The organism is Epilithonimonas sp. JDS (assembly GCF_021261315.1).
In the GTDB taxonomy this organism is placed as follows: Bacteria; Bacteroidota; Bacteroidia; order Flavobacteriales; family Weeksellaceae; genus Epilithonimonas.
In genome coordinates this window covers 1-115343 of the sequence record NZ_JAJSAX010000003.1, presented here as the reverse complement: position 1 = coordinate 115343, position 115343 = coordinate 1, and the positions used below count along the sequence as shown (strand labels likewise).

Genomic DNA, 115343 nt, shown 5'->3' with positions numbered 1-115343 from the left:
CAGTGTCGAACAGCTAGGCGCAGCAGAGGGCGCAACAGATGTTGTAATTTTGAAATCATCTACAGCAAAACCAAATTGGTCAGTAGATGAACACTGGATAGCAATGTGCACTTGCTGTCCTGCATAAGCACTCAAACTGGATGTAAATTCGTGCCAGGTAATATCGGAAGGCGTTGTAATGGCTGCTGACAATGGAGTGAAATCTGCAACAGCAGTCCCTGTTGTTGAGATGTAAACTCTGTACTGTTCTGCGCCATAAGTTGCATCACAGCTTTTTGCCCAAAAACTTAGTGCACCGCCATCGGAAGGCAAAGTGATTTTTGGAGAGATTAACCAATCGTTGTTGGAAGCTGCGCTCACAAGATAAAAGGAAGCCATAGTCTTTACACCTGTTCTGGCAGTCCAGTCCGAAGCGTCTGTCGGTTCTAAGACAGGAGTTGTTGTTGTGGAATTAAAAACCTGAAAAGCTTTATTAGTTCCATTACCATTCGGGAAAGTGATCCCTTGAAATCCGCCCGAAGGACTGTTGTCTACATCAAGTAAAGTCCAGCTGCCGACATTAGAAATCGAAAAATCCGCATAACTTTCGAAGCTGTCCTGGAAGACAACATACTGTGCGTTCATCACATTAGAAGCGCATAAGCCGGCTAATGTTGCTAAAGAGAATAGAATTTTTTTCATAATAAAAAATTTATTTTTTTTGATTCATTTCAAAATTATGAAAAAAAACGTAACGAGTGTTAATTTTTTATATAATATTTAAAAAAATAATAACAATTTAACATAATATAAAACTATTTTCCATTTTTAATATCATTAATAAAATTGATTTTCAAAGACTCATAAAGAGAATGGCGGCTTACTACCACAGAAAAAATAGACGACATCATCCCGGCCAGCATCAAATGAAATATCAATGAATGCCGATCCGTCATTTCCAGAACCAAAATCGCTGATGTAAATGGTGCACGTGTAATTCCTGTCAGGAAAGCTACCATTCCGGCCAGAATCAAAACATTGGTTTCATTGTCTGTCAAATTCATAACGCCAGCAAACACACTCCCGATAGACGCACCTGTAGAAAGTGCAGGAGCAAAGATTCCGCCCGCGCCGCCGGATGTGAAAGCCAAAGCCGGTCCAAGCATTCTGAGGATTGGAACATACCACGCTTCAGTTTTGTTATCTGTAAAAAGAACTCTTTCTATAATGTCTTTTCCGGAACCAAGAATATCACGATTGATGAAATAGGCGATGGTTGCGACGATCAATCCACAAATAATAAGAAAGATGACGTTTGAAAGATCAGTTTTAAGTTTTTTCTTTAACCGATTAATTTTCAGCATAGTCACGGAAAGCTGGCTGCTGAGAATGCCGCAAATTCCTGAGACGAAAATAATGGGAAACATAATCCACAAAGTGACATTGCCAGTTTTCGGATATCCGAGATACAAATAAGAACCTGCAAAAGACTGTGCCGTAAGTCCGGCAATTATAACCGCAGTAAACAAAGCTGTTTTAAAGTAATTAATATGTGTTTTCGATAATTCCTCCACTGCGAAAACAATTCCGCCCAATGGTGTGTTGAATGCTGCAGAAAGTCCGGCAGCAGCACCGGTAAGAATCATATTCTTCTTCGAAATCTTTGGCCACCATTCCGGCAAATATTCATAAACTTTTCGGAAAACCGATCCTGCAATCTGTATCGTTGGTCCTTCCCGCCCGATTGCGCCGCCACTTGATACCAAAACAAAACTCGAAATGATCTTTATAATAATGATTCGAAAACTCAATAATTTATAGATCAAATGATTGTCTTTCGGATTTGCAAAATCTACCGCTGCCATCACTTGCGGAATGCCGCTGCCTTTTGCAAAAGGTGCATATTTTTTCACAAGCCACCAGGAAAGCACAAATCCGGCAGGCGCTATTATAAAGATCATCCAAAGATGCCAGTCCAGGATTTTGTTCAGCGTATGTTCTCCGAAAGCAAAAACCTGCGCGTATAAAACTGCAATGATTCCGGTAATGATAGAGCCTACCCAGAAAGGAACTGCCTGCAAGAGATTTTCTTTCAAACGTTCGTTTCGGATGTTGTCAAAAGATTTTTTGAGGATGGTTCTGATATACCGAAAGATTTTTTTCATACTCAGATTTTCAAAGTTTCAGGATTGTGAAGGCGGATGATTTTTGCGCCTTTTTCTATTAATTTCAAATGCAGATCTAAGGTTTCCTTTTCAACTTCATTTGGCTCTTTTCCAAGCGGTTTATAGATGAATGATTTTTTTGAAATTCCTGCGAGTACGGGATATTTGCCAAAACCAATGTATTCAAATTCATCTATCATTTTATATTGATCTTCCACAGTTTTCCCAAATCCAAAACCAGGATCTAGAATGATGTCTTTGATTCCTTTTTGTTTAAATTCTAAAATTTTCTCTGAGAAAAATCGGTTGATTGAAAGGATTATATCATCAAACTTAATTTTCTCGTGCATCGATTCGTAGCTTGGATTGATGTGCATCAATAGATAAGGTAATCCTGTTTGTGCAACTGTATCCAAAAGTTCAGAATCAAACTGTCCGGCCGAGATATCATTCACAATATCAATACCTTTATCAAAACCAAACTTCACAACGTCCGCATAAAAAGTATCCAGCGAAATCAGACTTTCCGGAAATTCTTTTTTGATTAATGAAATCACATTTCCAATTCTTCGGATTTCCTCATCAGCCTTCAAATATTCCGCATTTGGTCGCGTGGATTGTGCGCCAATATCGATGAAGGTTGCACCGTTTTTAAGAAGATTTTCTGCTTGTATTAACGCATTTTTTTCATTATTAAATTTCCCGCCATCTGAGAAAGAATCTGGCGTGAGGTTCAAAATTCCCATTAATTTTGGCTTCGAAAGATCGATCAATCGGCCATTGCAATTGATGGAAAAGGAGCTGGAAATGTCAGAATTTGTAATAGAAAAACTCATTTAACAAAAATAGAGATTTCAAAAAGAAATGATGACGATAATTAATAAATGATTTTAGAAACTCAAAAACTGACAAGCATCAACTTCCAACTTTCAACTAAATTTGTATCTTTGAACCAATAGACTGATTTATGCACAATACATCCGCCCAGTTTGACGACGTTATCACGGTTTGCAGGGACTTATTTGAGAAAAAAATGAAAGATTACGGAACTGCGTGGCGCGTTCTACGTCCAAGTTCTATAACAGATCAGATTTATATCAAAGTCAATAGAATTCGTACTTTGCAGATGACTGACGTGAAAATGGTGGACGAAAGTGAGGAAGACGAATTTATCGCCATCATCAATTATTCCATCATCGGATTAATTCAGTTGGAAAAAGGTTTTTCGGATGAGATCAACGCAAATCCTGACGAGACAATGAAGCTTTATAATTTTTATGCTCAAAAAGCCAAAGAATTGATGGAACGCAAAAACCACGATTACGGCGAAGCATGGCGCGAAATGAGAATCTCATCCATCACCGATTTGATTTATCAAAAAGTGCTCAGAACCAAACAGATAGAAGATAACAACGGCGCAACTTTGGTGTCGGAGGGTTTAGATGCCAACTATTTTGATATGCTCAACTACGCAGTTTTCTGTTTGATCAAGTTCAAAAATTAAGAGATTTTTTTTAATCATTCATCAATCATAACTTATGAAAGCAGTTTTACGCTACATTGTCGCACTTATATTCATCGCCTCTGGATTTGTAAAAGCGGTGGACCTCAAGGGATTTTCTTTCAAATTGGAAGAATATTTTTCGCCTATCGTTTTTGACTTGCCGTTTTTGGAGAAATATGCTTTGGTATTTTCAATCATTGTAGTTTTGCTGGAGCTGGTTTTAGGGTTTATGTTATTAATGAAAATCAAACTGAAGCAAACCATTTATGCCTTGATTGCACTTTGCGTTTTCTTTGGATTTCTGACGTTCTATTCAGCTTATTTTAATGTAGTGACAGATTGTGGATGTTTCGGAGATGCTTTGAAATTTACGCCTTGGCAATCGTTTTGGAAAGATATTACGCTTTTGGTTTTGTTGATAATCTTAGCTGTATTATATAGAAAAAGAGAAGAGAATGAGGAGGTAAGATTCGGGAAATTACCTTTGTTGGGTGTTTTTGTTTTGATAATGCTATTCGTAATGTTCAGAGGTGTTTTCCACGAACCGATGATTGATTTCCGAGCCTATGCAATTGGGACAGATTTGGCTTTAGAAAAAGATAAAATCAATAAAAATCCTTCGGAATACAAGACTTTTTATTCATTAAAAAATTCAAAAACCAACGAGGTCAAAAAAGTTGACCAAGACGAATACATCAATAAAGAATATTGGAAAGACACCACTTGGCAAATCGAGGAAGGAAAGACAACCTCAGAGATTTCCAAGAAAGGCTATGAATCCGAAATTTCAAAATTCAAAATTGAAGATGCTACAGGAAATCCCATCACAGACGAAATCCTGAAAGAACCAAGAGTTGTCATCATTTTCACTTACAAACCAAAAGAAGCAGACGTAGAATTAGTCAAAAAAACCGAAACAAAAGCCTTGACAGAAAAAGCCAAAGTGATCGGTGTAAGCACACAGCCGAATTTTTACAAACAAATCCCTAATTACCTGATGGACGAGATTGCCATCAAAACCATTGCGAGAAGCAATCCTTTCGTACTAGTTTTGGAAAAAGGAAAAGTGGTGGAAAAATCAAGTGCTAAAGATTACCTAGAAAAAGAATAATTTATATAATGAGAAAATCAAACAAACCAATCGCTGGCTATCACTTATTGATGATTTTGTCCGCAGTCGATGGAATCATAAAACCGGAAGAAGGGCTCAAAGTTCAGGAATATATGACCGAGGAATTTCCTTTTCGTCTCAACTTGGACGACGAGTTGGAAATCATCGCACAACTGACGTCTGACCAATGGCAAGACCACTTCGAGTTCCACGCCAAATGTTTCGAAGAAGATTCTACCGAGCAAGAAAGAAAAGACTTCATCCAATTCGCAAAATCCCTCATCAAAGCGGACAACAAAGTGAGCGATGACGAGCACAAATTTTACATCCTACTGAAAAACCTTTGGAATTTAAAATAATATCAAAATGAGAAAAAACATTGTTGCAGGAAACTGGAAAATGAACAAAACCTACGCTGAAGCACAAGAATTGATGGCTCAGCTTTTAGAATACAAAAAAAATAACACCACCAACTGCGAGGTTTTCATCGCTCCGCCAGCGTTGTATCTGGCTTCTGCTAAAGAAGTTTTCAAAAATGGGGAAGTGGGCGTGTACGCTCAGGACGTTTCAGAATATGCAAGTGGCGCGTACACAGGCGAGATTTCTGTGGATATGCTGGCATCCATCGATGCAGACGGAAGTTTGGTGTCGCACTCCGAGAGAAGAACGTTCCACGGCGAGACCGACAGCCACGCGAACAGAAAAGTGAAAGCCCTTTTGGACAAAGGTTTGACACCAATCTATTGCAACGGCGAAAAACTGGAGGAGAGAAAATCCGGAAGACATTTCGAAGTCGTGAAAAACCAGACCGAAACCGCACTTTTCACTTTGTCCGCAGAGGAAATCAAAAAAGTTGTGATTGCCTACGAACCAGTTTGGGCCATCGGAACCGGCGAAACAGCCACTGCAGAGCAAGCGCAGGAAGTCCACGCCTACATCAGAAGCCTGATTGCTGACAAATACGGAAAAGAAGTTGCGGACGAAGTTTCCATCCTTTACGGCGGAAGTGTGAAGCCAGACAACGCCAAAGAAATCTTCTCCCAACCCGACGTGGACGGCGGTTTGATTGGAGGCGCCGCGCTAAAAATCGAAGATTTCACAAAAATCATAGAAGGATTCAATTCATAAATAAAATTTACTTTGTCAAATCGAAGATTCGGCGTAGCCAAAGTTTATCCGATTTGACAAAGTTTTTTTTGGAGCTTAATCCCGCTATCCGTTGCAATCTTTTTTGCACCACATTTGGTCATCCGAAAGAAAGGGAAGTCAAAGCAAAAAAGGATTTCCACTACTATCGGGGCTAGGGGTTTTGTCATCCAAACATATTTTGTCAAAATTTATTGATAATTATTTTACCAATTTACAATGAAAATAGAACACCTCGGCATCGCTGTGAAATTTCTTTCAGATTCAGATGATTTGTTTGCCCGACTTTTGGGAAAATCAAATTACAAACAGGAATCTGTAGAAAGAGAAGGCGTTACCACCTCTTTTTACGAACTTGGCGAAAGCAAAATAGAACTTCTGGAAGCTTCAAACCCCGGAAGTCCAATCGCCAAATTCCTCGACAAAAAAGGAGAAGGAATCCATCATATTGCCTTCGGTGTAGAAAATATCCAGACCGAGATAGAAAGATTAAAAAAAGAAGGCTTCATTTTCATCTCCGAAGAACCGAAACAAGGTGCTGATAACAAATTAGTTGTCTTCCTTCACCCAAAATCGACTAACGGTGTCTTGATAGAATTGTGTCAAGAAAAACCCTAAAACGTTTTGTAGATAAAGAAATTTTGCTATTTTTGCAAACACAAAATTTAACCAAATTTACGAGGTCCTATAGCTCAGTTGGTTAGAGTCCCTGACTCATAATCAGGTTGTCCCTGGTTCGAGCCCAGGTGGGACCACAATAAAACCCTTGAAAATACTATTATTCAAGGGTTTATTTTTTATAGGGGGCTAAGTAGGGGGCTGTGATTTCATAATTATAGTGATCTGATACAATTTGATCTCATAGTCTTAAATAAATATATCTAATAAGTCAATTTTCGATCTTGGACCCATAACCGAAGAGACATCGAATAATTTAGTGGAAGATTTGGAAAGAATTGTAGAACTAAATAATATGTAGGATCTTCTACAAACATTTTACTTGTGATTTAAGTTATTTGATTCAAATTACAAGAATGACTAGCACAGTTTGTTAAATATTTATGGTTAGAGTCGTTGGTGATTTGCCTTTAAATATTTAAAAATAATCAGATTTGGGATAGCATGTTCTTAGTTGGCTTCGTATGTCTATTGACCAATTGGGTTCATTTGTCTATTGATCAAATTAAGAATTAAGCACAGATTTTGTAATAGATCCGGAAAGGATTTTAAAAAATTGTGCAATGTAATTTTTATACTCATCTTCATTTTGGGATTCAGTAGTATTTTGAGATTTTTATATGGAAATTTCTAAATTTGTATTTCTAATTTACTTTCTTAAAATCTCGTATCATTAAACAAAGTTTCATAAATTTTCAAAGTTTGAGTTTAATGTAACAAGTATGAAAATAGGATATGCAAGGGTTTCGACCAAAAATCAGAATTTAGATTTACAAATTGAAGCTTTTAGAAAAAGCGGGTTGTAAGAAAATTTATCAAGAGAAAATTTCTAGCGCAACAAAGAATTGATCCGGACCTAATAAAATGATAAAGCACTTGAGGTAAGTTGATAAGCCTTATGCTTGGAGACTTAATTGATTAGGAAGAAGCTTAAAAACATCACATTTACAAGCACAACAGAAAAGCCTTTTAAATTTCAAAGGCTTTTATCCTTATATGATTGAATGATTAATGGAATTTATTCCCGCTGAACATTCTCGTTTCGCTGTATTTAGCGTCTTTTTTTATCTGAAACAAGTCCAGATCACTTTCTGTAATTGCTTCAAGAGTTAAATTTTCTTTGAGAATCACACTGTCGCCTTTTGAAACGTTCTCATTTCCGATTTTAATGTCTCCGTTAAAACAGTAAATAAAATTGATAAATTCTTCATTCCATTCCGGAATTTCCACAATGTTATCTTTTTGCAGTCTGATGTCGAAAATATTGGTTTCCACTCTTAATTTCAATGGCGAATCAGTTATATTTCCGGCACTCAATCTCCAGCTATTTTCACTAAAAATAGTTTCAAATTGATGAAACTGAACCTGCGGCGGTAAATCATTTTCAGAAGGCCGCATAAAGATTTGAAGCATTTCTACATCTTTCACGGCATTTTCTTCGTGTGAAACTCCACTTCTGCATTCATCAGCATCATATAAGAATTGTTCAGATGTTATTTTTTACCCGTGCTGTCGAGGTGAACCATCTTCCCCGAACGGATATAGGAAAAAATCTCATCATCCTCATGCGGATGCATCGGCACCAAACCGGGAGGTTTAAATAAGGCGTGGTCAATTCTGCCGATAGTCAAAAATCCGGTGTCGTTTTTTCCTAGATTGCTTCCAGCTACTGAATATTCTATGTTTTGGCCAACAGGTGCCTCAGGATATTATTATAATTCAGGACAAGCAGAAGATTATACTTTGAATATTTCTGGTATCCCGGATGTAATTTTACTTGTCCATCTGATATCCTTGCAAATACAACGCCTGGGGGAGATACAGCAATAGTAAATTACAACCTGCCTTTCAATTGCAGTCCTCAGAGTTCTTAAAGTTGTGGTATAGATTATCTGGGGAATAATTTTGAAAGCTGGATGTCGGCTTCAAACGTTAATACTGTTGCGAATGATTTTGTTATACCAGCAGGAAAAACACTTAAAATAGACAAAATCATTCCGCATCTTATCAGATTTTCTTATGGAGCAACTGTTGCTTTCTACAAAGACAATAATGGTAAGCCGGGAGATTTGATTATAAATTATACCACTCCTACGATTGAGGCACAAAACGTGATAGGCAGTACTGTTGGTGGTACAGTTTACGAAACAATAATAAAGTTGCCTCAAACATTAGAGTTGACTTCTGGAAAATATTGGGTAGCTATTAACATGCAAGGATCATTAATCTATTGGGAGACAAAGTTTCCTTATCAAACGGAACTACGGCATTTACAACCGGAAATGGAACAGATTGGACGCCTGAAGAAGGTTCTGATGGTGTATTCATAGTAAGTTATGTTTGTGAAACACCATCAACACAAGTTGTTTTGATTCAAGGTCTAGAGTCTGGTGCTGCTTTGCCGGACGGTAATACTGTTGTTATACATAATCTGATATATGAGGGCGCTGTGATTGATACCTGCGTATTTAATGTAAAAATTAATAAGATTCTTAATTCAAAAGAGGTTTCTCAAAAACAGATCTCATTCTACCCGAATCCCGTAAAAGATATCTTAAAGCGTTCTTATTTCAAGGAAATTGAAAATGTTGTTGTCTATGATATGTCAGGAAAAAAAGTTTTTTCAAAAATTATAAACCGTAAAGAAGCTGATATTAATTTATCAAATTTTACTTCTGGAACATATACTAACCGCTAAAATTTCAGGAGAAAGTAAGTCCTTTAAAATTTTTAAAAAATAATTATTTGTTTTAGCTAATTAAAGAGACTGTTCCTAAAAGAGCAGTCTCTTTCTAATTTAATATTTAGCCTTAGTTCAAGTTTTTCTAAATAATAGATAATTGTATGACGACTTAAAAATCAGTCATATTACTTAAAGATACTTAATAATGCAGTATTATACAAACAAGAAGGTATTCAAAAATTTGACGTTTACAGACTTACACCCGAATAATAGTATTAGATACACTTGAAAAAGCACATAGATTATCAGAATTTTTCAAATTATTGCAAGATTTTAACTCAAATAAATTAAAATTTAAATGCGAAGTAGACAGTTTTAAATAAACAAAAATTAACTTTTTAAAAATCCAATTGATCAATTTGGTATTTTACTTCAATATTCTGACAAATTATTAAGTGTAAAAAACACATTTTTTAATTGAAAAGAGTCTATTTTTGAAATTTTTTGAAAAAAAATGTGGTGAATTTTAAATTTTTCTTATCATAATTTATAATAAATAATGTTATAAATATTTTAAAATGTTATACAAACCAGTACTATATGTAAAGCGTTTAGTAATGATACTGATCATTATATATACGATAAGCTTATCATATATATAATATCAACTTATCATAATAAATAGATATGTAAATTATTGATATATAGTAAGTAATTTAAAATTTATTTTTTTATATCAATTGTATTTTTATATTTGTGATGTTACGTAAATGTTAACAGTCAAATGAATCCAACTTTCGTCCATACTTATTTATCTGTTGATTGTGTTGTTTTTGGTTTTGACCATGAGAATAAACTTAATATTCTTCTGGTTCAACGCCACGTGGATGATATTCCACTCGAGCAGCAGAAAAAATTGCCAGGCAGTTTGATTTTCAGTGACGAAGATGTAGACGATGCTGCAAATAGAGTTTTGTTTGAACTTACCGGTATAAAAAAGATGGTTTTAAAGCAATTCAGATGTTTCGCAGATCCTAACCGTGCAAGTAATCAAAATGATATAAAATGGATGGGAAAAGAGTACAAGCATAATATTGACAGAATTATTACAGTAGCCTATCTTTCATTATGCCGAATCGATCATAAGATCGATAGTTCAAAATACGACACTGTTGACTGGCATCCAATAGATCGACTTCCAAGATTACCATTTGATCATAATAAAATTATTGAAGAGTCATTGATGGAAATTAAAAAATGGATCGATTCTGACTTTTCTATCATTTTTGTGCTTCTTCCAAAAAAGTTTACAATCAGACAACTGTATCAACTTTATAATGCTTTAAGTGAAAAGAAAATTGATATTAAAAATTTTCATAAGAAGATCTCATCATTCAGTTATATCATTCAATTAGACGAGATCGAAACTAATGTCTCGCATCGTGCAGCCAGATATTACAGGTTTGACGCTAAGATCTATAAAAAGACTCAAAACAAATTAATTAAATAAAATAAGCTTCTTAATAATATGTATTTACTAGGATACGATATCGGCAGTTCATCTGTAAAAGTTTGCCTCATAGAGGCTTCTAATGGAAAGGTTGTGGCTTCTGATTTTTCTCCGAAAAAAGAGATGAAAATTACGGCGATCAATCCCGGTTGGGCAGAGCAGAATCCATCTGACTGGTGGACCAATCTGAAACTGGCACATCAATCGGTAATGTCCCACGCCGGTATAGATGCAGAGGATATCAAAGGGATCGGTATCACTTGGCAGATGCACGGATTGATTTTAGTTGATAAAGATCAAAACGTTCTTCGTCCGTCTATTATTTGGTGTGACAGCCGTGCTGTTCCTTATGGTGAGAAAGCATTCAAAGAAATTGGGGAGGAAAAATGCCTTTCCCAGTTACTGAATTCTCCTGGTAATTTTACAGCTTCAAAATTAGCTTGGGTCAAAGAAAATGAACCGGATATTTTCAATAAAATTCATAAGATAATGCTTCCGGGAGATTATATCGCAATGAAGCTTTCCGGAGAAATAGGAATAACAGTTGAAGGACTTTCTGAAGGTATTTTCTGGGATTTTAAAAATAACTGCATTTCAGAAGATATTATCAATTACTACGGAATTCCAAAAAGCTTTTTTCCTGAAATTGTCCCGACTTTTGGTATCCAATCAGCAGTATCTTCTGCAGCAGCTGAGGAATTGGGATTAAAAGAAGGAACACCAATTTCTTACAGAGCCGGTGACCAACCCAATAATGCATTATCACTTAACGTATTTAATCCCGGTGAGATTGCTTCTACAGCAGGTACATCGGGCGTTGTCTACGGTGTTCTGGATAAGATAGATTATGATAAACTTTCCCGGGTCAATACTTTCGCTCATGTCAATCATTCAGAAGAGAAGATGAGATTGGGTGTTTTACTTTGCATCAATGGAACAGGGATTCTTAATTCCTGGCTGAAGCACAACTTTGCAACATCATTATCCTCCTATGGTGATATGAATGAGCTTGCATCACTTTCTCCAATTGGCTCAAAAGGATTAAGTATCATACCATTCGGAAATGGTGCTGAAAGAGTTCTGGAAAACAAAGATACCAGATGTTCTATTCACGGGATCAATTTCAATATTCATTCAAAAGGTGATATTCTTCGTGCCGCTCAGGAAGCCATCGTATTTTCTTATGAATATGGGATGAATATTATGAGAGATATGGGAATGGATATCAATGTTATTCGTGCAGGCAATGCCAATATGTTTTTAAGTTCAATATTCCGCCAGTCACTTGCGAGTGTCAGCAACGCCGTTATTGAGCTTTACGATACAGATGGAGCAATAGGCGCTGCAAGGGCAGCAGGAATGGGAATCGGATTTTATGAAGATTCGAAAGAAGCATTTTCTTCGCTTGAAAAAATTGCAGTGATTGAACCCGAGTTGGAAAAAAGAGAACAATACCTAGAAGCTTACGAAAGATGGCAGGAGCATCTTAGAGAAATATTATAATCAAAAATCATAACGGAATTTACTACAGACTTACTGGTATAAAACATCGGTAGGGAAGGAATTCTACATCAAAAATGAATGACAATTAAAAATAAAATTAAATAAATATGAGCATTTTAACACAAACAAAAGAGTTTTTTCCAGGTATCGAACAGATCAAATTTGAAGGTAAAGAAAGTAGAAATCCTTTGGCGTTCCGTTATTATGAAGCGGACAAAATTGTGATGGGAAAACCAATGAAAGAGTGGATGCGTTTTGCAATGGCTTGGTGGCACACCCTATGTGCAGATGGTAGCGATCCATTTGGAGGACCAACTATCCACCATCCTTGGAGCAATGGAACAGATGCAGTTTCCAAAGCAAAATATAAAATGGATGCAGGATTTGAATTTATGCAGAAAATGGGATTCGGATACTACTGCTTCCACGATACTGATCTTGTAGATCCTGCTGATAACTGGAGAGATTACGAAAAAAATCTTCAGGCAGTTGTAGAGTACGCTAAAGAAAAGCAACAGGAGACCGGTATCAAACTTCTTTGGGGAACAGCTAATGTATTCACTCACGAGAGATATATGAACGGTGCATCTACCAATCCAAACTTTGATGTAGTAGCTTGTGCAGGAACTCAGGTAAAGAATGCAATAGATGCAACAATTGCACTTGGTGGCGAAAATTATGTTTTCTGGGGTGGAAGAGAAGGTTATATGAGTCTTCTGAATACCGATATGAAACGTGAAAAAGAGCATCTTGCCCGTTTTCTTACAATGTCTCGTGATTATGCCAGAAGCCAGGGTTTCCAAGGAACTTTTCTTATTGAGCCAAAACCGATGGAACCTACAAAACACCAATACGATTATGATTCAGAAACGGTAATTGGATTTTTGAAGAACTACGGTTTGGATAAAGATTTCAAACTTAATCTGGAAGTGAATCACGCTACATTGGCTGGTCACACATTTGAACACGAACTTCAGGCTGCAGTCGATGCGGGTATGTTAGGAAGCATTGATGCAAACAGAGGAGATTACCAAAACGGATGGGATACGGATCAGTTTCCTGTAGATTATTTGGAACTAGCACAAGCATGGCTGGTAATTCTTCCGGGTGGCGGTTTAGGATCCGGAGGTGTAAACTTCGATGCGAAGATCCGCAGAAATTCTGTAGATGCGGATGATCTTTTCATCGCACACGTTTCCGGAATGGATGCTTTTGCAAAAGGATTATTGGTAGCGGCAGATATTCTTGAAAATTCAGATTACAACAAACTAAGAACAGAAAGATATTCATCTTTTGACAATGGAAATGGGAAAGCTTTTGAAGAAGGTAAACTAACGTTAGAGGATTTACAAAAGATAGCGCATACAACAGGAGAGCCTCAGCCAAAAAGCGGCAAGCAGGAATTATTTGAAGCCCTTGTGAATATGTACATCTAAAAAAACAATAGGGAAGCTGATTTACTTATTTTAATGAGATTAGCTTTCTTATATCACTAACTTTAAAATTAATAAATTATGAATCTATTTCATTTAAGTAAAACCAACAGAGCAGCAATATTTTTTGCGATGGCTTTGTTACCTTCCGGTCTGGCCTATGGACAGAGTAAAAAAGATACTGTTACAAAAGAGAAGCAGATCGAAGAGGTTGTTGTCATTGGATATGGAACCCAGAGAAAAGAATCTGTAACAGGATCTGTGGCAACAGTAAAAGGTGATGTATTGCGTGAGGTACCTTCTGCGAACATCACACAGGCATTGCAAGGCAGAACTGCGGGTGTGGATATTTCACAAAACTCTACAAAACCAGGTGCAGCATTTCAGATCCGAATCAGAGGAACAAGATCCTTGTCATCAAATGCCAATGCAAATGATCCATTGGTAGTTCTTGATGGGATTCCTTTTGCAGGCTCTTTGTCAGATATCAGCTCAAGTGATATTAAAAGTTTAGATATATTAAAAGATGCTTCTGCAACCGCAATTTATGGTTCAAGAGGTGCAAATGGGGTAATACTAGTAACCACAAACAGAGGATCAAAAGGTCAGGGCCCGAGGTTTACCTATAATACTTTCACTGGCGTTCAAACGCTATTTTCCAGATATCCATTGATGAACGGTCCGGAATTTCTGAAATTAAGACAGTATGCAACGCCGGCTCCTAGTACTCCTGGAGGTACAACAGGTCCCTTATACGCTACTACTGGAGATGAAATAGCTACAAACGATACAGATTGGCAAAAGTTATACTACAAACCGGCAATGATTACGAGCCATGACATAGGTGTATCGAGTGGTTCCGAAGGTGGCAATTACAGTGTTGGTTTGTCTTATTTCAAACAAGATGCATTAATTCCACTTCAGAATTATGAAAGATTCTCTTTGCGAATTGCATTAGACCAACAAGTTGGTAAAAATTTTAAATTCGGATTTACTTCGAATACAAACTACTCTGAATCGGAAGGTAATGGTGTAAATCCGGGAGCGATTTTAGGATATTCTCCACTTGCAAGTCCATATAAGGACGATGGCAGTTTAAAAACTTTGATGACCACTGCTGGTGGAATAGACCAAACTTGGATTTACACAAGAGAAAGATTACAAAGTCTCGGGGAAAAATATGTGGACGAAACCAAATCTTTTGCATCTTACAATAACCTTTATGGGGAAGTAAATCTTCCTTTGAACGGACTAAAATACAGACTAAATGTTGGTTTGGATTATCGTACGCAGAATAGTGGTAACTACGTCGGTGTAGGTGTATTCAATACAAACCCAACAGCAGTATCATCTGCAGGTAGAGGAAATAACCAGAATTACCACTGGGTTATCGAAAACTTGTTGACATATGACAGAACTTTTGGAAAGCATAAGATCAACGCAGTAGGACTGTACTCAGCTGAAGGAAACAGATATATCAGTACCTATATGAGTGCGAAAAATGTTCCTGCAGATTTCTTTCAATACTATAATTTAGGACAGTCACCTCAGGCAGATATCTCTGTGAAACCAGAAGATCAGCAGTACTGGCAAACGGGTCTGATTTCCGGAATGGGAAGAGTTATGTATACATTTGATAATAAGTATATGTTGACAGCAACCCTACGTGCAGACGGTTCTTCGAGATTAGCTCCAGGCAACAAATGGCATACTTATCCTGCGATATCTCTAGGTTGGAACGTTACCAACGAATCATTCATGAAAAATATCAGTGCTCTAAATCTTTTAAAATTCAGAGCCGGATGGGGACAAACATCTAATCAGGCTGTAAATCCTTATTCTACACTAGGGGCGCTAACCGTAGTTCCTTACAATTTCGGAAGTAGCAATGCTACTGGTGTTTATGTTAGTCAAGCTCCAAATCCCACTTTGGGCTGGGAATACTCTAAAACGACAAACTACGGTGTAGATTTCGCATTATTTAGCAACAGATTAACAGGAACAGTTGAATACTATAAAACCCATACATTTGATCTCTTAACAAACAAAAACTTGCCTGCTTCTTCAGCTGTTGGATTTATTACAGAAAACGTTGCAGAGACAGAAAATAAAGGATGGGAATTCTCTTTAAATGGGTCTATTATAAGCAATCCTGACGGATTTTCTTGGGATGCCGGTGTGAATTTTTATACCAACAGAAACAAGATCTTAGCCCTCGCGTCCGGAACTGACAGAGATATAAATAATCTTTGGTTCGTTGGACATAATATCAACTCATTGTATGATTATCAGTATATTGGATTGTGGCAGGCGGGAGATCCTTATCAAGGGATCTTAGAACCGGGAACTGCTGCCGATGTCGTAGGCTCTATCAAAGTTCTTTACACAGGTGGCTATAATGCTGACGGAACACCAACAAGAGCAATTGGAGCCGCAGACCAGCAGATATTTGATACTGCGCCAGACTGGCAGGGTGGTTTCAATATGCGTTTTGCTTACAAAAATTTTGAATTAAGTACAGTCGGCGCATTCCAGAAAGGTGGCATTTTAATTAGTTCACTCTATGGCTCTGCAAGTTACCTTAACCGTTTAACCGGAAGAGGAAATAATGTTGATGTAGATTACTGGACTGAAGAGAATACAGATGCATACTATCCTCGTCCTGGTCGTCATCTGAGTGGTGATAATCCAAAATATTCATCTACATTAGCTATGTTTGATGCTTCATATCTAAAAATACGTACCATTACTTTAGGATACAATGTCAATAAAGACTTCCTGAAAGACTTAAAATTAAATAGCCTTAGAATCTATTTTACGGTTACCAATCCTTTCGTTCTTTTTTCTCCGTATCACAAATTCTCCGGGATGGATCCAGAACCAAATTCTGTTGGAGATCAGAACCAGGCGGTTAGCGGCTACAAGCAAAGACAATTGATCATTGGGACAAACAATCCTTCTACAAGAAATTACTTAATGGGACTAAATTTAACTTTTTAAAATAACAAAGTAATGATAAAACATAACAAAAAAGTGATATTAGGAGCCATCTTTTTATCACTAACATTCACAGGATGTAATGAAATCCTGGATGAAGAACCTAGAGCAAACTATACTGTTGAATATTTTAATACAGAGCAAGGTGTTAACCAGGGAATCACTTCATTATATAGACATCTGCGTTCGTTATATGGAAATGGCTATTTCATGAGCAACTGCCAGGCAGGCACAGATGAGGCTACTTTTGGACAGAGTGCCGACGGAAATTTCAAGGAATTGGATATGTCTGGAAACGGGAATATTAATCCTGATACTTTCCCTACCAGTATGATTTGGAACTCTGTCTTTCCTTACATTAATACTGCTAATGGGATCATCGAAAAAGGTCCAAACTTCGGGATTGCAGAATCTTTAGTTTCTGAAGCCAGATTTTTCCGCGCATTCGATTATTTTATCTTGGTACAGACTTATGGTGGTGTACCGTTAGATTTGGGATCAGGGCCACTGGCTTTCAATATTACGGCCTCTGCAACTTCTGTCAGAAATACCGTTCCGGAAGTTTACAGTAAGGCTATTTTCCCAGATCTAAAAAAAGCAATAGACAATCTTCCGGTATCACCAAGAGTCACTGGAGGTGTCACAAAAAACGTGGCAAGATTATTTTTAGCTAAAGCTTATCTTACCTATGGATGGTGGCTTCAAAATCCAAATAATATCCCAACATATCCGGAAGCGCCACGTACGGATCTTGATGGTCATACAGCTCAATGGTACTTTCAGCAAGCTTACGACATTGCGATGGCAGGAATTGCCAACCCAAGTCCGTACGCACTTCAGCCAACATTTTATGATGTAAATCTGGGTGCGAATGACAGAAATAATGAGTGTATGCTTTATGCAGATCATACACAGTCTAGTGCTTATTATAATGAAGGTGACCCAGCTGGCCTGGGAGCGGCATGGTCTCCGGATAATTTTGCCGCCTGGATGCAAACATGGAACTACACAGCTATTAAAAGTAGCAAAACTACCGCTTGGGGACCAAACGACATTGTCAATTCTGTGCAGCGTGCAGCTACTCAGCCATTAGGGCGTCCTTGGGTTCGTATGGCACCGCCGATTGCAATCATTAGAAATACCTTCGCAGATAAAACCAATGATTCACGTTACGATGGAACTTTTGTTACCACATATCGCGGAAACTGGAATCGGGCAGGCGTAACAAACCCGGTTCTGTATAATGCCAATAATCTCCCTGTACAGCCGGATGGTGCTATTTTATCATTCTTAGACGATGATTCCCAACTGCCGTCTTATCCTTCGGGAGCAGGAGCAAACGGTGTAGGAGCAGGTACTCTTCCTGGTAGAGCCGATTATGTGATAGCACCAAATGGCATAAGCAGAATGGTGTATCCAGGTCTTTGGAAAATAGGAACGTACAGAACAGATAATGGTGCTGGGCTGGGAACACCAAATGCAGGACTAACGCGCCCATTCAATGTGGCAAAGTTTTCTGAATTTTATTTTATAGCGGCAGAGGCTGCTGTGAAAGGTGCAACCGGGGCTACAAGCGCCAGAGATCTTATTAACGTTATTCGTGCAAGAGCAGGAAAATGGAGGTTTGATAATAATGGAAATGTTACAAAAATTCAGGATAACAGCGCAGCAATGGTTGCAGCTACACCTGCGACAATTACAATCGATTATATCCTGGCCGAGCGTTCCAGAGAATACTATGGAGAATTTTACAGATGGTATGATTTGGTTCGAACGCAGAAATGGGGAGAAGTTGCTGCTACATATCAGATTGGTGGAGTTTCATACGGAGACCATACGCCACAAACTGTCACTCGTAATATTCAGAAATTCCATTATTTAAGACCTATTCCTACAAGTCAGTTAAATGCAATGGAGGTTTCGGCTGAAGTTAAAGCCAAATATCAAAACCCTGGTTACTAATCAATTTTGAGTTCATATCAATCAAGAACAAAGTAGGTGTAACCTTTACACCTGCTTTGTTTAATAAATAAAACTAAAGAGAAGAGTATGGAAAAAACATGGCGTTGGTTTGGGAAGAATGATAAAATTAAACTAAATATGCTTCGACAAATTGGAGTAGAAGGTATTGTTTCTGCACTACACGATATTCCGAACGGGGAAGTTTGGTCATTAGACGCGATCAATAATTATAAAGATTATATAGAAAGTTTTGGTCTTCGCTGGTCTGTAGTTGAGAGTCTTGCTGTTAGTGAGTCTATCAAATATGGAGGAGGAAACAGAGATCAATTAATAGAAAATTACATCAAGAGTCTTGAAAATCTGGGTAAGGCGGGCGTAACAACGGTTTGTTACAATTTTATGCCGGTTCTTGATTGGGCTCGTACAGATTTGTTTTATCAGTGGGAAGACGGCTCGTCGTCATTGTACTTTGATAAAGTCAAATTTGCTTATTTTGAAATTCATATTCTGCAAAGAAAAGGTGCGGAAAACGATTATAATTCAGACATTCTTCAAAAAGTAGAGCAACTAAAAAATACTTTAACAGAAGAAGATAATAATGATCTGATTGATTCTATCATTGTAAAAACGCAAGGTTTTGTTAACGGAAACATCAAGGAAGGCGACAAAAATCCGGTTCAATTATTCAAAAATCTATTAGCATTGTATGATGGAATTGATAAAGATCAGCTCCGTCAGAATATGAAATATTTTCTCGAAAAGATAATGCCTGTCTGCGAAAAGTGGAAAATCCAGATGTGTGTACATCCCGATGATCCGCCGTTTTCATTATTAGGCTTACCAAGAATCGTCACCAAAGAAGAAGATATCGATTGGCTCTTAAACGCTGTCGATAATCCACAAAACGGACTCACATTCTGCACCGGTTCTTTAAGTGCTGGTCTCCAAAATGATGTTCCGAAACTTGCCCAAAAATATGCCCACCGCACAAAATTTGTTCATTTAAGAAGTACCAATGTTTTTGAAAACGGCGATTTTATCGAAGCTCATCATTTGGGTGGAAGAGGAAAATTAATCGAAGTAATCAAAATCTTTGAAAAAGAAAACCCGGATTTACCAATGCGTGTGGATCACGGCAGACTTTTGACGGATGATATTGACAAGGATTACAATCCAGGCTATTCATTTTTAGGAAGAATGCTTGCTTTAGGACAAATCGAAGGGGTGATAGCTGCAGTACAAAGTGATTTAAAATCTTAAAGAAATAAGCCACGAAGTGGCACAATCAATAGAATAGGGTGAAGCTCTGTGAAAGAAAGAAAAATAGGATGAAATCCTATCAATCATCATTATCAATCATAAAAAAATGAACGAAATATTCAGCATAAAAGATAAAGTAGCAGTCATTACAGGAGCTTCCGGTGTGTTGGGCGGAAGTCTGGCTAAAAGTTTCATCGAAGCCGGAGCAAAAGTTGTCGCCCTTGGAAGAAATCAGGAAACTCTGGATGCTCGTGTGAAAGAACTAATAGAATCGGGTGGTGATGCATTCGCTGTGGAAGCCGATGTAATGGATGTGGAAAGTCTTGAATCTGCTTCAAAAAAAATTCTCGAAAAATATGGCAAAATTGATATTCTGCTCAACATTGCCGGAGGAAATATTCTTTCCGCAACATTGTCTCCAGACCAGTCTTTTTTCGATATGAATATGAACGGATGGGATGAGGTAACGAATCTTAATATCAACGGAACCGTCTATCCAAGCTATGTTTTCGGGAAAGTAATGGCAGATCAAGGCAGCGGAAGTATCGTGAATATTTCCTCAATGGCAGCTTATTCTGCAATCACAAGAGTGGCTGGTTATTCAGCGGCAAAATCTGCAATTACCAATTTTACCCAATGGCTGGCTTCGGATGTAGCATTGAAATTTGGCGATAAAATCCGTGTCAATGCAATTGCTCCGGGATTTTTTATCGGAGACCAAAACCGTGCAATTCTATTGAATCCTGATGGTTCTTTAACTGACAGAAGCAAAAAAGTGATTGCTAAAACACCAATGCAAAGATTCGGAGAAGTAGAAGAACTAAATGGAGCTGTACTGTTTCTCTGTTCGGATGCCGCAAGTTTTATCACGGGTGCTTTATTGCCTATCGATGGTGGTTTCAGCGCATTCAGTGGTGTTTAATATGAGTATTATTTTCTTCTTATAGTAAGCAAGGCCTTAATGATTTTCTCACTCAGTTAAGGTCTTGTTTTTAAAGATTTTTCTCAAAAATCAAAATCAATTTTAAATTTAAAAATGAATCATCCCATCAGCAATAAAGAAGTTTTCGGAGAATCATTTTTGCTGGAATCGGCAAAGGCAGAAAATCTCTATTTCGGTTACGCGAAAGAAATGCTGATTATTGATTATCATAATCATTTGGAACCGGATGTTATTTCAAATAATCAGAATTTCCTTTCTCCAACAGCAATTTGGCTGGATGGCGACCATTACAAATGGAGAGCAATGAGGAATTTTGGGATTGATGAGCAATGCATTTCAGGCAAAGCATCAGACTTGGAAAAGTTCAAAAAATGGGCAGAAGTTGTACCGTATACGCTTCGTAATCCCTTATTTCACTGGACACATCTGGAACTGAAAAATCCTTTTGGAATCAAAGAATATCTTTCTCCGAAAAATGCAGATTCCATTTATCATCAGATGAATGAAAGTTTGCAGACTTCGGACTTTTTACCACAAGCCATTATTCAAAATTTCAAAGTAGAAGCACTTTGCACAACAGACGACCCCGCTGATGATTTAGCTTATCATAAAGCACTAAAAAATAGCGGTTTTAAAACTCAGGTTCTACCGGCTTTCCGCCCAGATTCTTACATCAATATCATCAATCCGGAGCAATATCTTTTGAGCATTAAAAAGCTTGAGAATGTTTGCGGAATTTCAATTCAGTCAGTTTCTGATTTATTAAATGCACTTGAGTCCAGAATTAATTATTTCGCAGAAATCGGAGCTAAAGTCGCAGACCACGGGTTTGAATATTTTCCTGATACCACAAAATGGAATCTTAAATTAGAAACCGAATTTTCTGAATTTTTAAAAGGAAATAATCCGACATTCCCAAATCCGGAAGCCTTGTGCGGCTATCTGCTGAAAGAACTTTGCAAAATGTACGCTGAAAAAGGCTGGGTTCAGCAGTTTCACGTGGGAGCAACCAGAAATAATAATTCTGAAATGCTTAATAAAATTGGAATTAACTCAGGTTATGATGCTATCAGCGAACAATATTTTGCACAAAGAATGAGCGTTCTTTTGGACGAACTGAATTCTGCCGGACAACTTACCAAAACCATTATTTATAACCTTAATCCCACTTTTAATGAAGTTTTAGCGACACTTGCCGGGAATTTCAATGAAGGCGGAATTAAATCTAAAGTACAGTTTGGTGCAGCGTGGTGGTTTCTCGACCAATTAGACGGAATGAAAAAGCAGATGAATACACTTTCCAATATCGGTCTCATCAGCACATTCGTCGGAATGCTAACTGATTCCCGAAGTCTTCTGTCGTTTTCAAGACACGATTATTTCAGAAGACTTTTATGCAATATGTTCGGCAGTGAGATGGAAAGGGGCTTTCTTCCTAATGACGAAGAATGGGTTGGTAAAATTATCGAGGACATCTGTTATCACAACACGAAAAATTATTTTGAAATTTAATACAATGCAAGATTCATTTTCCAATAAAATATTATGTTTCGGAGAATTGCTTTTGCATTTCGCTCCGGATTCCGAAGGAAACTGGCTCAATGAGCAGTCTCTGAAAATTTTCGTAGGCGGTGCAGAGTACAACGTGGCTTCTGCGCTTGCACAATGGAACAATCCTGTGAAATTCCTTTCAGCTTTGCCGGAAAATTTTGTAGGAAGTCAATTAGAATCTCAACTCAAAAATAAAGGAATCGAAATTATTGCAGAGAAAAACAACGGTAGAATCGGAACTTTTTACCTGTCTTCGGACAGCGATATGCAGAATGCTGCGGTGGTTTACGACCGTTTTCCATCGGTTTTCACAGAATCGGATTTTAGCACCTTCAGTTTTGACGAAATATTTTCAAAAGTAAGATGGCTTCACATCAGTACAATCACACCAGCATTAAGTGAAAATGCTTATCAGAAATGTCTGGATTTAATGAAAGAAGCAGCGTCAAAAAACATTACGGTTTCCCTCGATTTAAATTATCGCGCAGCGCTTTGGCAGGGCAAAAATCCTTCAAAAAAAATTAAGAATCTGATGCCTTTCGTGAATGTTCTGATGGGAAATATCTGGTCAATCCAACAGTTTTTGAATATTCCGATAGAATACGAACTAAATGGAAGTTTTAATGATAAAAATCTTTTGAAACAGGCAGAAAAATCAGCTTTGGAAATTCAGTCGATTTTTCCGAATGTGGAAATGATTGCCAATACCTTTCGTTTCACGAGCGCTGAGCAAATTAATTACTATGCGACTTTATTTGCTGACGAGAAGCTTTTGGTTTCGCAGAAATATCACTCAGACAAAATTGAGGAAAGAGTGGGAAGCGGCGATTCCTTTATGGCAGCCTTGATTCACGGAACTTTGAAAGGACATGCCTCACAACAGATTCTAAAAGATGCTACAAAAGTCGCATTCAAAAAGCTTTTTGTTATAGGTAATACGATAGATGAATCTATTAATATTGAAGAATTATGAATGTAATACTACAGATAATAAATGACCAGAAAATCGTTCCCTTGTTTTACAATGAATCGTTTGCAGTTTCAAAAAATACCGTAAAAGCTTTGTACGACGGAGGAATCCGTGTAATAGAATACACTAACCGTGGAACTCAGGCATTGGAGAATTTTACCAAATTAAAAGAAATCTCTGCTACCGAATTTCCGGAACTTTTATTAGGAATCGGAACGGTAAAAAATATAAAGGAAATGTATGATTATAACGATGCAAAAGCAGATTTTATCATTACACCGGTCATCAGCGAAGAGCTCGTAAAGCACGCTGTCGCAAAAAACATCAATTTGATTCCCGGCTGTTTCACGCCTTCTGATGTCAATCTGGCTTTTCAAAACGGACTTCGTTTAGTAAAGATTTTCCCGGCAGATGCTTTAGGCAAAAATTATATCAAATCCATTCAGCCTGTTTTTCCGGGAATGCATTTTATGCCGACCGGAGGAATCAATGCTGATGTTGAAGATATTACAGAATGGCTCAAAGGTGGTGCAATCGCTGTCGGATTGGGAAGTTCGCTCATCAAAACAGACTTGAAGGCAGAACAGCTGACTGAGAAAGTTCAGAATTTATTAAAACAACTTAATCAAAACTAGATGCAGGCTCCTAAAGATCATAATATCAGATGGTTTATGCTGTCATTGGTGTTCCTCGCTACCACGATCAATTATCTCGATCGCCAGGTAATGGGTTTGCTGAAACCTGTCCTTGAAAAAGAGTTCAGCTGGGACGAAAAAGATTACAGTTATATTGTGATGGCATTTACGACGACTTATGCGATTGGTTATCTTGCGATGGGGAGATTTATCGACAGGGTAGGAACCAAAATCGGTTACGCCGTTTCCCTAATTGTCTGGAGTCTCGCTTCGATAGGACACGGTTTTGTAAAAAGCACAGTCGGATTTTTGATTGCAAGAAGTACCCTCGGAATCAGTGAAGCCGGAAATTTTCCCGCAGCGATAAAATCAGTCGCCGAATGGTTTCCTAAAAAAGAAAGAGCCTTGGCAACCGGAATTTTCAATTCAGGAGCTACGGTGGGAGCTATTTTAGCGCCACTCCTTGTACCTATTATTTTAGCGAAATACGGCTGGAGAGAAACTTTCGTCTGGATTGGAGCATTAGGTTTATTGTGGATTGTCCTTTGGTGGAGATTTTATACCATTCCTGAAAAGACTAAAAAATTAAGTCAGGAAGAATTAGAATACATCAAAAGTGACCAGGATGGAAAAACGCAGGAGCAGTCCAAAGTTCCGTTATCCGAAATATTAAAATACAAAGTCACCTGGTCTTTTGCCATCGGAAAAATTCTGACCGACCCGATTTGGTATTTCTTTATGTTCTGGCTGCCGGCTTATTTTTCAGACGTATTTAAAATGGATATGACAAAGCCTTCCATTCCGTTGATCATTATTTACAGCGGAACTACGATTGGAAGCATCGGCGGTGGTTATCTTTCCTCATTTTTAATTAAAAAAGGCTGGACAATCGGAAGAGCCAGAAGTTTAACAATGCTCTTGTTTGCTTTGATGGTTGTTCCGGTAATGTTCTCAAAATATGTTGACAATATGTGGCTGATTACCATTATCATTGCTTTTGCAACCGCGGCGCATCAAGGTTGGGGGGCGAATCTGATGACCACTGTTGGCGATAAATTACCTAACAATTATGTAAGTTCGGTTATCGGATTTGGCGGAATGCTGGGTTCGGCAGCAGGAATTATTTTCCCACTTTTTATCGGAATTGTCTTGGACACCTTCAAAAAAGCAGGAAATATCAACGGCGGATACAATATCATATTTTTCATTGCCGGTGTTTCTTACGTTGCAGCTTGGGGAATTATTTGGCTGATTAATAGGAAAAAAACTCAAATTTCTATCTGAAATTTCTTAAATACTTAAAAGTGAAAATGAACTTAAAACATTGCATAGTGATCATCTGTATTTTCATGAGCGGATTTTCCCTTGCACAGAAAGGAGGAAAATACAAGCTTTGGTACGACAAACCCGCAAAACAGTGGGTGGAAGCATTACCTGTTGGAAATGGAAGATTGGCGGCAATGGTTTTTGGAGACCCTTCAAAAGAAAAGCTTCAGCTGAATGAAGCCACATTCTGGTCGGGAGGCCCTTCCCGGAATGATAATCCTGACGGTCCCAAAGTGCTGGATTCTATTCGGTATTACCTTTTTAACGGAAATTACAAAAGAGCCGAAATCCTTTCCAATAAGGGTTTGACAGCAAAAACACTTCACGGTTCGGCGTTTCAGAATATCGGTGATTTGAATCTTGATTTTAATAATCTCATCGATATTAAAGAGTATTACCGTGAGCTGGATATTGAAAAGGCAATAACAACGACCACATTTTCCTCCAACGGAAGTCATTATAAAAGAGAAGTTTTCGCTTCAGTCCCGGATCAGGTAATTGTGATAAAACTAAGTTCAGACAAAAAAAATGCCCTGAATTTCAATGCCGGATTCAACAGCGAACTGAAAAAAAATGTAAAAGCGATTGATGCCAATACCTTGCAAATGGATGGGCTTTCTTCCACATTAGACGGCGTTCAGGGCCAGGTTAAATTCAATGCATTGGCTAAATTTATTGCTAAGGGTGGAAAAACTTCTGTTTCAGAAGAGAGAATTTCGGTTGCCAATGCAGATGAAGTGATGATTCTGATTTCGATTGCCACCAACTTCATAGACTACAAAACTTTGAATACCGACGAAGTTTCAAAAAGCAAAAATTACATTACTCAAGCAGAAACAAAAAATTTCAATACTTTATTTAAGAATCATCTCAACGCTTACCAGAATTATTTCAAAAGGGTAGATTTCAACCTCGGAACTTCTCCTGCGTCACAATTTCCAACGGATTTGCGTGTTAAGAATTTTGCCACCAGTTACGATCCTGAGCTCGTTTCATTATATTATCAGTTTGGTCGTTATCTCCTGATTTCATCATCGCAACCGGGTGGTCAGCCTGCTAATCTTCAAGGGATTTGGAACAACTCCAACAAACCGGCTTGGGACAGTAAATACACCATCAACATCAACACGGAAATGAATTATTGGCCTGCCGAAAAAACGAATCTGCCGGAAATGCACGAGCCTTTGATTCAGATGGTCAAAGATTTGAGCGTAACCGGAGCAGAAACGGCAAAAGTAATGTACAAAAGCCGTGGCTGGGTGGCACACCACAACACCGACATCTGGAGAATTACAGGCGTAGTTGATTTCGCCAACGCTGGACAATGGCCAATGGGAAGTGCCTGGCTTTCACAGCATCTTTGGGAAAAATACCTGTACAGCGGAGACAAAAATTATCTGAAATCCATTTATCCCATTCTGAAATCTGCGACACAGTTCTATGAGGATTTCCTGATTGAAGAACCTACACACCAATGGCTGGTTGCAAGTCCGTCGATGTCTCCCGAAAATATTCCGCTGGGAAACAAGGGAAGTGCTTTGGCAGCGGGAAATACGATGGATAATCAGTTGATGTTTGACCTGTTCAGCAAAACAAAAAAAGCGGCACAAATTTTAAATATAGATTCGGATAAAATTACGGTTTGGAACACGATCATTTCCAAATTACCACCGATGAAAATCGGACGATACGGACAATTGCAGGAATGGATGGAAGACTGGGACAATCCGGAAGACAATCACAGACACGTTTCACATTTATATGGTTTGTTTCCAGGAAATCAAATCAATCCTGTCACAACACCCGAACTTTTTGATGCCTCAAAAACCGTTTTGTTACACCGTGGAGATGTTTCCACAGGCTGGTCGATGGGCTGGAAAATCAATCTCTGGGCTAAATTACTCGATGGAAACCACGCCAACAAATTAATAAAAGATCAATTGACATTGGTAGACAAAGACGGTTGGAACAAAAATGGAGGAACCTACCCGAATTTGTTTGATGCACATCCTCCGTTTCAGATCGACGGAAATTTCGGCTGTACTTCCGGAATTACCGAAATGCTTTTGCAGACACAAAACGGAAGAATTGATATTCTGCCTGCACTTCCCGACGAATGGGAAAACGGAAATATTTCCGGACTTAAAACGTACGGCGGTTTTGAAGTCAGTATCATTTGGAAAGACAGTCAAGCTACAGAAGTTGTCATCAAATCAAATCTGGGTGGAAACTGCAGAATCAGTGCATCTAATGAGTTGCAATTAAAAGAGAAAAACACCTTAAAATTGGCATCAGGAAACAATCAAAATCCATATTTTGAAATTCCGACTATTAAGAAGCCTTTGATATCGCCAGAAGCAAAATTGAATGAGGTTAAAATGAAAGAAAGATTCATCTATGATTTTCCGACAGAAGCAGGAAAAATTTATATATTAAAAATTAAATAATAATCTAAAAAATATAACAATGAGACAGAAAATAATGCATTCGATTTTTTTAAGAAATAAACTCACTTTGGTGACAGCAGTTTCTTTACTTTCTTTAAGTAGCATTTCAGCACAGACTTTCTCAGACTTTTCCTATCGTGGAAATGATAAAATCTACACCAACAATCCCTTAAAAGAAAACGAGTTTTACTCTCCGATTCTTCAGGGCTGTTATCCGGATCCGAGTATTACCAGAAAAGGAGACGATTATTACTTGGTCAATTCTTCATTTTCAATGTTTCCTGGCATTCCGATTTTTACGTCTAAAGATTTGGTCAACTGGAAGCAGGTTGGTCACGTTCTCGACAGACCCTCTCAGCTTAAAGTAGAAAAAGGCGGTGTTTCCCAAGGAATTTATGCACCGGATATCAAATATAACAAATTCAACGACACTTTTTATATGATCACCACACAGATTGCTGGTGGAATCGGAAATATGGTCGTGAAAACCAAAGACCCTGCAAAAGGCTGGAGCGAAGTACAGAAACTCAATTTTGACGGCATTGACCCTTCAATTTTCTTTGATGATGATGGTAAAGCCTATATTGTTCATAATGATGCGCCGCCAAAAGGAACTGAAAAGTACAATGGTCACCGTGTCATCAAAATGTGGGATTATGATTTGGAAAAAGACCAGGTTATTGCGGGTTCAGATAAAATTATTGTAAACGGCGGTGTTGATCTTTCCCAAAAACCAATCTGGATAGAAGGTCCGCATTTGTACAAAAAGAACGGAAAATATTTTCTGATGTGCGCAGAAGGCGGAACTGGCGGTAATCACAGCGAAGTTATTTTTATGTCAGATTCTCCGAAAGGTCCGTTTGTTCCTGCACAAAATAATCCGATTTTGACGCAGCGTTATTTCCCGAAAGACAGAAAAGATAAAGTGGATTGGGCAGGTCACGCCGATCTGGTGGAAACTCCCGATGGAAAATATTTTGGTGTATTTCTGGCGATTCGTCCCAACGAAAAAGGACGTGTGAATCACGGAAGAGAAACTTTCATTCTTCCTGTAGACTGGAGCGGAAAGTATCCTGTTTTTGAAAACGGTTTAGTTCCAATGAAGCCAAAATTAAAATTACCGGAAGGCGTAAAAAACCAAACCGGACAAAATGGATTTTTTCCGAATGGAAACTTCACGTATAATGATAAACTGACCGAAAAAAAACTGGATTACCGTTGGATTGCGATGCGGGGACCTCGTGAAAATTTCATTACAACTGTCAAAAACGGCGTAAAGGTAACTCCTTTTGAAACCAATATCAAAGCTTTAGCTCCTGTCTCGGCATTATTTCACAGATTACAGCACGAAGATTTTGAAACTTCCGTAACACTGGATTTCAAACCGAAATCTGAAAAAGAATTGGCCGGAATTACCTGTTATCAAAGCGAAAGATTCAATTACGTTTTTGGAATTACCAAAAAAGATAAAGACTTTTACATCGTTTTGGAGAGAACAGAAAAAGGAGAATCAAAACTGATTGCCAGTGAAAAAATTGCACTTTCAAAAACGATTAAATTACAGGTAGTTGGTGAAAAAGATGATCTTAATTTTAATTACTCTTTAGATGGAAAAACCTACAAAAATCTTGGAGGTCCGGTTTCCGGAGACATTTTATCCACAGATGTTGCAGGTGGATTCACTGGAAGTTTGATTGGTTTATACAGCACATCGACTAACGATATTGTACCAAATTAATATAAAAATGATAATCTCGCAGATTAAACAGATTGAACTGATTTTAACACAATTATCTGCCAAATCCGTAAAATCTGCGAGAGAAAAAGTTAAAATCACCACCAAAATATTAAAATTTTGAAAATTAATAAACCATTTTATATAGTTTCTTTTTACGGATTTATCGGGCTGAATCTACTTTCGGCTCAAGTAAATCCTGTTCAGAAACAACAGACTACATCATTTACCAATCCCATTATTTGGGCAGATGCACCGGATTTGTCAGTCACCAGAAACGGTGATGATTTTTATCTCATAAGCACCACGATGCACCTGATGCCGGGCGCTCCGGTGATGCATTCCAAAGACCTGGTACATTGGGAAATGGCAAGTTATGTTTTCAATACACTGAATGACAATTCCAAATATGATTTGCTTAATGGAACAGTTTACGGTCGCGGACAGTGGGCATCTTCCATCCGATATCACAAAGGGAAATATTACGTTTTGTTTTCCCCGAATGACGAGCCTTTCAAATCCTATTTCTATGTAACGGATAATCCCGAAAAAGAAAACTGGAAACTGATCACAAGAACCAGACATTTTCACGATGCATCGTTGCTATTTGATGATGACGACAGGGTTTATGTCTTCACTTCCAACAAAGTTTTTGAATTAAGTCCTGATTTTAAAGAAGTCATCGGAAATCCTGAAGGAACGGTGGTTTTTGAAAAAGATTCCTCAGAAACCGGACTTTTGGAAGGCAATCAAATCATTAAAAGAAACGGAAAATATTATATGATGATGATTTCCTGGCCAAGAGGTGGAAAACGCCGTCAGGAAGTTTACAGAGCAGATAAAGTGACCGGACCTTATGAGAAAAAAGTGATTCTGGAAGACAACTTTTTAGGATTTTCTTACGCAGGGCAAGGTGCTTTGATTGATGATAAAAACGGAAATTGGTATTCATTGATTTTTCAGGACAGAGGCGGAGTAGGGCGCGTCCCGATTTTAATTCCTGTGAAATGGGAAAACGATTGGCCGGTTTTGGGCGACAATGGAAGAGTTCCTTTAAAAGGTGAAATTCCGCTTCCGCCGTTTAAACCGAAAAATAATATCGTAGAAAGTGATGAATTTTCAGATAAAAAATTAAAAATCCAATGGCAATGGAACCATAATCCTATGAATGAAGCCTGGTCTTTGTCAGACAGAAAAGGTTTTATGAGACTGAGAACGAGCCGTGTTGTAGATAATATTTATTCTGCTCCGAATACTTTAACGCAACGAATGGAAGGTCCAAAATCCAGTGCTGTTGTTGCCTTAGATTTGAAAGGAATGAAAGACGGTGATGTTGCAGGATTCAGTGCATTTAATGGCGATTCAGGATTGTTATCAATTGTAAAAGAAGGCAACCAGAAATTTCTAACTTTTTCAACAAATGAAGTAAGCTTGGATAATAAAACGAAAGCGATTACCGGAGTGAAAAAAGAAGAAAAAAAACGTATCGAAATTAAATCAGATAAAATTTTCCTCCGTATTGAAGCAGATTTCAATCTTGGAAAAGATTTAGCAGATTTTTCTTACAGTACCGATCAGAAAAACTGGACAGAAATGGAGAAAGATTACAAAATGATTTTTGATTACAGAAGGTTATTTATGGGTTCTAAATTTGCGATTTTTAATTATGCTACGAAAAACACAGGAGGTTTTGTGGATGTCGATTTTTTCAGAATTACAGATTCTTTAACTATAAAATAAAAACTTTAGATTAAAATTAAAAAAGAAAAAATAATTCCGTTGGATATTATTTTTTTATCTAAATTAATAAGTGTAAAAAATACAAATAAAAAATTATGAGAAATTCAGTTGTATTTGCTTTAGGTTTTATCTTTTCAGGAATATTCATTTCTGCACAAACACTTGATAAACAGGCGCCGCAAGGTTTTGATGTCGAAAAGAAAGAAATTCCCCACGGGAAAATTGATACAATAAAATATGAATCAACAACGGTAGGAACTCAAAGAAAAGCTTTGATTTATACACCGCCGGGCTTCAAAAAAGGAAATAAATATCCGGTTTTGTACCTGCTTCACGGCATTGGCGGAGACGAAAAAGAGTGGTATAAAAACGGAATACCTCAGATTATTCTTGACAATCTCTATGCTCAGGGAAAACTGACTCCGATGATTGTCGTTTTGCCCAATGGCAGAGCGATGAAAGATGACAGAGCAACGGGAAATATTATGGCAAAAGATAAAGTGGAAGCTTTTGCAACTTTCGAAAAAGATTTGCTGAACGATTTGATTCCTTTCATCGAAAAAAAATATCCTGTAAAAAAAGACCGGGAAAACCGTGCGATTGCCGGACTGTCAATGGGTGGCGGACAAACCCTGAATTTCGGATTGGGAAACATCGACAAATTCGCTTGGGTGGGAGGTTTCTCATCTGCTCCGAATACCAAAGAGCCTCAACAGTTACTCCCGAATCCTACCAAAGCTAAAGAATTAAAACTGCTTTGGATTTCCTGCGGCGACCAGGACGGATTGATGCCTTTCAGTAAAAGGACGAGCGATTATCTAACGGAAAATAAAATTCCGCACATTTTTTACATAGAACCGGGTGGTCACGATTTCAAAGTCTGGAAAAATGATTTGTATATCTTTTCGCAATTACTCTTTAAACCTGTTGACAAAACCAAATTTTCGGAATTTACCGTTTTTGGGAGTCCGGCGGAATCAAACATCAGAAACGCACAGTTTCCACAGATTTTACCCAGCAGAAAAGCAATTTTCAGAGTAAAAGCTCCGGATGCGCAAAAAGTTCAGATAGATCTAGGAAAAAAATACGACCTCAAAAAAGAAACGGACGGTGTTTGGACGGCAACCACAGATTCTTTGAGCGAAGGCTTTCATTATTATTCTTTACTGATTGATAATGTAGCGGTTGCTGATCCATCCAGTAAATCATTTTATGGAATGGGAAGATATGCGAGCGGAATCGAAGTTCCTTTTGCAGGAGACGGTTATTATGCCCTGAAAGATGTTCCGCACGGCGATATTCGTATTCAGAATTTTTTCTCAAAAGTCACGAATTCTTGGAGAAGAGTATTTATTTACACTCCACCCGGATACGACAAAAATGTAAACGAAAACTATCCGGTTCTCTACATTCTTCACGGTGGTGGCGAGGATGAAAGTGGATGGGCAATGCAGGGCAAAACAAATCTAATTTTAGACAATCTTATTGCGGAAGGAAAAGCAAAACCGATGATTGTTGTAATGCCCGATGCGAATATCGGATCTGCTGGATTTGGAAATTTTGGTATCAGAAACCTTCAGATGTTTGAAAAAGAACTGAAAGAATCTGTAATTCCATTTACGGAATCGGGTTTCAGGGTTAAAAAAGATGCAGCAAACAGAGCTTTGGCAGGATTGTCAATGGGCGGGATTTATACGTTGTATACAGGAATTCAGAATTCTGAAATGTTTTCTTACTTGGGCGTTTTCAGTTCTGGATGGATGCTTCCTATGTTGCAGAATGTAGCGAATGATGAGTATAAATTTCTTGCCGAAAATAAGGCGAAATTCAATTCAAATATTAAAAATTTCTGGATTGCAATGGGCGGAAAAGATGACATTGCCTACAAAAATGGTCAGATGATGAATAAAAAATTTGATGAGATCGGGATTAAATATTCCTATTCCGAATATCCCGGCGGTCACACCTGGCCGGTTTGGAGAAACAATCTGTATCAGTTTGCTCAATTGCTTTTTAAAAATTAAAATTTAATCTTCAGTTTTTAAAGCTGTTAAAATTTAATTCAAATCCATAATCATAGAAATAATGAATTTCAGAAAAATAAACATAAAAGCTTTTATTGTTACGATTGTAATAATATCCGGAGCAGAGCAGAGTATCAGCGCACAATCCTACAAAAAAACGGATTCGGGGTTGAGTTTTTCTGCTGAGAATACAAATGTGGAAGTAAAGTTTTACGGACCGCATACAGTAAGAATCATCAAATATCCTGCAAGGAAATCATTTGTAAAAAACAGCCTTTCTGTTATCAAACAAGAGCAAAAAACAAAATTCTCTGTTACGGAAAATAAAGATATTTTATTAATAAAAACAAATGATTTACAATTATCAGTTAATATAAAAAACGGAGAAATTGCTTATACAACAACATCCGGAGAAGAACTTCTTAAAGAAAGCGGAAGTAGTTTCAAACCTTTCAATGATGCCGGAAGTCCAACTTATTCTGTAACCCAATCTTTTCAGTTGGAAAAAGACGAACCGATTTATGGTTTGGGAATCCTTCAAAACGGGAAATTATCCCAACGCAATCAGGACATCAGAATGGTGCAGAACAATACCTGGGATTTCGTGCCTTTTTTCCAGTCTGTAAAAGGTTATGGCATTTTTTGGGATAATTATTCGCCAACTCAGTTTACAGATAATCCTCAGAATACATCTTTCGCTTCCGAAGTGGGAGAAGGCGTGGATTATTATTTTATGTATGGCGGAAATGCAGACGGTGTAGTTGCCAAGATGCGTGACCTTACCGGAAATGTTCCGATGTTTCCGTTATGGACGTATGGTTATTGGCAAAGCAAAGAACGTTATAAAAGTCAGAATGAAATTGTAGATGTCGTAAAAAAATACCGTGATTTGAAAGTTCCTTTGGACGGAATCATTCAGGATTGGCAATATTGGGGAAATAATTATCAGTGGAATGCAATGGATTTTATCAGTCCCGATTTTCCTGATGCCAAAAAAATGATCAATGACATCCACGGGATGAATGCGCATTTGTCTGTTTCCATCTGGTCGTCATTCGGACCGATGACGAATCAATATCGTGAAATGGACAAAAAAGGAATGCTTTTCAATTTTGGTACTTGGCCGGAATCTGGCAGAGAAGTCTGGCCTCCTGATATGAATTATCCTTCAGGCGTGCGTGTTTACGATGCCTACAATCCCGAAGCCAGAGACATTTACTGGAAATATCTGAACAAGGGTGTTTTCAGTCTTGGCGTAGACACCTGGTGGATGGATTCTACAGAACCTGACCATCTTAGCCAGAAACCTGAAGATTTGGATACCAAAACTTATTTGGGATCTTTCCGAAAAGTAAGAAATGCTTATCCATTAATGACTGTTGGTGGGGTTTATGACCATCAGCGAGCAACGACAAGTGATAAAAGAGTTTTTATTTTAACAAGGTCTGCATTTGCGGGTCAACAAAGATATGCCGCAAATACTTGGTCGGGCGACGTCAATTCTTCCTGGGAATCTTTGCGCAATCAGGTTCCGGCTGGTTTAAATTTTAGCCTTACTGGAAACCCTAATTTCAATTCTGACATCGGCGGCTTCTTTGCCGGCACGTATAAAAAAGGCTGGAGCGAGAGTTCAGGTTCAAAAAATCCAATGTTTCAGGAATTGTATGTCCGTTGGTTGCAATACGGAACCTTCACGCCGATGATGCGTTCGCACGGAGCCGATGTTCCTAGAGAGATTTACCAATTCGGAAAAAAAGGAAAGCCAGTGTATGATGCTGTTGAGAAATTCATCAGATTAAGATATAGTATGTTACCTTATATTTATTCTGTTTCTAGGGACGTTTCTAAAAACCAGTCGAGTTTTATGAGAGCGTTGGCAATGGATTTTGCAGAAGATAAAAAAGTTTGGGACATCAATAATGAATATATGTTTGGGAAATCCTTCCTAGTTGCTCCCATACTGAATGCGCAATATACCCCTGAAAAAATAATGAAAACCAACGAACAAACCGGTTGGGATAAAAAAGAGGAAACTCAAAAAGGACCTTCTGCTGTTGATGTAGATTTTACACAAAATAAAACCGTCAAAGTCTATCTTCCGTCCAGTTCTATATGGTATGATTACTGGACCAATGCAAAGCACAACGGCGGACAGGAAATCGAAAAAACAGTCAATATCCAAAGTATTCCATTGTATGTAAAAGGTGGAAGCATTATTCCTTTCGGTCCGGATGTTCAGTATGCGACAGAAAAAAAATGGGATAATCTTACTATTAAAGTTTATCCGGGTTCAGATGCAGATTTTGTTTTGTACGAAGATGAATTCGACAATTATAACTATGAAAAAGGAGATTTTACAGAAATACCAATGCATTGGAATGACAAATCCCATACACTAACTATTGACACTCGAAAAGGAAAATATAAAGGAATGATTGAGAACCGAAATTTTACCATAATTCTTCCAGATGGTCAGCAAAAAACGGTGGCTTATTCAGGTAAAAATATTAAAGTGATTCTTAAATAATGATAATCAAACTCTTGAAATACCAAGACAGAGTAAATCATTACATATTAAATTCAAAAAATGAATTATGATTAAGAAAACAGTTTTAAAATATACTTTAAATATTGGATTAATGCTTACAGGATTATCGTTGTCTGCACAAAATCCCATCATTCAGACCAAATTTACGGCTGATCCTGCGCCAATGGTTTACAAAGACACCGTTTTTTTGTACACCAGTCACGACGAAAATGATGCGTTCGGATTTAAAATGAAAGACTGGCTGCTATACACTTCAACAGATATGGTCAACTGGACCGATCACGGTGTTGTGGCTTCATTAAAGGATTTCAAATGGACTGACCCGGAAAACGGAGCGTGGGCTCCACAAGTCATAGAAAGAGACGGCAAGTTTTATATGTATTGTCCGATGCCCGGACAGAGGGGAATCGGTGTTTTGGTTGCCGACAGTCCGTATGGTCCGTTCAAAGACCCAATCGGAAAACCGCTTGTAAAAAATTCAAGCGACGATATTGATCCTACTGTTCTCATTAATGATGATGGACAGGCTTACTTATATTGGGGAAATCCAAATTTATGGTACGTAAAGCTCAATAAAGATATGATTTCTGTTGACGGACCTGTTGTAAAAGACCCTTCGATTGCCAAAGTCAAAGGTTCTCCCGACCCATTTCATTATCAGGAAGGACCTTGGGCGTGGAAGCGAAACGGGAATTATTATATGGCTTATGCCTCAACGTGCTGTCCGGAAGGAATCGGTTATGCGATGGGAAAATCGGCAACAGGTCCTTGGGAATATAAGGGAATGATTATGGACAGCGATAAACGTTCCAACGGAAATCATCCCGGAATCATTGATTACAAAGGAAAATCTTATGTTTTCGGCTTCAATTATAATCTCGGAAAACAAACCATAAGCAAGCATTACGAGCGCCGTTCCATTTGTGTGAGCGAACTGACTTACAATGCCGATGGTACGATTCAAAAGCTACCGTTCTGGAATCCTGAAGGGGTAAAAAGAATAGCAACACTGAATCCTTATGAAAAAGTAGAAGCGGAAACCATCGCCTACAGCGAAGGCTTGAAAACAGAAAAAATGACCGAATGGGAAAGAAATAATCCTTATGACACCGGCAAAAAAATTACCGACCGTCTCGTGGTTTCATCTATTAACAATGGCGATTACCTTAAAGTTCAGGGCGTTGATTTTTCCAAAGGAACCAAATTCCTGGAAGTATCAATTGCTTCAATGAATGGCGGAAGTATAGAAATTCATACCGATGCGGTGGACGGACCAATATTAGGAACTGTTCAGGTAACCGGAAAAGCGGAAGGCGACCTCTTTAAAACCATTAAATCTCCTGTAAAAAATATTAAAGGCGTTCACGATTTGTATTTCGTATTCAAAGGAAGCAAAGACCTTTTCTACTTCGATTGGTGGAAATTCAGTGCAAGTTAAATAAGTACACAGACACTTCGACTCCGCTCAGTGTGACATCTCTAACTAGCTGTTGTCATATTGAGCTTATCGGAATGTTTTAACAATGTCAGTCTGAGCGGAGTCGAAGACCTAGGTGAAGTTATGGACAATCCTATATTTTTTTAAATACAATGAATCATCTTAATCAATTTTAAAAATGTACAGATTTAAACTCTTTATTTTCAGTTTTTTAATTACCGGATGTTGGTTAAATGCTCAGACTGTAGTTTGGCTTGATGAGCTCGATCTCAGTGTTTCCACACAAGGTCACGGAACTCCGGGCATCAATACTTCCGTAGCCGGAAAACCATTGACTATTGCTGGAGAAGTTTTCAAAAGAGGTTTCGGGACACACGCCGAAAGTTCTCTATTGATTAAATTAGATGGGAAAGCAAAGAATTTTACGGCATTGGTAGGACTCGATGATGAAGTTAAAGGGCAGGATCCGGCAGTAGAATTTGAGATTTATGGAGATAATAAAAAGATTTGGTCAAGTGAATTGATGCATCTTGACGATAAAGCTAAACCTGTATCGGTTTCATTAGAAGGTGTCAATCAACTTGAACTCTTGGTTACCGATGGTGGCAATGGTCCTTATTACGATCACGCCAATTGGGTTGATGCAAAATTTGAAACCACAGGAGTGAATACCTTAAAAACATTCAATCCAATCTCATCGGAAGAATATATTTTAACACCAAAAGCTTCTGCAACGCCAAAAATCAATTCTGCAAAAGTTTTTGGCGTTCGTCCAGAATCTCCATTTCTGTTTAGAATTCCGACAACAGGAGAACGACCAATGACTTTCTCGGTAAAAGGTCTTCCAAAAGGATTAAAAATAGATCAGAAAACCGGAATTATTACTGGAAAATTGAATAAAAAAGGAATTTATAAAGTGGAATTAATGGCTCAGAATGCAAAAGGAAAAACTTCAAAAAAATTAAAAATAAATTGCGGAGACCGGATTGCACTCACGCCAACGATGGGCTGGAACAGTTGGAATTGTTTCGGTCTGGAAGTCTCTGCCGATAAAGTAAAACGAGCTGCCGATGCTTTGGTTAAAAGCGGTCTTGCAGACCACGGTTGGAGTTACATCAACATTGATGATTCCTGGCAGTACAACCGGGATTCCAAAGACCATCCCAAAATGCGTGATGAAAAAGGATTTATTATTCCCAATTCAAAATTTCCGGATATGAAAGGTCTTGCAGATTATGTACACGCTAACGGATTGAAGATGGGAATTTATTCATCGCCCGGCCCTTGGACTTGTGGTGGATGTGCCGGAAGTTACGGTTACGAAAAACAAGATGCCGAAATCTATTCAAGATGGGGTATTGATTATTTAAAATATGACTGGTGCAGCTATGGCGGCGTGATAGATGGTCTGCCGGAAAACGACCCTTTTAAAGTTCCTTCCCTCGCATTTCAGGGCGGAGGCGACCCGGAAAAAGGAGTAAAGCCTTTCAAAATAATGGGCGATTTACTTCGTCAGCAGCCGAGAGATATTGTGTACAATCTTTGTCAGTACGGGATGGGAGACGTTTGGAAATGGGGCGATAAAGTTGATGCGCAGTCGTGGAGAACCACCAATGATATTACTGATACTTGGGCAAGTGTCAAAAGCATTGCGTTGGCGCAGGACAAAGCCGCTCCGTTTGCGAAATCAGGCAATTGGAACGACGCAGATATGCTTGTAGTGGGCGAAGTAGGCTGGGGGAATCCACATAAAAGCCGGCTGAAACCGGACGAGCAGTATCTCCACATCAGCCTTTGGAGCATATTTTCAGCGCCTTTGCTTATTGGTTGTGATTTAGAAAAATTAGATGATTTTACATTAAATCTTTTAACGAATGATGAGGTAATTGCCGTCAATCAGGATGCATTGGGGAAACAAGGTATTTGTCTTCAAACCATCGGCGAGCTCAGAGTTTATGTCAAAGAGCTGGAAGACGGAGGAAAAGCAGTTGCTTTCACCAATTTCGGGAGGGAAAAAGTGAAGATGTCCTATAAAGATTTTTCAAAGCTGGGAATAGCCAGAAAACAAATTGTTCGTGATTTATGGAGGCAAAAAGATTTGGCAAAATTGAATACCACAAGCGAAAGTCTGCCACTGGATATTCCGGCGCACGGTGTGGCTTATTATAAGTTTATTCAGAATTAAATAATACAATATTCTAAAGTATTTTAATATGAACTGGAAAACCTTAGTTTACCTTTTTATTCTGTCTCCTTTAATGGGGAACGGACAAACTTATATCACTCATACCATCAATCAAGATGGTGTGGTTGTGCAGTTGTCAGAAGGTATTTTGAAAATAAATCCGATTCATAAAAATGCGGTTAGAATACAATGGATAAAAGATTTACCGGCAGAAGAGCGTGAGTTCGTTTTGGTCAACAGGCAGGATGTTCAAAAATTCAAATGTTCTGAGAATAAAGATTTTTTAAAGCTCAAATCCGGAAATGTTACCGTTTTGCTTGATAAAAAAAATTCCAAGCTTACTTTTCTTGATAAAAAAGGAAAAGTGTTACTGTCTGAAGCAATAAACAGCCGAAAATTAACAAACAATACCGCTTCATCCGAGCCTTGCTACATCGCAGAACAGGGCTTTGAAACAACATCTGATGAATATTTTTTTGGGCTGGGACAGTTTCAGGACGGTCATTATAATTTGAAAAATATCAGCAGGAAACTCATTCAGGTCAATAGCCAAATTGCTTTGCCTTTCCTATATTCTTCAAAAGGATATGGTATTTTGTGGCATCAGTACGGTTTATCGTGGTTCAATCCTGTGGACAATAATGTCGTGCTTGAGAAAGATTCATATTCCAACAGAGAAGAAAAAGAAGTGACTACGAGCAGCGGAACGGTGAAAGTTTCCCAACAGCAGGCTTCATACAAAGGCAAATTATCTTTAGACAAAGATTCTGAATATACTTTTATGCTCGATTTAGGCGAGATGGATAACCGGCATTTATTGATAATCGACGGAAAACCAGTCATTGACCAATCCAATCTGTGGTTGCCTCCCGCTGTAAGCACAAAAATTCTGTTGAAAGCTGGTGAACATCAAATACAAGTTGTTTGTAAAGCCAGCAATACGCCCACTTTAAAATTGAATGAAGCAAATAATGTCACGACTTTCCGTTCGCCAAACAGCAAAGCTTTGGATTATGTTTTTTTTACAGGCAATGATACGGATGAAGTCATAGAAGCTTATAGAGAATTTTCAGGTGAAGTTCCTATGCTTCCGAAATGGGCATTTGGATATTGGCAGTGCAGGGAGCGATACACTTCGGCCTCGCATCTTGTTGAGACCGTGAAAGAATTCAGAAAAAGAAAATTGCCGATGGATGTGATTGTTCAGGATTGGCAGTATTGGGGAAAATACGGATGGGGCGTTCCGAAATTTGATGAACAAAATTATCCCAACCCGGAACAGTTCATTAAAGAACTACATCAATTAAATTCAAAATTCTCCATATCCGTATGGGAAAATTTAGATAAAAAATCCGTCGTGGCAAAAGATTATGAAGGTCTTTACATTCCGGACAGTCCGTGGATTGATATTTATAATCCGAAAACCCAAAATGTTCATTGGAATGCTTTAAATGATAATCTTTTTAAATTCGGGGTTGATTCCTGGTGGATGGATGCCACAGAACCGGAAAATGATGCATTGGCAGGGAAGAAAACGTATTTCGGAGTGGGAGAATTTTACAGATTGACTTATCCTTTGTTCGTAAGCCAGGCGGTTTATGAAGGACAAAGGAAAACAAATCCTGATAAAAGAGTAGTGATATTAACGCGGTCTGCATTCCCAGGTCAGCAACGTTACGGGACTATCAATTGGTCGGGAGACATCGGCTGGGATTGGGATACCTACAAAAGGCAGATTGTTGCCGGACTCAATTATTCTTTGACCGGAATGCCATATTGGACAACCGATATCGGTGGCTTTTTCCGTCCGGGTTCGTCTCAATATACAGACCCAAAATACCACGATATTTTGATGCGCTGGTTTCAGTGGGGTGTATTTTGTCCGATTTTCAGGACGCACGGCTATCAATCCGAAACAGAACCCTGGAAATACGGCGATAAAGTAGAAGGAGAAATGCGGGAATTAATCAATCTACGATATCAGTTATTGCCTTACATCTATTCTCAATCTTGGGAAGTTTCTCACAATAATTCTACAATAATGCGCCCGATGGTTATGGATTTCAAAGATGATTCGGAGGCTGTAAAACAGGCGTATCAGTATATGTTTGGAAAATCCATATTGGTTGCTCCTGTCACGATGCCGGAAGCGAAAGAGTGGAAGGTATATCTTCCGAAAGGAAATTCGTGGTACAACTTCTGGACGGATAAAAGTTATGAGGGTGGGCAAAATTTAATTGCCGATGCTTCCAAAAACAAAATCCCTTTGTTCATCAAATCTGGTTCTATCATCCCTTTCGGACCGATAATGCAGTATTCTTCTGAAAAATCAAATGAAGCAATGACGATTAAAATCTATTGCGGTGAAAACGGTTCTTTTGAACTTTATGAAGATGAAGGTGATAACTACAATTATGAAAAAGGAAACTACAGCATAATTCCATTTACTTGGAATGAAAAAAACAAAACTTTGAAGATAGGTTCACGTCAGGGATTTTTTGATGGAATTACACAAAAAAGAACATTTAATATTAGTGTAATCGGTTTGAATGGTAAAATAATCAACAGAAACATTCTGTATGATGGTCGTGCTGTTTTGTCAGAATTTTAATGAAAACTAATTTCAATATGAAAAAAATAAAAATACTAATTAGTCTGGTTGTATGCAGTTTCAGCATTGCCGTTTTTGCACAGAATCCGATCATCCAGACTCATTTTTCACCAGATCCTGCACCAATGGTTTACAAAGACAGAATGTACGTTTACACAGGAGACGACATTCCGGGATACGATTTTTATTATATGACGAAATGGAGGGTACATTCATCCGAAGATATGGTCAACTGGACAGACCACGGTGTTCCAATTTCCTTAGAATCCTTCAGCTGGGCTCGTGACCGCGCTTGGGCATCACAATGTATACAGCGAAACGGCAAATTTTATTGGTACATCTGTGCTCAAACCATTAATAATGATATGGCAATTGGTGTTGCCGTTTCAGATACTCCGACAGGACCGTTCAAAGATGCGCTCGGAAAACCACTGATTACAACAGGAAGTTGGGATAATATCGACCCGACGGTTTTCATAGATGAAGACGGACAGGCGTATCTCTATTGGGGCAATGGTCATCTTTTTTATGTAAAGCTCAACAAAGATATGGTTTCGTATGAAGGGAAAATTACTGAAATTCCGCAGTCGGTGGAATCATTTGGCGGACTCAGACGTCCCGGAAAAAGTGATGAGGTTTTGCAAAAGCAAGAGAAATTTGAAGATGTTTTTGTGGAAGGACCTTGGTTTTATAAAAGAAATAAACAATATTATCTGATGTACGCAGGAATGACCGGACGTACAGAATGTCTGTCTTACTCCACAAGCTCATCACCAACAGGTCCCTGGAAATATCAGGGCAAAATAATGACCGATCAGCCGACCAACAGCTTTACTAACCACGGCGGAATCATTGATTTCAAAGGGAAATCCTACTTGTTCTATCACACAGGATTATTGCCGGGTGCAGGAAGCTATGGCAGGTCGACTGCGATTGAAGAATTCAAATATAATTCTGATGGAAGCATTCCGAAAATTGCAATGACCAAAGAAGGCGTAAATCCGGTTTCAACGGTAAATCCTTATAAAAGAAACGAAGCGGAAATGATGGCCTGGTCCGAGAAATGCAAAACCGCTGAAAATAAGAAAACCGGAGTTTATGTAACTGAAACTCGAGTGAATGGATTCATTAAAGTCCGTTCTGTAGATTTCGGAAATCAGGGAGTTTCTGCATTTTCAGCTTCAATAGCTTCCGGGCTTGACGGAGGAATTCTGGAAGTCCGTTTAGACAGTGTTAAAGGAACAAAATTAGCACAAATTGAAGTACCGAGAACAGGAGGTTGGGACATCTGGAAAACTTTAACAGCCAAAATTTCAGAATCCGTTTCAGGCGTTCACGATGTGTATTTTGTCTTTCAGGGAAAAAATATCACGGCAGGTCGTGAGCTTTTTAATTTCGATTACTGGAGTTTTCAGAAAAAATAATGTTTGAATGTTAATTATTTAAAAATGAAGAAAAATATAATAAAGTCAGCGTTAAGTACTCTGTTTATAGGATATGCAGGAGTTTTGTCTGCACAGAATCCCATCATTCAAACTGCTTACACAGCCGACCCGGCGCCGATGGTTTTCAACGATCGTTTGTATGTTTACACCAGTCACGACGAAGACGATTCTACGTGGTTTACAATGAACAATTGGAAGCTATTTTCCACCAATGATATGGTCAACTGGACAGACCACGGTGTGATTCTTTCCTACAATGATTTCGATTGGGCAAAGCGTGATGCGTGGGCGGCGCAATGTATTGAACGAAACGGGAAATTCTTTATGTATGTCCCAATGATTTCGAAAACCAATAACAAAGGGGCAATTGGAGTTGCAGTTGGCGACAGTCCGTTTGGACCGTTTCACGATCCGCTGGGAAAACCGCTTGTTCAGAGTGAATGGGGCGATATTGACCCGACGGTTTTCATTGATGATGGTCAGGCGCAAATGTATTGGGGAAATCCCAAACTTAAATACGTGAAACTGAATGAAGATATGATTTCCTATTCCGGTGATATTGTTGAAGTTCCGATGACTGAAGAATCTTTCGGAAAACGGGAAGGAAATCCTGAAAGACCCACAAAATACGAAGAGGGTCCGTGGCTTTACAAACGAAAAAATCTTTATTATCTCTTCTGGCCGGGCGGTCCGTTGCCCGAGTTTATAGGCTATTCCACCAGCAAAAGTCCGCAAGGTCCGTGGAAATATGGCGGAATTATTATGCCTGCGGAGGGAAAATCTTTTACCAATCATCCCGGCGTGATTGATTTCAGAGGGAAAACCTACTTTTTCTATCACAATGGTGCTTTGCCGGGAGGAAGTGGATTCACAAGGTCGGTCAGTGTGCAGGAATTAGAATTTAATAAAGACGGTTCTATTTCACCTTTCAAAATGACCAATGGTATTACGAAAGCTATTGCAACCGTTAATCCTTACGCATTCAATCAGGCAGAGATGATTTCCTGGTCGGAGAATGTAAAATCTTATCAAAACAAAGTCGTTGGAGTTTTCATTAAAGCAAAGAAAAACGGTGCTTACACAAGTGTAAAAAATGTTGATTTTGGAAAAGATAGCGCAACAACTTTTTCTGCAAGAGTAGGAACTACGCATAATAGCGGTGTTACGATGGATTTTCATTTAGACAGTTTGGACGGACCACTTGCAGGAACTATAAAAGTTCCGATGACTGGCGGAGACGACCGCTTTGAGACGGTTAAAATCAATTTATCTAATTCGATTAAAGGCGTTCACAATCTTTATTTCGTTTTCAATGGTAAAGCGGAAAAAGACATTATGTTTTTCGATTATTGGATGTTTTCAAAATAATTTAAAATGAAAAAATTAATACTCATATTTCTATCATTCATAAGCTTCTGTTTTTTATCGGAAGTCAAAGCACAGATTGCCGAAGTTTCAAGTCCGGATGGAAAGTTAAAGCTTGAAGTTTTTTCAGAAAACGGAAATGCATTATATTCTTTGAATTTTCAGGGAAAAATGATGCTCGAAAAATCTCCGTTGGGTTTAGTAACCAATGAATCTGATTTCTCTAAAAATTTAAAGTTTATTGAAAGCAAAAAAGACATTATTTCCAAAAAATACAGCAACGAAAAAATCAAAAAATCACAAGTTGAGTATAAAGCCAATACACTGACTGTCAATTTTACTAATGCAGACCAGTTTAATATTGGAATTGAGTTTCAGATAAGTGACAATAATATTGCGCTTCGATACGACATTCCCCCAATAAAAGACCATCTCAGTATTGTGATACAGTCGGAAGTTACGGGATATAGATTTCCACAACAGACTACGACGTTTCTCTCACCAATGATGAAGCCGATGACAGGTTTTGCACGCACTGCACCAAGTTACGAAAGTGGGTACAAAGCTGATGCAGAACTAGGAATAAAAGCTGATTATGGTTATGTTTTCCCAGGACTTTTTCATATCGGAAACGAAGGCTGGATTTTACTTTCGGAAACCGGAATAAGCAGTTTGTACTGTGCTTCTCATCTTGAAACCACTTCAGAAAAGAATCTTTATCAAGTAGCTTATCCAAATATGAAGGAAAACAACGGTTTCGGAAGTTCAGGAGCAGCAATTTCTTTGCCCGGGAAAACTCCGTGGAGAACCATTACGATTGGAGATTCTTTGAAACCGATTGTTGAAACGACCATTCCTTTTGATGTTGTAGAACCTCTTTATGAACCTTCGCAGAGATATCAATTCGGAAAATCTACCTGGAGCTGGATTCTATGGCAGGATAACAGTATGAATTATGATGACCAGACCAAATTTATTGATTTGGCATCAAAACTTAATTATGAATTCATTTTGATGGATGCGCTTTGGGATAAAAATATCGGCAAAGACCGGATGAAAGAACTCGTTCAATACGCCAAATCTAAAAATGTGGGAGTAATGCTTTGGTATAATTCCAACGGAGCCGCCAATGATGCGCCAATGGGACCAAGAAACAAAATGAGCACTTCTGTAGAACGCAAAAAAGAAATGAAATGGCTGAAAGAAATCGGTGTAAAAGGTCTGAAAGTCGATTTTTTTGGTGGCGACAAGCAGGAAACGATGCGTCTGTATGAAGATATTTTGTCGGATGCCAATGATTTTGGTCTGATGATTATTTTCCACGGCGCTACTTTGCCAAGAGGCTGGGAAGTAATGTACCCGAATTATGCTGGAAGCGAAGCTGTTTTAGCCTCGGAAATGCTTTACTTTTCGGAAGATGTCCGTAAGCAGGAAGCATTTTTTGCAACCTTACATCCTTTCATCAGAAATACGGTAGGAAGTATGGAGTTTGGCGGAACTTTTCTGAATAAATTTTTAACGAAATCCAATAAAGAAAAGAACAGAAGATTAACCACAGATGGTTTTCAGTTGGCGACAGCAGTTTTGTTTCAGAATCCGATTCAGATGTTTGGAATAATGCCGAATAACCTGACTGATGCTCCAAAATTACAGTTGGATTTTATAAAAGAAGTACCCACGCTTTGGGATGAAACGGTTTTCATCGACGGTTATCCCGGGAAATATTCTGTTATTGCGAGAAGACATAATGACAAATGGTATGTTGCGGGTGTAAATGCTGAAAAAACTTCTAAAAAACTTAAACTTTATCTTCCGATGTTGGCTGGTAAAAATCTGGAGCTTATTAATGATGATAAAAATGGAAACACTTTTACAAAATCAGTTTCCATTAATAAAAAAGGAGAATTTGAAATTGAAATTCAGCCGAATGGGGGATTTGTGTTGAAGAATTGATACAGGAATAATTTGGGCAGCTTAATCCGTCTTCCACTCCCGCTTTTTTGCTAGTCGTACCTCCTCACAAAAAGAGCTCCGTTCAAGCCGGGCTGCGTGCAATTCGCAACTAATAAATGTTAAACTAAACCTTATAGGTTTTCAGAATCTATAAAGTTTCAATCAAATCAAAATAAAGATTATGAACAGATTACCGATACTATTTCTCTTTGTACTGTTGTTTGGTGCTTGTTTAAATGGACAGGCGACAGAACCATTTATCACGACAAAAAAAAGCGATGATGCTATTCTCCTGAAAGATAAATCAGTCAATATCTCATTATTTACTAACAATAATATTGATACAGGAATATTGAGAGCTGTCAAAAATCTCCAAACAGATTTCCAGAAAGTAACAGGTGAACAGCCCAATATACTGAATCAGATTTCAGGAATGAATTCTCCTTTAATCATCATTGGAACTGTCGGAACAAAATCGGTAATTGATGATTTAATCAGACAAAAAAAAATTGACGGAAAAGCACTAACCGGAAAACGTGAAAAATACATTATCCAAAATATCAGCAATCCTTTTCCCGGAGTTTCGGAAGCAATTGTGATTGCAGGAAGCGACAAACGAGGGACGATTTACGGGATTTATGAAGTTTCTCGGCAAATCGGCATTTCACCCTGGCATTATTGGGCAGATGTTCCGGTGGAAGCAAAAGAAAATTTATACTTCAAAAAAGGAATTTATACCGATGGAGAACCTGCCGTAGAATACCGCGGAATTTTTCTGAATGATGAAGAACCTTCGCTCGGCGGTTGGGCAAGAGCTACTTTCGGCGGCGTCAATTCTAAATTTTATGAAAAAGTTTTTGAATTGCTTCTTCGCTCCAAAGCCAATTATCTATGGCCTGCGATGTGGGGAAAAGCATTTTACGACGATGATGCTTTGAGTGGACCATTAGCCAACGAAATGGGTATTATAATGGGAACTTCTCATCACGAACCGATGGCTCAGGCTCAGACCGATTGGCATCGATATATCAAAAAAAATAACCTTCCGAATGTTTGGGATTACTCAAAAAATGCTAAAGTTTTGCAGGATTTCTGGAAAGCAGGAATTGTGAGAAGCAAAAACTGGGAAAAACTCGTGACTGTCGGAATGCGTGGCGACGGTGACGAAGCGATGGGAGAGGGAACTAATATTTCTCTACTTGAAAACATTGTAAAAGACCAGCGCAAAATTATCCAAAATGTTACAGGTAAAAATCCAAGCAAAACGCCTCAGGTTTGGGCTTTGTACAAAGAAGTTCAGGATTATTATGACAAAGGAATGAGAGTTCCGGATGATGTAATTCTCTTGTTTTGTGATGATAATTGGGGTAATGTGAGAAAACTTCCGGACCTTTCAAAACCTTTACACAAGGGCGGTTACGGAATGTATTATCATTTCGATTATGTAGGCGGACCGAGAAATTCAAAATGGATCAATATCAGTCCGATCCAAAGAGTTTGGGAGCAGATGAATCTTTCTTATGAGCATAAAGTGGATAAAGTTTGGGTTGTAAATGTAGGAGATTTAAAACCGATGGAATTTCCAATCAGTTTTTTCTTAGAAATGGCGTGGAATCCGAAACAGTTTAACTCTAAAAACCTTCTCGAATATACCGAAAAATGGTCTGCACAACAGTTTGGCGAAAAACATTCAAAGGAAATTGCCAGAATGATTAACCTTTACGCTAAATATAACCGAAGAGTAACTCCGGAAACACTTGACAGCAAAACATTCAGCTTGGAAAATTATAATGAATTTGAGACTGTTCTCAATGACTACAGAGCGTTGGCAATAGATGCGTTACGTCTGAAAGAGCAGATTCCGGCAGAATATCAGGACGCCTATTATCAGTTGGTTCTTTACCCGATAGATGCGTGCAGCAATTTGTACGAAATGTATTATGCCGTGGCGAAAAACAAAGAACTGGCAGCCAAAAATGATCTCAAAGCAAATTTTTATGCTGATAAAGTAAAAGAATGTTTTGAAAGAAATGCTTACCTCGACAATAAATATAACAACGAAATTGCCGGAGGAAAATGGACGCATATGATGGACCAGATGAAGATAGGATACAAAGCCTGGTTTGACGGAAAAGTAAATGTAATGCCTGAAGTAACGTATGTTTCTGAAACAAATTTTGCGAAAGAGAAAGTGTTCCAGGAGAAAGATAAGTACATTTCAATCGAAGCGGAAAATTTTGCAAGAATGAATAATTCGGACAGAATCCATTGGGAAGTGATTCCTGATTTCGGGAAAACAAAATCCGGAATTACGACTTTTCCACAAAATGCCTATCCAAAATCTGATGAAAATATCTACTTGGAATATGATGTAAATTTTGAGTCTAAAGGCGAATTTGAATTTCAGCTTCTTCTAGCTCCGACTTTAAATTATAATCACAACAAAGGATTACGCTACGAGATTTCCTTTGATGGCGGAACTCCTCAAACCATTAATTTCAATAGTCATTACAAAGGCGAACTTGGGAAATGGCAGTCAGAACACATTATCAGATCAATGACCAGACATCAGATTTCAGAACCGGGAAAACATAAGTTAAGATTCAGAGTGTTGGAGCCGGGAATCGTGCTGGAAAAGATATTGATTAATACCGGGGGACTGAAGCCTTCTTATCTGGGGGCACCAGAAAGTCAGTATTCAGAAAAGTAGATAGTTACTTTAGCGAGAAATTTGTTTAAATCAACCCTTTCAGAATTTAACTCTGAAAGGGTTTTTTGTCTTAATTTCGATAAAATTTACTCCTCGATTTCCTGAAAAATATAGCTTGTTTTTTACCGATTGATTGAAAACAAAAACCAATTATTGAACGAAAAATTAATTGATTTCTCAAATTTTAATTCTTAGGAGCAAATTACGCAAGTATCAATTATTTTTTAAGCCATTTATCAATCAAAATCAATGGTAAAATTGTTTATTATTTTTTGTTTATAATTTTTTTTCGACATAATTAATAATACGCTTATCATAATAATCAATGACTAATGACAGATGAATATCAATATGAGCTGTTTTAATTTCCTTTCAAACACCTAATTTTAATATTAACTAATCATTAACGGAATGATAACATAATCATATTTCTGTTAATTTCAATATTATGTATTTTTATGATAAGCAGTTATAAAATTATTAATTCAGTAATTAAATGTGTTGTTTTGTTAAATTATTTATTATATTAGTATCAAATAACATTTAATAACAAAATTAATATAAATGGTATGAAATTTATCAGCTAATTATATTTTATTGAACGACTAAAATGATTATTATGCAATTTTAGGAAGATCTAAACTTGATTCTATAGCTGTCACTCCAAAAAACTTCACATCATCCATAAAGATGCTTTTCTAAATGCATCGGGTACTTAGTTGTGTTTTTTTTAAAAAAAAAGGTGAGTGAAAATTCTTTAAGATTTCAAAAAAAATTATTAAAAATAAAACTTTACGTTATGAAAAAAACTATCATTAATTTAATCAGCAGAATTGCTCTCATTGCAATTGTTTTACTCACCTGCCAGGTAAGTGCTCAAACGCCAAAAGTCCGTATAGACAATACCACACAGAGACAAAAAATTACAGGTTTCGGTGGTTTCGTGTGCAGCCCGCAGTTTGCCTATGACCATATGACACCTGCAGAAATCGAAAAAATGTGGGGCACAAATAGTGAGGCCGGATACAACATTATGCGGCTTTATATTCCTACGACCAAGGCAAACTGGAGCACAGCTTTGGCAACCGCACAAAAAGCAAAATCTTTGGGATTGATCATTTTTGCAAGTCCGTGGTCTCCACCTGCCGAATGGAAAACCAATGGTAATGACGCCGGGACTTACAATGGTGTGGAAGGTTTTTTAAAGGAAGAAAATTATGCAGATTTTGCTAATTATCTTAATGAATTTGTAGTCTATCTGAGAGACAATGGCGTAGAGTTGTATGCAATATCCCTTCAAAACGAACCGGATTATGTGGTTACTTATGCAGGGTGCACATATACACCTGCTCAGATCACCAATTTTTTGAAGAATTATTCAGATGTTATTTCCTGTAGGATTATTGCGCCGGAAACAGTTGGGATGTCAAATACTTATGCCAGTGCACTTCTTGCGGCAGATGTATTGCCAAAATTTGAAATCTATGCTGGACACCAATATGGCGGCATAGGTTCTACATACAAAGGGTTCCTTAACACAAATAAAGAAATCTGGATGACGGAGTTTCTGCTCAACTGGAACTCAAATGGCGGGACAAGAAATTTCTCTTGGAGTACAGATGCGTTTGACTTTGCGAAAAGTGTAAATGATGTTTTGGTAGGCGGAGGAAATGCCTGGATCCATTATGCCACAAAAAGATATTACGGAATGATGGGAGACGGTCAATTCGGAACCGTAGCTGGCGAAATTACTAAAAGAGGATATATACTTTCTCACTTTGCAAAATATACCACAGGTTCCAAAAGACTGGATGCAATATGGAGCGATCAGGGATCGATGCAAGGTTCAGCTTATATCAATGATTCGGGTGACAAAGTGACGCTGATGGTTTTCAATTCATCTGCCAACACTTATACTCTGAAAGTGGATTTACCATTTTACACGACATCCGTTCAGAAGATTCTGACCAACGAAACAACCAATATGAGTTCTTCTAACCTGAATTTTACTGAGACATTTCGCCCAACAATCCAGGTGAATCCATCAAGCGTTATCACTTTTGTTTTTGATAAAAGTAATATCAGAGAAGTTTCCAATATGACAGGACAGGATGTGAATTACAGTAAAATAGAAACGCAGACAGTCACAAATTCTGCTTTCGGAACAGCCTATCAATTGAGTGGTAAAACAGCGACTTTGTATAATTCTACACCATTGATCAGTTCCAATATGACAGATTCTAACGGATACATAAGTCTGGATGATCGCTACAACAAGTTGGTTTTCCACGTAAACAGTTATACAACAAGCAATTTGGCAACGTCTTCCAATACCACACTTTATTATGTTGATAAGGCAGGAGCTGTGAAATCTTATAATTATGGAACTGTAAACCTGCCATCATCAGGATCTTCCAATTTTGATTTGGTTTTTGATATTTCCAGAGCTGTTCTTACAACTGGATGCAAGGGAATTATAGGACTCAGAAATGGTAATTTCAGTTCGATTCTTACATTTAATTTCGGGGATGTTTATTTTGGTATTTCGAATGAAAAAGCAATGAAATTTGCCGGCGTTTATTCCGACGGCGACAGCAACCTGATGGATGTTTATGAAAATACATACTACACCTCATTGGATTTTAACAACGTAACGAATATCAATACATCTGCAAATTGGAAAAGCAAAATGGCAAATGCTAATAGTCTTTTCTATGTCAGTGCTGGTTCTGGCTTCCTTACAAACTCTAAAGCTGCCAACTCAAATGTTGTTTCAGGAACGGTTTGTGCCTCATTGGAATTGTCGGATCAGGGCGGTGATTTTAATGCGCCTATCAGTTTTACGGCAACCAATGCTTCTTATACAAAAACAATCAATGGATATGCAGTTATCGTTCTTCCGTTTGAAGCTAATATTCCAATGGGTGTACAAGCTTACAATATGCTGCCTTCATCATCAAAAGTGTTGTGTACAACTGTTCCGAATGGAAAAATTCCTGCTAATACACCGGTATTAATCAATGGAAATGGAACCTTTACTTTCACAGGATCCGGATCTGTTTCTACGCCAAAAGCGATAGTTTCAAATCAGTTCAATGCAGATTACAGCACGATAAAAGCTTACACAGGAGGATATGTGCTCAAAACGGTAAGTGGAACGACAGGATTCTACAAAATTGCAAGCGGAAGTGAAAATGTTTCTTCTTTCAGTGCATACATTTCTGAAGAAAACATTTATTCAGCTTCGATGTTAATGTTAGAATTTGAGACGCTAGCTTCAGAAAATACGTCCACTTCTAAAGTACAGATCTATCCAAACCCAGCCAAAAACGAAATTTTCGTTGACTGGAGATCATCTGATGCGGTTTATTCTATCATAGATGCAAAAGGAAGTATAGTTTCATATAAAACAAAACTTAACATCGGCAAAAACAGAATAGATGTGTCTAAACTTCCTTCCGGATTATATTTTATCGAGATATCCGAATCAGGGAAAAACATCAAGAGTAAATTCATAAAACAATAACCTCATTCATATTTTTTCAAATTATTTTTTAGGAAGTCACCGGTTCATTCTGGTGACTTTTTGTTTAATAATTTATAATTAAGTGTAATATATACATTTATTTAAAATAGAATGTTATATTTGTTTTTAGTAGAATTGGTATTTCTTCAGTTTGAAATAAAATTCATCTTCCGAAAGCATTTTTAAATATTTCCTAATGAAAAAGATTATACTTTCCTTATTCATCTACATTTGTGCATTTTCATCCGCACAGAATTTCAAACATTCCTTTCAAAATCCAAAACTTCCTGTCGAACAGAGAATCGAGAATCTTCTCGGATTATTAACTGTTGATGAAAAAATCGGAATGATGATTGATAATTCCAAAGCAGTTCCAAGACTCGAAATTCCCGCTTACGGATGGTGGAACGAGGCACTTCACGGCGTCGCCAGAGCTGGAACAGCGACTGTTTTTCCACAAGCCATTGGTTTGGCAGCGACCTGGGACGTTCCGGAACATCTCAAAACCTTTGAAATGATTTCTGATGAAGCCCGTGCAAAATATAACAAATCTTTCGATGAAGCCAGTAAAACCGGACGTTACGAAGGTCTTACATTCTGGACTCCGAATATCAATATTTTCCGGGATCCAAGATGGGGAAGAGGTCAGGAAACTTACGGAGAAGATCCTTATCTTACTTCTGTTTTGGGTGTTGCTGCGGTAAAAGGTTTGCAGGGAAATGATCCTAAATATTTTAAAACCCACGCTTGCGCCAAACATTTCGCCGTTCACAGCGGCCCGGAATGGAACCGACATTCCTACAATGCCGAAATTTCCAAAAGAGATCTGTATGAGACCTATCTTCCGGCTTTCAAAGCACTGGTTTTGGAAGGAAATGTAAGAGAAGTGATGTGCGCTTACAACGCTTTCGACGGACAACCTTGTTGTGCCAATAATACTTTGCTTAATGAAATTCTCCGAGGTAAATGGAAGTATGACGGAATGGTCGTTTCAGACTGTTGGGCTTTGGCAGATTTCTATCAGGAAAAATACCACGGAACGCATCCCGACGAAAAAAGTGCAGCAGCAGATGCTCTAAAACATTCCACAGATTTGGAATGTGGAGATACTTATAATAACCTCAATAAATCTCTGGCAAGCGGATTAATCACCGAAAAAGACCTCGATATTTCAATGCGCAGAATCCTGAAAGGCTGGTTTGAATTAGGTATGCTTGATCCCAAATCTTCCGTGCATTGGAATCAAATTCCGTATTCGGTGGTAGATTCGGATGAACATAAGAAACAGGCTTTGAAAATGGCTCAGAAATCTATTGTACTGATGAAAAATGAAAAAAACATCCTGCCTTTAAATAAAAATATTAAAAAAATTGCCGTTGTAGGTCCCAATGCTGATGACAGAATTATGCAGTTGGGAAATTACAACGGAACACCTTCTTCAATCGTAACGATTTTAGATGGAATTAAAGCCAAATTTCCAAATGCTGAAATCATTTATGAAAAGGGAAGTGAAGTTGCAGATCCTACGGCAAGAACTTCACTCTATCAAAATTTTGTCAGTCAGAAAAATGGACAAAAAGGGATGGAGGTGGAATTCTTTAATAACAATGAATTCAAAGGTCAACCGGTCAATACTTCCGTCAATAATACTTCAATCACGTATAATAGTTTTGGCGGAACACAACTCGCTGCAGGAGTTGCCAGAGAAAATACATCAGCAAAAATTTCGGGTATTTTTAAGAGCAGTTATTCCGGCGAAGTGATATTTTCTGCCGCAACATCAGACATTTACACGCTTTTTGTTAACGGAAAAGAAATTGCTACCAGAAAAGGTCCTGACGCAAGACATCCTTCGGAATTTCCTGTAAAAATGCAGAAAGGAAAAGAGTATCAGATAGAACTACGTCACAGCCAGAAAGGAAAATACGTAAGCATTGCGTTTGAAGTTTACAAAAAAGATCCTGTAAATTTCGCTTCGGTGAAAGAAAAAGTGAAAGATGCTGACGTTATCATTTTTGCTGGCGGATTGTCGCCAAGTCTGGAAGGCGAAGAAATGTTGGTAAGCGCCGAAGGTTTCAAAGGTGGCGATAAAACCTCGATAGAACTTCCGAAAGTTCAGCGTGAATTATTAACGGAATTAAGAAAAACCGGAAAACCTGTCGTTTTTGTATTATGTACAGGAAGTTCGCTTGGTCTGGAACAGGAAGAAAAAAATTATGACGCTTTGCTGAATGCTTGGTATGGCGGACAATCCAGCGGAACTGCTGTTGCGGATGTTTTGGCGGGAGATTACAATCCTTCCGGAAGATTGCCGATTACTTTTTACAAAAATCTGGAGCAACTGGATAATGCACTTTCTAAAACGAGTAAGCACCAAGGTTTTGAAAATTATGATATGCAGGGAAGAACTTACCGCTATATGACGGAAAAACCTTTGTATCCATTCGGTCACGGTTTGAGTTATTCAAAATTCAATTATGGAGATGCAAAATTGAGCAAATACAACATCAGTTCTAGTGAAAATATTACGATAAATATTCCTGTTAAAAATATTTCTGAAAGTCATGGAGAGGAAGTGGTGCAGGTGTATGTGAAAAGAAATAATGATGTTTTAGCGCCTGTGAAGACTTTAAGAGCTTTTGAAAGAGTTTTGATTAAATCTAAAGAAACAAAAAACATACAACTGACAATTTCTCAGGAGTCATTCAAATTTTATGATGAAAAAGCCGATGATTTGGTTTCAAAATCCGGAGATTATACCATTTTCTACGGCGGAACTTCTGATAATGCAGGATTAAAAAGTGTTCAGCTGAAAGTCAAGTAATTATAGACTGACATGCTCCATTAAACATTTAGTATTAGAGATGTCACACTGAGCGTAGTCGAAGTGTCTGTTTGAACAATTAAAAAATAGTATCAATGAAAACTAAAAATAAAATCTTCACCCTTCTTCTCTCAACCTGTGTTGCATTTTCATCAGCACAAACCTCAAAGTTTACTTTTGATTTGGATGGAAGTACTACCAACATCAAAATTCAGCCAACGATGTACGGAATTTTCTTCGAAGACATCAATTTTGCAGCAGATGGCGGTATTTATGCAGAACTCATCAAAAACCGAAGTTTTGAATTTGACGAACCGTTAATGGGTTGGAAACAGCAAAATACAAAAACACTTTCTCCTAATTTGAATTCCGGTTTTCTGACGATTTATTCGGATAATTCCAAAACCAATAAAAACTATGCAAGAATCACCATTTACAATGACAAAAATTATATTTTGGAGAATGAAGGTTTCAGAGGAATCGGGCTTCATCAGAATTCCCGATATGATTTCGGCTTCGATTTAGAAAAAGTATCAGGTAATATTTCCGCAGTTAACGCAAGTCTAATTGACGAAAACGGAAAGATAATCTCGACAGTTCCCATTCTCATCAAAGGAAAGGGCTGGCAAAAATATAATGCGGTTTTCACACCATCAAGAACAGTTGAAAAAGCAAAACTTCAAATCACTTTTACCGGAAACGGCGTCATCAATATGGATATGATTTCCCTCTTCCCACAAGATACTTGGAAGGGAAGAAAAGGCGGTTTGCGTAAAGATTTGGTTCAGAAATTATACGACATGCAACCAGGATTTTTGCGTTTTCCCGGAGGTTGTATAGTCGAAGGAAGAACACTTGCCGAAAGATATCAATGGAAAAAAACGCTGGGAAATGTCGCTGACAGAGAATATCTCATCAACAAATGGAGCTCAGGATTTGCGCATCGCCTGACTCCCGATTATTATCAGTCGTTCGGATTGGGTTTTTATGAATATTTCCAGCTTTCGGAAGATTTGGGAGCAGAGCCGTTACCGATTTTGAGCAGTGGAATGGCGTGCCAGTTCAATACGGGCGAATTGGTTCATTTGGAGGAATTAAATCCTTACGTTCAGGATGCTCTGGATTTAATTGAGTTTGCCAATGGTGATTCTAATACAAAATGGGGGAAAATCCGTGCTGAAATGGGACATCCAAAACCATTCAATATGAAATATATTGGCGTCGGAAACGAGCAATGGGGAGAAGATTACATCGAGCGTTACAAAATTTTTGAAAAAGCCATTCACACCAAATATCCGGATATTAAAATCATTTCAGGAAGCGGACCGTCGCCCGACGGAGAATTCTTTGAATATGGCTGGAAAGAGCTCAAAAAACTCAATGCACAGATTGTAGATGAACATTATTACAATTCGCCCGAATGGTTTACAAAAAATGCCGGAAGATATGATGATTACGACCGTTCCGGACCAAAAGTTTTCGCCGGGGAATATGCGGCACAATCGGTTGGCGTAGTAAAACCAGATAATAAAAATAACTGGCAGACCGCACTTTCAGAAGCCGCTTTTATGACTGGGCTTGAAAGAAATGCCGATGTTGTCACGATGACTTCTTACGCCCCGCTTTTTGCCCACGCAGACGGTTGGCAATGGACACCGGATTTAATTTGGTTTAATAATCTTCAGTCGTATGCAACACCCAATTATTACGTTCAGAAATTATTTTCCAACAATAAAGGAACAGATTTAATTAAGATTTCTGAAAATGGGAATCCTGTAAAAGGACAAAATCAACTCTTTGCATCCGCAGTGAAAGATGGTAAAAATAATGAAGTAATGATCAAAATAGTTAATACAGATTCTCAGGAAAAGTCAATTGAAATCAATCCAAAAAACATAAAATTAGGAAGCAAACTGACCAAAATAATCTTGACAGCTTCACAACTTTCTGCAGAAAATAATTTCCAAACCGAAAATATTAAACCTCTTGAAGAGAATTCTGTGATTAAAAAAGGGAAATTTTCTGTTCAGATTCCATCCAATTCTTTTGTAGTTTTAAAAATAAAATAACCGCAAAATACCATTAATACAGGAAAAAATAAAATTAAGTGTAATATTTACATTTATTTAAAATAAAAATTTATATTTGTTTTATTCTCTCAATAAGAGAAATAAACATTTATTAAAACTAAATTCATTATAAACAATGAAGAAATATGTTATCGGATTAGATTATGGAACAGATTCCGTACGTGCAGTTCTGATTGATACAGAAAATGGAGCAGAGCTCGCAACATCCGTAAGTTATTACCAAAGATGGAAAGATGGAAAGTTCTGTCAGCCGGAGCAAAATCAATTCCGTCAACATCCTTTAGACCATATCGAGGGTTTAGAAAAAACCGTTTCCGATGTGGTAAAAGAAAGTGGAGTAGCACCTGAAAATATTGTCAGCATTTGTATTGATACCACAGGTTCATCGCCGCTTCCGGTAAACAAAGAAGGAATTGCATTGGCTTTAACGCCTGGTTTCGAACAAAATCCAAATGCAATGATGGTGTTGTGGAAAGACCATACATCCGTTGATGAAGCGGAAGAAATTAATCATTTATCAAGAAATTGGGGCGGTGAAGATTACACCAAATTTGAAGGCGGAATCTATTCTTCCGAATGGTTTTGGGCAAAAATTCTTCACATCAACCGAGAAGACGAAAAAGTGAAAAATGCGTCTTACAGTTGGATGGAGCATTGCGATTATATTACGTTTCTCCTTTCCGACCATCAGGATTTATCAACTTTCAAAAGAAGCCGTTGCGCCGCAGGTCACAAAGCAATGTGGCACGAATCGTGGGGCGGACTTCCTTCTAAAGACTTTCTCGGTCAGTTAGACCCATCTTTAGCCGGACTTCGAGACAGATTGTATGATAAAACCTACACTTCCGATGAGGTTGCAGGAAATTTAAACCAAGGATGGGCTGCAAAATTAGGATTGACAACCAACACTGTGATTGCCGTAGGAACTTTCGACGCCCATTCAGGAGCAGTCGGTGCAAAAGTGGAGGAGAACACACTCATCAGAATTATGGGAACTTCCACCTGCGATATTATGGTTGCACCCAACGAAATTATCGGAGACAAAACCGTCAAAGGAATTTGCGGACAGGTAGATGGTTCGGTTATCCCGGGATTGATTGGTCTTGAGGCTGGTCAATCGGCGTTCGGAGATTTGTTGGCTTGGTACAAAGACATTCTGATGTGGCCAACTCAAAACGTTTTGATGAATTCTAATATCATCAATGAACATCAAAAACAACAATTAAAGGAAGAAATAGAAAACAATCTCATTCGAAATCTTACTTTAGAAGCTGAAAAAATCCCTCTTTCCGAAGCCGTTCCTATTGCATTGGATTGGGTTAATGGAAGAAGAACGCCTGATGCCGATCAAGAACTGAAAGCGGCTATCAGCAATCTTTCACTCGGGACAAAAGCACCGCAAATTTTCAAAGCTTTAGTCAACGCCATTTGTTTTGGTTCTAAAAAAATTGTCGACCGTTTTGAAGAAGAAGGCGTGAAAATCGAAAAAGTAATCGGAATAGGTGGTGTTGCTAGAAAATCTCCGTTCATTATGCAAACCTTGGCAAACGTGCTTAATATGCCGATTGTCGTAGCAGCATCAGACCAGGCTCCGGCTTTGGGCGCAGCGATTTATGCCGCAGTTTCGGCAGGTATTTATGCAAATGTTCAGGAAGCAAGCCAAAAAATGGGTTCCGATTTTGAAGCCGAATATTTCCCACAGGCAGCACACGTGGAAAAATATGCAGAACTGATGAACCAATATCAGATTCTCGCAGATTTCACTGAAAATAATATAAAGTCTAAAAAGAAGTTGAAGGCTTACAGTTTATAGTTGATAGAAATCAGGTCGGGCTACGTGCAATTAGCTGTTGAAAAGCCTTGTCAAGATTCCAAAACTTTGACAAGGCTGACACAAATTAATAGGAAAGGGCTTTTCCTATTTATTAAATGACAATCAAATTGGCTTTAGCCGAAACCTATTTAAGTTTCGGCTAAAGCCAAGGAAAATAAAAATCAGGCATAGAGCTAAAACACAACGCAATTTAAGAATCTTAATCTTTAAATTATTTAATAAAAAATGAGCATCTATAAAGAACTCAAGAGAGAATGTTACGAGGCCAATATGCAGTTGGATGCCTTGAAGCTGGTCGTCTACACATTTGGAAACGTAAGTGCAGTTGACCGTGAAAAAGGAATCTTTGCCATTAAACCAAGCGGTGTTCCGTACGAAATCTTAACACCTGAAGATATTGTGATTTTAGATTACGATGCCAATGTGGTTGAAGGAAATTTAAGACCTTCTTCGGACACAAAAACCCACGCTTACCTCTACAAAAACTGGGAAAATATTGGTGGAATTTCACATACGCACGCCATTTTTTCTGTAGCTTGGGCGCAGGCGCAAATGGCTGTTCCGATTTTCGGAACCACACACGCCGACCATCTGACTTCGGATATTCCTTGTGCACCACCTATGCACGATGATTTAATTGAAGGAAACTACGAGTATAATACCGGAATTCAGATTCTCAATTGCTTCAAAGAAAAAGAATTGTCTTACGAAGAAGTAGAAATGGTTCTTATCGGAAATCACGGACCGTTCACTTGGGGGAAAAATGCCGATAAAGCCGTTTACAACAGCAAAGTTTTGGAAACCATCGCAGAAATGGCGTATCGCACGAGACAAATCAACCCGGATGCACCACGACTGAAAGATTCGCTCATCAAAAAACATTACGAACGAAAACACGGCAAAAACGCCTATTACGGACAATAATTAAAATTTAAAATAAAATTTTTGTCATTCTGAACTAAACAGGGTGTAGTAAACAATCTCGTTTCAATATAACAGACAGAGATTCCTCGTTCCTCGGAATAACAACGCAACAGTAAAAACCATCAACCATCAAAAAACAACCATCAACTAAAAATATGTTAACACCTCTCAATACAAAAGAAATCTGGTTCATCACCGGAAGCCAGCATTTATACGGACCTGAAACATTGGCTCAAGTTGCCGAACATTCAGCGAAAATCGTGGAAGCACTCAATGCCTCTTCATCCATTCCTGTAAAAGTTGTTCTGAAACCAACCGTAAAAACTACGGAAGAAATTTTCGAAACCCTTACAGCCTCCAATTTTGCCAAAGATTGTATCGGAATTGTAACCTGGATGCACACGTTTTCTCCTGCAAAAATGTGGATTCGCGGATTGACCGCTTTGCAAAAACCAATGTTGCATCTTCATACTCAGTTCAATCAGGATATTCCGTGGTCTACGATGGATATGGATTTTATGAACCTAAATCAGGCAGCTCACGGTGACCGTGAATTTGGATTTATGGTGAGTCGTCTCCGTAAAAACAGAAAAGTAGTTGTCGGACATTGGGCAGACGAAAGAGTTCAAAAACAAATTGGAGACTGGAGCCGTGTTGCAGCAGGTTGGGACGATTGGCAAGGTGCGAAATTCGCCCGTTTTGGAGATAATATGAGATATGTAGCTGTAACCGATGGCGACAAAGTAGAAGCAGAAACTAAATTTGGATTTTCGGTAAATACTTGGGGAATCGGGGATTTGGTAAGCGTTGTCAATTCCATTGGCGATGGCGAAATCAAAACTTTGATTGAAGAGTACGAAGCGTCGTACAAGATGGCGGAATCTCTTCTTGCAGGTGGAAGCAACAGAAAATCTCTCGAAGCAGCTGCAAGAATAGAATTAGGTTTAGAAAAATTCTTGAAAGACGGAGATTTCAAAGGCTTCTCGGATACTTTTGAAGACCTTCACGGTTTGGAACAGCTTCCCGGAATTGCCGTTCAAAGGTTAATGGAAAAAGGGTACGGCTTTGCCGGAGAAGGCGACTGGAAAACCGCTGCACTCGTTCGTGCAATGAAAACAATGGGACAAGGTCTTAAGGGCGGAAATGCCTTTATGGAAGATTATACATACCATTTAAATCCTGCAAACCCTTCTGTTTTAGGTTCTCATATGCTGGAAGTTGACCCTGTTTTGGCAGTTGACAAACCATCTTGTGAAATACATCCGTTGGGAATTGGTGGGAAAGCTGACCCGGTTCGTTTGGTTTTCAATTCAAGAGGAAATATCGATTCTCTGAATGCTGCTCTGATGGATTTCGGAAATCATTTCAGATTATTAATAAACAAAACAAAAGCATTGGAAATCACGAAAGAATTACCAGAACTTCCTGTTGCGAGAGTGCTTTGGAAGCCACTTCCGGATTTGTTCACTGCTGCAGAAGCTTGGATTTTGGGAGGTGGAGCGCATCACACCTGTTACAGTGAAAACGTTACTGTAGAAATGTTGGAAGATTTTGCAGAAATGGCAGGAATCGAATCTTTGGTCATTGACGAAGATACGAAAATCCGTGATTTCAAGAATACCCTTCGCTGGAATGAAATTTATTACCGTTAATCTTGGAAGATCATTCAGACTATGAAAAAAATAAGTTATAACCTGATTATCATCGCACTTTTATGTATTTTCGGATGTAATAAAAAAGAAAACAATAATCAGCCTCAAAAAGAGAATATGGAAAATCTACAGGTTTCAGATTACGGAGTGACAGCGAAAGGCGATTCCATTAAAAAATACACCTTAACAAATAAGAATGGAATGAAGGTGGAAGTCATCAATTTTGGCGGCATTATCACTTCACTCACGGCTCCCGATAAAAACGGAAAATATGAAGATGTCGTTTTAGGCTTTACAAAACCTGAAGATTATTTCAATGGAAATCCTTATTATTTCGGAGCATTGATTGGTCGTTACGGAAACAGAATTGCCAATGCCAAATTCACTTTGGAAGGTAAAACCTACGACATCGATAAAAATGACGGACCAAACACTCTTCACGGTGGAAAAGAAGGTTTTCATACCAAATTCTGGAATATTGAACCTGTAAAAGATGCAAAATTTCCAACTTTGAAGCTGACTTACACAAGTGCAGACGGCGAAGAAGGCTATCCCGGAAAACTGTCGACCACTGTTTTATATACTTTGACAGACGACAATGCCTTGGAGATTGCTTACGAAGCTACAACGGATAAAGCAACTGTTGTTAATCTTACTCAACATTCGTACTTCAATCTTTCAGGAAACTTCACAAAAACGATTACCGACCACGAATTGCAAATCAATGCAGATAAATTCTTACCTGTAAACGAAACTTTGATTCCGATTGGTGAACAGAAATCGGTGAAAGGAAGTCCTTTTGATTTTACCATTTCTAAACCAATTGGAAAAGATATCAACGCAGATGATGACCAATTGAAAAAAGGAAAAGGTTACGACCACAACTGGATTCTGAGCGGAAGCGGAATGAGAAGCATTGCCAAAGTCTATCATCCTAAATCAGGAAGAGTAATGGAAGTTCTTACCGACGAGCCGGGCGTTCAGTTCTACTCCGGAAACTTTCTTGACGGTAAATTCGATACCAAAACCGGTGGAAAAAATGAATTCAGAACAGGTTTTTGCTTAGAGACCCAACATTTCCCGGATTCCCCGAACCAAGCTTCTTTCCCTTCAACAGAATTGAAGCAGGGACAAAAATATCAGACTAAAACGATTTATAAATTCTCAGTTAAAAAATAAATTATGGGAAACTTAGCGACTATTGATATCATCATATTTCTTGTTTATTTTGTGGTGGTAGCCGGTTACGGAATCTGGATTTACAACAGAAAAAAGTCCGCAGCTACAGGCAGTAAAGATTATTTCCTTGCAGAAGGTTCACTCACCTGGTGGGCGATTGGCGCCAGTTTGATTGCTTCCAACATTTCTGCGGAACAGTTCATCGGGATGAGTGGTGAAGGATTTTTCGTGGGTATTGCCGTTGCAGCTTACGAATGGATTGCAGCAATTGCATTGATTATTATCGCGGTTTGGTTCATTCCAATTTACCTTAAAAACAAGATTTATACGATGCCCCAATTTCTGGAAACCCGTTACAACAAATCGGTTTCACTGATAATGGCTGTTTTCTGGCTGTTTTTGTACGTAATTGTAAATCTTACTTCAATTCTTTATCTGGGAGCTTTGGCAATTGATACTTTGTTGGGTGGAGATAATCTTCATATCATTATGATTGGATTGCTTCTGATGGCTTTGCTTATTGGTTTAGGCGGAATGAAAGTAATCGGATATACCGACGTTATTCAGGTAGCAGTTTTGATTATCGGAGGTTTTGCAACGGTTTATATGGCTTTGCAAATCGTTGACCAAAGAATCAACGGAGCGGCTGTAGGAAATGCTTTCGCAGGTTTCCAGACATTGATGAGTGAAGCACCACAACATTTCAAGTTAATGCTTGACAAACCTACCACAACCACTACAACTTTAGCAATGCCGGAGAATCTGAGTGTTCAGAAATATGTGGTTCTGCCAGGATTGGCTATGTATTTTGCAGGTCAGTGGATTGTTAACCTGAATTATTGGGGATGTAACCAATATATTACACAACGTGCTTTGGGAGCTGATTTGAAAACGGCAAGAACCGGAATTTTATTCGCAGGATTTCTGAAGTTATTTATGCCGATTATTGTAATGCTTCCGGGAATTGCAGCCTATGTTTTATATACAAAAGGGCATTTGCCTGGTTTCAACGGGGTAAAAGACGGTGCTTATTCAGCTATTTTAGGATTTTTACCAACCGGGTTGAAAGGACTTGCAGTTGCAGCACTTACCGCAGCAATCGTAGCATCTTTGGCTGGAAAAGTAAACAGTATTTCGACGATTTTTACTTTAGATATTTACAAAAAATACCTGAAAGCAGATGCCACCGAAATAGAGATGGTAAGAACAGGACGTTGGGCCATTATTATCGCAATGGCCGTTGCATTGGCATTTACGTGGACCGATGTTTTGGGAATCGGAGGAGAAGGTGGATTTACATTCATTCAGAAATATACAGGATTTATCAGTCCGGGTGTATTTGCGATGTTTCTTCTAGGAATGTTCTGGAAGAGAACGACGGGAACTGCAGCTTTAGTAGGCGTTCTTCTTGGTTTCTTACTGGCGATTTTCTTCAACAGTTTTGCAGTCGATATTTTCGGGAAAGAGACTTGGCTATACACGGCTTTCACTTATGAAAAATTAGAAAACGGTGTAGTTCAAACGATTACGGAAATTCCGTTTTTGATTAATATGGGTTGGTCATTCTTTATCACCGTTGTTGTGATGGTGATGATAAGTTTATCTGGTCCGAAAGTGAATCCAAAAGCTTTTGCAATTGATGCGACAATGTTCAAAGTAGATAACAGAACTTTAGTTATGATTGTAGTGACGGTTCTTTTATTGACCGCACTTTACGTAAGATTCTGGTAATTTTAAAATAAATTAAAAATAGGATGTCATATTTGGCATCCTATTTTTGTTAAATATTCTGATGATTTTATAATTTTAAATAAAGTTTTGAAAAAATATCTCCTTTTTATCGACACCGAAACCACAGGCATCCCAAAACGCTGGGATTTACCTTACTCTGACACCGATAATTGGCCTTCTGCGGTTCAGGTTTCGTGGATTATTTATGATGAAAACGGTATCGAGATTAAAAGACAAAATTGTTATATTGATGTTGATGATTTGAAAATTAGTACCAAATCATTCAAAATACACGGAATTACCAAAGAATTTTTAAGCAAAAACGGACAAAACCGGAAATTGATTTTAGAAAAACTTTCGAAAGACATTCAGCAATATCAACCGTTGATTATCGGACATTTTATTGAGTTTGATATTGATACGCTGAGCTGTGACTTTTATAGAGCTAATCTGGAAAATCCTTTTCAACAAAGTCATTTTTACTGTACAATGCTCAAAAGCAAAGACTATAATTTGAATCCAAACGTCATTTATCTTCGCTTGAACCAGCTTTTTGAATTTCTTTTCAATGAAAAAATGGAACGCTCTCACGATGCGATGATTGATGCTGAAATGACGGCAAAATGTTTTTTTAAAATTAATTCTTCCGGAGAGATTTCGGAAAATGAATTTCAGAAAATCCACCAAGAAATAGAATGTAAATTGAAATTTTTAACAAATAAAATGAAATAATGATTATGCAGGAAAAAGTTATTTCACTATTAAAAATTACGGAACCTTTCCATCTTTTGCCTGAAACAGTTCTTGCCGAAATCTCCGAAACCCTTACCAAAACTGAGTTTTCCAAAGATACGTTGGTATACCGTCAGGAAGTGACCGAGATGACAGGTGTGGATATTATTTCTTCAGGAGAATATGAAACTTTCTTTTTCGATGCTGCTGAAAACAAAAGATGTGTGACTAGGCATCATTCGCCATATTGTTTTGGCGGAATTTCGGTGGTTCTGAACCGGGTTCGTGCATTGAAATCTGCCATAGCCAAAAAAGGAACCGTGGTTTACACCTTACCCAAAAAGGACTTTTATGAATTATGCAATGCCTACGAAGATTTTTTCCACTATTTCACTTCAGATTTTGGTAAAAAAATGTTGGATGAGGAGTTTTCTCATTTTGTAAAAACACCCGCCACTTTCGAGGAAAGTTATTTCGCAGCCGACCAATTGTATTCCAGAAAAATCGAAGGAATTGCTTATAAAAGCATCGTTTCTTGCGAGGAAAATACACCTGTTTTTGAAGTTGCTAAAATGATGGCAGCCAATAAAGTGAGCTGTATTTTTATCAAAAAATCGTGGAGTGACGAGATTATTGGTTATGCGACAGATATTACTCTGCGGGATAATGTCATCGCACGTTGCCTGGATTCAAGAATATCTATTTCGGAAGTGATGGATAATCCGATTGTCAGTATTTCCAGCGATGCCTATCTGTTTGAAGCGGTTCTGATGATGTTCAAAACCAAATCACGGTATCTTTTGGTAAAAAATAAGGAAGAATACGTCGGTTTTCTAAGCAGAAACCGTTTATTGAGCGAGCAGGCGCAAAGTCCGCTAGTGTTTATCCAGTCGGTTAAACAGGCAGAAAATACCGAAGAACTCCGCAAAAAATGGAATCAGGTTCCTGATATTATCAATCAGCTTTTAGGAAGGGGAGTGCACGGCGAAATTGCCAGTCAGGTCATTACTACGATTGCCGACACCATTACCGGAAAAGTGATAGAAAAAGTTATAAAGGAAATAGGAAAACCACCTGCGAAATTTGCCTTCATTGTCACCGGAAGTGAAGGAAGGAAAGAGCAGACGCTGAGTACCGACCAAGATAACGGAATCATCTACGAAGACAAAGCCAATGAACACAGGGAAATGGTGCGGGAATATTTTCTGGATTTTGCCCAAAAAGTTTCAGATGACCTCAATACGATTGGTTTCGAATACTGCAAAGGCGGCTTTATGGCAAGCAATCACAAATGGACGCATTCTCTTTCCCATTGGAAAAGAAATTACAGCCAATGGATTGAAGAATCTGTACCGGAAAATGCAATGAAATTTTCCACTTTTTTTGATTTTCGTTTTATTTATGGTGACGAAAATATTGTACGCAAACTGAAAACTTTTATCAAGGAAAAACTCGTTTCGCCCAATCAAATTTTCTTTGCACATATTGCAAAAAATGCATTGCAATACGAACCTCCTTTGACTTTTTTCAAAAGAATAAAAACCCAGACCATCGGAAAATCAGAAGTTTTCGATATTAAAACGGCAATGTCTCCAATTGTGGATTTGGTTCGTGTTTATGCATTGAAAAACCATCTGGAAATGGAAAATACCGGCGAAAGAATGAAAAAACTGACGGAAATCGGGATTTTCACACAGCAGCAGTATAATGAAATGCATCAATCGTATTATTACTTGATGGCGCTTCGCTTAAAAAATCAGGCAAATCAAATTAATATCGATAAAAAACATCCCGATAATTATGTCGAAATTAGTAAACTGACCAAAATAGAACAAGTAACTTTAATCGAAATTTTCAAGACGATTGCTAATTTTCAGTTGGGTATTAAAGTGAAATTTACCGGAAGTTTCTAAAAATTAAATTCTAAACATAAAACCTTCAGCAATTTTCTTATTGTATTTTTCCTCATCAAAAGTGTAAAGAAAAGACCCTTTTTTAGACGAGCTCATATCTTTCTCATTAGTATTTACCAATACATCCAATGCATTGATTTTACTGGTAAAATTACGCTTGTCGTATTTTTCGTCAAAAATAGCTTCGTAAAGATTCTGAAGGTCTTTCATCGTGAATTTTTCAGGCAGTAGTTCAAAACCAATTGGTCGTGTAGTGGCTCTTCTTCTCAGTCTCAAAACAGCATCCTTTACCATCGCATTGTGGTCGAAGATAAGGTCCGGACGGTCTTTCAAATCAAACCATTTGGCGCTGTATTTTTCATTAATTTGAATATTATCCTGAATATTAATTAAAGCATAATAAGAGATTGACATAATTCTCGCAGTCGGTTCACGGTCGATTTCGGTGTAAGTATTCAGTTGCTCAAGGTAAATGTTTTCAAGTCCGGTCAATGTATTCAGGACACGGTTTGCGGCTTGGTCGGAACTTTCTTTATCATCAACAAATCCGCCCATCAGTGACCATTCTCCTTTTTTAGGCTCGAAATTTCTTTGTACCAGAAGAATTTTCAGATTTTCTCCGTCAAAACCGAAAATAATGCAGTCTACCGCAACAAGATGTTTGGGATAATTAAGATAATTCTCTTCCATCAAAATGATTTTATACAAAGTTAAAGGTTTTAAAGTAGATTTTAATATGAAAAATAAATAAATGTATGTTAAACACTTTATTTTTCCACCATCACCATTTTTTTAATAATTTGCGGGTTTAAGGAAGTGTTTTGGGGAATTGTTTTCATCTTTTGACCAATTTATTTGCCAAAATTACTATGAATCCTACGTGAATGTAATGTTAAAATTGTGTTAAAATTTTATTTTGAATTTAAGTTAAAAAATTTATTCGACATATTATTTAAAATACGATAAGTGTAAATATAAATTTTTATTGTTCTTTATAAACCCACTCTATCTATTTTGATAATGACGAAATTACATTTATTTAATTGATATTCTATGGTTTGTCTATTCTTGTTTTTTATGATAAGATAAAGCTTTTTTAGGCTTTTTTTCATTGCCACAAAATACTTTTTCAATAAGATTTATTTCCAAATGATGAAAATTGTTTGCCATATAGATACTTTCTTTTATTTTAGAAATGTAGAAATAACATTTATTAATGAACAAAAAATCACTGATATTATTTTTAAGCTTTACTTCGCTTGCTTTTGGGCAGGTAAAGAAAAATGTTAGCTACTTTCCGCTCAACAAGGTTCATTTATCCGAAAGTGTTTTCAGCAAAGCAATGCAGGCAGATGAAAAATATATCCTTTCGATGGATGCAGATCGGCTTCTTGCACCTTATTTGAAAGAAGCGGGACTGAAACCCAAAAAAGAAAACTATCCCAATTGGGAAAATACCGGGCTTGACGGTCACATCGGTGGTCATTACATTTCGGCTTTGGCGTTGATGTATGCTTCCACAGGCGATTCAAAAGTCAAGCAGCGTTTGGATTATATGATTGATGAGCTGGAACGTTGCCAGAATCTTTCAGGAAACGGCTACCTTTCTGGTGTTCCGAACGGTAAAAAAGCCTGGAAAGAAATTGCTGATGGAAACATTCGTGCCGCTACTTTCGGGTTGAATGACAGATGGGTTCCTTTATATAATATTCACAAGATTTATTCTGGTTTACGCGATGCCTATTGGTATGCAGATAGTGAGAAAGCAAAAAAAATGCTGATAAAGCTCACGGATTGGATGGCTGATGAAGTTGCCGGACTTTCCGATGAACAGATTCAGGATATGCTTCGAAGCGAACACGGCGGTCTGAATGAAGTTTTTGCCGACGTTTACGACATTACAAAAAACCCAAAATATCTAAAACTCGCTCATCGTTTTTCACATCTTGTAATTCTGAATCCGTTATTGAATCAGGAAGATAAACTCACAGGAATCCACGCCAATACACAGATTCCGAAAGTGATTGGTTTCAAAAGAATTGCAGATTTAGAAAATAACAAAGAATGGAGCAATGCTGCCGATTTTTTCTGGACCAATGTCACGCAAAAAAGATCAGCGATTATCGGAGGAAACAGCGTCAGCGAGCATTTTAATCCCATTAATGATTTCAGCGGAATGATTAAAAGTATCGAAGGTCCCGAAACCTGCAATACGTATAATATGCTGAAACTTTCCAAAGAATTGTATGCAACCAATCCAAAATCATCTTACGTAGATTATTACGAAAGAGCTTTGTATAATCATATTCTTTCCACACAAAATCCTGAAAAAGGAGGTTTTGTTTACTTCACACCGATGCGTCCCGGTCATTACAGGGTTTATTCTCAGCCGGAAACCAGCTTTTGGTGTTGCGTAGGTTCGGTAATGGAAAATCACGCCAAATACGGTGAAATGATTTATGCATATTCTGACGAAGATTTGTATGTGAATTTGTTTATTCCATCCACTTTAAAATGGTCAGAAAAGAAATTGGTTCTGAAACAGGAAAATAATTTTCCCGAAAATCCATCGACAAAATTAGTTTTTGACCTTGCTCCAAAATCAAATTTAAATTTAAAATTAAGAGCACCGGAATGGGCAAATGCTTCTGAAATTACAATTTCAGTCAATGGTAAAAATATCAATGTTTCGGTTGATGCCGAAGGTTATTTTACCATCAAAAGAAAATGGAAAAAAGGAGATGTTATCGAAATCAAAATGCCAATGCACCTTTCCGCACAGCAGCTTCCTGACCATTCGGATTATTTTGCTTTCAAATATGGACCTATCGTTTTAGCTGCCAAATATGGAAAAGAAAATCAGGACGGACTTTTCGCCGATGACAGCAGAGGCGGACATATTGCACACGGTCCACAAATTCCTTTGAATGAAATCCCTACGATTTTGGGAAGTTCAGATTCGGTTTTAAGCCATTTGGAGAAGGAGAATGGTGAGGATTTGACTTTCCGATTGAAAGGTTTGTATCCTCAGAATAAGTTCAGTAATGGATTAGAATTGGTTCCGTTTTACAAAATTCAGGAAGAACGTTACATTATTTATTTTCCACAGGCGAATCAGGATAAAATCGAAATGATTCAGAAACAGAAAGCCAAAGAAGAAGAGGAAATCAGAAAACTCGATAATATCACAACCGATAAAATCCAACTTGGCGAACAGCAGCCGGAATCCGACCATTTCATCGACAGCAAAGATTCCAACACCGGATATATGGAAGACCGCCATTTCCGTGAGGCAAAAGGCTGGTTCAGCTACCAGATGAGAAACAAAGATAAAAACGCAAAATACCTTTATCTTATTTATTTTGATGCGAATAACAACCGGACATTGAATGCGGAAATCAACGGAATAAAAGCGATTTCTAAAAATTTCGACGGAAAAATGGGCGGTTCTCCACAATCCTTATTAATCCCTATTCCTGAATCTGAAACTATTAAAGAAATTCTTAATGTGAAATTTAACACAAATGAAAAATCGCTTACACCGAAAATCATCGAGGTAAGATTGCTGACCCAAATGCCTGATAAAAACTAAAAATAAACTGCAGAACTCAAATTTGCTATGAAAAACAGAATCTTTTTTAAAATATTAATTTTATTCGTAGGCTCATTATGTATTTCCCTTATTGATGCAAAAATCACGCTTCCAGCACTGGTTTCAGACGGAATGGTTTTGCAACGTAATCAAAAGCTGAATCTCTGGGGAAAAGCCGATGTCGGAGAAAAAGTAGAAGTTAATTTTCTCAACAAAAAATACACTACAACCGCCGACGCAACCGGAAACTGGAAAATTACACTTCCCGAGCAGAAAGCCGGAGGTCCTTACACGATGACCATCAATGAAATTACATTGAAGGATATTCTCATCGGCGATGTTTGGTTGGCTTCAGGACAATCGAATATGGAACTGCCAATGCGCAGACTAACTCCGCTGTATGCTGACGAAATCAAAAATGCGAACAACCAAAACATCAGATTTTTTACAGTACCTCAAAAATATAATTTTAAATCACCTCAGACTGAGCTTGATGGAGGAAAATGGGAAGCGACAAATCCTCAAACGATTCTTAATTTTTCGGGAGTTGCCTATTTTTTCGCAAAAGAATTAAGTCAGAAAAATAAAGTTGCTGTCGGAATTATCCACGCAAGTTTGGGTGGTTCTCCGATTCAGGCGTGGATGGATGAAAATTCTTTGAAAAAATATCCCGAATATCTGGACGAAGCCAAAAAATGGCAGAACGATGATTTGATAAAATCTACGGAATCTGGCGAACAGGCGTTGAGCAAAGCTTGGTATGCAGAACTCGACCAAAGCGATATTGGATTAAACCAACATTGGGAAAATTTTGATCTAAACGACTCTGACTGGAAAACAATGAATATTCCAGGTTCTTGGGAAGATAAAGAAGGTTCTTTCGAAGGTTCGGTTTGGTTTAGAAAAGAAATTAATTTAACCAAAAATCAGGCAGGAAAAGCTGCATTTTTAAATTTAGGAAGAATAAAAGATGCCGATGTGACGTACATCAACGGAACAAAAGTAGGAAATGTAACCTACGAATATCCTCCTCGCTGGTATGATATTCCTGCAGGTGTTTTAAAAGAAGGGAAAAATGTGATTGCTGTGAGAATCTCAAATGGAAGTGGAAAAGGTCAGTTCATTGCTGACAAGCCTTATTACTTAGAAATCGACGGACATAAAATCGATTTAAAAACCGAATGGAAATATAAAATCGGTGCTAAAATGGAAAAAATGGCGCCCGGAACTACTTTTATCCGTTGGAAACCAACCGGATTGTATAATTCGATGATTAATCCGCTTATCAATTATAACATCAAAGGCGCTATTTGGTATCAAGGCGAAAGCAACACTGGAAAACCAAAAGAATACGGCGATCTGCTGACCACAATGATTACCGATTGGAGAAACAAATGGAACCAGAAAGATATGCCTTTCTTTATAGTACAGCTGGCTAATTTTATGGAACCAAAAGCACAGCCTGTTGAAAGCAATTGGGCAGAACTCAGAGAACAACAACGTCAGGTTTCGCTGAAAGTTCCGAACACCGGACTTGCCGTAATTATCAATATCGGAGAGTGGAACGATATTCATCCTCTGAACAAAAAAGCTGTCGGAGACAGATTGGCTTTACAGGCATTAAAAGTTGCTGACAAGAAAAATATAATTGCAGACGGACCTGTTTATCAGTCAATGAAAACCGATGGAAATAAAATCATTCTATCCTTTAAAACCGGAACTGATGATTTTGCACCGGTTTCAGAACTGAAAGGATTCACTATCAAAGGAAAAGATGGAAAATACGAATGGGCAAAATCAAAAATCGGAGGCAATAAAATAATTGTCTGGAATGATACCGTTTCAAATCCCGTTTCGGTAAGGTACGATTGGGCAGACAATCCCGACGGAAATCTGAAAAATAAAACAGGACTTCCCGCATCGCCTTTCACTACAGAATAATCAACAATCATTTATCAAATATCAATTATTATAATGAACAACTCATCTCAAAAAATATCTGTCGTTGAGAAAATCGGCTACAGTTTAGGAGATTTAGCCGCCAATCTGGTTTTCCAGACTTTAGTGACGTATTTAGCTTATTTTTACACAGATATTTACGGATTAAAACCTGAAGATGCATCCATCATTACCCTTACGGTAGGTTTATTGGCTGGTTTTGTATTCAATCCTTTGATTGGTGCTTTGGCAGATAGGACCCGCACAAAATGGGGAAAATTCCGTCCTTGGATTTTATTAACGGCAATTCCGTTGGGGGCAGCGGCACTTTTTGCATTCAGCACACCCGATTTTTCTTACAAAGGGAAAATGATTTATGCGGCAGTTACTTACTCAGTTTTATTATTGCTTTATGCTGCCAATAATTTACCTTACGCAGCATTAAGTGGCGTTATCACAGGCGATATGAGTGAAAGAAACAGTATTTCATCTTACCGTTTTGTTGCCGTTATGTTTGCACAGTTTTTCGTTCAGGTATTTATGTTGCCGATTATTTTGTCTGCGGGACACGGTGACAAAGCAGCCGGAATCGAGGTGGTGATGACCTGGCTTGCAATTATCGGAACGGTAATGTTGCTCATCACTTTTCTCACAACCAAAGAAAGAGTGATTCCAAAACCGGAACAGGAATCTACTTTAAGCGCTGATTTGAAGGATTTAAAGAAAAACAAGCCGTGGATTATTATGTTAACGGTTACGGCATTGATTTTCATAACATTGGCAATGAAAGGCGGTTCGTATGTTTACTATTTCAACAACTACGTAGACGAAGCTTCACTTCAGCAATTTATTTCGCCGATTACCAATTTCTTCAATTCCATTGGGATGAATTTCTTCGGAGAAGACCCTCGCTCAGCAGGTTTCGGATTGTTCAATGCAGGCGGAATCATTATGATGATTGTTGGAATCACTTTCTCCAAAAAGTTTGCAGATAAATATGGCAAAAGAGATGCATTTATCGCTTCACTTTTTATTTCAACATTATTTGTATTGGCATTTATATTTTATCCGCCAAAATCGGTTGGATTGATGTTCTTATCCCAGATTTTACACGGTTTCTTCTACGGAATCGGAACGCCCTTGCTTTGGGCAATGATTGCGGATGTTGCAGATTATTCAGAATGGAAAAACAACAGACGTGCGACAGCAATTATTTTCTCGGCAATGATGGTAGGCCTAAAGGTTGGTTTAAGCATTGGAAGTTCACTAGTTGCTTATATCATCGGTCAGTATGGCTATATTTCTTCAGAAGGCGGATTTAACGTAATACAGCCGGAAACCGTTTCTGCAGGAGCCAAAATGCTGGTCAGTGTATTTCCATCTATTCCGTTCTTTTTGGCTTGTGGACTGCTAATGTTCTATGAAATCAACAAGAAAAAGGAAATCGAAATCGAGCACGACCTTAAAGAAAGACGAAAAGCGAAAGATTAGTACTATAATAAAAATTTGGGCAGCTTTTCCGTCTTCCACTCCCGCTTTTTTGTTCCGCTTCGCTTCACAAAAAGATCTCCGTTCAAGCCGGGCTGCGAGAGATTCGGTGTATTATAAATAATTGAAAAAAATTAAATTATGAAAAAAATTATAGCATTATTAGGAATTTTAACCTTGACCGCCTCGTGCAAGACAGTCAACACGGCAACTTCCAACGATTCCCTAAAGAATGCATTCAAAAATAAATTCTACATCGGAACAGCAATGAGTCTTCCGCAGATTTATGAGAAGGATGTAAAGTCTGTAGAAATTATTAAAAATCAGTTCAGTTCCATTGTGGCAGAAAATTGTATGAAATCGATGTTTCTTCAACCAGAAGAAGGCAAATTCTTTTTTGATGACGCTGATAAATTTGTGTTGTTTGGAGAAGAAAACAAAATGTTCATTATCGGTCACACATTGATTTGGCATTCGCAGTTGCCCAAATGGTTTTTCGTAGATCAAAATGGGAAAGACGTTTCTTCGGAAGTTTTAAAGCAAAGAATGAAAAATCATATTACAACGGTGGTTACGAGATACAAAGGTCGTGTGAAAGGCTGGGATGTGGTGAATGAAGCCATTATGGAAGATGGTTCTTACCGTAAAAGTAAATTTTATGATATTCTTGGAGAAGAATTTATTCCGTTAGCATTTCAGTACGCTCAGGAAGCGGATCCGAATGCAGAATTATACTATAACGATTACAACGAGTGGCATCCCGGAAAGGTAAAGACTGTAAGCAAAATGGTTCAGACTTTAAAATCCAGAGGAATCCGCATCGATGGAGTAGGAATGCAGACGCACGTGGGTCTCGACACACCTTCAATTGCAGAATATGAAAAAGCAATTCTTGACTACACAGAAAACGGGGTGAAAATCAATGTCACCGAAATGGAAATAAGCGCACTTCCTTCTCCCTGGGGAACTTCTGCCAACGTGTCCGATACCGTGGAATATCAGGCAAAAATGAATCCTTACACAACCGGACTTCCCGAAAATGTAAAAAAAGAGTGGGAAAGCCGTTATCTGGATTTTTTCAGATTATTTTTGAAACATCAGGATAAAATCAGAAGAGTAACCTTGTGGGGAACTACCGATGCCCAATCCTGGAAAAACGATTTCCCGGTAAAAGGCAGAACCGATTATCCGTTACTTTTTGACCGTAATAATCAGGCGAAACCTGTGATAGAAAAAATTATCCAATTAACGAAAGGAAAATAATTTCTATCCTGACAAACCTTCAAGATTTCAGAAACCTTTAATGTTTTAAAAAAATATTCTATTATCTATTCTATTATCTAAAATCAAAAATAAAAAAATGAACAAAGCAAAATATCTTTTCCCAAAAGATTATATGGCAGACCCTTCAGTACACGTTTTTGAAGGTAAATTGTACATCTATCCGTCTCACGATCGTGAAAGTGGCATCGAAGAAAATGACAATGGCGACCATTTTGATATGAATGATTACCACGTTTTTTCTCTTGATGATGTTGAAAATGGGGAGGTGACGGATCATGGCGTTGTACTTTCTGTCAAAGATATTCCCTGGTCTGGTCGTCAGCTTTGGGATTGTGATGTGGCTTACAAAGATGGTAAATATTATATGTATTTTCCTCTGAAAGATAAAAACGACATTTTCAAAATCGGTGTTGCGGTGAGTGATAAACCTTACGGGCCTTTCGTTCCCGAGAAACATCCGATGTTGGGAAGTTACAGCATTGATCCTTGTATTTTTGAGGACGAAGGTAAATATTATATGTATTTCGGAGGAATCTGGGGGGGACAATTGCAACGTTACAGAAATAATAAAGCATTGGAATCTGCCGTAATTCCAAATGAAGATGATCCTGCAATTCCATCTAAAGTTGCGCTTTTGAGTAATGATATGCTGGAGTTTGCCGAAGAACCAAAAGACTTATTGATTTTGGACAAAAATGGAGACGAGCTATTGCACGGCAATCCTCACAGATTCTTCGAAGCTTCATGGATGCACAAGTACAACGGCAAATATTACTTCTCATATTCCACAGGAGATTCCCATCTTTTATGTTATGCCATCGGGGATAGTCCGTACGGACCTTTCACATATCAAGGAGTGATTCTTACGCCTGTTGTAGGGTGGACCACGCATCACAGTATCGTAGAATTCAAAGGGAAATGGTATCTGTTTTTCCACGATTCTGTTCCGAGTGAAGGTAAAACCTGGCTCAGAAGTATGAAAGTGGTAGAACTGGAATATAACAATGACGGAACTTTCAAAACAATTGAAGGTTTAGACTAAAGTTAAATGTTTCCAAATAACCCGAAAGGTTCAATATAATTAGCCATTTGTAAAAACCGATGGTAAGAATACAACAATTTGAAATATTTCCAAATGCAAAATTTCCGAGTTTATATCATCTTATTCTTATTATTTCCATTAATGATTTTCGCAGATGACGGAAGTAAATTATGGCTGCGTTTCCCCAATGTAAAAAAAGGAATTTCTGCAGACAAAATCATTTCAAAAGGAAAAAATCCCACACTCGACATTGCTAAAAATGAATTGACTGATTTGTGGCAAGGACAGGCTGTAGAATTAAGAACTGAAACAGCTTTAAAAAACCTTAAAGACGGTTACACAATCAAATCCACATCTGATAAAATAACCATTTCATCAAGTAAAGAAATTGGATTGTTGTACGGCGTTTATCACATTCTTCGCCTTCAGGAAACCAAATCAAATCTGGAAAATCTTAATATAACAGAAAAACCATCGTACGATGTCAGAATCCTAAACCATTGGGATAATCTGGATGGAACAATTGAGCGCGGTTACGCAGGACATTCGCTGTGGAAATGGGAAGATTTGCCGGGTAAAATTTCGCCTCGTTATAAAGAATATGCAAGAGCCAACGCCTCAATCGGAATCAATTCTGTGGTTCTTAACAACGTCAATGCATCTCCAAATATGCTAAGGAGAGATTACTTGGAAAAGGTCAAAATTCTCGCAGATATTTTCAGACCTTACGGGATTAAGGTTTATCTGTCGGTTAATTTCTCGTCACCAAAAGTTCTGGATGGATTGGAAAATTCTGACCCATTGAATAAAAATGTACAAAACTGGTGGAAAGGGAAGGCGTCTGAAATTTATAAATTAATTCCGGACTTTGGAGGATTTTTAGTGAAAGCCAATTCCGAAGGTCAACCTGGACCGCAGGATTACGGAAGAACCCACGCAGATGGTGCCAATATGATGGCAGATGCTTTGAAACCTTACAATGGTATTGTAATGTGGCGCGCATTTGTTTACAGTCCAAGCAATGAAGACCGTGCAAAACAGGCTTATCTGGAGTTTGTTCCGCTGGACGGGAAATTTCGTGATAATGTGATCATTCAAATTAAAAACGGACCAATAGATTTCCAACCGAGAGAAGCTTTTAATCCATTATTTGGAGCTTTGAAGAAAACGCCCGAAATGGTAGAGTTTCAGATCACACAGGAATATTTAGGATTCTCAAATCATGTGGTTTTCCTGGCACCATTATTCAAAGAAAATTTGGACAGCGACACCTATTCTTATGGCAAAGGTTCTACGATTGCAAAACTCACAGACGGAACATTAATGAAAAATAAAATCACTGCGATTTCTGCTGTAGCTAATATTGGAGAAGATACAAATTGGACGGGACATCATTTTGCTCAGGCGAATTGGTACGCATTCGGAAGATTGGCCTGGAACCACGATTTGTCTTCGGAACAGATTGCAGATGAATGGATCAAAATGACGTTTACCGATAATCAGGATTTCGTAAAACCGGTCACAGAAATGATGCTTTCTTCCCGGGAAACGGCTGTCGATTATATGATGCCTTTGGGACTACACCACATTTTTGCCTCAGGACATCATTACGGTCCGGAACCTTGGGGCGATTACAAAAACGGAAGACCTGACTGGTCACCGGTTTACTACCACAAAGCTGATGCAAACGGCGTAGGATTCGACAGAACCAAGACCGGAAGCAATGCCGTTTCACTCTATTTTCCGCCATTAAATGAAACTTATGGAAACATCAAAACAACGCCTGAAAATCTGATTCTCTGGTTCCATCACGTTCCTTGGAATTATAAAATGAAAGACGGAAAAACGCTTTGGGAAGAATTGTCCTATAAATATGATTCAGGTGTTAAAAACGTCCGTGATTATCAGAAAATATGGGACAAATTAAAAACCTACGTGGATGAAGACAGATTTACATTTGTACAATCGAAATTGAAGATTCAGGAAAAAGATGCGGTTTGGTGGAAAGATGCGTGTCTGCTTTATTTCCAAACATTTTCAAAAATGCCTATTCCTAACGATATCGAAAAACCGGTTCACGAATTGGAAGATTTGAAGAAAATCAAACTCAATATGGGACACCACAATTAAATTATTATTTTCCGATTTTCTGTTGATATTTAAGATAGTTAAATTAAAAAGCCTCTAAAATTGTCAGAGAAATAATTGTACGGATAAATATATAAGTGTAATTTTAACACTTAAATTAAAACTTAAATATATATTTATGAAATTTTTTATTGACACTGCCAACTTAGACCAGATCAGAGAGGCCAATGACCTGGGAATTCTGGATGGCGTAACTACAAATCCATCATTGATGGCGAAAGAAGGTATCAGCGGAAATGAAGCGATTCTTAAGCATTATAAAGATATTTGCGACATTGTAGACGGCGATATTTCCGCCGAAGTTCTTTCCACAACTTACGAAGAAATGATTGCGGAAGGAGAGATTCTTGCAGCAATTCATCCAAATATCGTTGTGAAAATTCCAATGATGAAAGACGGCGTAAAAGCATTAAAATATTTTTCTAATAAAGGAATTAAGACGAACTGTACCTTGATTTTCTCAGCAGGTCAGGCACTTTTGGCAGCCAAAGCCGGAGCAAGCTATGTTTCGCCTTTCTTGGGAAGATTAGATGATATTTCAACAGACAGTTTAAATCTTATCGAAGAGATCCGCCTTATTTTCGACAACTATGGCTACGAAACAGAAATTTTGGCAGCTTCTGTAAGACACAGTATGCACATCATCAACTGTGCAAAAATCGGTGCCGATGTCGTGACTTGTCCGATTCAGCCGATTCTATCCCTGTTGAAACATCCTTTGACAGATTCAGGATTGGAGCAGTTCATCAAAGATTCACAAAAAATGCAGTAATTAATGGCTCACGATATTTCAAAACTCCAAAACATCGCTTCTCAAGTGAGAAGGGATATTGTAAGAATGGTTCACGCTTGTCAGTCTGGTCATCCGGGCGGTTCGCTAGGTTGTACAGATTTTCTAGTTGCGCTTTATTTTGACGTGATGAAAAGAAAAGAAGGCTTCGATATGAAAGCCAAAGGTGAAGATGCGTTTTATCTTTCCAATGGTCATATTTCACCGGTTTTCTACAGCATTTTGGCGCACGCCGGTTATTTTGATAAATCAGAATTATTGACTTTCAGAAAACTAAATTCCAGATTACAAGGCCATCCAACCACTCACGAAGGTCTGCCGGGAATCCGCATAGCTTCGGGTTCTCTTGGTCAGGGTTTGTCGGTGGCAATCGGTCACGCTGTTGGTAAAAAACTGGATAAAGATGAGAATCTGATTTTCAGTCTTCACGGCGATGGCGAATTGCAGGAAGGGCAAAACTGGGAAGCTATAATGTATGCATCTCACAATAAGGTTGATAATCTCATTGCAACCATTGATTACAACGGACAACAAATTGATGGACCAACTTCAAAAGTTCTTTCACTGGGAAGCCTTAAAACAAAATTCGAAGCTTTTGACTGGAAAGTTCTGGAAGTAGAAAACGGAAATGATCTTGAAGAAATTCTTAATGTCTTGGATCAAGCCAAATCTCTAACCGGAAAAGGACAGCCAATCTGTATTTTGCTCAAAACCGGAATGGGTCACGGCGTAGATTATATGATGGGAACACATGCGTGGCACGGGAAAGCGCCGAATGATGAGCAACTGGCAAAAGCATTGGATCAATTAGAAGAAACTTTGGGAGATTATTAAAATTTTGAATTAATGAAAAAATACACATACACAGAAAGTAAAGATACCAGAAGCGGATTCGGAGCCGGATTGGCAGAGCTTGCAGATAAAAACCCAGATGTTGTAGCACTTTGTGCCGACCTCATTGGTTCTTTGAAGATGGAAAAATTCATTGAAAAAGCACCTGAAAGATTCTTCCAGATCGGGATTGCAGAAGCCAATATGATTGGGATTGCAGCAGGTTTGGCAATCGAAGGCAAGATTCCGTTTACAGGAACATTTGCCAATTTTTCTACCGGAAGAGTTTACGATCAGATTCGTCAGTCGGTGGCTTATTCCGATAAAAATGTGAAGATTTGTGCTTCTCACGCAGGATTGACATTGGGCGAAGATGGCGCAACACATCAGATTTTGGAAGATATTGGATTAATGAAAATGCTTCCTGGAATGACGGTCATCAATACTTGCGATTACAACCAGACCAAGGCGGCAACTATTGCGATTGCAGATTACGAAGGTCCTGTTTATCTGAGATTCGGAAGACCAGTGATTCCCGTTTTTACGGATGAAAATCAAACTTTCGAAATCGGAAAAGCTTGGATGGTGAATGAAGGAAAAGATGTGACGATTGTTGCAACGGGACATCTGGTTTGGGAAGCCATAAAAGCTGGGGAGATCTTGGAAGCGGAAGGAATTGATGCAGAAATTATTAATATCCATACGATTAAGCCGCTGGATTCTGAAGCGATTTTAAAATCAATTAAAAAAACAGGTTGTATCGTAACAGCTGAAGAACATAATAAACTTGGCGGATTGGGTGACAGCGTTGCGCAGCTTTTGATTACAGAGTATTTGGCACCTCAGGAATATGTTGCGGTAAACGACAGTTTCGGAGAAAGTGGAACGCCAGCTGAATTGATGGAAAAATATGGACTTAATGCAGAATCCATTGTCGAAGCTGTAAAAAAAGTTATGAAAAGGAAATAGTTTTGGTTGATAGAGAGATATTTTAATATCTATAGCCATTTGTCATTCTGTAGGAATCTAAGCTGATGAGATTTTTACATAATGACAAATTGCATTAAAGAAAATATCAGAATCTTAAAACTCAATCACTCAAAAAATCATAAATTGCAGTCATCTATGCAGGAGAAATTAATCAATCGTACCAAAGAGGCGTTTCAATATGCCTTTCAGTCTAAGCCTGAAAGTTTTTTTCTGGCTCCCGGAAGAATTAATATTATCGGCGAACACGTTGATTACAGTGATGGCTTTGTTCTTCCTGCTGCTATCGACAAACATATTTGTTTTGCCGTGAAAAAGGTGGATGACTCAGAAACCTGTACTTTTTTTGCGAAAGATTTTAATGAATCTTTCAGTTTTAATATTCATCAAAAACAAACTCCGGTTGAGCAGACTTGGGTCAATTATTTGCTAGGCGTTTTCAATGCCATTCAGGAAAGCGGAAAACACACTGGAGGCTTGCAAATCGCTTTTAGCAGTACGATTCCGATGGGTTCCGGGTTATCATCTTCGGCAGCTTTAGAATGCGGATTTGCCTATATTCTCAACCAGATTTTTGATTTAAAATTAACCAAAAAAGAACTGGCGCTTATCGGTCAGAAATCCGAACATACCTTTGTTGGAGTAAAATGCGGAATTATGGATCAGTTTGCATCCGTTTTTGGTAAAGAGAATAAAGTAATTATGCTCGACTGCAATTCTCTGGAGCACCAATATTTTGAGGCTAATCTGGATGGTTATAGTCTTGTGCTTTTTGACAGTTGTGTAAAACACACGCATATGACTTCCGGCTATAATGACAGGAGAAATGATGTCGATAACGGTAAAAAAGTTTTATGGGAAAAATTCCCGGAAGTAGAGAAATTCAGAGATTTCAGCTTTTCAATGCTTGATAATGTGAGAGCTGAAATAGGAGAGACGTCTTACAAAAGATGTCTGTATCTTCTGAAAGAAATAAAAAGAGTAGAAAAGGCTGCAAAAGCTTTATCAGAAGGCAATGTAAAATATTTAGGACAGCTTCTAATTGAAACACATTCAGGACTTTCAACAGAGTTTGAAGTGAGTTGTAAAGAACTCGATTTTTTGGTTGAGGAAACTTTAAAGGAATACGGAGTTTTGGGCGCAAGAATAATGGGCGGCGGTTTCGGAGGATGCAGCATCAATCTTATTAAAGATGAAAATGTGGATGAAGTGATTGAAAACATCAACAAAAAATACAAAGCAGATTTTGAAATCGAAATGAAAGTGTACCGTGTAAAAATATCGGATGGAATTAATGAATACAAAAGTAATGAATTCGTCGTTTGATCAGAAAAAACATCCTCACAGAAGATACAATCCGCTTTTGGATGAGTGGATTCTGGTATCTCCACAAAGAGCCAACCGACCCTGGCAGGGACAAACCGAAAAAGTAGCCGAACAAAAACTTCCTGCTCACGACCCGAATTGTTACTTATGTTCCGGAAATGTACGTGTGAACGGTGATAAAAATCCTGATTACCAAGGTGTTTTTGTTTTTGAGAACGACTTTGGTTCTTTGATGAAAGATAATGTTGAATTTTCTGATGAACAGTCAGATTTTTTTTCATTAAAACCGGAACGTGGCATCAACAGAGTCATTTGTTTTTCGGAAAATCACAGCCTTACTTTACCGGAAATGGAAGTTGATGACATTAAAAACGTAGTTGATGTCTGGCGGCAGCAGTACGAAGATTTGGGAGCAGAAGATTACATCAACCACGTTCAGATTTTTGAAAACAAAGGAAGTGTGATGGGTTGCAGCAATCCGCACCCACATGGACAAATCTGGGCACAATCTTCGATTCCGTCTACAGTTTTGAGAACACAGGAAAATCTGAAAAAATACTTTGATAAAAATGGAACTTCTCTTTTGGAAGATTATGTGAAAAGAGAGTTGGAAATCAACGAAAGAATCATTCTTGAAAATGAAGATTTTGTAGCTATGGTTCCGTTCTGGGCAATATGGCCTTATGAAACGATGATTATAAGCAAGAAAAAGGCTGAAAATATTTTGGAATTGTCTGACTCTGAAAAACTTTCTTTAGCGGCGATAATAAAAGATTTAACCATAAAATACGATAATCTTTTTGAGATTTCATTTCCCTATTCAGCGGGAATTCATCAATCGCCAACTGATGGAAAACCACATCCGGAATGGCATTTTCATATACATTTTTATCCGCCCTTGTTGCGAAATGCAGAAGTCAAAAAATTTATGGTTGGCTACGAAATGCTGGCCGAAGCACAGCGTGACATTACGGCAGAACAAAGTGCGGAAATATTGAAAAATCTTTCGGTTGTACATTATAAATGCCGATAATATTAAACAGCAAATTTTAATTTTAATTAAATCAAAAAGATTCGTTTAGTCTTTTTTATAAGATACTTTTATGACAAATATTAAACTGATTGTCACAGATATGGATGGTACTTTTCTAAATTCAAATTATGAAGTGAGTCCGGATTTTCCTGCAATCTATGAAGAACTAAAAAAAAGAAATATCCTTTTTATTCCTGCCAGTGGCAGACAGATGCCCGGAATTACTCAGTATTTTAAAGAAATAGAAAACGAAATCGGCTTTATTGCTGAAAACGGAGGTTATGTGATTTATAAGAATGAAGAGCTTTTTGCAGACAAATTAGAAAACTCATTTGTAAAGGAAATCATCGAAATCATTCGTGAAATTCCTGGCGCAAGAACGGTATTGTCAGCGAAGAAAAAAGCCTATTATGAAAGTGACGATGAACAATTCGTCAAGTATTTTACCAGATATTATACGGAAAATCAAAAAATAGATGACCTAACAACTGAATTAGAGGATAATACGTTTAAAATTGCAATATATCATCCCGAAGGATCTGAAGAAAATCTTTATCCTTACCTCAAAAATTTTGAGAAAAAAAACCTTGAAGTCGTGATTTCCGGAAAATATTGGGTTGATATTATGAACCGAAACATCAACAAAGGCAAAGCGTTAGAAATTCTCCAGAAAAAATTGAATATTTTACCTTCCGAAACGATGTCATTTGGCGATTATATGAATGACATTACCATGTTGCAAAAATCAAAGTATTCATTTGCTGTGAAGAATGCACATTCTTCTGTGAAAAAGGTTGCGTCTTTTTCTGCCCTTTCAAATGATGAATTTGGTGTGTTGGAAATCATAAAGGATTATTTGAAGTCATAATTTTTTGTTTTAACTCCCCGTTTTTAAATTGTTCTAAAATTGGAAAAAGTTATGTTTTGGAATAAATAATTCTTTGATGGTCAGTATTTTTAAACGAAATAATCAACAGTTTTGCTGAAAGCATCGCTTTGATTATCAATAGTTAGGAAATAAAAAAACCGACAAAGAAGTGAAAAACTTCAACTGTCGGTGTTTCTAACATGCCAGCACTCTATTCGAGCCATTTGATGGCAGGTATAGATAACGTTTTGAAGGTGTGCTATGTAATGTAAGTAAGCTCTGTGCTATAACAGCTTGGAAACAATGATTTGGTAATTAATATAGAAGATATCATTTTTTTTGTTTAACTATAAATTTTGAGATTAAAATAAAAAAAAGGCCCGAATAAACCGGACATTTTAAGAAAAGATACTGTGTATCTATTTTTTAATTACTTTGATGGTTTCATATTTTCCATGTACAAATTTAATTGTTAAAATATAAATTCCTTTGGGGTATTTTCTCTTATCCAGTTTATTATCTGCGATTTTAGATGATTAATATATTTTCTGACCGGCAATATTGTAAACATTGAGATCCTTGATTTTTTTATCAGTTTGCAAATGCAGTTCGTCAATTACCGGATTAGGATAGTATTTTATTTTGGTTGCCAGTTGATTATCATTGGGTTCCAAGGTAAGCAGAACAAAGAATGCTGTAAGCGAAATCAACACCAACCTCCTGCAAGCTTGCCCATTGCCCACCAGTTTGATCATTATTACCAGCTCCAAAATTTCCGAAATGAGAAGTATGGATAGAGTGCCATCCTGTTGCGTTGGTCTCGACTTCCATCCAATAAGTTTTTCCCGTATCTATTACGACTGGTGCATCGAAAACCAAGATGTATTTGTAAAAGTTTCCTGCTACGAGTTCTTTTTTAGCAGAAGTTGGAGTTTTGGTTGTTAAAACATTACCAGGAAGATTAGACGTTGTGTTTTTATAGAAAGTAATCTTGAATGTGGTTGCATTCGCTGTCATAATAGGTTCTAAACCATACAGAAAAATTACCGGTGGAAGATGCACTTATATCTACTGCCAATCTCTGGTTTGTAGCACCTCCCAGTTCGAAATATTGACTGGAAATACCTGTAACCTTATTTTCTTCGCAAGCTGTCAGAGTTCTTACATATCTCGCAAAGAAAACAGATAGATCTCCTGCACAGCTGGTATTTTTATGTGAATAAAAACGAATTTTTTGGTCTACGAGAGAAACGTAAGTCAATTCACCAATTCCACTAGTTAAAATATCTTGTGATTCTGTAGCTATTGTATTATAAATGCTTGTATTAGACGTTGAGAAGAAATAGGTAACGCCAGCTTTTAATTGAACCAAGGAATATTCTCCTGTTGCACCATCACTTACTATGGTATTTATCACGCCGTCTAATGTCGGAATGAATAAAGACTGTGGATACTAGCGGTGGTACATCCTAAAACTTTTGAAACTGTTAAATCATCAATCTGAAGGGATGAATAGGAGGATGTAGTCGGGATTTCACAACTTGTATTGTGATGTCTTATACCAATATATATCTTTTTGCCTCTCCAAGCACTGATGTCGATAGACCTCTGTGTTTCGACAATTGGAATATTTAGTTCTGAATATAGTTTAGGCTGCGTGAGCATTCCCGCAAACGTATTTAGTTCAGAAACATAAACTTCATAATTTTCTTCGTTTGGAACAGGGGTGAAGATGTTATTAATCAATTTCCAACTGAATTCTAGTAAAATTAAATTAAATAATTGGACCTTGATATTTTTGATTAATTTGATTATCTATATAGTTTTCAACGAAATAGTGCTACTTATTTGAAAGTTTTTTTGACGATTTCGATGATAGAACACAACTGCTAAATCATTCCTGTATTACTCGTTGCGTTAAAATAATTGAGAAGCTGTCAAAAGATAAAAACTCAGTTTAAATAACTTCCTAAGATTCTACACTTTTACTCTGCTGCCTTTTATACATCTATCAAGTATCGGAGATTGTAAAAAACTTACTATATTGAAAAGAGAAATTTATTACCTATTTTTGTTAATTCATATAATGTCAACACTAAAGGAAATAAAGATTAATCAACTTGCAAAGCGATTTGCAATACTCCTTTGCGTCTGTGCTATTGGATTATTTACCTCTCAAACCCAGAACGATGTATCAATTCTAAGAGAAGAGGTTTTAGACAAGATGCAATATAGCAGTCAAAAGCTTGTACCGCTATTGAAATATTATTCCAAAATTTCACCTGCTGATGCCCAAATTCTCCGCATAAAATCATTGCTTATAAAAGGCGATTACGAGGAAGCTACTGGCGTATTATCTGAATTAAAAGAAATTGCTTCAGATGACAGAAAATCAAAAATATTCTTTTATTATCAATATTTATATGCACAACTTTGTCAGGATTTAGGTTTCAGTCGAAAGTTAAATAACAACAGTTTTGATATAAAAGATACTCCATTTCCAATACAGAGGACTTTTCCTGATTTGGCAATTGACAGAAACAGTTTCGATGGATTTTCTCAATCTGAAAGTATATCTATGTTAAGATCAGCTTCATACGATTATGAAAAAGCGGGCAATAGCAAAGCTTTGATTCAGAGTACGATCTGGCTGGCAGAACTCCTTGACGAGAAGAGCACTGAATCAGTTTCTTTAAAAAATTATGCCTTGACTTTAGTAAAAAATACTAAACCAGATTTGTATTACGAGATATTGGTTTTTAATTTTTTAGCAAAAATAGAACTGGAAAAGCATAATCCGCAAGCAGCTTATAATTTTTTAAAAAATTTTCAAAGTTCAGCCTCAGGTATTTCCAATATAAAGCTTAAGGCAGATTACTACAGAAATCTGGCAAAAGCCTCGGCAGGAATAAATCAATTTAAAACTTTAGAAAAGGCTAATTCTAACTATTTTAACATTATCCAAACCATTGAATCAAAAAAATCTGTAGCAAAAGCAATGATGGTAAATCATCTCAATAGGATGAATGAGGAAAAACTTCAGGTTCAGAAACAGGTATTTCAGTATATCTATTTTTTGATTATTTTGATTTTTATCATTGCTATCCTATTAATTTACTGGCTCAAATTCAGATCAAAACCCGTAACAGAAGTAAATATAAATGCAGAGGTTAAAAATTTTGTCATTCCTGATAAAACAGAAAAGCGAATATTAAACAAGCTTGAAGAATTTGAAAAAAATCAGAAATTTATCCAAAAAACGGTATCGCTAAAGACTTTGTCTCAGCAATTCGACACCAATCCTAAATATCTATCCGAAGTAGTTAACAAACATAAAAATTCCAATTTCAATACTTACATTAACGATCTGCGAATCGATTACATTGTTACTAAAATCAGAAATGAGCCTGAATACCGAAAATATAAGGTTAGCTATCTTGCAGACGAGTGCGGATTTTCCTCCCACAGCCTTTTTACAACGATCTTTAAAAACAGAATGAATGTTTCGCCAACAGAATTTCTCCAAAAAGTAAACGAATGAGAGCTGTACTCAACATATTATTGATTTTTTTGGTTTTCGCTGTATTTGGACAGAACACAGAGAAGAATAAGAATGTGAAAGACGCGACCGACCTTATTTTCACCAATCCTGAAAAATCAGCACTCATATCGACCAAAATGTTGCATGAAGCAAAGGATTATGCTTCTAAAGTCAATGCTCTTTCAAAGTTGGTCAATGCACAAATGGTACTAGGAGAAATAAGCGAAGTTATTAAAAATTGCAATTACGGCATTGAGATGGCCAAGAAAAATAACGATAAAATCAATCAGATCAGGTTTTTATCGATGCTCGGAAATCAATATCAGCAAATCAATATGAATGCAGATGCCAAGAAGAATTTAGATGCGGCAGAGAATCTAATGAATGCTATATCCGTGCCCAAAGATCTTCTTTTTTTGCAAGGAAATGTATATAATGTGAAAGGCATTGTCTTCAAAAGTGAACTTAACTGTGAATTTGCTATAAAATATTTTGACAAGGCATTGTCTGTTTATAACCGGTTACCCAAAGATAATATAACTGTCACTAATCAGCTTCTAATAGATGTACAGAAGGCATTTTGTCTGGAATCAATCGGGAAAAGCAAAGATGCAGAAAATCTCTACATCGAAGTTCTGGACAGCAAAAATGATGGATTGGGTTATAATAAATATTTTGCCTCTGTGGGCTTGGTCGATATCTATTTGAAAAGAAAAGATTTGGATAGAGCTGGTCATTTATTAAATACTATTAAGGTCAAAGACTTTGTTCAATATGATCCAGAGCTGACTTCTGCTTATTATCGACTGATGGCTCAGAATAGTTATTTGAGAAAAAAACCTAAAAATTACCTTTATTATTTTGATAAATATAACCATTCATTATTGCAAATTTCTGAATCACAAAACGAAATGATTGAAAGACTTGTAATTAATGATAATGCAAATTTTATCCAAAAAAGTAATAATAACGTAATATGGAGTTTTGTTACAATCTTTGTTTTAGTCGTTATTTTATCGTCATTAGCCCTGCTTTTCTATCGTTTTTCCAAAAAACTACGTCTGAATTGAAAAGGTTTATCATTAAAATGTAAGTCTTTCATTTAAAATTATTTACCTTCTATTTTAAGCTATCATATTTGAGTATTTTTCGCAAATGTGACAGCGCTTCTGTATGTTCTTAAAGTTTATATTGATACTTTAGGATCCTCAATGATAAGATAAAATATCTACAAATTAATTTAATTTAGAGATAATTTTTCTTAATCATTTACTGTACTTAATTTCATTTAAAGAAAATTTTATTGATATGATAAAAATCAACTTTTTAGCAATTCTTTTAGGCGGACTATTATCTGCTCAGACGACTTTCACACTTGTGAAGGACATTAATCCCGGTCAGAGTAATTCTGCGCCGTCTAACTTTATGGTGTTCAATAATAAAATGTATTTCAGTGCTACTTACAGTCCGACAGGTTCTGTCACAGGAACTGAACTTTGGGAAAGTGACGGAACAGAAGCTGGAACCAGAATAGTGGCGGACATTTCTCCTGGTCTATCTTCTTCTTCTCCGACAAATCTCTATAACTTTGGTGGCAGGCTTTATTTTATAGCGGCACTTCCTGTGAATGGAACTAACACTTCCGGTGTCCTAATGTCTTACAATAATGACGAAGGTCTTAAAACAGTTTCTACAACTGCGAAGTTTGCATCCAATTTCCTTATAAGTAACAATAAGCTTTATTTCAAGGCAACTAACAGTACGGTGACGCCTAATACGCAACGCCTTTACACTCTGGATGACAGTTTACAGCCGGTTATAGTTGATGATAACGTGAACGTGATGTTCGTGGGAAATGTAGGGCAACAGATCATTGCCAACGGACAGTACAAGACAGCTACAAACCCAACTTGGTATCAGCTTTTTAGCATGAACACCAATACGCTGGATCTTTTAAAAACCATTAATCCTTCTGGAACTGCCTATCCGCAGAATTTCTATTACAGTCCGGCTCTTGGTAAATCTTTCTTCTCGGCGAATGGTGGGAATGGACAAGAGCTATGGATGTCAGACGGAACTGTTACAGGAACTATTGAGGTTAAGGATATTAATACTGCTACTGCAACAGCAGGTTCTGGTGTGGCAAACTTTACGGAGTACAATGGAAAAATCTATTTTTCTGCATCGGATGGTGCTACAAGCGGTGCAGAGCTTTGGGTCACGGACGGAACGGAGCAGGGAACAAAGATGCTGAAAGATATTTTGCCAGGTTCAACTGGTTCATTTCCTGAGAAATTAGTAGTTTTTAAAAACAAATTGTACTTCCTTCTAAATAACAGCGGCGGTGTCAGACAACTTTGGGAATCTGACGGCACGGAATCCGGCACCAAATTGCTTTCATCCCTTCCAGCAGCATTCGGATTAGCTATGTATAATGATAACTTGTATGTTTCTGCAAGAGTAAATGCCTCTGATCAAATAGGTGTAGAGTTATATAAGGTTAATCTTCCTGACGAAACCTTGGCTATCAACAATATATCGACGTCCAAAGTGAATGTCTATCCTAATCCTTCTAAAGGGGCAATTATAATCAGCAATATGACTTCTGGCACATTTGAATTGTTAGACACAACTGGTCGTCTTATCAAAGCTGGAAATTTTGAAAACAGCAAGGTCGATCTTAATTCAAAAGCAGGAAACTATATACTGAAAGTCACTTCTAAGGACAAGAAAACTCACGCATCTAATAAAGTTATCATTCAATAATAAAATTTTAAAGTCAATATGAAAAAAATAGTATTTACTCTTTTTATAGCCAACGCTCTAAGCGCACAGAGCATTACATTGCTCAAGGATATTAACCCCGGCGCAAATCCGTCGACACCGGCAGAGTTTTTTACATACAACAGTAAGCTTTACTTTAATGCCAGCAGTCCTACTTACGGTAATGAACTTTGGTCCACAGATGGTACTGCGGAAGGTACAAATCTGGCCTTTGATATAAACCCTGGTACTTCAAGTTCTTTGCCGATTTCTCTTATGAATTACAATAATAAGCTGCATTTTCTAACCATGATCGGTACGACAGGTCTTTATTCTTATGATAGTGTGGAAGGTGCGCAGCTAGTGAGCCCAGGACTTTCCACAGCTGCAAATCTTTTGCAGACTAATGACAAGATCTTCTACAGATTGAATAATAAATTATGGTATTTTTCCGAGAACACTATACACAATATTGACACACCTGTTGTGATAACTGGTCAGATGGGCGCTGTCAATGGCAAAATTATATTGGCCGCATCCCCATTAGCAGGCGTTAACAATGCCCAGATATATATGTACGATGGTACCGCGGTTTCGCTTATTAAAACCATTAATCCTAATACAACTTCCAATCCTCAAAATTTCTATTACAGCAACCAGTTAAATACTTTGTTCTTTACCGCTGGTTCTAACACATCGGGATTTGAGCTATGGAAAACCGACGGAACAACAGAAGGTACTGTTGAGGTCAAGAATATTAATCCCGGCACAGCAAACTCTTTCCCAGGAAATTTGAGGCAAGTGGGTGACAAGGTTTTTTTTAGTGCCAACAATGGAGCCAATGGTACGGAATTATGGATAACGGATGGCACTGAGGAAGGAACTAGACTGGTCAAAGATATCAACCCTGGTTCTGCGGCATCTAACCCCAGCAGTTTGACAGAACTGAACGGTAAGCTATATTTCCTGGCAAGTGATGGTTCCGGCGAAGCAAGGCTTTGGGAAAGCGATGGGACAGCGGACGGCACAAAGCTTACATTAGAACTTAGACCAGGATATACCAATTTTGTCCTTGGCAAGATGGAATCATATAATGGTGCACTTTATCTATCTGCTAAACTAAACGTAGCTAATGGGCAAGAGCTTTACAAGATCGAACTGCCTACTTTGGCTGTTTCTGATTTAAGCAAAAAAAATTCAATGGTTTATCCTAATCCTACGAGTGGGGAGATCTTCTTCAGCGGAAAAGACTATAGCAGCTATGATCTATATGATCTGAACGGGCGTCTACTAAATCAGAATGTTAAAATCAATGATAACAAAGCATATTTATCAGTTCCCAATGGAAGCTACATTATGGTTGGAAAAACCAAAGAAGGAGCTGTTAACACCACTAAAATAATTGTAAAATGAAAAAAACTTTAGCAACAATAGGGCTGATGCTGTTAAGTAGCGCTCTCACGACAGCAAAAGCACAGAACATCAATTTCGCAGACGAAAATTTCCTCGAATATATCCTGCTCTACACCGGTATTGACACTAATAAAGATGGCGAGATACAGATGACCGAAGCTGAGGCGTATAAAGGGGGGTTCACATTTACCGGAAACATCAAAGATGTCCCAGAAGTAAAATATTTCAAGAATCTTACATCTTTAACTATTAATGGTTCCAAAGTGGGAACAATAGATGTAACTGCAAACAAAGAGATTAACCAGGTACTGGTTACCAATTCACAACTTGTCAAATTGGATTTGTCACAAAATTCCAAACTCTTAGCGGTCGACATTAACAAATCATCTTACCTGAAAGAATTGACCTTCGGATTACATCCTCAATTGTCATATATCAGTCTTATGTTCAACGCAATCGAAGCGCTTAATGTTACAGGATGCCCGAGATTGACCAACTTGTATTTCGCATCCAACAAAGTATCAAGCATTGACGTCACACAAAACCCTAGACTCGCCGAACTTAATGCTGCCTCCAATCAAATATCGACGCTTGATGTGACGAAAAATACGCGTTTGACCTATCTTAACTTAGGACTTAATAAACTTCAGCAGATTGATGTTTCCAACAATCCTCTGCTCGATACTTTTATGATTCAGGCTAATCCTATCACGTCGCTTGACATTAGCAAACAACTCTACTTGAGACAGTTTGTAATGGATGGCACCTTGATACCTGTCATCAATCTTACCAATCATTCTATGCTGCAATATTTCTATGCCAATTATTCTCAGCTGACCGAAGTAGATGCTTCTAAAAACGGAGATCTGATTTATGTTAATGCCATTGAAAATCAAAAAATGAGATTCATCAACATTAAAAACGGTAACAACAGAAACGCCATCGGTTTCTTTGCGCACACAAGCCCAAATCTGAAATGTATTCAGGTAGATGATGTAGCATACAGCTCCAGCCAGCCACTTTGGCAAAAAGATTCGACAGCTGTATTCGCAACAGACTGTAGTAACATCTTGGCTAGTGAAGAAATAGTGGGCAAAGCAAAAACTTCTTTTTATCCCAATCCTACATCAGGCTATCTTTTCCTGAAAACCGAAATCAAAGATGCAACCGTATTTAATATTGCTGGTCAAAAGGTTGCCAGCTACCAGAATGCCAAGATGATTGACATCAGCCACCTTCCAATCGGTAATTACATCATCAATTTTACAGATGATAAAGGTAAAATCTCGTCACAGAAAATCATTAAAAAATAATTTTTATCTAATGAAACTAAATCACAAACATACATTTAAAATTACGATAGCGGCAGTCGCTCTGTTTGCAGGTACCGTGATGCACGCTCAGAATAGCGACAGGGCTATCATAGAACAATATCTGGTTTCAGGTAAAACAACTTTCGGAAAGACCTTTGAAATCATTCATTCCGAATCTAAAAAAGATTCTGACGGCAAAGTTGTCAACATCCAGCAAACTTACAAAGGCATCCCAATTTATGGTGCGATTTCTTCTGTCCTTTTGCGCAATAATACCGTGAAATATATGTCCGACAATTTTATAGCGATAACAGATGGTACTCCTGCTGGCAAACCATCATTGAATGTTGCTAAGGATTTTTCTACCATTTTATCATTGGCCAATCTAAATGGCGATAAGAGCGACTATACGTTTGATGGACGAAAAAATAATACGGTAGTGTCTAAACTGGTTTATTTCCCAACGAACAAAGGTCAGTTGCAATTGGCTTATGCTATTAATTTCTTCGAGAAGGGTACCAATAATTACTGGGATATCATCGTTGATGCAGCAACAGGGACTGTCATTGACAAAACAAACCTTACGGTATCTTGCCAGTTTCACGATCATTCTTTTTCTTCAGAACATCAGTTGGATAGCATTCACAATACGTCGGGAAAAGAAGCTGTTTTCCAAATCGTAAATAACAGCTCCGCTCTGGTGGACAATGCGTCTTACCGAGTATATCCATTTCCTGTAGAGTCGCCTAATTTCGGGCAACGGTCTTTGGAAACCAATCCGTGGTTTCTGGATGCCTCGCCATTAGGGTGGCAAAATGATGGTGACGAAGTTTACAATATCACTAGAGGAAATAATGCCTATGCTTATACCGATCTAAATGGTTCCAATGCATTTGGTGCAAGTGCCGATGGCGGTTCGCAGAAACTTTTTGATTTCCCCTTGGATTTGACCCAGCCGGTAACAGCCTATACTAATGCTTCAATCACCAATTTATTCTATGCGTCCAACAAGATGCATGATATCTTCTACAGATTTGGATTTGACGAGGCTGGTCGTAATTTCCAGTCAAGCAACTTTGATAAAGGTGAACCTTATACTGATTATGACCCTGTTCTATCGGAGTCAAGAGATGGCGCATCTCTTAATAATGCCAACTTTGCGACACCACCCGACGGCTTTTCTCCGAGGATGCAGATGTACCTGTGGAGATACGGTTATTTGTTGAGCTACAATGCGCCATCAGATCTAATTAACAGAAAACCGCCAGCAGGATATAATGTTGATTTTGGAGGTGCCTTTCCGGTGAATTCACCATTGACAGGCGATGTTGTGGTGGCAACACCTGAAGATGCTTGTACTAACCTGACCAATACAAATTTGACAGGGAAAATTGCACTGATTCAACGAGGCACCTGTAACTTTGATGTCAAATTCAAAAAAGCACAGGATAAGGGTGCGAAAGGCGTTATAATCTATAATCAGACTCCTGGACAGACAATAATCAATATGAGTGGTACTGACGCAACGGTATCAATACCTGGAATCTTAATTGATAACGAAGAAGGACAGATAATTAAAGGTAAGATAAACCAGAATGTCAATGTTAACGTCAATCTAAAATACAATACCTTTGATGTTGACGGAAGTCTTGATAATGGTGTGATAGCGCATGAATATACTCACGGCATCTCTACACGAAGTACCGGTAATGGTTACAGTTGTCTGAACGCGGCGTATGCTAATGAGCAGATGGGTGAGGGATGGTCAGACTTTATGGCACTGATGGTAACAGGTGCGGCTAATGCTACAGCTTCTTTACCAAGATCTACAGGTAGCTTTGTGTCGAATCAAAGTGCAAATGGTCCAGGCATAAGGCCGGCCAAATATTCTCCTGACTTTGCAATCAATGATTATACGTATGGTGACACCAATGGAAAATATCTGGATGATGGCACAGGAGGTCTTTATGTTGATGTTCACGGTGTAGGATTTATCTGGGCAACCATGTTATGGGATCTTCACTGGAAATTTGCGGATAAATACGGTTATTCGAATGATATTGCTAATAATCCGAATTCAGGAAGCGGTAAGGTAGTTCAACTTGTAATGGAAGCTATGAAAATACAGGGCTGCTATCCGAGTTTCATAACTGGGAGAGATGCGATCATCGCTGCAGATGCAGACCTGAACAACGGTGAGAACAAATGTATGATATGGAATACATTTGCCAAACGTGGGCTGGGAGCAAGCGCTAGTGCTGGAGCAACAAGAGGAGCTTTACCTAATGCCATCTCAGACCAGATAGAAGATTTTTCTGTTCCTGCGGAATGTTCGTTGGGAACTTCTGAAATAAGTGTCAATAAGAAAATTTCTATATATCCTAACCCTGCCAGCAATGAGGTATTCATTAAAATGAATGGTGTACAAATCACAGGAAAAATAAAAGTTTCCATATTTGATATATCTGGTAAAAAAGTGGATGAACAAGTAGTCAGCGCTAAAGAATCTGTCCATACTTCTGCACTTCCTAAGGGAAATTACATCTTAGTCGGTGATGGCATTGGTGTTACTTTCAGCAGCAAACTGATTATCAACAGATAGATTAAATATTTTTGATATGATTAAAATGTCACCGAATGTTTCCAGTCGGTGACATTTTTTTCAGTTTTAGTCAGGTCTTCTCTGTCCCAATGAAAAATGATAGAGCGTATTCTCAATCTTTTTATAGGAAAGAACTTTCCTCAAAGTAAGTTAAATTTTCCTACTTTCTAAATGTTGAAATTGTGTTCGATTTCACTATGAATGTTAATCTATTCAACGCTATGTAAGTGTTGGAGATGCATATACCCCCATTTACGCATTTCCCGAACAATGGGATAAATACTTTCCCCGTATTCTGTCAAATAATATTCGACCCTCAGGGGAACTTCATTAAAAACCTTGCGGGTAATGATGCCATCGCTTTCCAGTTCTTTCAATTGTTTGGCGATTGTCCGCTCACTGATAGTGGGAAGTGTTTTTTTCATCTCAGTAAAGCGGTTCCTTTCTTTTTTGATCAGGACAATAATAGTTGTTTTACATTTTCCTTTGATAACCTGCAGGAAAACATCCGATGGGCAGACCGTTTCAGTTTCTTCTATCTCTGGCATAATTTTATCGTCTGGTAATCAATAAACTAAACTTTTATGCAGTATATGGCCTTTTTGTAAGTTATTGTTTATTAATAATTTAATTATCAAATTTACTAAAAATTATTCTTATGAGCAGAACATTCAGGGCCTTGATGGTGAGAGAAAGTGAAGGTGTTTACAATAACGCTGTTGAAGAGGTGCCATTCAGCGAAATGGTTGAAAATGAGGTATTGATAGAAGTGGAATATTCATCCGTGAATTATAAAGATGCTTTGTCTGCTTCCGGAAACAAGGGGGTAACGAGAGAATTCCCTCATATACCGGGAATTGATGCAGCCGGAAAAGTGGTTTCTTCAAAGTCAGGCTTATTCAAGGAGGGAGATTCTGTTATTGTCACGGGATATGACCTTGGGATGAATACCTGGGGTGGCTTCGGACAATATATTAGTGTTCCTGCCGGGTGGGTCATCAGATTGCCTCATGGATTAACGCCGTTTGAAGCAATGTGTTACGGTACTGCGGGCTTAACAGCTGGTATTTCCGTATTTAATCTTATTAAATCAGGACTGACTCCGGATAAGGGGAAAATCGTGGTGAGCGGTGCTACGGGAGGCGTAGGCAGTATTTCTACCGCAATCCTTGCAAGGATAGGATATGATGTGGTCGCAATCTCCGGAAAAAATAACAATGATTATATAAAGAATACACTTGGAGCATCAGAAGTGATTTCCAGGGAAGATTTTACCGCAAAATATGATGCACGGGCAATGTCAGCCACCGATTTCGCCGGAGGTATCGATTGCGTTGGCGGAAAAATACTGTCGGGAATGATCAAATCTCTCAAATACGGAGGTGCAGTAACATGTTGCGGTAATGTGGCATCCGGGGACCTGGCTACGAGCATTTATCCCTTTATTTTGAGAGGGATCAGATTGATTGGTATAGATTCTGTGGAACAGCCATTATCCTTTAAAGAGGAAATATGGAGTTGTCTTGCCGATGATTTCAAACCGGATTTTTTATCAGAAATGGTACAGGTCATTTCAATTGAAGACCTGCCGGATGCATTGGAGACAATCCTTAAAGGAGGTGCGGAAAAGCGTTTTGTGGTGAAACATTAGCCAATTATATTTCTTATAATAGATAATCCGATGACATTTATTTTTTCATAATTTTTTATTATTTCTCCTATAGAAAAAGTTATATTATTATCATCTTTCGGAAGTTTAGTTGTTAAAGTGTACTTTGTTGAACAGCCATTTAAGCACTGAGATGGTGTTCAACAAACATTTTCAGGTATGTCCATCGGCCTTTGGCCTATTTCGTATAGTTTTCTCTTGCCTGGTTCAGCTCATTGCTGTTACGGGCAATCCATAACCAAAGCGGAGTAACCTGCACCAATAAGCCACGGCCTAAGTTGTTAATTCGTATTCGACCTTTGGCGGCACTTCGGGATGGACGGTCCGTAAAATGAGCCCGTCTCTCTCCAGTTCGCGCAGGCATTTGGTCAACATCCGTTGACTGATACCCTTGATGTGGTTCTCCAAGTTTGTAAAACGCATTTTACCATCTATTCCCAAGCCATGGATTACAAAGAGTGACCATTTGTTGCCGACATGATTTAGTATATCATGTTTAAGCTGATCCTGTTCTTTGTTCAGTACCTTGCAAATGTCGTCCCAGGCATTTACGATTTCTTCGTCCGTCATCAGTCTTTCCATAAAGTATATTTAATGCAAATAAAGATAGATTTTTCTGATGAAAAAACTTTTGTCAAAAGGAACTTTATAATAGTGATGCATTTAGAAAATAAAATTTGACCTTCATTTAAAATTAATGTGACTAAAACTCAAAAAACTAACATCGATGTACGTAGCTCACAATGAGGTGTCTTATTGTTTTTTGGGTTTGAAGGTGGTAATTTTGCATATCAAGAAGAATTCATTAGGATAATTGATTCAAATTTTAATTATTTTAATATGGAAAATACATCAGTTTTAATTTTGGGTGCAGGTGAGTTAGGTATGCCTATTATACGAAATATATCAAAAAAGGCTAAAAACTATAATAACATCACAGTAACCGTACTGTTGAGAGAAGCAACGATCAACTCTGAAGATCCAGATAAGAAAAAGAATGTTAGAGAGATCCGGGAATTGGGTGTGGAATTGCTTGCGGGCGACCTGTCAGCTACGTCTTCTGAGCTTATTGATATTTTCAGAAATTACGACGCTATTGTTTCGTGTACAGGTTATGGAACAGGCGCGGGAGGTTTTCAGCTGAAGTTGGCCAATGCGATATTGATGCCTGTGTCAAAAGATATTTTCCCTGGCAGTTCGGAGTGGACTTTGAAGTGATAGGGCAGGGAAGCGCGCAGGATCTTTTTGATGAGCAGCTTGATGTGAGAGAGCTTTTGAGATCACAAAGTGCCACAAAATGGGTTATTATTTCTACAGGTATGTTTACCAGTTATCTTTTTGAACCGTTCTTCGGTATTTTAGATATGGAAAATAGATTAATCAATGCTATAGGTGGATGGGATACGGCAGTTACATTGACCACACCGGATGATATTGGACGGCTTACCGCTGAGATTTTCTTTACAGAACCGCAGATTGAAAATGAGATCGTCTATATCGCCGGTGATACGATCACTTACGGAGATCTGGCTGATATTGCAGAATCATTATCAGGCCGGAAGTATGAGCTTACGCTTTCTGATATGGAAGAGATTACAGATGAACTTAAAAAAGATCCTACCAATTTTGTTAAAAAGTACCGTTCTGTATTCGGAGCAGGAAGAGGTGTTTCCTGGCCGCTGGAGAATACCTTCAATGGCAAGAACGGAATTCCGACAACCTCTGCCAAACAATGGGCGAAAAATAATATGGAATGGGAAGCTTATAATAAATAGTGGGAAAGTATAATGATATTCAACAAATTATAATTATTATCCGACAAATTGAATTACAAAGTTTGTTGCAGATTACAGTTATAAAAACTTCATTTTTAATCACAGTATTATGGTGTTACAAGTTACATAATCCCCAGACAATCAATTTGGGGTATCGGATAAAGTCTATACATCGTAAAAATATTGTCACTTATGGATTCACACTGCGGCCCGTCCGAATGTGATCAAATTGTTGTCGGGATCAAAAAGTGAAAATTCCTTCTGACCCCAAGATCTTTCGCTTAGACTTCCTGCCGGATGGATCTTAATATTCTTACCTAAACAATAATTGTATAGAGCCTCAATATTAGAAGTCCGGATGTAGATCTGTCCGTAATTTTCAGTTGATATCAAATCTTTGAATTCAAAAAAAATGAATTTCGATAGTACCGTTTTTCATCATAAGATAGCCTTCAAAATCATTTGCAGAAGCTTCAAATCCATAGGAATGCATTTAGAGTTTCCTGCTGGTATTTTATTAAATCAGATCGTATAAAATTAATCAATAATTTAAGTTGCATCTATTAATTCTAAGTGTTCCTATTAATAGTATAAAAGACCTCATTGATTTGCCTAATACTTTTCTTAGACAAAATGCCTACCTCATAACAAAACATCTCATTTTTTTCTTTTCTGGATATTACAATGCAGATATAATGTGAAATGATGCTTTTTTCAAGTTTACAAAAATTTATTTTATCAAGTGGCTGCTCCATAACTATCATGTCACCTCGGTTCTTAAATGGTGTATAATACGTCGTACAAAAATTTCCGCCTGTTATTTCCATTTTGAAATATCTAAGGGTCAAAAATTTAAATGCTAGTATTGCCATAAGAAAAACCAAGCCAATATATAAAGTGATATTAGTGTTGGATAATATGCAAATGATAGAAATAGATAAAATATTAACTACTATTATCACAATTATCCAAATAGATGTTAAGGTTGCTATTTTATTGTCAAAACACATCTTGTCACTTTTAACTATTTTCAAATTCCAGACTAAGCATCTTTTTCCACTTTTCGATAATGTCAGCTTTTCCCCAATTAATGGATTCATTAAGGGATAATCGCATTAGTAATTCTAATCCCTCCCCATTATAAATTAAATACTGTAATTTTTCTTTAAAAAGATATTTGTCGTGTAGGGGAATAAGATAACCATTTCGATTATTGATGATCTCGGCTGGACCAGTAGGACAGTCATAACTGATCAGCACATTGCCACAAAACATAGCTTCGATTAAAGTTGTTGGCAGTCCTTCCACCACAGAGGTCATACAAAAAATCTTAGATTTCTTAAAGTGATCCACCATCATATCAGAATTTATGCTTCCGAGAAATTTTACGTTTTTTAATCCAAGTGCAACTGTTTTTTCCGTGAGTTTTTGAAACTCTGCACCGTTTCCTGCTATATTGACCGTCCAATTCTCCGGCATTTTTGTCATGCTAACGATCTCAAGAAACTCGTCAATGTTTTTTTCAGGTTCGAGCCTGCAGGCGAGAAATATGTTATTTTCTTTCTCAGAAAAATTTATAGCAGCATTCTCATAATCATCACCGATGATATTGGATATTTTGACAGTATTTGAATTTATCGTTTTGTAAAATTTGACAGCTTCATCTGTCAGGCAAATGATGCCCTTCAGCTTAGAATATCTTTTCCTAAGCCATTGGTAATATAATAATCCTCCTGTCTTGTAGTTGATATGCTCCCAGGCAATCACTTTCTTTTTAGCTTCGGTGAAAGTTAGAAATGTAGATAATTTATACCAGCAGGAAATAATTTGATCATAGTTCTGGTGATTTTCGCTGATCCATTTTTTCAGCATAAGAAATGATCCCAAGTCGTAACTGTAGTTTACTAACTTACGACTTAAACCTGCAAAATATCTTTTATAATAAAGAGCTGATGCAAATCTGTACTGAGTTGTATCAAACGTGTCTAGATATATTTTCCTTACTCGGCTATCGATTTGAAAAAAGTCCTCATGCTCAGACATCAGGAATAATATTGTTATCTCAATATCTTTATAAGCCAAATTTTCAGTGATTTTTGCTATAGCTTTTGAAATTCCGCCCTGTTTTATATTCTGGTAGTAAACAAACAATATTTTTTTCTTCATAAAAATATGTGATCAAAGATTAGTGAATCCAGCTTTAAACCATTACTCCGGTACCAACTATACCTATAAAAATGGGATTGTTTTAAAAAAGCACAGGGATAGAACCCTAAAAATATTATGAAAAAAATTGCTATCAATTTCACTTGTCCCTGTGCCATACCTATAATTTCCTTATTTCTCTTTCAGATTAAATTGTGTTCAGCTTAAAAAAATGCAAATTTGAAAAAAGGGTAATTGTGCCTTTTTGCTTGCTGCAATATTATCTATGCGGTAGATTATTCTATAAATAGCATTTCGAAATCTATGTTGTGCAATCTTTACTATTTTAAGTGGGTGTCTATTTAAAATAGACATAGGGTCGTTTCAATGCTATAAAACACAAATTAAAAAACAAGGAAACGACTTAGTCCTATGCCAGACCAGGCTCTCTGGTTTTATTTTAAAGCATCCTTAAGATATTTTTACCCATATAATTTCTAAACCTGTTAATGATCTTTAATATAAAGTATTGTAATTTTGGTGTTAATAAAAAAACACAGGGAACTGATAGTGTTATGAAGTCTAATTAATCATGGAAATGTGTCCCTGTGTCGGGTATACCCCTTTTTTTCTGATGCTGCATAAAGATGCAGAACGATAATTTTTGTTATTAAAAAGACACAGGGCCGTTTTCAATGCTAATAAAAACACAAATGAAAAAACAAAGCCAACGATAGATGCCCTGTGCCAGACCAGAATCTCTGGTTTATCTTACTAAATCTTTACTCATAAGCTGATACCAATTATTTTGAAGTAATGTCAATTTATCTGTACATATTTTCAATTAAATAAATAGACACAGGATCGTTTTCAGTACATATAAACACGTGAAAGTAAAGAAAACGATGAATCCCTGTGTCAAACCAGACTATCTGGTTTTATCTTACATAATCCCCTTTCGATAAGGGTAATAACTAAAACATTGTTATTTTTTGATCAGTTTTTTTGTGACGGTAATGCCATTTTCAGTTGTCGCTTTTATATAATAAATTCCTTTGGGTAGGGTAGAGACGTGATTTTTACCGTTAATCAAAGTTTTGACTAATTTTCCGTCTACAGAGTAAATATCGATATAACTCAAGGCGTGATTGGTGCTGTAGATTAAATAATCTTCTACGGGATTCTCAAATACAATCTTGACTACTGATTTTGAGTTGACTGCGGACAAACTTGTGTCGTTGCTGGTGATGTATTTAGTGATAAATCCGTTTCCATTTGCTACAATGTTGTCTTCATTAATAATGAGACAGCCAATGGAATGAAAATCAGGATCACTTTCTACATAATACCCGAACACCGAATCCATATTGCCATTTGATTCAAGTTTTGAAATAAAATATTCATTATTGGTCTGATTCATTCCTCCGACGTAGTAATATCCATCTTTTTCGACGATGCTGAAAATCAATACTGGGAATGGCAGCATCGCAGAATTAAATACAAAGGACGTATCCAAATTTCCATCTGGACTTATTCTTCCCATCTTTCCATCCATATTGGCGTATATCAGGTGGTTCTTGCTATCCAAAAAAGCTGATGCAATCGGTCCTGGATCAAACGTCAAAGTTAAAGAGCCATTGTTGCCAAATGTCGTCATGGGCTCTCCATTTCTGTTATATTTTTCGATTGTACCGTTAGAAGGAGTGTCACTTGTAAAACTCACAATATTGGAAAAGTTGTCCAGAAAGATAAACCGCCCCTGAGTCGTGATCGTTCCTCCCGTTCCGAATGATGTGTCTATCGTACCGTCGCTGTTCAATCTGTACACTATTCTTTTTTGCAAATAGCTGTTGTCACTAAGTGCTTCTCCATAAAAAATAATTTTATCACCCATTTGGAGTAGCCCATAGTACCGTTTATCAATATCAGAAGATACATTCCCAAATGATGCAGTACCGCCAATTCCGAATGTCGGATCCAATTGGCCGTCTGGCAGAAACCGGATAATATCTGCATACGTTTTCAGGTCGCCTCCTGTACCCCGATGGAATCCCATTATCAGGAGTTTGCCGTCCGGCTGCCTCTGTAAATTACTGTTTGGATTTAAATAAGAATCGACAACAGCCTTCCCATTTACCCCAAAACTGGTATCTACAACGCCAGAGCTGCTTATCTTTGAAAGTACAGTTTTTGTATATCCTGTTGTACTATCTCCCATCAAAGAAGTGAAATATATATTCCCATCCTGATTCTGAATCATTTCTGAACCGTAAACATCATTTACTGAATTTACTGAATTTGTGATGGTGAATTTGCCATTAGTACCGAATGTTTGATCTTTAGAAATAATCTGTGCCGTGAGGATATTCACTGTAGAGATGCTTGTGAATAAGATTGTTTTCTTCATAAATATTAAATAAATAATTTTTTCCATTTCGCAACAGTGTTGCGACTGAGATTGAAATGCATAGCCAGCTGGCTGTTGTTCAAACCATATTTTTTCTGATAGTCCAGAATTTCAAAAATGTCTGATTTATTATATGATTTATGCTGCTGATTGAACAGTTCCGAATCCTTACTTTTTTTTCCGGAGATCTTGCTGTTAAGCTTTATAATATCCAATACAGAGAGGTATTTTTTAGAGAGCAAAGATCTGCAAGACTCTATTTTATCCGGGTGTTTTGTATTGATTAAATCGGTGTAGATGCGTATGTAATCAGGACCTTTATGACTCATCTCAAAATTTGTTTATGATTGTTCTGGTTTTCTTTTGCTTTCAAAATGCCTTCGTTTATCAGATCTATGCTTTCAGAAGCCAGGATGCCCAAGTTGTAGATAAACACTTTATTCTTATATCTGCCATAAACACCGATACGGATATAATTAAATACCGAATGCTTTTCCAGCTGGCAAAAGCTGATTTTATACCAGGGCAACTCCAGGTTCGCAGACCTGTACCTTTTGATCAGTGGGTGATTGTACTTTATAGAAATTAAGTCCTCTGAAAGCTCCAGCTTGAAATATTTTATCGTTACAAGCTTATAAGTGAGAAGCGCTAAGAGTAATAAGATGGAAATGTACAATGCCAAATGAGTAATTCGGAAAAGAATGCAGGTCAGAAGACCATACAAGGTCACTAATACTGCACATATTATCAAGTAAATATATCTGGTCGCTGCTGCTTTATTATCTATAGACATTGCTGCGTATTTTTAAATGTTAACTCAGTAAAACAATTCATTTTGTATTTTGCCGGTCTCTCCCGGAGTCGTTGTAACGGAGTGTACAAGATCTATGAGTGACTGGTAATAATGGTAATCCTGAAGATCCTCCGAAAGCCGCATTTTTATTTCCACTGCTTTTTCTTCCGGCAGCTGGTTCGACGCCAGCAGTTCTCTCACCTTATCACAAAAGCCGGCTAATGATTCTATTCCTGCGGAGGGGAGTATTTTGCTATCCATTTGTATAGTGTTGTTTTTGGTATTCCGTAAACTTCTGTTATCTGTGCCTTTGTCTTTTTTCCTGTGTCAATCTGCTCCAGTACAAAATCTATAATTTCTCTGGTGTACATATTTTTCCTGTACTGTGGAAGAGCGCTTTTCTGCTCCGGCTGGTAGCTCTGGAAATTGCGTCCAGCCTTAGGTGAATACAGAATAAGATGCTGGGAGTAGAGCCTAAAGAAGTCATATTCCAAAAGCTTGCTCCACCTCAAGAGCACTTCGGCATCCAGGCTTTGGGAAACAAACATCGCTTCTATATCCACCTTCTTGCATTTCAAAAATCTACAGGTTCGCTGTGTAGAGATTTTCATTTCCTTATATCTCATTTCGATGAGAGATCCAATATGTATATACTTCAAATCCAGCATAGTATTTTTTTTTGAGACGTGGGACACTTATCAAACAATTATTTTTTAATACTTCTTCTGCCAATGTGGAAGCTCTCCACCTTATTATCTTTAAAATGTAGGTGAAGATATATCCATCTTCCCAGCCAGTCCTTTCTCAGGTTGTAAGTCCATATCTCATTATGATAAAAGTTAAATCCTTCACCCAGCTCGCTCTTCACCTCCTCACGGGATTTCCCGGTCAGCTCTTCATACTTTTGTTTTTTATACTGATGTCTCATCGCCTGTTTTCTATTTTTGAATCGCCTTCAGATTGTTTGCAACATTGCGCAGCGGCAAGTGTATCCGTTGCTTAATGCGAAGCAATGCTCTTCCTAAATACTTATTACGACTGATGCTAGGCGCTGCACATTCCTTCTATTTCACGGTTAGCAGTTTGTCAAAGGAGATGATCCTCGGATCTTTCAGCTGGGAGCTTCCGGCGTACTGTGTCACGATTTCCAATTTGTAGGTGCCGGCAGGCAGTTCTGGAATCACTATGATAAGTTCCGATGGATTGTTGTTCACCATATCACTCTCATCCACCTGGATCCGATCCTGAGTCGTATTATCAACCAGGAAGACGCCGTTTGATCTGCTGTCGCCCCACACCTTTATTTTGCTGCCAAGTATTTTCAGGTTTTTGCCCGGGGTCAGCAGGTCATTCACAGAATCTGTTCTCACATCCCTCACCTGGAGTATCACTGCCGAAGCATCCGCCACGCCCAGGATATTCACCTCTATGTTGTCAATCTCCGCCCTTAGCTTTTCTCCCTGGTTGAACTGGAAGAGGATATTGTGCTTGGCAGGGTCAAATGTCTCACTGGGACTGCCGAACACGCCCCGGATATTGGTACTTGCTGTGAAATAGCCGGTGTTCACGGAGTATCCGTCGCACAACTGGTAGGCCATTTCTTTCAGAAAGAGTTCTGTGGCATGTTCCATAGTCTGTGCGGCTACATCTGCGCCGCCCCGGCTGACTGCCGCTTCACAGATTTCTTTCACATTCAGCGAGCGCTCGCTTACGGTGCGTGCGATGTAATCATTGGGGTTATCTTTTGTAAGGACGTTGTCGTAGAGGTATGCCTTGATTTTGTGAAGTATGTTTGCCATCTTTTTAGTTTTTTTGGTATCAGTAATTATAAATTTGCAGGTTATGCCCAAGTAGAGGAAAAGAAATCATACACCTGGTCATCTGTGAAAAAAAGGTACAGGCGTCTGTTAATCCCAAAAAAGTTCTTTCCGACAATGAAGATCCATTCATCGGACTCATAGGGTGAGCGCGGCATATCCAGTATGCCCACAATATCCTGTTTGCTCTTTCCGATGAGGCTTTCGTAAAATGCCTCACGAAACATCTTTGTGTTATTTGTTTTGTAGATCATCTGCTGAGATATTAACTTATTGTCTGGTGCCGGATTACTTCAGGAGGTCGGTTATACCCGCAGTAATGTCCTTTGCTTTGTTCAGCCAGGCAGCTGCGCTGCCCAGCGTATCCGTATCCCACACCACATCCAGCCTGTTCTTTTTGGCGTATGCTTCTATGGCTGCATTCAGTTTTTCTATGTAGGTGGCAACATCGGTTTTGTACTTCTGCTCCAGTATACTATTGTATCCGGCTATGCGGTTTTCCAGCATTTTGTTTTCGTCTTCCAGCAGCTTCAGCCTCTCTTGATCCACCTTGTTCATCCGCTGCTTCAGCGTAGGAAGGTCTTCACCGGGCAACGGCTTGTACACAACACTGAGGCTGCTCAGTTTTTCATCAATTGCCCTCTTTGTGCCTTCTATCTCTTTCTGGTAAGCAATTTTGGTACTGTCTAAAGCTTTAGCCTGGCCGGTGTAGCCCTTCATCTGCTCCAGTATTTTGGTGCGGGAGAGGTAGCCCATATTCTGAGCGGTGCATAGCAGTGCGCTGCAAAGCAGTGCTGAGGTCATAAGTGATTTCAGATGTCTCATTTTATATTTTGATTTTTAATATTTTAGGTGTAGGTAAAAATATAATATCAGGCGGCCACAAGCTTTCGTAAGGATCTGTACCGCCACCAGAGCTTTTTCATCGTAGGCCGCTCTACCAAGATGAAGAATACGGCGCTTACCAGCAAGGTAAATATCAGGGTGTAGAACAATCTCACAAAAAAATCTGTCAGGTAGCTATTGCCGATCAGCGTGTGACGCAGAAAGACTGCATGAACCATGTATATCACCTTCTGATGGAGCATATAAATGGAGTAGCACATGCCTCCGATCGTGTAAACAATTTTATGCTCCAGTATTTTTATAAAATATTTGGTCCGCGGACTGCACACCAGCAGTACAAAGAGCAGTGCGCCTGTCACAAACTCTATGGCACTGAACCAAAGCAACGCTAGTGATGAGAAACACGCCACGTCGAATAAAATATATTTGCCGGCCCTGTCTCTAAACTGCATACAGACATCCAACGCCAAAAAGCCTGTAAGGAAGTAATGTATGTAATTCAATACTGATGGGAAATCAAATAGCACAGGCTTCCAGAACATAAAAATGCTTATCAAGGTGAGTAATGCGATACGCCTCGGAAAACGGGGGAGCCTGAAAACAAGTGCCAGCAAGGGAGCCATAATGTAGAATTGGATCTCAATTTCCAATGTCCACAGAACGGTATTGAGCACCGGCATCTCACCATAGATGATCTCGTGGCTGTAGAAAATCGAAGCCAGAAGATGCGGGAACGCCCAGCTGAAAGTTTTTGTTTTGAGTATGAAGACCGTCAGTACAAACAGCAGGATCAGGTGGATGATGTAGGGCGGTTCCAGCCTGGTCAGCCTTCTGATGTAGTAATCCCTGAGGGAAAACTTCTGACCACTGTCGGCATAACTGCTGTAGAAAGGCATCGCAATCAGGAAGCCGCTGATTGAAAAGAAAAGGATCACACCCATCACGCTTCCCTGCAGATAGTCCTGGATAAACCTGTATTTCGTGATAAAGCCAACATGCTGATCATCGTAATAATCTATAAAATGAAAAAGAAATACGCTGATCACCGCAAAGAACCGTAAGCCGTCTATGTAGAGCAGCTTCTTGCCGGACGAGGTGACCCGCTGGAGGAGCGGTAATATTTTTTCTTGAGCAGTCATTGTGTGTTTTTGTGTTTTAATCTTTAATCGGTAGCGCGGCAGGGCGTTTGCCCTGCGCATTGCTACCTTTTTGATTCATCATTTGTGGTTTTCAGAATCTCTCTTTATTAACTAACTTTAAAATTTTCCGGCTTACCGGCAGAGCAGGTGCCCTGCAGGATCAGACCGGTGATTCATCATTTGTGCGTTCAGAATCTATGTTTATCATATTTTTTCAAATTTGAGTATCAGCCGCAGGGCTGTAAGCCCTGCTGAATTGATACTTCCTGATTGATCCATCATTTGTGCGTTCAGAATCTATTTTACTTAACCATTATTATAAACTTTCGTATCAATTACAGGGCACTGGGCCCTGCAACATGATACTGTCTGATCCATCATTTGTGCAATTAAGATCATTTAACAATTATAATTTTTTAACAATCAGCTGTTGCACAGATACATTGATCATTTGTATTTATTTCAATAGTAGAAGAGGGATAAGAAAAAGAGATTAACCATTTGTTTGATGTATGGCCATTATGCTATCAATTTCCATAATCATTTTAAAAATTGCCGGACACACCTTCTCCAAAAAGGGACATGTGTCCAGGCAACTAAAAACATAAATGGTCTCTTCTTATCAATTATTCCTTCTATCTCAACTTAAAATTCCATTTTATCCCGAATATCAATCTATATCTTCGATGCTTAACGTCTAGTGTCACAATCAAAAGTTGCCCGGCACACCTCACTGGTGAGAACGTGTGCCTTCGCAACTTAAAAAAAACACTGATGATATAGTTTTATATTATTTCTTTAATTGTCGTACAGCAGTACCGCATTTCCAACCGTCGCATTGAGCGTGGTGGGACTGCAAGATGATCCTGTAGAAAATCTTGTGGAGCTGCCGTATTGGAATGTATCACCAGGATTCATGGCAAATGCCGTGTAATCTTCCCACCCCGCAGGCTCTATGGCTCCGGATGCCGCACACGTACCACTTTCATTCTGGAAAAATATACTGTACGAGGTACTTTTATTGTTGTTCTTAATAACCCGGATGCCGGCATTCTTTACACCGCCTGATACGCTGGCAGACCATCCCGATCTCCGAATCCAGACGTAGCTCCCTGCATAGGGTGCTGTAAAAAATGTTCCCCAGTTCTGAAAATAGGTCAGAGGATCTGGATTGTTGTCATTGTTAGTCATTGTATGGCTGTCGCTGCGGTTGATGTCCCATCGGCAATTGATCTCTCCACCGCTTCCGCTCATCGTAATGCCGTTGGCTCCATTAAAATCCATTCCACCTGTACCGCTGAGGTTGACAGCACCGATGTTGCGGTTCTGGTCTACGGTTACCGTTATGCCGTCATTCACGGTCTGGGAGGCGCCGGCATTATTGTAAAGCGTATAGGGGAAATCCCAAACTTCACACTTGCCGATGCTGCCGCTGTAGAACGCGGTATTGGCCTGGCCGTATGCGCAGAGGGTGATGCTTATTAAGAAGAAAAGAATATTTTTTTTCATGTTTTTTGAGTTTGGTACCGGTGTTGCGTTGGCCGGCAGCTTGTATATTTTTTATGGTATTGATTGTGCCGCCTACTGCGGGGTCTTTGTAACTGTTTCACCCGGCAATGTTCAAAAACCGTAAAGGCGTGAACGTCGGGCGTATCCGGTTAGTTTTCATATACTATTGCAGCGGCTCCTATCACAAAATCCAATAGCGAATTGTTACAGGAAGATCCTGCTACATACACGGTGGAGGCAGCGTAGGAGAGGCCCTGTCCTGCCCCTAAGCTCAGCGGGCCGACGGGATACGTCCAGGTGGTGACGACATAGGTTCCTCCTGCGAGTCCACAGCTTCCGTATGTGTTCTTAAAATAAATAGGATCATAGGTATCGCTGCCTTGCTTCCGAACCCCAAAACCTCCGCTATGGTAAGCACCAATCATATAGGCAGACCATCCGCTGACCATTCTCCAGCGGTAGGATCCCGGATAGGGCGCGGTAAAGAAAGTTCCTGAATCATAGCTGACGAACGGATTGCCAGACGAATTGAGGGTCGCGATATCGTTGTTGTTCACCACCACCTGATGTCCGAATTCCGGGATGTCCCACCGGCAGTTGATTTCAGTACCGGATCCGCTCATCGTAATGCCACTAGCTCCACTAAAATCCATTCCACCTGTACCGCTGAGGTTGACAGCACCAATGTTGCGGTTCTGGTCTACGGTTACCGTTATGCCGTCATTCACGGTCTGGGAGGCGCCAGCATTGTTGTAAAGCGTATAGGGGAAATCCCAAACTTCACACTTGCCGATGCTGCCATTTGTTGTGGCAGTATTTACCTGGGCAGCAGAAAGGATGATGCCGCCAAGAAACAAGCTCCAGAAAAATATGGTCTTTTCTAACATATTCTATATATAATTAGTGCTGATGCTTTTACTTATACCTTAAATATTTTGCAACTGTTTATCCTGTCAGTTATCATACAGCATATATGCACCTCCTGCAGTAAATGACAGTGTGGTGTCATTGCAAGCGGGATCTGTGCTGCTTGCCACATTGGCAACATAGAAGATAGAATCACCCGCGGCCATGCTGCCAAAATAGATATTGTTCCACTTCGGCGGAATACTCCCAGATCCCCCGGGAGCAGTGCCGCAACGCCCCGGCTGATCCTGCTCAAAGGTTTGCAGCTGTCGCCCCTTCACGCTTTTCACCGTGATCTCCCCAAGGAGGTAAGCACCCGATACAGTTGCAGACCACTCTGAATTTTTACGTATCCACATATAATTGCCGGCCTGAGGTGTCGTAAATACAGTTCCCAAAACCAAAGGCGTGGAGCTATTGACCAGCGTATGGCTTCCTCTGCTTTCCAGATCCCACCGGCAGGTGATTTCAGTTCCGGATCCGCTCATGGTAATGCCGTTGGCTCCGCTAAGATCCAGCGCTCCCGTTCCGCTAAGGTTGACAGATCCTATGTTCCGATTCTCATCTACCGTCACCGTAATGCCATCTCCAACAGTCTGGGAGGCACCGGAATTATTGTAGATGGTGTACGGATAGTCCCACACGAAGCACTTGCCGATGCTGCCACTTTCCACAGCGGTATTACTCTGTGCAAAAACTATCACACAAGAGAAAATCATTAATGCTGTAATTTTATTTTGCTTTGCCATCTTGGTTCTCTTACTATTTTCTTTAGTATAAACTGCTCTGTAGCTAGTATCTAAAAACTGTTTATTATGCTATTTTCTCAAAAAACACTTCCTGCATCGACTGCCAAAGAATCTATTGATCAACCACTCAGTTATTATAGTAATTGGTTAAAAGTTTAAATGTGTATCATTAGTTCTATTTCTTCTCGGGTGAAGGTCCATCATACAAGCCTTTGTGCATTTTGTTTGCTTCAGCAGGTGGCACAACGGCCTGTTTGTTTGAGAGATTGCCGGAGGATTTTGCTGGAATATTTACGGCTTGTGGTGCAGCCGACACATCCATCCGGGCTTCCAGAACACGTATCCTTTCGTTTGATTCTTTGAGTGCTTCTATTAGCAATGGAATGAGTGCATTATAATTGACAGATTTGTACCCTTCTTTATTAGTGATAACTGCATCTGGTAATACTTTCTCAACCTCTTGGGCTATTACACCGATGTCTTTGCCTTGTCCTAATGTCTGATCCGGGAATTCTTTTTTGTCTTTCCATGAATAAGTGTAACCATTAAGTTGCTGAAGTCTTACCGTTGGTTGATCAATAAGTTCTATGTTTTTCTTGAAACGACGGTCAGATGGTCCTTGAATACGAGGAGCTACAATTGTGGTATTAAATAAATGCACAGCTCCACCCTCCGCAGCATAGTACATATTGGTGTTATCATATCCTATATATCCTATTCTTGATCCATTTGATTTTAAAATCTGTAAATGTCCTGAATTAGAGATACCTCCCGGTGATAATCTAGCATATCCAATACCCGGTGCACCTGCCCTCACATCACCAAAACTTCCATTACCAGTTGTAAATAAGGCTTTATTATTATAAATTTTAATTGTAGAATTCTCATTCATATAAAATCCGCTATCGTAATCTTCCCATCGAACTCCAGTATTTGCGCCTCGAATTCTAAACCATTTACCAATCCCTGAATATACCTCATTATCCGTATACAAATCTCCACCTGAAAAAACGTGATCAGCTCCATTTTCCGTTACATACGTTAAGTTAGAATTATTATATCCTATATAACCTAAACGTGTACCGTCAACTTTATAAATACCCAAATGACCAGTATGATTAGTATCGCCTTGAATTAATCTTATGAATCCAATTGAGCCAATACCTGATTGTATGTACCCCCTACTTGTTACATTACCGTATCCGTTAATTCTAAAAAGTTCATCACTGGAAGTTGCTGAAGTAGCAGCGTAGAAAATGTGCGCTCCAGATAAACTTGATATCTGATATCGTAATGCACTCGCATTTATACCAAAACCATAGAATTGTTGTTCATTATCTGCATCTTCATAGAACGTAATGTTTCTATTATTTGAAGGACTAGAAAATCGTAACCTGCCATTATTTGTAGGGATGGTTACTTTACCGTAACTATCCCATTGCAAAGCGTTATTACCATTGGCTGTTCCAAGATATCCTCCTTTGCCTCCAATAAGTCTAGGACCATTTACTAAAGTATTATAAACTAAACTGTTTTCATTGTCATTGACGTCTTTCAAACGCAATTCGTACAAATTCAGCCCAATATTTTGAGTAGCAGAGTGATTACCTAAATTATCTCCTGAGGATATTGATGACGTAAGGGATTTCCAAATTCCACCAGTATTTGTTGAAGATTTATTATCATAATACCAAAATCCTGATGTTAATGTACCTAATGTAGCACCAACCCCAGCCGTACCAGAATTTGCTGTATTATAAACAATCATCCCATCAAAACGTGTTGGAAAAGAATTGGGTATACCAACAATAACAGATGGAAATGAAGTAAGTGTTGATAAATCTACTCTAGGAAATATAAGACCCTTTCCTATATTATTGGATAAATTAACAGTAGTATTTGACGAGGCATCTAAAAATGCTGGACTGTTTGTTGTTGATAAATTTATAGCATTATTTACTATTCGCACCTGTCCACTCACATTGCCAAGCAGAAAAATAGTTACAGCTACTAAAACTTTTTTTATCATATGTATATTTAAATATATTTTAAGATTTTAAATTTGTACTAGACATACTCAATGATTCAGAATATGATTTAATACTCTACTATAAGTGAGCTTGCTCTTGTATTAGGAAGAAATTAGTGGTTTAGATATTTAAGAGATGAAGAATTTTATACACCAAACTGATATACTTTTATCTGATAAATATTATGCAGTTCAAGATGCTTATTTGTTTCTAATTTTATTATTGTATGACTTTAATTCTTGAACCTCTTTTTTCAACAAATTAATTTGTGATTGCTGCTCCTGAATTGCTTTCGTAAGTACTGGCACAAGTAGACCATAATCAATTCCCCATGCTTCATTTTCTTCATTCTTGGGTATGTAGGTTGCCTCTGGAATAACTTTATATAAATCTTGTGCTATAAAACCAATACTATGTTTTGTATTAGAATCTACAGCTTTACCATTTTTTATTTCTCGATTGATTGATACATCATATTGGACAGGCTCTAGACCTAACACTGAAGTAAGACCATAATCCATCTTTTTTATAGATGATTTAAGACGTCTATCTGAAGTATTTATATGTGCTGCCGCATAGCTAACATTGCTAATAGTTAAATTTCCTCCAACAGTTGAACTTCCAGAGGTAGAAAAGC

General features: G+C 38.0%; 84 protein-coding genes and 1 tRNA gene (1 of these 85 running past the window's edge). 61 read left to right on the top strand and 24 right to left on the bottom strand.

Translation table 11 applies throughout. The features are described from left to right. From LUD75_RS10990 to folP, 3 genes are all read right to left on the bottom strand, one after another. A protein-coding gene (locus LUD75_RS10990) for a GEVED domain-containing protein (RefSeq protein WP_232705723.1) crosses the window boundary here: on the bottom strand, positions 1 to 681 show its start. 954 nt of this gene lie to the left of the window's left edge; 681 of the gene's 1635 nt are visible here — the first part of the coding sequence; it begins with the start codon at positions 679 to 681; its stop codon lies beyond the left edge, outside the window. Positions 682 to 794: 113 nt separating this feature from the next. After that, complete coding sequence (locus LUD75_RS10985) at positions 795 to 2144, bottom strand: chloride channel protein (protein ID WP_232705722.1); 1350 nt, start codon at positions 2142 to 2144, stop codon at positions 795 to 797. A 2-nt stretch (positions 2145 to 2146) separates the two neighbouring features. After that, entirely contained in the window at positions 2147 to 2980 is an 834-nt protein-coding gene (gene folP, locus LUD75_RS10980; protein ID WP_232705721.1) for a dihydropteroate synthase, read from the bottom strand. 131 nt (positions 2981 to 3111) lie between these two features. On the opposite strand from folP, the gene LUD75_RS10975 reads away from it, so the two are divergent. The 6 genes from LUD75_RS10975 (at position 3112) to LUD75_RS10950 (ending at position 6660) form a co-directional block, all read left to right on the top strand. Beyond that, positions 3112 to 3648: a DUF1599 domain-containing protein gene (locus LUD75_RS10975; RefSeq protein ID WP_232705720.1), complete on the top strand. Its 537-nt coding sequence runs from the start codon at positions 3112 to 3114 to the stop codon at positions 3646 to 3648. 34 nt (positions 3649 to 3682) lie between these two features. Continuing rightward, entirely contained in the window at positions 3683 to 4759 is a 1077-nt protein-coding gene (locus tag LUD75_RS10970; RefSeq protein WP_232705719.1) for a BT_3928 family protein, read from the top strand. An 8-nt stretch (positions 4760 to 4767) separates the two neighbouring features. Further along, on the top strand, positions 4768 to 5118 hold the full coding sequence (locus LUD75_RS10965) for a TerB family tellurite resistance protein (protein WP_034967521.1): 351 nt from the start codon (positions 4768 to 4770) through the stop codon (positions 5116 to 5118). A 7-nt stretch (positions 5119 to 5125) separates the two neighbouring features. After that, positions 5126 to 5887 (top strand): triose-phosphate isomerase, encoded by a 762-nt coding sequence (tpiA, locus tag LUD75_RS10960; RefSeq protein WP_232705718.1) that lies wholly within the window; start codon positions 5126 to 5128, stop codon positions 5885 to 5887. Positions 5888 to 6124: 237 nt separating this feature from the next. Then, positions 6125 to 6523, top strand: coding sequence for a methylmalonyl-CoA epimerase (mce, locus tag LUD75_RS10955; protein ID WP_232705717.1), 399 nt, complete (start codon positions 6125 to 6127; stop codon positions 6521 to 6523). Positions 6524 to 6586: 63 nt separating this feature from the next. After that, positions 6587 to 6660, top strand: a tRNA-Ile gene (locus LUD75_RS10950). A 931-nt stretch (positions 6661 to 7591) separates the two neighbouring features. Here the strand turns inward: LUD75_RS10950 and LUD75_RS10945 are convergent. Beyond that, positions 7592 to 7996 carry a hypothetical protein gene (locus LUD75_RS10945; RefSeq protein WP_232705716.1) on the bottom strand — a complete coding sequence of 135 codons (405 nt, stop codon included), beginning with the start codon at positions 7994 to 7996 and terminating at the stop codon, positions 7592 to 7594. An 817-nt stretch (positions 7997 to 8813) separates the two neighbouring features. Here LUD75_RS10945 and LUD75_RS10940 point away from each other — a divergent pair. The 34 genes from LUD75_RS10940 to LUD75_RS10775 all read left to right on the top strand — a co-directional run bounded on the left by LUD75_RS10940 (position 8814) and on the right by LUD75_RS10775 (position 67962). Then, on the top strand, positions 8814 to 9281 hold the full coding sequence (locus LUD75_RS10940) for a T9SS type A sorting domain-containing protein (RefSeq protein WP_232705715.1): 468 nt from the start codon (positions 8814 to 8816) through the stop codon (positions 9279 to 9281). 769 nt (positions 9282 to 10050) lie between these two features. After that, entirely contained in the window at positions 10051 to 10776 is a 726-nt protein-coding gene (locus LUD75_RS10935) for an NUDIX domain-containing protein (RefSeq protein ID WP_232705714.1), read from the top strand. 18 nt (positions 10777 to 10794) lie between these two features. Then, positions 10795 to 12279 (top strand): FGGY family carbohydrate kinase, encoded by a 1485-nt coding sequence (locus LUD75_RS10930; protein WP_232705713.1) that lies wholly within the window; start codon positions 10795 to 10797, stop codon positions 12277 to 12279. A 107-nt stretch (positions 12280 to 12386) separates the two neighbouring features. After that, positions 12387 to 13715 (top strand): xylose isomerase, encoded by a 1329-nt coding sequence (gene xylA / locus LUD75_RS10925; RefSeq protein WP_232705712.1) that lies wholly within the window; start codon positions 12387 to 12389, stop codon positions 13713 to 13715. A 78-nt stretch (positions 13716 to 13793) separates the two neighbouring features. Beyond that, positions 13794 to 16712, top strand: coding sequence for a SusC/RagA family TonB-linked outer membrane protein (locus tag LUD75_RS10920; RefSeq protein WP_232705711.1), 2919 nt, complete (start codon positions 13794 to 13796; stop codon positions 16710 to 16712). 12 nt (positions 16713 to 16724) lie between these two features. After that, positions 16725 to 18671, top strand: coding sequence for a RagB/SusD family nutrient uptake outer membrane protein (locus LUD75_RS10915; protein WP_232705710.1), 1947 nt, complete (start codon positions 16725 to 16727; stop codon positions 18669 to 18671). An 87-nt stretch (positions 18672 to 18758) separates the two neighbouring features. Next, complete coding sequence (gene uxuA, locus LUD75_RS10910; protein ID WP_232705709.1) at positions 18759 to 19931, top strand: mannonate dehydratase; 1173 nt, start codon at positions 18759 to 18761, stop codon at positions 19929 to 19931. A gap of 106 nt (positions 19932 to 20037) precedes the next feature. Continuing rightward, a complete protein-coding gene (locus tag LUD75_RS10905) occupies positions 20038 to 20853 on the top strand; it encodes an SDR family oxidoreductase (protein ID WP_232705708.1) in 816 nt (271 codons plus the stop codon). A 114-nt stretch (positions 20854 to 20967) separates the two neighbouring features. After that, complete coding sequence (uxaC, locus tag LUD75_RS10900; RefSeq protein WP_232705707.1) at positions 20968 to 22386, top strand: glucuronate isomerase; 1419 nt, start codon at positions 20968 to 20970, stop codon at positions 22384 to 22386. A 4-nt stretch (positions 22387 to 22390) separates the two neighbouring features. Beyond that, positions 22391 to 23398, top strand: a complete 1008-nt coding sequence (locus LUD75_RS10895; protein ID WP_232705706.1) for a sugar kinase — start codon at positions 22391 to 22393, stop codon at positions 23396 to 23398. Next, complete coding sequence (locus LUD75_RS10890) at positions 23395 to 24030, top strand: bifunctional 4-hydroxy-2-oxoglutarate aldolase/2-dehydro-3-deoxy-phosphogluconate aldolase (protein ID WP_232705705.1); 636 nt, start codon at positions 23395 to 23397, stop codon at positions 24028 to 24030. Before LUD75_RS10895 ends, LUD75_RS10890 begins: the two co-directional genes overlap by 4 nt. Next, complete coding sequence (locus LUD75_RS10885) at positions 24031 to 25314, top strand: MFS transporter (RefSeq protein ID WP_232705704.1); 1284 nt, start codon at positions 24031 to 24033, stop codon at positions 25312 to 25314. Between the two features lie 26 nt (positions 25315 to 25340). Further along, positions 25341 to 27803, top strand: coding sequence for a glycoside hydrolase family 95 protein (locus tag LUD75_RS10880; RefSeq protein ID WP_232705703.1), 2463 nt, complete (start codon positions 25341 to 25343; stop codon positions 27801 to 27803). Between the two features lie 19 nt (positions 27804 to 27822). After that, positions 27823 to 29541, top strand: a complete 1719-nt coding sequence (locus LUD75_RS10875) for a glycoside hydrolase family 43 protein (protein WP_232705702.1) — start codon at positions 27823 to 27825, stop codon at positions 29539 to 29541. A 117-nt stretch (positions 29542 to 29658) separates the two neighbouring features. Continuing rightward, positions 29659 to 31278 (top strand): glycoside hydrolase 43 family protein, encoded by a 1620-nt coding sequence (locus LUD75_RS10870; RefSeq protein WP_232705701.1) that lies wholly within the window; start codon positions 29659 to 29661, stop codon positions 31276 to 31278. A gap of 95 nt (positions 31279 to 31373) precedes the next feature. Beyond that, positions 31374 to 33302: an alpha/beta hydrolase-fold protein gene (locus tag LUD75_RS10865; protein ID WP_232705700.1), complete on the top strand. Its 1929-nt coding sequence runs from the start codon at positions 31374 to 31376 to the stop codon at positions 33300 to 33302. A 61-nt stretch (positions 33303 to 33363) separates the two neighbouring features. Beyond that, positions 33364 to 35829 carry a TIM-barrel domain-containing protein gene (locus LUD75_RS10860; RefSeq protein ID WP_232705699.1) on the top strand — a complete coding sequence of 822 codons (2466 nt, stop codon included), beginning with the start codon at positions 33364 to 33366 and terminating at the stop codon, positions 35827 to 35829. 67 nt (positions 35830 to 35896) lie between these two features. Further along, positions 35897 to 37288, top strand: coding sequence for a glycoside hydrolase family 43 protein (locus LUD75_RS10855; protein ID WP_232705698.1), 1392 nt, complete (start codon positions 35897 to 35899; stop codon positions 37286 to 37288). Between the two features lie 178 nt (positions 37289 to 37466). Beyond that, entirely contained in the window at positions 37467 to 39473 is a 2007-nt protein-coding gene (locus LUD75_RS10850) for an NPCBM/NEW2 domain-containing protein (RefSeq protein WP_232705697.1), read from the top strand. A 28-nt stretch (positions 39474 to 39501) separates the two neighbouring features. Then, positions 39502 to 42084, top strand: a complete 2583-nt coding sequence (locus LUD75_RS10845) for a TIM-barrel domain-containing protein (protein WP_232705696.1) — start codon at positions 39502 to 39504, stop codon at positions 42082 to 42084. A 17-nt stretch (positions 42085 to 42101) separates the two neighbouring features. Further along, entirely contained in the window at positions 42102 to 43508 is a 1407-nt protein-coding gene (locus tag LUD75_RS10840) for a glycoside hydrolase family 43 protein (RefSeq protein WP_232705695.1), read from the top strand. Between the two features lie 24 nt (positions 43509 to 43532). Continuing rightward, a complete protein-coding gene (locus LUD75_RS10835; protein WP_232705694.1) occupies positions 43533 to 44897 on the top strand; it encodes a glycoside hydrolase family 43 protein in 1365 nt (454 codons plus the stop codon). 6 nt (positions 44898 to 44903) lie between these two features. Continuing rightward, positions 44904 to 46847 carry a glycoside hydrolase family 97 protein gene (locus tag LUD75_RS10830; protein WP_232705693.1) on the top strand — a complete coding sequence of 648 codons (1944 nt, stop codon included), beginning with the start codon at positions 44904 to 44906 and terminating at the stop codon, positions 46845 to 46847. 181 nt (positions 46848 to 47028) lie between these two features. After that, entirely contained in the window at positions 47029 to 49557 is a 2529-nt protein-coding gene (locus LUD75_RS10825) for a glycosyl hydrolase 115 family protein (RefSeq protein ID WP_232705692.1), read from the top strand. 799 nt (positions 49558 to 50356) lie between these two features. Then, positions 50357 to 53083 (top strand): T9SS type A sorting domain-containing protein, encoded by a 2727-nt coding sequence (locus LUD75_RS10820; protein ID WP_232705691.1) that lies wholly within the window; start codon positions 50357 to 50359, stop codon positions 53081 to 53083. Positions 53084 to 53279: 196 nt separating this feature from the next. Then, entirely contained in the window at positions 53280 to 55907 is a 2628-nt protein-coding gene (locus LUD75_RS10815) for a glycoside hydrolase family 3 C-terminal domain-containing protein (protein WP_232705690.1), read from the top strand. 95 nt (positions 55908 to 56002) lie between these two features. Continuing rightward, positions 56003 to 57976 (top strand): alpha-L-arabinofuranosidase C-terminal domain-containing protein, encoded by a 1974-nt coding sequence (locus LUD75_RS10810; protein WP_232705689.1) that lies wholly within the window; start codon positions 56003 to 56005, stop codon positions 57974 to 57976. A 136-nt stretch (positions 57977 to 58112) separates the two neighbouring features. Next, entirely contained in the window at positions 58113 to 59810 is a 1698-nt protein-coding gene (locus LUD75_RS10805) for a ribulokinase (RefSeq protein WP_232705688.1), read from the top strand. Positions 59811 to 60056: 246 nt separating this feature from the next. Continuing rightward, entirely contained in the window at positions 60057 to 60755 is a 699-nt protein-coding gene (locus tag LUD75_RS10800) for an L-ribulose-5-phosphate 4-epimerase (protein WP_232705687.1), read from the top strand. 155 nt (positions 60756 to 60910) lie between these two features. Beyond that, the gene (gene araA, locus LUD75_RS10795) at positions 60911 to 62407 is read left to right on the top strand and encodes an L-arabinose isomerase (protein WP_232705686.1); all 1497 of its coding nucleotides are present in this window, start codon (positions 60911 to 60913) and stop codon (positions 62405 to 62407) included. A gap of 21 nt (positions 62408 to 62428) precedes the next feature. Then, a complete protein-coding gene (locus LUD75_RS10790) occupies positions 62429 to 63586 on the top strand; it encodes a galactose-1-epimerase (RefSeq protein WP_232705685.1) in 1158 nt (385 codons plus the stop codon). Between the two features lie 3 nt (positions 63587 to 63589). Further along, on the top strand, positions 63590 to 65317 hold the full coding sequence (locus tag LUD75_RS10785) for a sodium/solute symporter (RefSeq protein ID WP_232705684.1): 1728 nt from the start codon (positions 63590 to 63592) through the stop codon (positions 65315 to 65317). An 87-nt stretch (positions 65318 to 65404) separates the two neighbouring features. Next, positions 65405 to 66049, top strand: a complete 645-nt coding sequence (locus LUD75_RS10780) for a 3'-5' exonuclease (RefSeq protein ID WP_232705683.1) — start codon at positions 65405 to 65407, stop codon at positions 66047 to 66049. A gap of 5 nt (positions 66050 to 66054) precedes the next feature. Then, the gene (locus LUD75_RS10775) at positions 66055 to 67962 is read left to right on the top strand and encodes a DUF294 nucleotidyltransferase-like domain-containing protein (protein WP_232705682.1); all 1908 of its coding nucleotides are present in this window, start codon (positions 66055 to 66057) and stop codon (positions 67960 to 67962) included. A 3-nt stretch (positions 67963 to 67965) separates the two neighbouring features. Here the strand turns inward: LUD75_RS10775 and LUD75_RS10770 are convergent, their stop codons facing one another. Beyond that, a complete protein-coding gene (locus LUD75_RS10770) occupies positions 67966 to 68652 on the bottom strand; it encodes an NUDIX domain-containing protein (protein WP_232705944.1) in 687 nt (228 codons plus the stop codon). Positions 68653 to 69178: 526 nt separating this feature from the next. Here LUD75_RS10770 and LUD75_RS10765 point away from each other — a divergent pair. The 12 genes from LUD75_RS10765 (at position 69179) to LUD75_RS10710 (ending at position 85289) form a co-directional block, all read left to right on the top strand. After that, positions 69179 to 71554, top strand: a complete 2376-nt coding sequence (locus LUD75_RS10765) for a glycoside hydrolase family 127 protein (protein WP_232705681.1) — start codon at positions 69179 to 69181, stop codon at positions 71552 to 71554. Between the two features lie 27 nt (positions 71555 to 71581). Further along, positions 71582 to 73495 (top strand): sialate O-acetylesterase, encoded by a 1914-nt coding sequence (locus LUD75_RS10760; RefSeq protein ID WP_232705680.1) that lies wholly within the window; start codon positions 71582 to 71584, stop codon positions 73493 to 73495. A gap of 33 nt (positions 73496 to 73528) precedes the next feature. Beyond that, the gene (locus tag LUD75_RS10755; protein WP_232705679.1) at positions 73529 to 74983 is read left to right on the top strand and encodes an MFS transporter; all 1455 of its coding nucleotides are present in this window, start codon (positions 73529 to 73531) and stop codon (positions 74981 to 74983) included. Positions 74984 to 75121: 138 nt separating this feature from the next. Beyond that, positions 75122 to 76243 carry an endo-1,4-beta-xylanase gene (locus tag LUD75_RS10750; RefSeq protein WP_232705678.1) on the top strand — a complete coding sequence of 374 codons (1122 nt, stop codon included), beginning with the start codon at positions 75122 to 75124 and terminating at the stop codon, positions 76241 to 76243. A 97-nt stretch (positions 76244 to 76340) separates the two neighbouring features. After that, complete coding sequence (locus LUD75_RS10745) at positions 76341 to 77306, top strand: glycoside hydrolase family 43 protein (RefSeq protein ID WP_232705677.1); 966 nt, start codon at positions 76341 to 76343, stop codon at positions 77304 to 77306. 93 nt (positions 77307 to 77399) lie between these two features. Beyond that, positions 77400 to 79436, top strand: a complete 2037-nt coding sequence (locus tag LUD75_RS10740; RefSeq protein WP_232705676.1) for an alpha-glucuronidase — start codon at positions 77400 to 77402, stop codon at positions 79434 to 79436. Between the two features lie 136 nt (positions 79437 to 79572). Next, positions 79573 to 80226, top strand: coding sequence for a fructose-6-phosphate aldolase (gene fsa, locus LUD75_RS10735; protein ID WP_232705675.1), 654 nt, complete (start codon positions 79573 to 79575; stop codon positions 80224 to 80226). Between the two features lie 3 nt (positions 80227 to 80229). Continuing rightward, complete coding sequence (locus tag LUD75_RS10730; protein ID WP_232705674.1) at positions 80230 to 81078, top strand: transketolase; 849 nt, start codon at positions 80230 to 80232, stop codon at positions 81076 to 81078. A 12-nt stretch (positions 81079 to 81090) separates the two neighbouring features. Next, complete coding sequence (locus LUD75_RS10725; protein WP_232705673.1) at positions 81091 to 82044, top strand: transketolase family protein; 954 nt, start codon at positions 81091 to 81093, stop codon at positions 82042 to 82044. Positions 82045 to 82200: 156 nt separating this feature from the next. After that, positions 82201 to 83388 (top strand): galactokinase, encoded by a 1188-nt coding sequence (gene galK, locus LUD75_RS10720; protein ID WP_232705672.1) that lies wholly within the window; start codon positions 82201 to 82203, stop codon positions 83386 to 83388. Next, on the top strand, positions 83357 to 84421 hold the full coding sequence (locus tag LUD75_RS10715; RefSeq protein ID WP_317207319.1) for a UDP-glucose--hexose-1-phosphate uridylyltransferase: 1065 nt from the start codon (positions 83357 to 83359) through the stop codon (positions 84419 to 84421). The genes galK and LUD75_RS10715 overlap by 32 nt, the downstream gene beginning before the upstream one ends. A 70-nt stretch (positions 84422 to 84491) precedes the next feature. Then, on the top strand, positions 84492 to 85289 hold the full coding sequence (locus tag LUD75_RS10710; RefSeq protein WP_232705670.1) for a Cof-type HAD-IIB family hydrolase: 798 nt from the start codon (positions 84492 to 84494) through the stop codon (positions 85287 to 85289). Positions 85290 to 85949: 660 nt separating this feature from the next. Here the strand turns inward: LUD75_RS10710 and LUD75_RS10705 are convergent. Genes LUD75_RS10705 through LUD75_RS10695 form a run of 3 tightly spaced genes read right to left on the bottom strand, consistent with a single transcriptional unit; the run spans position 85950 to position 87035 of the window. Further along, positions 85950 to 86306: a hypothetical protein gene (locus tag LUD75_RS10705; protein ID WP_232705669.1), complete on the bottom strand. Its 357-nt coding sequence runs from the start codon at positions 86304 to 86306 to the stop codon at positions 85950 to 85952. Beyond that, positions 86266 to 86706, bottom strand: a complete 441-nt coding sequence (locus LUD75_RS10700; protein ID WP_232705668.1) for a hypothetical protein — start codon at positions 86704 to 86706, stop codon at positions 86266 to 86268. The genes LUD75_RS10705 and LUD75_RS10700 overlap by 41 nt, the downstream gene beginning before the upstream one ends. 5 nt (positions 86707 to 86711) lie before the next feature. Continuing rightward, positions 86712 to 87035 carry a hypothetical protein gene (locus tag LUD75_RS10695; protein WP_232705667.1) on the bottom strand — a complete coding sequence of 108 codons (324 nt, stop codon included), beginning with the start codon at positions 87033 to 87035 and terminating at the stop codon, positions 86712 to 86714. A 340-nt stretch (positions 87036 to 87375) separates the two neighbouring features. Here LUD75_RS10695 and LUD75_RS10690 point away from each other — a divergent pair, with 340 nt between their 5' ends. The 6 genes from LUD75_RS10690 (at position 87376) to LUD75_RS10665 (ending at position 96921) form a co-directional block, all read left to right on the top strand. Then, positions 87376 to 88830: an AraC family transcriptional regulator gene (locus tag LUD75_RS10690; protein WP_232705666.1), complete on the top strand. Its 1455-nt coding sequence runs from the start codon at positions 87376 to 87378 to the stop codon at positions 88828 to 88830. Further along, a complete protein-coding gene (locus tag LUD75_RS10685) occupies positions 88827 to 89900 on the top strand; it encodes a hypothetical protein (RefSeq protein ID WP_232705665.1) in 1074 nt (357 codons plus the stop codon). Before LUD75_RS10690 ends, LUD75_RS10685 begins: the two co-directional genes overlap by 4 nt. Positions 89901 to 90138: 238 nt before the next feature. Continuing rightward, positions 90139 to 91596 carry an ELWxxDGT repeat protein gene (locus tag LUD75_RS10680; protein ID WP_232705664.1) on the top strand — a complete coding sequence of 486 codons (1458 nt, stop codon included), beginning with the start codon at positions 90139 to 90141 and terminating at the stop codon, positions 91594 to 91596. 78 nt (positions 91597 to 91674) lie between these two features. After that, complete coding sequence (locus LUD75_RS10675; protein ID WP_232705663.1) at positions 91675 to 93006, top strand: ELWxxDGT repeat protein; 1332 nt, start codon at positions 91675 to 91677, stop codon at positions 93004 to 93006. Continuing rightward, a complete protein-coding gene (locus tag LUD75_RS10670; RefSeq protein ID WP_232705662.1) occupies positions 93003 to 94319 on the top strand; it encodes a T9SS type A sorting domain-containing protein in 1317 nt (438 codons plus the stop codon). Before LUD75_RS10675 ends, LUD75_RS10670 begins: the two co-directional genes overlap by 4 nt. Positions 94320 to 94329: 10 nt before the next feature. Further along, a complete protein-coding gene (locus LUD75_RS10665) occupies positions 94330 to 96921 on the top strand; it encodes a T9SS-dependent M36 family metallopeptidase (RefSeq protein WP_262908198.1) in 2592 nt (863 codons plus the stop codon). A gap of 209 nt (positions 96922 to 97130) precedes the next feature. Here LUD75_RS10665 and LUD75_RS10660 read toward each other — a convergent pair whose 3' ends face one another. After that, positions 97131 to 97469, bottom strand: a complete 339-nt coding sequence (locus LUD75_RS10660) for a helix-turn-helix domain-containing protein (RefSeq protein WP_232705661.1) — start codon at positions 97467 to 97469, stop codon at positions 97131 to 97133. A 110-nt stretch (positions 97470 to 97579) separates the two neighbouring features. Here LUD75_RS10660 and LUD75_RS10655 point away from each other — a divergent pair, with 110 nt between their 5' ends. Continuing rightward, positions 97580 to 98572, top strand: a complete 993-nt coding sequence (locus LUD75_RS10655) for a YhdH/YhfP family quinone oxidoreductase (RefSeq protein WP_232705660.1) — start codon at positions 97580 to 97582, stop codon at positions 98570 to 98572. Between the two features lie 291 nt (positions 98573 to 98863). Here the strand turns inward: LUD75_RS10655 and LUD75_RS10650 are convergent, their stop codons facing one another. Then, on the bottom strand, positions 98864 to 99172 hold the full coding sequence (locus tag LUD75_RS10650) for a helix-turn-helix domain-containing protein (protein ID WP_232705659.1): 309 nt from the start codon (positions 99170 to 99172) through the stop codon (positions 98864 to 98866). Positions 99173 to 99430: 258 nt separating this feature from the next. Here LUD75_RS10650 and LUD75_RS19120 point away from each other — a divergent pair, with 258 nt between their 5' ends. Next, complete coding sequence (locus LUD75_RS19120) at positions 99431 to 99808, top strand: NmrA family NAD(P)-binding protein (protein ID WP_262908197.1); 378 nt, start codon at positions 99431 to 99433, stop codon at positions 99806 to 99808. After that, a complete protein-coding gene (locus tag LUD75_RS19115) occupies positions 99793 to 100365 on the top strand; it encodes an NmrA family NAD(P)-binding protein (RefSeq protein ID WP_317207318.1) in 573 nt (190 codons plus the stop codon). Before LUD75_RS19120 ends, LUD75_RS19115 begins: the two co-directional genes overlap by 16 nt. A gap of 1020 nt (positions 100366 to 101385) precedes the next feature. Here LUD75_RS19115 and LUD75_RS10640 read toward each other — a convergent pair. The 14 genes from LUD75_RS10640 to LUD75_RS10575 all read right to left on the bottom strand — a co-directional run. Continuing rightward, positions 101386 to 102531, bottom strand: a complete 1146-nt coding sequence (locus LUD75_RS10640; protein ID WP_232705658.1) for a glycosyltransferase — start codon at positions 102529 to 102531, stop codon at positions 101386 to 101388. A 964-nt stretch (positions 102532 to 103495) separates the two neighbouring features. After that, the gene (locus tag LUD75_RS10635; protein WP_232705657.1) at positions 103496 to 104917 is read right to left on the bottom strand and encodes a T9SS type A sorting domain-containing protein; all 1422 of its coding nucleotides are present in this window, start codon (positions 104915 to 104917) and stop codon (positions 103496 to 103498) included. A 5-nt stretch (positions 104918 to 104922) separates the two neighbouring features. After that, positions 104923 to 105246, bottom strand: coding sequence for a helix-turn-helix domain-containing protein (locus tag LUD75_RS10630; protein ID WP_232705656.1), 324 nt, complete (start codon positions 105244 to 105246; stop codon positions 104923 to 104925). Positions 105247 to 105734: 488 nt separating this feature from the next. After that, a complete protein-coding gene (locus LUD75_RS10625; RefSeq protein ID WP_232705655.1) occupies positions 105735 to 105911 on the bottom strand; it encodes a hypothetical protein in 177 nt (58 codons plus the stop codon). A gap of 26 nt (positions 105912 to 105937) precedes the next feature. Further along, a complete protein-coding gene (locus LUD75_RS10620; protein ID WP_317207317.1) occupies positions 105938 to 106378 on the bottom strand; it encodes a transposase in 441 nt (146 codons plus the stop codon). A 38-nt stretch (positions 106379 to 106416) separates the two neighbouring features. Beyond that, the gene (locus tag LUD75_RS10615; RefSeq protein WP_232705654.1) at positions 106417 to 106638 is read right to left on the bottom strand and encodes a hypothetical protein; all 222 of its coding nucleotides are present in this window, start codon (positions 106636 to 106638) and stop codon (positions 106417 to 106419) included. A gap of 136 nt (positions 106639 to 106774) precedes the next feature. Further along, positions 106775 to 107509: a DNA-binding domain-containing protein gene (locus LUD75_RS10610; RefSeq protein ID WP_232705653.1), complete on the bottom strand. Its 735-nt coding sequence runs from the start codon at positions 107507 to 107509 to the stop codon at positions 106775 to 106777. Positions 107510 to 107815: 306 nt separating this feature from the next. Beyond that, positions 107816 to 108352 carry an OmpH family outer membrane protein gene (locus LUD75_RS10605; RefSeq protein ID WP_232705652.1) on the bottom strand — a complete coding sequence of 179 codons (537 nt, stop codon included), beginning with the start codon at positions 108350 to 108352 and terminating at the stop codon, positions 107816 to 107818. 47 nt (positions 108353 to 108399) lie between these two features. After that, complete coding sequence (locus LUD75_RS10600; protein ID WP_232705651.1) at positions 108400 to 109572, bottom strand: acyltransferase; 1173 nt, start codon at positions 109570 to 109572, stop codon at positions 108400 to 108402. 738 nt (positions 109573 to 110310) lie between these two features. Beyond that, entirely contained in the window at positions 110311 to 110796 is a 486-nt protein-coding gene (locus LUD75_RS10595; protein WP_232705650.1) for a hypothetical protein, read from the bottom strand. A gap of 374 nt (positions 110797 to 111170) precedes the next feature. Next, the gene (locus LUD75_RS10590; RefSeq protein ID WP_232705649.1) at positions 111171 to 111908 is read right to left on the bottom strand and encodes a hypothetical protein; all 738 of its coding nucleotides are present in this window, start codon (positions 111906 to 111908) and stop codon (positions 111171 to 111173) included. A 66-nt stretch (positions 111909 to 111974) separates the two neighbouring features. Then, positions 111975 to 112676: a hypothetical protein gene (locus tag LUD75_RS10585; RefSeq protein WP_232705648.1), complete on the bottom strand. Its 702-nt coding sequence runs from the start codon at positions 112674 to 112676 to the stop codon at positions 111975 to 111977. 175 nt (positions 112677 to 112851) lie between these two features. Next, positions 112852 to 114705, bottom strand: coding sequence for a tail fiber domain-containing protein (locus LUD75_RS10580; RefSeq protein WP_232705647.1), 1854 nt, complete (start codon positions 114703 to 114705; stop codon positions 112852 to 112854). Positions 114706 to 114906: 201 nt separating this feature from the next. After that, the coding region (locus tag LUD75_RS10575; protein WP_232705646.1) for a tail fiber domain-containing protein at positions 114907 to 115343 on the bottom strand (437 nt) is incomplete at its 5' end.

Coding starts and splice junctions, on each gene's coding strand:
- LUD75_RS10845 (WP_232705696.1), top strand. CDS start 39,502: ATGAACTGGAAAACCTTAGTTTACCTTTTTATTCTGTCTCCTTTAATG.
- LUD75_RS10985 (WP_232705722.1), bottom strand. CDS start 2,144: ATGAAAAAAATCTTTCGGTATATCAGAACCATCCTCAAAAAATCTTTT.
- LUD75_RS10655 (WP_232705660.1), top strand. CDS start 97,580: ATGAGCAGAACATTCAGGGCCTTGATGGTGAGAGAAAGTGAAGGTGTT.
- LUD75_RS10775 (WP_232705682.1), top strand. CDS start 66,055: ATGCAGGAAAAAGTTATTTCACTATTAAAAATTACGGAACCTTTCCAT.
- LUD75_RS10840 (WP_232705695.1), top strand. CDS start 42,102: ATGAAAAAAATAAAAATACTAATTAGTCTGGTTGTATGCAGTTTCAGC.
- LUD75_RS10815 (WP_232705690.1), top strand. CDS start 53,280: ATGAAAAAGATTATACTTTCCTTATTCATCTACATTTGTGCATTTTCA.
- LUD75_RS10635 (WP_232705657.1), bottom strand. CDS start 104,917: ATGAAGAAAACAATCTTATTCACAAGCATCTCTACAGTGAATATCCTC.
- LUD75_RS10585 (WP_232705648.1), bottom strand. CDS start 112,676: ATGGCAAAGCAAAATAAAATTACAGCATTAATGATTTTCTCTTGTGTG.
- LUD75_RS10905 (WP_232705708.1), top strand. CDS start 20,038: ATGAACGAAATATTCAGCATAAAAGATAAAGTAGCAGTCATTACAGGA.
- LUD75_RS10785 (WP_232705684.1), top strand. CDS start 63,590: ATGGGAAACTTAGCGACTATTGATATCATCATATTTCTTGTTTATTTT.
- LUD75_RS10680 (WP_232705664.1), top strand. CDS start 90,139: ATGATAAAAATCAACTTTTTAGCAATTCTTTTAGGCGGACTATTATCT.
- LUD75_RS10875 (WP_232705702.1), top strand. CDS start 27,823: ATGAGACAGAAAATAATGCATTCGATTTTTTTAAGAAATAAACTCACT.
- LUD75_RS10760 (WP_232705680.1), top strand. CDS start 71,582: ATGAAAAACAGAATCTTTTTTAAAATATTAATTTTATTCGTAGGCTCA.
- LUD75_RS10965 (WP_034967521.1), top strand. CDS start 4,768: ATGAGAAAATCAAACAAACCAATCGCTGGCTATCACTTATTGATGATT.
- LUD75_RS10665 (WP_262908198.1), top strand. CDS start 94,330: ATGAAACTAAATCACAAACATACATTTAAAATTACGATAGCGGCAGTC.
- LUD75_RS10945 (WP_232705716.1), bottom strand. CDS start 7,996: ATGCTTCAAATCTTTATGCGGCCTTCTGAAAATGATTTACCGCCGCAG.
- LUD75_RS10835 (WP_232705694.1), top strand. CDS start 43,533: ATGAAGAAAAATATAATAAAGTCAGCGTTAAGTACTCTGTTTATAGGA.
- LUD75_RS10725 (WP_232705673.1), top strand. CDS start 81,091: ATGAAAAAATACACATACACAGAAAGTAAAGATACCAGAAGCGGATTC.
- LUD75_RS10745 (WP_232705677.1), top strand. CDS start 76,341: ATGAACAAAGCAAAATATCTTTTCCCAAAAGATTATATGGCAGACCCT.
- LUD75_RS10670 (WP_232705662.1), top strand. CDS start 93,003: ATGAAAAAAACTTTAGCAACAATAGGGCTGATGCTGTTAAGTAGCGCT.
- LUD75_RS10715 (WP_317207319.1), top strand. CDS start 83,357: ATGAATACAAAAGTAATGAATTCGTCGTTTGATCAGAAAAAACATCCT.
- LUD75_RS10935 (WP_232705714.1), top strand. CDS start 10,051: ATGAATCCAACTTTCGTCCATACTTATTTATCTGTTGATTGTGTTGTT.
- folP (WP_232705721.1), bottom strand. CDS start 2,980: ATGAGTTTTTCTATTACAAATTCTGACATTTCCAGCTCCTTTTCCATC.
- LUD75_RS10630 (WP_232705656.1), bottom strand. CDS start 105,246: ATGAGTCATAAAGGTCCTGATTACATACGCATCTACACCGATTTAATC.
- araA (WP_232705686.1), top strand. CDS start 60,911: ATGTTAACACCTCTCAATACAAAAGAAATCTGGTTCATCACCGGAAGC.
- LUD75_RS10740 (WP_232705676.1), top strand. CDS start 77,400: ATGCAAAATTTCCGAGTTTATATCATCTTATTCTTATTATTTCCATTA.
- galK (WP_232705672.1), top strand. CDS start 82,201: ATGCAGGAGAAATTAATCAATCGTACCAAAGAGGCGTTTCAATATGCC.
- LUD75_RS10890 (WP_232705705.1), top strand. CDS start 23,395: ATGAATGTAATACTACAGATAATAAATGACCAGAAAATCGTTCCCTTG.
- tpiA (WP_232705718.1), top strand. CDS start 5,126: ATGAGAAAAAACATTGTTGCAGGAAACTGGAAAATGAACAAAACCTAC.
- mce (WP_232705717.1), top strand. CDS start 6,125: ATGAAAATAGAACACCTCGGCATCGCTGTGAAATTTCTTTCAGATTCA.
- LUD75_RS10800 (WP_232705687.1), top strand. CDS start 60,057: ATGAGCATCTATAAAGAACTCAAGAGAGAATGTTACGAGGCCAATATG.
- fsa (WP_232705675.1), top strand. CDS start 79,573: ATGAAATTTTTTATTGACACTGCCAACTTAGACCAGATCAGAGAGGCC.
- LUD75_RS10710 (WP_232705670.1), top strand. CDS start 84,492: ATGACAAATATTAAACTGATTGTCACAGATATGGATGGTACTTTTCTA.
- LUD75_RS10970 (WP_232705719.1), top strand. CDS start 3,683: ATGAAAGCAGTTTTACGCTACATTGTCGCACTTATATTCATCGCCTCT.
- LUD75_RS10660 (WP_232705661.1), bottom strand. CDS start 97,469: ATGCCAGAGATAGAAGAAACTGAAACGGTCTGCCCATCGGATGTTTTC.
- LUD75_RS10580 (WP_232705647.1), bottom strand. CDS start 114,705: ATGATAAAAAAAGTTTTAGTAGCTGTAACTATTTTTCTGCTTGGCAAT.
- LUD75_RS10690 (WP_232705666.1), top strand. CDS start 87,376: ATGTCAACACTAAAGGAAATAAAGATTAATCAACTTGCAAAGCGATTT.
- xylA (WP_232705712.1), top strand. CDS start 12,387: ATGAGCATTTTAACACAAACAAAAGAGTTTTTTCCAGGTATCGAACAG.
- LUD75_RS10820 (WP_232705691.1), top strand. CDS start 50,357: ATGAAAAAAACTATCATTAATTTAATCAGCAGAATTGCTCTCATTGCA.
- LUD75_RS10975 (WP_232705720.1), top strand. CDS start 3,112: ATGCACAATACATCCGCCCAGTTTGACGACGTTATCACGGTTTGCAGG.
- LUD75_RS10610 (WP_232705653.1), bottom strand. CDS start 107,509: ATGGCAAACATACTTCACAAAATCAAGGCATACCTCTACGACAACGTC.
- LUD75_RS10860 (WP_232705699.1), top strand. CDS start 33,364: ATGAATTTCAGAAAAATAAACATAAAAGCTTTTATTGTTACGATTGTA.
- LUD75_RS10600 (WP_232705651.1), bottom strand. CDS start 109,572: ATGCGCAGGGCAAACGCCCTGCCGCGCTACCGATTAAAGATTAAAACA.
- LUD75_RS10685 (WP_232705665.1), top strand. CDS start 88,827: ATGAGAGCTGTACTCAACATATTATTGATTTTTTTGGTTTTCGCTGTA.
- uxuA (WP_232705709.1), top strand. CDS start 18,759: ATGGAAAAAACATGGCGTTGGTTTGGGAAGAATGATAAAATTAAACTA.
- LUD75_RS10640 (WP_232705658.1), bottom strand. CDS start 102,531: ATGAAGAAAAAAATATTGTTTGTTTACTACCAGAATATAAAACAGGGC.
- LUD75_RS10750 (WP_232705678.1), top strand. CDS start 75,122: ATGAAAAAAATTATAGCATTATTAGGAATTTTAACCTTGACCGCCTCG.
- LUD75_RS10885 (WP_232705704.1), top strand. CDS start 24,031: ATGCAGGCTCCTAAAGATCATAATATCAGATGGTTTATGCTGTCATTG.
- LUD75_RS10620 (WP_317207317.1), bottom strand. CDS start 106,378: ATGCTGGATTTGAAGTATATACATATTGGATCTCTCATCGAAATGAGA.
- LUD75_RS10810 (WP_232705689.1), top strand. CDS start 56,003: ATGAAAACTAAAAATAAAATCTTCACCCTTCTTCTCTCAACCTGTGTT.
- LUD75_RS10930 (WP_232705713.1), top strand. CDS start 10,795: ATGTATTTACTAGGATACGATATCGGCAGTTCATCTGTAAAAGTTTGC.
- uxaC (WP_232705707.1), top strand. CDS start 20,968: ATGAATCATCCCATCAGCAATAAAGAAGTTTTCGGAGAATCATTTTTG.
- LUD75_RS10595 (WP_232705650.1), bottom strand. CDS start 110,796: ATGGATTTTAATGGAGCCAACGGCATTACGATGAGCGGAAGCGGTGGA.
- LUD75_RS10865 (WP_232705700.1), top strand. CDS start 31,374: ATGAGAAATTCAGTTGTATTTGCTTTAGGTTTTATCTTTTCAGGAATA.
- LUD75_RS10615 (WP_232705654.1), bottom strand. CDS start 106,638: ATGAGACATCAGTATAAAAAACAAAAGTATGAAGAGCTGACCGGGAAA.
- LUD75_RS10605 (WP_232705652.1), bottom strand. CDS start 108,352: ATGAGACATCTGAAATCACTTATGACCTCAGCACTGCTTTGCAGCGCA.
- LUD75_RS10825 (WP_232705692.1), top strand. CDS start 47,029: ATGAACAGATTACCGATACTATTTCTCTTTGTACTGTTGTTTGGTGCT.
- LUD75_RS10790 (WP_232705685.1), top strand. CDS start 62,429: ATGAAAAAAATAAGTTATAACCTGATTATCATCGCACTTTTATGTATT.
- LUD75_RS10730 (WP_232705674.1), top strand. CDS start 80,230: ATGGCTCACGATATTTCAAAACTCCAAAACATCGCTTCTCAAGTGAGA.
- LUD75_RS10755 (WP_232705679.1), top strand. CDS start 73,529: ATGAACAACTCATCTCAAAAAATATCTGTCGTTGAGAAAATCGGCTAC.
- LUD75_RS19120 (WP_262908197.1), top strand. CDS start 99,431: ATGGAAAATACATCAGTTTTAATTTTGGGTGCAGGTGAGTTAGGTATG.
- LUD75_RS10765 (WP_232705681.1), top strand. CDS start 69,179: ATGAACAAAAAATCACTGATATTATTTTTAAGCTTTACTTCGCTTGCT.
- LUD75_RS10705 (WP_232705669.1), bottom strand. CDS start 86,306: ATGACAGCGAATGCAACCACATTCAAGATTACTTTCTATAAAAACACA.
- LUD75_RS10920 (WP_232705711.1), top strand. CDS start 13,794: ATGAATCTATTTCATTTAAGTAAAACCAACAGAGCAGCAATATTTTTT.
- LUD75_RS10880 (WP_232705703.1), top strand. CDS start 25,341: ATGAACTTAAAACATTGCATAGTGATCATCTGTATTTTCATGAGCGGA.
- LUD75_RS10895 (WP_232705706.1), top strand. CDS start 22,391: ATGCAAGATTCATTTTCCAATAAAATATTATGTTTCGGAGAATTGCTT.
- LUD75_RS10830 (WP_232705693.1), top strand. CDS start 44,904: ATGAAAAAATTAATACTCATATTTCTATCATTCATAAGCTTCTGTTTT.
- LUD75_RS10805 (WP_232705688.1), top strand. CDS start 58,113: ATGAAGAAATATGTTATCGGATTAGATTATGGAACAGATTCCGTACGT.
- LUD75_RS10650 (WP_232705659.1), bottom strand. CDS start 99,172: ATGGAAAGACTGATGACGGACGAAGAAATCGTAAATGCCTGGGACGAC.
- LUD75_RS10855 (WP_232705698.1), top strand. CDS start 35,897: ATGATTAAGAAAACAGTTTTAAAATATACTTTAAATATTGGATTAATG.
- LUD75_RS10850 (WP_232705697.1), top strand. CDS start 37,467: ATGTACAGATTTAAACTCTTTATTTTCAGTTTTTTAATTACCGGATGT.
- LUD75_RS10770 (WP_232705944.1), bottom strand. CDS start 68,652: ATGGAAGAGAATTATCTTAATTATCCCAAACATCTTGTTGCGGTAGAC.
- LUD75_RS10590 (WP_232705649.1), bottom strand. CDS start 111,908: ATGTTAGAAAAGACCATATTTTTCTGGAGCTTGTTTCTTGGCGGCATC.
- LUD75_RS10915 (WP_232705710.1), top strand. CDS start 16,725: ATGATAAAACATAACAAAAAAGTGATATTAGGAGCCATCTTTTTATCA.